The organism is Nocardioides sp. (assembly GCF_036493135.1).
Lineage (GTDB): Bacteria > Actinomycetota > Actinomycetes > Propionibacteriales > Nocardioidaceae > Nocardioides.
Genome location: NZ_DASXQG010000090.1, coordinates 1 through 113,702 on the forward strand (window position 1 = coordinate 1; position 113,702 = coordinate 113,702).

106 protein-coding genes, 1 tRNA gene and 1 pseudogene (1 of these 108 running past the window's edge) are annotated in these 113,702 nt (G+C 71.1%); 78 read left to right on the plus strand and 30 right to left on the minus strand.

The window, feature by feature from the left end:
- The first annotated feature begins 108 nt into the window (after positions 1-108).
- Entirely contained in the window at positions 109-1,104 is a 996-nt protein-coding gene (locus VGJ24_RS16705; RefSeq protein WP_331501769.1) for a GntG family PLP-dependent aldolase, read from the plus strand.
- Positions 1,105-1,107: 3 nt separating this feature from the next.
- Here VGJ24_RS16705 and VGJ24_RS16710 read toward each other — a convergent pair whose 3' ends face one another.
- The 3 genes from VGJ24_RS16710 to pknB are packed head-to-tail and all read right to left on the minus strand — an operon-like array spanning position 1,108 to position 5,107.
- Complete coding sequence (locus VGJ24_RS16710) at positions 1,108-2,091, minus strand: NADase-type glycan-binding domain-containing protein (RefSeq protein WP_331501770.1); 984 nt, start codon at positions 2,089-2,091, stop codon at positions 1,108-1,110.
- Positions 2,092-2,141: 50 nt separating this feature from the next.
- On the minus strand, positions 2,142-3,038 hold the full coding sequence (locus VGJ24_RS16715; protein WP_331501771.1) for a DMT family transporter: 897 nt from the start codon (positions 3,036-3,038) through the stop codon (positions 2,142-2,144).
- Positions 3,039-3,064: 26 nt separating this feature from the next.
- Positions 3,065-5,107 carry a Stk1 family PASTA domain-containing Ser/Thr kinase gene (gene pknB / locus VGJ24_RS16720; protein ID WP_331501772.1) on the minus strand — a complete coding sequence of 681 codons (2,043 nt, stop codon included), beginning with the start codon at positions 5,105-5,107 and terminating at the stop codon, positions 3,065-3,067.
- A 126-nt stretch (positions 5,108-5,233) separates the two neighbouring features.
- Here pknB and VGJ24_RS16725 point away from each other — a divergent pair, with 126 nt between their 5' ends.
- From VGJ24_RS16725 to VGJ24_RS16735, 3 genes are read left to right on the plus strand one after another with little or no spacing between them, the layout of a single operon-like run.
- Positions 5,234-5,599 (plus strand): Rv2175c family DNA-binding protein, encoded by a 366-nt coding sequence (locus VGJ24_RS16725; RefSeq protein ID WP_331501773.1) that lies wholly within the window; start codon positions 5,234-5,236, stop codon positions 5,597-5,599.
- Between the two features lie 4 nt (positions 5,600-5,603).
- A complete protein-coding gene (locus VGJ24_RS16730; RefSeq protein WP_331501774.1) occupies positions 5,604-6,005 on the plus strand; it encodes a ribonuclease domain-containing protein in 402 nt (133 codons plus the stop codon).
- Positions 6,002-6,436, plus strand: coding sequence for a barstar family protein (locus VGJ24_RS16735; protein ID WP_331501775.1), 435 nt, complete (start codon positions 6,002-6,004; stop codon positions 6,434-6,436). The genes VGJ24_RS16730 and VGJ24_RS16735 overlap by 4 nt, the downstream gene beginning before the upstream one ends.
- A 128-nt stretch (positions 6,437-6,564) precedes the next feature.
- Here the strand turns inward: VGJ24_RS16735 and VGJ24_RS16740 are convergent, their stop codons facing one another.
- Complete coding sequence (locus tag VGJ24_RS16740; protein ID WP_331501776.1) at positions 6,565-7,650, minus strand: polyprenyl synthetase family protein; 1,086 nt, start codon at positions 7,648-7,650, stop codon at positions 6,565-6,567.
- A 95-nt stretch (positions 7,651-7,745) separates the two neighbouring features.
- Here VGJ24_RS16740 and metF point away from each other — a divergent pair, with 95 nt between their 5' ends.
- Positions 7,746-8,630 (plus strand): methylenetetrahydrofolate reductase [NAD(P)H], encoded by an 885-nt coding sequence (gene metF, locus VGJ24_RS16745; protein ID WP_331501777.1) that lies wholly within the window; start codon positions 7,746-7,748, stop codon positions 8,628-8,630.
- Between the two features lie 34 nt (positions 8,631-8,664).
- Positions 8,665-9,264, plus strand: coding sequence for an SIMPL domain-containing protein (locus VGJ24_RS16750; protein WP_331501778.1), 600 nt, complete (start codon positions 8,665-8,667; stop codon positions 9,262-9,264).
- On the opposite strand, the gene VGJ24_RS16755 is transcribed toward VGJ24_RS16750, so the two are convergent.
- From VGJ24_RS16755 to VGJ24_RS16770, 4 genes are read right to left on the minus strand one after another with little or no spacing between them, the layout of a single operon-like run.
- Positions 9,261-10,553, minus strand: a complete 1,293-nt coding sequence (locus VGJ24_RS16755) for a phytoene desaturase family protein (RefSeq protein ID WP_331501779.1) — start codon at positions 10,551-10,553, stop codon at positions 9,261-9,263. The genes VGJ24_RS16750 and VGJ24_RS16755 overlap by 4 nt on opposite strands.
- Positions 10,554-10,577: 24 nt before the next feature.
- A complete protein-coding gene (locus VGJ24_RS16760; protein ID WP_331501780.1) occupies positions 10,578-11,168 on the minus strand; it encodes a DUF4126 domain-containing protein in 591 nt (196 codons plus the stop codon).
- Between the two features lie 6 nt (positions 11,169-11,174).
- Entirely contained in the window at positions 11,175-11,534 is a 360-nt protein-coding gene (locus VGJ24_RS16765) for an ArsC/Spx/MgsR family protein (protein WP_331501781.1), read from the minus strand.
- Between the two features lie 13 nt (positions 11,535-11,547).
- Positions 11,548-12,024, minus strand: coding sequence for a YbaK/EbsC family protein (locus tag VGJ24_RS16770; protein WP_331501782.1), 477 nt, complete (start codon positions 12,022-12,024; stop codon positions 11,548-11,550).
- A gap of 28 nt (positions 12,025-12,052) precedes the next feature.
- Between VGJ24_RS16770 and VGJ24_RS16775 the strand changes: the two genes are divergently transcribed.
- The 7 genes from VGJ24_RS16775 (at position 12,053) to VGJ24_RS16805 (ending at position 20,058) form a co-directional block, all read left to right on the plus strand.
- Positions 12,053-12,631: a hypothetical protein gene (locus VGJ24_RS16775; RefSeq protein ID WP_331501783.1), complete on the plus strand. Its 579-nt coding sequence runs from the start codon at positions 12,053-12,055 to the stop codon at positions 12,629-12,631.
- A 190-nt stretch (positions 12,632-12,821) separates the two neighbouring features.
- Positions 12,822-13,214, plus strand: coding sequence for a DUF6504 family protein (locus VGJ24_RS16780; protein WP_331501784.1), 393 nt, complete (start codon positions 12,822-12,824; stop codon positions 13,212-13,214).
- Between the two features lie 10 nt (positions 13,215-13,224).
- A complete protein-coding gene (locus VGJ24_RS16785; protein ID WP_331501785.1) occupies positions 13,225-13,695 on the plus strand; it encodes an SAV_6107 family HEPN domain-containing protein in 471 nt (156 codons plus the stop codon).
- A gap of 15 nt (positions 13,696-13,710) precedes the next feature.
- Positions 13,711-17,589 (plus strand): DNA polymerase III subunit alpha, encoded by a 3,879-nt coding sequence (locus VGJ24_RS16790; protein WP_331501786.1) that lies wholly within the window; start codon positions 13,711-13,713, stop codon positions 17,587-17,589.
- 19 nt (positions 17,590-17,608) lie between these two features.
- The gene (locus tag VGJ24_RS16795; RefSeq protein ID WP_331501787.1) at positions 17,609-18,340 is read left to right on the plus strand and encodes a methyltransferase domain-containing protein; all 732 of its coding nucleotides are present in this window, start codon (positions 17,609-17,611) and stop codon (positions 18,338-18,340) included.
- Between the two features lie 12 nt (positions 18,341-18,352).
- Positions 18,353-19,552 (plus strand): DNA polymerase IV, encoded by a 1,200-nt coding sequence (gene dinB, locus VGJ24_RS16800; protein ID WP_331501788.1) that lies wholly within the window; start codon positions 18,353-18,355, stop codon positions 19,550-19,552.
- A 137-nt stretch (positions 19,553-19,689) separates the two neighbouring features.
- Positions 19,690-20,058 carry a DUF3040 domain-containing protein gene (locus VGJ24_RS16805; RefSeq protein ID WP_331501789.1) on the plus strand — a complete coding sequence of 123 codons (369 nt, stop codon included), beginning with the start codon at positions 19,690-19,692 and terminating at the stop codon, positions 20,056-20,058.
- Between the two features lie 43 nt (positions 20,059-20,101).
- Here the strand turns inward: VGJ24_RS16805 and VGJ24_RS16810 are convergent, their stop codons facing one another.
- The 3 genes from VGJ24_RS16810 to VGJ24_RS16820 are packed head-to-tail and all read right to left on the minus strand — an operon-like array spanning position 20,102 to position 24,778.
- Positions 20,102-22,504: a DUF3488 and transglutaminase-like domain-containing protein gene (locus tag VGJ24_RS16810; protein WP_331501790.1), complete on the minus strand. Its 2,403-nt coding sequence runs from the start codon at positions 22,502-22,504 to the stop codon at positions 20,102-20,104.
- The gene (locus tag VGJ24_RS16815) at positions 22,501-23,808 is read right to left on the minus strand and encodes a DUF58 domain-containing protein (RefSeq protein ID WP_331501791.1); all 1,308 of its coding nucleotides are present in this window, start codon (positions 23,806-23,808) and stop codon (positions 22,501-22,503) included. The genes VGJ24_RS16810 and VGJ24_RS16815 overlap by 4 nt, the downstream gene beginning before the upstream one ends.
- Positions 23,801-24,778: an AAA family ATPase gene (locus VGJ24_RS16820; protein WP_414691105.1), complete on the minus strand. Its 978-nt coding sequence runs from the start codon at positions 24,776-24,778 to the stop codon at positions 23,801-23,803. Before VGJ24_RS16820 ends, VGJ24_RS16815 begins: the two co-directional genes overlap by 8 nt.
- Before the next feature lie 422 nt (positions 24,779-25,200).
- On the opposite strand from VGJ24_RS16820, the gene mraZ reads away from it, so the two are divergent.
- The 22 genes and pseudogenes from mraZ to VGJ24_RS16930 all read left to right on the plus strand — a co-directional run bounded on the left by mraZ (position 25,201) and on the right by VGJ24_RS16930 (position 47,130).
- Positions 25,201-25,626, plus strand: coding sequence for a division/cell wall cluster transcriptional repressor MraZ (mraZ, locus tag VGJ24_RS16825; RefSeq protein WP_331501793.1), 426 nt, complete (start codon positions 25,201-25,203; stop codon positions 25,624-25,626).
- A gap of 254 nt (positions 25,627-25,880) precedes the next feature.
- Positions 25,881-26,045, plus strand: coding sequence for a hypothetical protein (locus VGJ24_RS16830; RefSeq protein ID WP_331501794.1), 165 nt, complete (start codon positions 25,881-25,883; stop codon positions 26,043-26,045).
- Positions 26,046-26,053: 8 nt separating this feature from the next.
- Positions 26,054-27,040 (plus strand): 16S rRNA (cytosine(1402)-N(4))-methyltransferase RsmH, encoded by a 987-nt coding sequence (gene rsmH / locus VGJ24_RS16835; protein ID WP_331501795.1) that lies wholly within the window; start codon positions 26,054-26,056, stop codon positions 27,038-27,040.
- A 1-nt stretch (position 27,041) separates the two neighbouring features.
- The gene (locus VGJ24_RS16840) at positions 27,042-27,659 is read left to right on the plus strand and encodes a hypothetical protein (RefSeq protein ID WP_331501796.1); all 618 of its coding nucleotides are present in this window, start codon (positions 27,042-27,044) and stop codon (positions 27,657-27,659) included.
- A 21-nt stretch (positions 27,660-27,680) separates the two neighbouring features.
- Positions 27,681-29,510, plus strand: coding sequence for a penicillin-binding protein 2 (locus VGJ24_RS16845; protein ID WP_331501797.1), 1,830 nt, complete (start codon positions 27,681-27,683; stop codon positions 29,508-29,510).
- Positions 29,511-29,596: 86 nt separating this feature from the next.
- Positions 29,597-31,036 carry a UDP-N-acetylmuramoyl-L-alanyl-D-glutamate--2,6-diaminopimelate ligase gene (locus VGJ24_RS16850; RefSeq protein WP_414691110.1) on the plus strand — a complete coding sequence of 480 codons (1,440 nt, stop codon included), beginning with the start codon at positions 29,597-29,599 and terminating at the stop codon, positions 31,034-31,036.
- Between the two features lie 5 nt (positions 31,037-31,041).
- Positions 31,042-32,448, plus strand: coding sequence for a UDP-N-acetylmuramoyl-tripeptide--D-alanyl-D-alanine ligase (locus VGJ24_RS16855; protein WP_414691111.1), 1,407 nt, complete (start codon positions 31,042-31,044; stop codon positions 32,446-32,448).
- Positions 32,445-33,551, plus strand: coding sequence for a phospho-N-acetylmuramoyl-pentapeptide-transferase (gene mraY / locus VGJ24_RS16860; protein WP_331501800.1), 1,107 nt, complete (start codon positions 32,445-32,447; stop codon positions 33,549-33,551). Before VGJ24_RS16855 ends, mraY begins: the two co-directional genes overlap by 4 nt.
- Complete coding sequence (murD, locus tag VGJ24_RS16865; protein ID WP_331501801.1) at positions 33,548-35,017, plus strand: UDP-N-acetylmuramoyl-L-alanine--D-glutamate ligase; 1,470 nt, start codon at positions 33,548-33,550, stop codon at positions 35,015-35,017. The genes mraY and murD overlap by 4 nt, the downstream gene beginning before the upstream one ends.
- A gap of 91 nt (positions 35,018-35,108) precedes the next feature.
- Positions 35,109-36,380 (plus strand): putative lipid II flippase FtsW, encoded by a 1,272-nt coding sequence (gene ftsW / locus VGJ24_RS16870; protein WP_331501802.1) that lies wholly within the window; start codon positions 35,109-35,111, stop codon positions 36,378-36,380.
- 4 nt (positions 36,381-36,384) lie between these two features.
- Entirely contained in the window at positions 36,385-37,461 is a 1,077-nt protein-coding gene (locus tag VGJ24_RS16875; RefSeq protein ID WP_331501803.1) for a UDP-N-acetylglucosamine--N-acetylmuramyl-(pentapeptide) pyrophosphoryl-undecaprenol N-acetylglucosamine transferase, read from the plus strand.
- Positions 37,458-38,879: a UDP-N-acetylmuramate--L-alanine ligase gene (murC, locus tag VGJ24_RS16880; RefSeq protein WP_331501804.1), complete on the plus strand. Its 1,422-nt coding sequence runs from the start codon at positions 37,458-37,460 to the stop codon at positions 38,877-38,879. The genes VGJ24_RS16875 and murC overlap by 4 nt, the downstream gene beginning before the upstream one ends.
- 3 nt (positions 38,880-38,882) lie before the next feature.
- A complete protein-coding gene (locus tag VGJ24_RS16885) occupies positions 38,883-39,647 on the plus strand; it encodes a cell division protein FtsQ/DivIB (RefSeq protein WP_331501805.1) in 765 nt (254 codons plus the stop codon).
- A gap of 239 nt (positions 39,648-39,886) precedes the next feature.
- Positions 39,887-41,080 (plus strand): cell division protein FtsZ, encoded by a 1,194-nt coding sequence (gene ftsZ / locus VGJ24_RS16890; protein ID WP_331501908.1) that lies wholly within the window; start codon positions 39,887-39,889, stop codon positions 41,078-41,080.
- 35 nt (positions 41,081-41,115) lie between these two features.
- Positions 41,116-41,862, plus strand: coding sequence for a polyphenol oxidase family protein (locus VGJ24_RS16895; RefSeq protein ID WP_331501806.1), 747 nt, complete (start codon positions 41,116-41,118; stop codon positions 41,860-41,862).
- Positions 41,859-42,557, plus strand: a complete 699-nt coding sequence (locus VGJ24_RS16900; RefSeq protein WP_331501807.1) for a YggS family pyridoxal phosphate-dependent enzyme — start codon at positions 41,859-41,861, stop codon at positions 42,555-42,557. The genes VGJ24_RS16895 and VGJ24_RS16900 overlap by 4 nt, the downstream gene beginning before the upstream one ends.
- A 294-nt stretch (positions 42,558-42,851) precedes the next feature.
- Positions 42,852-43,124: pseudogene (locus tag VGJ24_RS19620) on the plus strand (cell division protein SepF); the annotation flags it as partial.
- Positions 43,125-43,268: 144 nt separating this feature from the next.
- On the plus strand, positions 43,269-44,051 hold the full coding sequence (locus tag VGJ24_RS16910; protein WP_331501809.1) for a DivIVA domain-containing protein: 783 nt from the start codon (positions 43,269-43,271) through the stop codon (positions 44,049-44,051).
- Between the two features lie 239 nt (positions 44,052-44,290).
- A complete protein-coding gene (locus VGJ24_RS16915; protein WP_331501810.1) occupies positions 44,291-45,175 on the plus strand; it encodes a TraR/DksA family transcriptional regulator in 885 nt (294 codons plus the stop codon).
- Positions 45,148-45,699 carry a signal peptidase II gene (gene lspA, locus VGJ24_RS16920; RefSeq protein WP_331501811.1) on the plus strand — a complete coding sequence of 184 codons (552 nt, stop codon included), beginning with the start codon at positions 45,148-45,150 and terminating at the stop codon, positions 45,697-45,699. The genes VGJ24_RS16915 and lspA overlap by 28 nt, the downstream gene beginning before the upstream one ends.
- Positions 45,696-46,640, plus strand: a complete 945-nt coding sequence (locus VGJ24_RS16925; RefSeq protein WP_414691106.1) for an RluA family pseudouridine synthase — start codon at positions 45,696-45,698, stop codon at positions 46,638-46,640. Before lspA ends, VGJ24_RS16925 begins: the two co-directional genes overlap by 4 nt.
- Positions 46,641-46,656: 16 nt before the next feature.
- On the plus strand, positions 46,657-47,130 hold the full coding sequence (locus tag VGJ24_RS16930; protein WP_331501812.1) for a GNAT family N-acetyltransferase: 474 nt from the start codon (positions 46,657-46,659) through the stop codon (positions 47,128-47,130).
- A gap of 132 nt (positions 47,131-47,262) precedes the next feature.
- On the opposite strand, the gene VGJ24_RS16935 is transcribed toward VGJ24_RS16930, so the two are convergent.
- Positions 47,263-47,565, minus strand: a complete 303-nt coding sequence (locus tag VGJ24_RS16935) for a hypothetical protein (RefSeq protein ID WP_331501813.1) — start codon at positions 47,563-47,565, stop codon at positions 47,263-47,265.
- Between the two features lie 74 nt (positions 47,566-47,639).
- Here VGJ24_RS16935 and VGJ24_RS16940 point away from each other — a divergent pair, with 74 nt between their 5' ends.
- Positions 47,640-48,479, plus strand: a complete 840-nt coding sequence (locus tag VGJ24_RS16940; protein ID WP_331501814.1) for a nuclear transport factor 2 family protein — start codon at positions 47,640-47,642, stop codon at positions 48,477-48,479.
- 139 nt (positions 48,480-48,618) lie between these two features.
- Here VGJ24_RS16940 and VGJ24_RS16945 read toward each other — a convergent pair whose 3' ends face one another.
- The 5 genes from VGJ24_RS16945 to VGJ24_RS16965 all read right to left on the minus strand — a co-directional run bounded on the left by VGJ24_RS16945 (position 48,619) and on the right by VGJ24_RS16965 (position 52,065).
- The gene (locus VGJ24_RS16945) at positions 48,619-49,359 is read right to left on the minus strand and encodes an SDR family oxidoreductase (protein WP_331501815.1); all 741 of its coding nucleotides are present in this window, start codon (positions 49,357-49,359) and stop codon (positions 48,619-48,621) included.
- Positions 49,356-50,690, minus strand: a complete 1,335-nt coding sequence (locus tag VGJ24_RS16950) for an NAD(P)/FAD-dependent oxidoreductase (protein WP_331501816.1) — start codon at positions 50,688-50,690, stop codon at positions 49,356-49,358. The genes VGJ24_RS16945 and VGJ24_RS16950 overlap by 4 nt, the downstream gene beginning before the upstream one ends.
- Complete coding sequence (locus tag VGJ24_RS16955; RefSeq protein WP_331501817.1) at positions 50,687-50,854, minus strand: hypothetical protein; 168 nt, start codon at positions 50,852-50,854, stop codon at positions 50,687-50,689. Before VGJ24_RS16955 ends, VGJ24_RS16950 begins: the two co-directional genes overlap by 4 nt.
- Positions 50,855-50,865: 11 nt before the next feature.
- Positions 50,866-51,366: a VOC family protein gene (locus VGJ24_RS16960; protein ID WP_331501818.1), complete on the minus strand. Its 501-nt coding sequence runs from the start codon at positions 51,364-51,366 to the stop codon at positions 50,866-50,868.
- Positions 51,367-51,606: 240 nt separating this feature from the next.
- Positions 51,607-52,065, minus strand: a complete 459-nt coding sequence (locus VGJ24_RS16965; RefSeq protein WP_331501819.1) for a DUF1801 domain-containing protein — start codon at positions 52,063-52,065, stop codon at positions 51,607-51,609.
- Between the two features lie 299 nt (positions 52,066-52,364).
- Here VGJ24_RS16965 and dnaE point away from each other — a divergent pair, with 299 nt between their 5' ends.
- The 3 genes from dnaE to VGJ24_RS16980 are packed head-to-tail and all read left to right on the plus strand — an operon-like array spanning position 52,365 to position 58,259.
- Complete coding sequence (gene dnaE / locus VGJ24_RS16970) at positions 52,365-55,931, plus strand: DNA polymerase III subunit alpha (protein ID WP_331501820.1); 3,567 nt, start codon at positions 52,365-52,367, stop codon at positions 55,929-55,931.
- A complete protein-coding gene (locus VGJ24_RS16975) occupies positions 55,928-56,521 on the plus strand; it encodes a hypothetical protein (RefSeq protein WP_331501821.1) in 594 nt (197 codons plus the stop codon). The genes dnaE and VGJ24_RS16975 overlap by 4 nt, the downstream gene beginning before the upstream one ends.
- Before the next feature lie 58 nt (positions 56,522-56,579).
- The gene (locus tag VGJ24_RS16980) at positions 56,580-58,259 is read left to right on the plus strand and encodes a DUF3352 domain-containing protein (RefSeq protein WP_331501822.1); all 1,680 of its coding nucleotides are present in this window, start codon (positions 56,580-56,582) and stop codon (positions 58,257-58,259) included.
- A gap of 18 nt (positions 58,260-58,277) precedes the next feature.
- Here the strand turns inward: VGJ24_RS16980 and VGJ24_RS16985 are convergent, their stop codons facing one another.
- Complete coding sequence (locus VGJ24_RS16985; RefSeq protein WP_331501823.1) at positions 58,278-58,943, minus strand: LON peptidase substrate-binding domain-containing protein; 666 nt, start codon at positions 58,941-58,943, stop codon at positions 58,278-58,280.
- A gap of 72 nt (positions 58,944-59,015) precedes the next feature.
- Between VGJ24_RS16985 and hisD the strand changes: the two genes are divergently transcribed.
- The 20 genes from hisD to pyk all read left to right on the plus strand — a co-directional run bounded on the left by hisD (position 59,016) and on the right by pyk (position 80,063).
- Positions 59,016-60,311, plus strand: coding sequence for a histidinol dehydrogenase (hisD, locus tag VGJ24_RS16990; protein WP_331501824.1), 1,296 nt, complete (start codon positions 59,016-59,018; stop codon positions 60,309-60,311).
- Entirely contained in the window at positions 60,308-61,408 is a 1,101-nt protein-coding gene (locus VGJ24_RS16995) for a histidinol-phosphate transaminase (protein ID WP_331501825.1), read from the plus strand. The genes hisD and VGJ24_RS16995 overlap by 4 nt, the downstream gene beginning before the upstream one ends.
- Positions 61,405-62,004 carry an imidazoleglycerol-phosphate dehydratase HisB gene (gene hisB, locus VGJ24_RS17000; RefSeq protein WP_331501826.1) on the plus strand — a complete coding sequence of 200 codons (600 nt, stop codon included), beginning with the start codon at positions 61,405-61,407 and terminating at the stop codon, positions 62,002-62,004. Before VGJ24_RS16995 ends, hisB begins: the two co-directional genes overlap by 4 nt.
- A gap of 8 nt (positions 62,005-62,012) precedes the next feature.
- Positions 62,013-62,633 carry an imidazole glycerol phosphate synthase subunit HisH gene (gene hisH, locus VGJ24_RS17005; RefSeq protein ID WP_414691107.1) on the plus strand — a complete coding sequence of 207 codons (621 nt, stop codon included), beginning with the start codon at positions 62,013-62,015 and terminating at the stop codon, positions 62,631-62,633.
- Positions 62,630-63,199: an AAA family ATPase gene (locus VGJ24_RS17010; protein WP_331501827.1), complete on the plus strand. Its 570-nt coding sequence runs from the start codon at positions 62,630-62,632 to the stop codon at positions 63,197-63,199. The genes hisH and VGJ24_RS17010 overlap by 4 nt, the downstream gene beginning before the upstream one ends.
- A 10-nt stretch (positions 63,200-63,209) precedes the next feature.
- A complete protein-coding gene (gene priA, locus VGJ24_RS17015) occupies positions 63,210-63,941 on the plus strand; it encodes a bifunctional 1-(5-phosphoribosyl)-5-((5-phosphoribosylamino)methylideneamino)imidazole-4-carboxamide isomerase/phosphoribosylanthranilate isomerase PriA (protein ID WP_331501828.1) in 732 nt (243 codons plus the stop codon).
- The gene (hisF, locus tag VGJ24_RS17020) at positions 63,938-64,711 is read left to right on the plus strand and encodes an imidazole glycerol phosphate synthase subunit HisF (protein WP_331501829.1); all 774 of its coding nucleotides are present in this window, start codon (positions 63,938-63,940) and stop codon (positions 64,709-64,711) included. Before priA ends, hisF begins: the two co-directional genes overlap by 4 nt.
- Positions 64,712-65,943: 1,232 nt before the next feature.
- Entirely contained in the window at positions 65,944-66,303 is a 360-nt protein-coding gene (hisI, locus tag VGJ24_RS17025; protein ID WP_414691108.1) for a phosphoribosyl-AMP cyclohydrolase, read from the plus strand.
- Complete coding sequence (locus tag VGJ24_RS17030) at positions 66,284-66,868, plus strand: Trp biosynthesis-associated membrane protein (protein WP_331501831.1); 585 nt, start codon at positions 66,284-66,286, stop codon at positions 66,866-66,868. The genes hisI and VGJ24_RS17030 overlap by 20 nt, the downstream gene beginning before the upstream one ends.
- Before the next feature lie 44 nt (positions 66,869-66,912).
- Entirely contained in the window at positions 66,913-67,113 is a 201-nt protein-coding gene (locus VGJ24_RS17035; protein WP_331501832.1) for an HGxxPAAW family protein, read from the plus strand.
- Complete coding sequence (locus tag VGJ24_RS17040; protein WP_331501833.1) at positions 67,113-67,544, plus strand: DUF2752 domain-containing protein; 432 nt, start codon at positions 67,113-67,115, stop codon at positions 67,542-67,544. Before VGJ24_RS17035 ends, VGJ24_RS17040 begins: the two co-directional genes overlap by 1 nt.
- Before the next feature lie 85 nt (positions 67,545-67,629).
- Complete coding sequence (trpC, locus tag VGJ24_RS17045; RefSeq protein WP_331501834.1) at positions 67,630-68,412, plus strand: indole-3-glycerol phosphate synthase TrpC; 783 nt, start codon at positions 67,630-67,632, stop codon at positions 68,410-68,412.
- On the plus strand, positions 68,409-69,617 hold the full coding sequence (gene trpB, locus VGJ24_RS17050; protein WP_331501835.1) for a tryptophan synthase subunit beta: 1,209 nt from the start codon (positions 68,409-68,411) through the stop codon (positions 69,615-69,617). The genes trpC and trpB overlap by 4 nt, the downstream gene beginning before the upstream one ends.
- Positions 69,614-70,408, plus strand: a complete 795-nt coding sequence (gene trpA / locus VGJ24_RS17055; RefSeq protein WP_331501836.1) for a tryptophan synthase subunit alpha — start codon at positions 69,614-69,616, stop codon at positions 70,406-70,408. Before trpB ends, trpA begins: the two co-directional genes overlap by 4 nt.
- Before the next feature lie 10 nt (positions 70,409-70,418).
- Complete coding sequence (locus tag VGJ24_RS17060; protein WP_331501837.1) at positions 70,419-71,054, plus strand: SCO family protein; 636 nt, start codon at positions 70,419-70,421, stop codon at positions 71,052-71,054.
- 16 nt (positions 71,055-71,070) lie between these two features.
- Positions 71,071-72,009: a prolipoprotein diacylglyceryl transferase gene (gene lgt, locus VGJ24_RS17065; protein ID WP_331501838.1), complete on the plus strand. Its 939-nt coding sequence runs from the start codon at positions 71,071-71,073 to the stop codon at positions 72,007-72,009.
- A gap of 111 nt (positions 72,010-72,120) precedes the next feature.
- Positions 72,121-72,357, plus strand: coding sequence for a hypothetical protein (locus VGJ24_RS17070; RefSeq protein WP_331501839.1), 237 nt, complete (start codon positions 72,121-72,123; stop codon positions 72,355-72,357).
- A gap of 195 nt (positions 72,358-72,552) precedes the next feature.
- Entirely contained in the window at positions 72,553-77,097 is a 4,545-nt protein-coding gene (gene gltB, locus VGJ24_RS17075) for a glutamate synthase large subunit (RefSeq protein WP_414691112.1), read from the plus strand.
- Positions 77,090-78,547, plus strand: coding sequence for a glutamate synthase subunit beta (locus VGJ24_RS17080; protein ID WP_331501841.1), 1,458 nt, complete (start codon positions 77,090-77,092; stop codon positions 78,545-78,547). Before gltB ends, VGJ24_RS17080 begins: the two co-directional genes overlap by 8 nt.
- Positions 78,548-78,617: 70 nt before the next feature.
- Positions 78,618-80,063 carry a pyruvate kinase gene (gene pyk, locus VGJ24_RS17085; protein WP_331501842.1) on the plus strand — a complete coding sequence of 482 codons (1,446 nt, stop codon included), beginning with the start codon at positions 78,618-78,620 and terminating at the stop codon, positions 80,061-80,063.
- A 220-nt stretch (positions 80,064-80,283) separates the two neighbouring features.
- Here pyk and VGJ24_RS17090 read toward each other — a convergent pair.
- A tRNA-Leu gene (locus VGJ24_RS17090) sits at positions 80,284-80,359 on the minus strand.
- A 61-nt stretch (positions 80,360-80,420) separates the two neighbouring features.
- Between VGJ24_RS17090 and VGJ24_RS17095 the strand changes: the two genes are divergently transcribed.
- From VGJ24_RS17095 to VGJ24_RS17120, 6 genes are all read left to right on the plus strand, one after another.
- Positions 80,421-81,029 (plus strand): ANTAR domain-containing response regulator, encoded by a 609-nt coding sequence (locus VGJ24_RS17095; protein ID WP_331501843.1) that lies wholly within the window; start codon positions 80,421-80,423, stop codon positions 81,027-81,029.
- 183 nt (positions 81,030-81,212) lie between these two features.
- Complete coding sequence (locus VGJ24_RS17100) at positions 81,213-82,355, plus strand: branched-chain amino acid ABC transporter substrate-binding protein (protein ID WP_331501844.1); 1,143 nt, start codon at positions 81,213-81,215, stop codon at positions 82,353-82,355.
- A gap of 95 nt (positions 82,356-82,450) precedes the next feature.
- Positions 82,451-83,452 carry a branched-chain amino acid ABC transporter permease gene (locus VGJ24_RS17105; RefSeq protein ID WP_331501845.1) on the plus strand — a complete coding sequence of 334 codons (1,002 nt, stop codon included), beginning with the start codon at positions 82,451-82,453 and terminating at the stop codon, positions 83,450-83,452.
- Positions 83,449-84,639 (plus strand): branched-chain amino acid ABC transporter permease, encoded by a 1,191-nt coding sequence (locus VGJ24_RS17110; protein ID WP_331501846.1) that lies wholly within the window; start codon positions 83,449-83,451, stop codon positions 84,637-84,639. The genes VGJ24_RS17105 and VGJ24_RS17110 overlap by 4 nt, the downstream gene beginning before the upstream one ends.
- Complete coding sequence (locus tag VGJ24_RS17115) at positions 84,632-85,426, plus strand: ABC transporter ATP-binding protein (RefSeq protein ID WP_331501847.1); 795 nt, start codon at positions 84,632-84,634, stop codon at positions 85,424-85,426. The genes VGJ24_RS17110 and VGJ24_RS17115 overlap by 8 nt, the downstream gene beginning before the upstream one ends.
- Entirely contained in the window at positions 85,416-86,135 is a 720-nt protein-coding gene (locus tag VGJ24_RS17120; RefSeq protein WP_331501848.1) for an ABC transporter ATP-binding protein, read from the plus strand. Before VGJ24_RS17115 ends, VGJ24_RS17120 begins: the two co-directional genes overlap by 11 nt.
- On the opposite strand, the gene VGJ24_RS17125 is transcribed toward VGJ24_RS17120, so the two are convergent.
- Positions 86,132-86,878, minus strand: coding sequence for a DUF554 domain-containing protein (locus VGJ24_RS17125; RefSeq protein WP_331501849.1), 747 nt, complete (start codon positions 86,876-86,878; stop codon positions 86,132-86,134). The genes VGJ24_RS17120 and VGJ24_RS17125 overlap by 4 nt on opposite strands.
- Before the next feature lie 165 nt (positions 86,879-87,043).
- Here VGJ24_RS17125 and VGJ24_RS17130 point away from each other — a divergent pair, with 165 nt between their 5' ends.
- On the plus strand, positions 87,044-87,601 hold the full coding sequence (locus tag VGJ24_RS17130; protein ID WP_331501850.1) for a GNAT family N-acetyltransferase: 558 nt from the start codon (positions 87,044-87,046) through the stop codon (positions 87,599-87,601).
- 65 nt (positions 87,602-87,666) lie between these two features.
- Here the strand turns inward: VGJ24_RS17130 and VGJ24_RS17135 are convergent, their stop codons facing one another.
- Positions 87,667-88,104, minus strand: a complete 438-nt coding sequence (locus VGJ24_RS17135) for a hotdog fold thioesterase (protein ID WP_331501851.1) — start codon at positions 88,102-88,104, stop codon at positions 87,667-87,669.
- Positions 88,105-88,164: 60 nt separating this feature from the next.
- On the opposite strand from VGJ24_RS17135, the gene polA reads away from it, so the two are divergent.
- Entirely contained in the window at positions 88,165-90,867 is a 2,703-nt protein-coding gene (gene polA, locus VGJ24_RS17140) for a DNA polymerase I (protein WP_331501852.1), read from the plus strand.
- A 16-nt stretch (positions 90,868-90,883) separates the two neighbouring features.
- Here the strand turns inward: polA and VGJ24_RS17145 are convergent, their stop codons facing one another.
- Positions 90,884-92,143: a polysaccharide biosynthesis protein gene (locus tag VGJ24_RS17145; RefSeq protein ID WP_331501853.1), complete on the minus strand. Its 1,260-nt coding sequence runs from the start codon at positions 92,141-92,143 to the stop codon at positions 90,884-90,886.
- A 251-nt stretch (positions 92,144-92,394) separates the two neighbouring features.
- Between VGJ24_RS17145 and VGJ24_RS17150 the strand changes: the two genes are divergently transcribed.
- Together VGJ24_RS17150 and VGJ24_RS17155 are read left to right on the plus strand one after the other, a co-directional pair.
- Entirely contained in the window at positions 92,395-93,003 is a 609-nt protein-coding gene (locus tag VGJ24_RS17150; RefSeq protein WP_331501854.1) for a hypothetical protein, read from the plus strand.
- Entirely contained in the window at positions 93,000-95,273 is a 2,274-nt protein-coding gene (locus VGJ24_RS17155) for a hypothetical protein (RefSeq protein WP_331501855.1), read from the plus strand. Before VGJ24_RS17150 ends, VGJ24_RS17155 begins: the two co-directional genes overlap by 4 nt.
- 10 nt (positions 95,274-95,283) lie before the next feature.
- Here VGJ24_RS17155 and VGJ24_RS17160 read toward each other — a convergent pair whose 3' ends face one another.
- Positions 95,284-96,102, minus strand: a complete 819-nt coding sequence (locus tag VGJ24_RS17160; protein ID WP_331501856.1) for a class I SAM-dependent methyltransferase — start codon at positions 96,100-96,102, stop codon at positions 95,284-95,286.
- 49 nt (positions 96,103-96,151) lie between these two features.
- Between VGJ24_RS17160 and VGJ24_RS17165 the strand changes: the two genes are divergently transcribed.
- The gene (locus tag VGJ24_RS17165; RefSeq protein ID WP_331501857.1) at positions 96,152-97,033 is read left to right on the plus strand and encodes a phosphotransferase family protein; all 882 of its coding nucleotides are present in this window, start codon (positions 96,152-96,154) and stop codon (positions 97,031-97,033) included.
- Between the two features lie 114 nt (positions 97,034-97,147).
- Here the strand turns inward: VGJ24_RS17165 and VGJ24_RS17170 are convergent, their stop codons facing one another.
- Together VGJ24_RS17170 and VGJ24_RS17175 are read right to left on the minus strand one after the other, a co-directional pair.
- A complete protein-coding gene (locus VGJ24_RS17170; protein WP_331501858.1) occupies positions 97,148-97,594 on the minus strand; it encodes a DUF6069 family protein in 447 nt (148 codons plus the stop codon).
- Positions 97,591-98,574: an RNA polymerase subunit sigma-70 gene (locus VGJ24_RS17175; protein ID WP_331501859.1), complete on the minus strand. Its 984-nt coding sequence runs from the start codon at positions 98,572-98,574 to the stop codon at positions 97,591-97,593. Before VGJ24_RS17175 ends, VGJ24_RS17170 begins: the two co-directional genes overlap by 4 nt.
- Before the next feature lie 328 nt (positions 98,575-98,902).
- On the opposite strand from VGJ24_RS17175, the gene rpsA reads away from it, so the two are divergent.
- Positions 98,903-100,384 (plus strand): 30S ribosomal protein S1, encoded by a 1,482-nt coding sequence (rpsA, locus tag VGJ24_RS17180; RefSeq protein WP_331501860.1) that lies wholly within the window; start codon positions 98,903-98,905, stop codon positions 100,382-100,384.
- A gap of 160 nt (positions 100,385-100,544) precedes the next feature.
- Here the strand turns inward: rpsA and VGJ24_RS17185 are convergent, their stop codons facing one another.
- A complete protein-coding gene (locus VGJ24_RS17185; protein ID WP_331501861.1) occupies positions 100,545-103,481 on the minus strand; it encodes a M36 family metallopeptidase in 2,937 nt (978 codons plus the stop codon).
- Between the two features lie 131 nt (positions 103,482-103,612).
- Here VGJ24_RS17185 and coaE point away from each other — a divergent pair, with 131 nt between their 5' ends.
- Positions 103,613-104,206 (plus strand): dephospho-CoA kinase, encoded by a 594-nt coding sequence (gene coaE / locus VGJ24_RS17190; RefSeq protein ID WP_331501862.1) that lies wholly within the window; start codon positions 103,613-103,615, stop codon positions 104,204-104,206.
- Positions 104,207-104,213: 7 nt separating this feature from the next.
- Here the strand turns inward: coaE and VGJ24_RS17195 are convergent, their stop codons facing one another.
- Both VGJ24_RS17195 and VGJ24_RS17200 read right to left on the minus strand, forming a co-directional pair.
- Entirely contained in the window at positions 104,214-105,167 is a 954-nt protein-coding gene (locus tag VGJ24_RS17195) for a sigma-70 family RNA polymerase sigma factor (protein WP_331501863.1), read from the minus strand.
- A gap of 288 nt (positions 105,168-105,455) precedes the next feature.
- Positions 105,456-107,633, minus strand: coding sequence for a S9 family peptidase (locus VGJ24_RS17200; RefSeq protein ID WP_331501864.1), 2,178 nt, complete (start codon positions 107,631-107,633; stop codon positions 105,456-105,458).
- Positions 107,634-107,697: 64 nt separating this feature from the next.
- Here VGJ24_RS17200 and VGJ24_RS17205 point away from each other — a divergent pair, with 64 nt between their 5' ends.
- The 6 genes from VGJ24_RS17205 to VGJ24_RS17230 all read left to right on the plus strand — a co-directional run bounded on the left by VGJ24_RS17205 (position 107,698) and on the right by VGJ24_RS17230 (position 112,380).
- Positions 107,698-108,597, plus strand: coding sequence for a GNAT family N-acetyltransferase (locus tag VGJ24_RS17205; protein WP_331501865.1), 900 nt, complete (start codon positions 107,698-107,700; stop codon positions 108,595-108,597).
- Positions 108,587-109,291, plus strand: coding sequence for a 5-oxoprolinase subunit PxpA (locus VGJ24_RS17210; RefSeq protein ID WP_331501866.1), 705 nt, complete (start codon positions 108,587-108,589; stop codon positions 109,289-109,291). The genes VGJ24_RS17205 and VGJ24_RS17210 overlap by 11 nt, the downstream gene beginning before the upstream one ends.
- Positions 109,292-109,682: 391 nt before the next feature.
- A complete protein-coding gene (locus VGJ24_RS17215; protein WP_331501867.1) occupies positions 109,683-110,171 on the plus strand; it encodes a DUF6174 domain-containing protein in 489 nt (162 codons plus the stop codon).
- 383 nt (positions 110,172-110,554) lie between these two features.
- Positions 110,555-110,923 carry a hypothetical protein gene (locus tag VGJ24_RS17220; RefSeq protein ID WP_331501868.1) on the plus strand — a complete coding sequence of 123 codons (369 nt, stop codon included), beginning with the start codon at positions 110,555-110,557 and terminating at the stop codon, positions 110,921-110,923.
- Positions 110,924-110,956: 33 nt separating this feature from the next.
- Entirely contained in the window at positions 110,957-111,538 is a 582-nt protein-coding gene (locus VGJ24_RS17225; RefSeq protein WP_331501869.1) for a 5-oxoprolinase subunit B family protein, read from the plus strand.
- Positions 111,535-112,380: a biotin-dependent carboxyltransferase family protein gene (locus VGJ24_RS17230; RefSeq protein ID WP_331501870.1), complete on the plus strand. Its 846-nt coding sequence runs from the start codon at positions 111,535-111,537 to the stop codon at positions 112,378-112,380. Before VGJ24_RS17225 ends, VGJ24_RS17230 begins: the two co-directional genes overlap by 4 nt.
- 6 nt (positions 112,381-112,386) lie before the next feature.
- On the opposite strand, the gene VGJ24_RS17235 is transcribed toward VGJ24_RS17230, so the two are convergent.
- Positions 112,387-113,364: an electron transfer flavoprotein subunit alpha/FixB family protein gene (locus VGJ24_RS17235; protein ID WP_331501871.1), complete on the minus strand. Its 978-nt coding sequence runs from the start codon at positions 113,362-113,364 to the stop codon at positions 112,387-112,389.
- A protein-coding gene (locus tag VGJ24_RS17240) for a hypothetical protein (protein ID WP_331501872.1) crosses the window boundary here: on the minus strand, positions 113,364-113,702 show its 3' portion. Its footprint extends 441 nt past the window's final position; 339 of the gene's 780 nt are visible here — the last part of the coding sequence; its start codon lies beyond the right edge, outside the window — the gene reads right to left on this strand; the stop codon is at positions 113,364-113,366. Before VGJ24_RS17240 ends, VGJ24_RS17235 begins: the two co-directional genes overlap by 1 nt.

Consider the following 113,702-nt stretch of genomic DNA (forward strand, 5'->3'; position numbering starts at 1 on the left):
GGGCGAGCCGGTCGCGGTCTGCACCGACCCCCGCCTCCCGTGGCCGACGCTGTGGGATCGGCTCCACCACCTCGACTGATCTGCACAGGCCGCCACTACCGTGGCGCCGTGACCATCGACCTCCGATCCGACACGATCACGCGCCCGACCGACGCCATGCGGAAGGTGATGGCCGAGGCCGAGGTCGGCGACGACGTATACGGCGAGGACCCCACCGTCCTCGAGCTCCAGCAGCGCGTGGCGGCGATGTTCGGCAAGGAGGACGCGCTGTTCACCCCGACCGGCTCGATGGCCAACGTGCTCGCGGTGGCGTCCCTCGTCCAGGCGGGGCAGGAGGTGCTCTGCGAGGCGTCCGCCCACATCGCCCGCGCCGAGCTCGGAGCCCACGGCGCCCTCACCGGTCTGACCATGCGCACCTGGCGCGACCCGCGCGGCCAGATCGACCAGGCCGCGATCGAGTCGATGTACGCCCCGGACATGGGCCCGTTCTTCGTCCGCACCGCAGCGGTCTCGATCGAGAACACCCACAACTTCGCGGGCGGCACGGTCCTCCCGCTCGAGGACCTCCAGGCGCTCCGCGCTTACGCGACCTCCGTGGGTATCGGGGTCCACCTCGACGGCGCCCGGCTGTGGAACGCACACGTGGCCACCGGCGCCCCGTTCGCGTCGTACGGCGCCTGCGCGGACGTGATCTCCGTATGCCTGTCGAAGGGGCTCGGCGCCCCGGTCGGCTCGCTGGTGGTCGGCACCGCCGATGCCATCGCCGAGGCGCGGGTACGTCGTAAGCGGATGGGCGGCGGGATGCGGCAGGTCGGCATCCTGGCCGCGGCCGGGCTGTACGCGCTCGACCACCACGTCGACCGGCTGGCCGACGACCATGCGAACGCCCGGCTGCTCGCCGACGCGTGCGGTCTCGACCCGGCGACCGTGGACACCAACATCGTCGTCGTCCCGCGAGACGACGCCGCGGCGTTCGTCGCCGGCGCGCGCGAGGAAGGCGTGCTGGTCTCTCCGGTCGGCCCGGCCGCGGTCCGGATCGTCACCCACCTCGACGTGAGCCGGCCGGACGCCGAGGCCGCGGCTGCGGTGCTGTCGAAGCTCTGAGGGTCAGCCGGTCCGGCCGAGCAGCAGCACCTCGCTGATCGCGGTGTCGTCACGAGCGGCGCGGCCCTTGCCGGGCGGCGAGACCGACGTGATCCGGACCCTGACCGTGCTCGTGGTCACCGGATGGATCGCGGTCTGCTGCATGCCGCGGTCGTCGCCGAACTGCTGGGTGACGCTGCTGCCGTCGTCGAAGATCCACTCGACGGACAGGACGCGGCGGTTGCCCTTGTACCAGTCATAGGAACGCCCGTTGGAGTACGCGATCTTGGCGTACCCGTTGACGAGCCCCAACCGGGTGAGCCGGGTCGGCTGGTCCAGCCGGAACGTCAGCTCCATGCCGGTCGCATCGCCCGTGGTGCGCCAGCACGTGTCGTTGCGACCGTCGACCATGTTGGCCGCGACGTAGGTGACCGGGCGACCGCCGAAGTCGACCCCGGCGGGCGCGTGGTCGGGAGCCGAGGCCTGGGCGAAACCGGCCACGTTCGTCGGCGGACCGGTCACCTGGACCGAGGGCGACGACGAGGGTGCGGTCGGCGAGGACTCCGAGCTCGTGGGCGAGCTGGGTGACGAATGGGTCTTCGGCACGATCGGGGGAGTCGCCGACGTGCTGGGACCACCGCCACCGCCGCGGCCGTGGAGGAGGAGGAAGCCGCCGAGCACCAGCACCACGACCATCGCGGCCGCGACGCCGACCCACAGGCCGGGACCGGGTCCGGCGCGACGAGGTCGGGGGCTCGGCGCGAGGTGCGTCGGGCCCGGAGGTGTGCTGGACCCGGGAGGTGGGGCGACCGGGCCTGGGGAAACGGCCGGAGCGGCGTACAACGGAGCCGGTACGTCGTACACCCGCTCGGCGGTGTCCGTGGCCGACGGGAAGATCCGCGGGTTGGTGGGCTCGGTGCCGAGCTCGGCGCCGCAGTTGATGCAGAAGCGGCCGCCGTCGGTGGACGGTGTACCGCAGTGGGCGCACCGCTCCGTCTGGCCGTCCATGAGGTTCAATCTAGGTGGAGTTCGGGCTCCGACCCCAGCCCGGTCCGCCTTCAGACGGTCAGGTGCGTGACCTCGGCCTCCACCTTGCGCCGGGGCGCGAGCTCGGCGATCAGCATCGCGGCGAGCACCAGCAGGCCGCCGAAGATCATCCGGACGCTGGCACTCTCACCGCCGAGGACCACCGCGAAGAGCGCCGCGAACACCGGCTCCATGGCCATGATGATCGCCGCCCGGGTCGGAGGGAGGTGGGCCTGGGCCCAGGTCTGGCCGATCATCGCGCCGGCACCGGCGAAGACCGCCATGTAGAGGATGCTGACCCAGTCGCTGGTGCGGTCCGGGAGCACGAGGCCGTTCGGCGCGGTGCAGACCAGACAGATCACGGTGATCACGATCAGCTGCACGGTCGCCATCCCCAGTGCCTGCCCGGGCTGCGACCAGGCGCCCAGACCGACGATGTGGAGCGCGTAGATCATCGCGGCGACGAAGATCAGCGCCTCGCCGTACCCGACGGAGAAGCCGCTGAGGGTGAGGACTCCGAGTCCGGCCATCGCCAGCGCGACCGCGACCCAGGTCATCATCCCGATCCGGGAGCGCAGGAGCAGCGCCGCGAAGACCGGCGTCGCCACGACGTACATGCCGGTGATGAACCCGGAGATGCTGGCCGGGGTCGTCGCGAGCCCGGCGGTCTGCAGGATCTGCGCGACGCCGTACAGGCAGCCGAGCACGACGGCCTGCCGCCGCGTGTCTCGGGTGAGCCGGCCGAGGGCCTTGGGCGCGAGGAGGACCAGGGTGACGCTGGCGATCGCGAACCGGATGGCCAGGAAGTCCAGGGTCGGCACCCGCTCGAGCAGGTCGTGGATCAGGAAGAACGTCGAGCCCCAGCACGCCGTCACCGCCAGCAGTGCCGCCGTCGCGAGCAGCGTCAGGCGACGGGACTCCGAGGGCACGCGCCCACGCTAGGGCACGTCGACGGTCAGACGACCTTCAGGACGACGGTGCTGCCCTTGCGTGCCATCGAGCCGGGGCTGGGGTCGGATCCGACGACGTAGCCGAGGCCGACATAGATGTCGGCGTGCTCGACCTCGACCTTGAAGCCGAGTCCCTTCAGCAGGTCGGTGGCGGCCTCCACACCCATGGCCCGCAGGTCGCCGGGGATCTGGACCAGCTCGGGCCCCCTCGAGACCGTCAGCGACACCGTGTCGCCGCGGTGTACGACGCGGCCCGCCAGCGGGGACTGCGAGATGACGTGTCCGTCGGGCACCGAGTCGGAGAACAGCTGGTTCCCGGTGTTGACCTGCAGGCCCTGCGCCCGCATCACGCGTACGGCGCGGTCGGCGCTCTTGCCGGTCCAGTCGCGGACGTGGATCGGGCGGGGTCCCTTGCTCACGATCAGGTCGACCTGGAACCCGGGCGTCTCGCGTTGGCCGGCCGCGGGGTTGCTGCCGAGGACCATGCCCTTGGGCGCCGAGTCGTCGTAGCGGAGGAACGACCGGCCATAGGTCAGGTGCCGCTTGAGCAGCGCGTCCTGGGCCTGGTCGACGGTCATCCGCGCGACCTTCGGGACGGCGTAGCGCTCCTTGCCGAGGGAGATGCTCAGGGTGACCGTCCCGTGGTCGAGCACGCGCGCCCCGGGTTTCGGGTCGGTGCTGACGACGCGGCCCTTGGCGACGTCCTCGGAGTACGACGGGTCGCCGATCTTCACGTCGAGTCCGGCGTGGTCGAGCTTGGTGGTGGCGGCCTGCTGGGTGAGTCCGATGACGCCGGGCGTCGCGGTGTAGCGGGCCCAGCCGAACCAGTAGGCGCCGAGTCCGGCGGCCACGGCGATGGCCAGCGCCACGGCGAGGAGCACCGGGCCGCGCCGCGAGCGGCGCGGTCCGTGGGGGTGCGTCACCACGCGCACCGGGGGCTCGCTCGGCGGTACGGCGAGAGGTTGCGGCTCGAAGGGCAGCGGCGTGGCGGGGGCGGCCGCCTCGAACGGCTCCGCGATCGGCAGGATCTCGAAGGCGTTGGTGTCCTCGGTGACCGGCTCGGACGGCCCGGAAGGCTCGTACGGCTCGGCCTTCGTGGGCGGAAGGGCGAGGTCGGAGGTGAGCTCCTCGTCGTCCCAGACCCCACCGGCCAGGGCCTGCGAGACCCGGTGGAGCTGGTGGAGCAGGACCCCGGCATCGGCCGGCCGATGCGCGCGATCGCGGGCGGTCGCGCGGGCGACGAACGCGTCGACGTACGGCGGCACGCCGGGCGCGAGACGCGACGGCGGCGGGACGTCCTCGTGGACGTGCTTGTAGGCGATCGCGATCGGGGACTCACCCGCATGCGGCTTCTCGCCGGTGAGCAGCTCGTACAGGACCACGCCCGCGGCGTACACGTCGGCGCGCGCGTCGCTGGTGCCGTCGACCACGAGCTCCGGCGCCAAGTAGGAGACCGTGCCGATGATGACGCCGCCGGTCGCGGTGTGCTGGGTGTCGGCGGTGACCGCCTTGGCCAGGCCGAAGTCGGCGACCTTGACCCGACCAGCCGACTGCTCGTTCGCGATCAGGACGTTCTCCGGCTTGATGTCGCGGTGGATGAGGCCGGACCGGTGAGCGGCGGCGAGTGCGGAGACGATCGGCTCCATGATCGACAGCGCTTTGGCCGGCGGCATCGGCGCCTCGTCGCGGATCACGTCGCGCAGGGTGTGGCCGGGGACCAGCTCCATGACCAGGTACAGCGTTCCGCCGTCGATCGCGGGGTCGTCGCCCTGGTCGAAGACGTTGACGACGTTCGGGTGGTTGAGGCGGGCGGCCGCCCGGGCCTCGCGCTTGAACCGGTCGGCGAACTCCGCGTCGTCACCGAGGCCGTGGTGCATGATCTTGACCGCGCAGGTGCGGTCGAGCCGGGTGTCGAGTGCCTCGTACACGCTGGCCATGCCGCCCCGGGCGATGCGCCGGCCGATCCGGTAGCGGCCGTCGAGGAGGTGCCCGGTCACGGGGTCGACAACGGTGGCGCTGCCCCCGTGGGCGCGCGTGTCTGCCTCCACGTCGACCCTCCATACACCCGGTCGGGGAAGTGACCAGGTCCGCCCATCCTACGGATCGGGCCGCCGGGACCCCATTCATCGCGCCCCGGCGCGCCGTACCCCCAGGTCAGGTGCCACAGTTGTGCCATGACGTCGCTGGCCGATGCAGATCTCTCACGCCTCGTCGACGAGTGGCTGGACTGGGACGAGGCCGCGCAGCTGCTCGGAGTGACCCCGGCGAAGGTGCGCACCATGATCAAGGTCCACGAGCTGGCCGCCGCCGTACCCACCGTCGGCGCCGGGCCACGCGTCCCCGCCGCGTTCCTCGACGACAGGCTCGTGGTCAAGGGGCTGCCGGGACTGCTGACGGTTCTGCACGACGGCGGGTACGACGACCGCGAGTGCATCGCTTGGCTGTTCACCGACGCCGACCTGCCCGGCCGCCCGATCGACGCGCTCCGTGAGAACCGCGGCTCAGAGGTGAAACGGCGTGCGCAGGCCATGGGCCTCTGAACCCATGCCCGCCCGCGGCCGGCTGTGGATCGGCCTGGTCGCGGTCCTGGCCCTGGCGATCCTCACCTGGGCGCTCAACCAGGGCGGCTTCTCCGGCGGCAGCCGCGACGGAAACGCCGACCCGACCGTCCTGCCGCGCGTCTCCCTCGCGCACCTTCCGACGGAAGCGGCCGTCACGGTTGCGCTGATCGAGGCGGGTGGGCCCTTCCCGTACGACCGCGACGGGATCGTCTTCGAGAACCGCGAGGGGTTGCTCCCCGCGGAGTCTTCCGGCTATTACCACGAGTACACCGTGCCCACCCCGGGTGCGAGTGACCGCGGCGCCCGGCGCATCATCGAGGGCTCCGGGGGAGAGCTGTACTGGACCGACGACCACTACCGAACGTTCGAGAGGATCTCTCCATGAGCGGACTGGCCGGACTCCTGGCGCACCACGTCGAGCCCGGGATCTACCGATGGCACGGGCACTTCCCGGTCGAGGACGTGCGCCACACCGTCGAGCACGCCGGCTGGCGGTTCGCCGAGGTCGACGGCTGGCAGCACACCACCAAGGCCGAGTTCCTCGAGGCCGTGGGGAAGTCGCTGCACTTCCCGGACTACTACGGCCAGAACTTCGATGCCCTGGCCGACTGCCTCGGCGACGTCACCGCCGGCGACAGCGAGGGATGGGTGCTGCTCTGGGACGGCTGGGGCCCGCTGGCCCGCGAGGATCACCGGGCCTTCTCGGTGGCGCTCTCGGTGCTCGGCGGACGCGTGAACGCCGACAAGGGCGGCCGCTTCGCCGTACTCCTCCGCGGTGACGGCCCCACGATCGACGGCGTCACCTCCCTCGACTGATGGCCGGGTGGGAGCCGGTCTGCGGATGCTCTAACCGCGCGATCGCGCCGTTGTGACAGCTGAAAGCCGCCATCGACTGTCATAACCGCGCGATCGCGCCGTTGTGACACCTGCCCGATGCAAAGGATTCAGACGACCCGGTCGGTAGCGGCGGTCGCCAGTTCGAGGAGTACGTCGCGGGCGTGCGCGTCGAGGTCCGCCCGGGCGAGCGTCCCGGTGGCCCTGCCGGCCAGCTCGGCGATCACCTGCTCGACCTGTCGATGGGCGCCGGAGTCGTCGATGATCCGGCGCAGCTCGGTCACCTCGTCCGCCGACAGCGCCCGGCCCAGCGCAGCGTCGAGCCGCGCGGCATCCTCGGCCGGGGCGCCGTCGAGTGCGAGGGCCACCAGGACCGTCCGCTTGCCCTCGACCAGGTCGCCACCGGCCGGTTTCCCGGTGGCGGACGGGTCGCCGTACACGCCGAGCAGGTCGTCCCGCAGCTGGAACGCCTCGCCCAGTGGCAGGCCGAACGCGCTGAGCTGCCGCAGTTGCTCGTCCGTGCCGCCGGCCAGGGTGGCGCCGATGTGCAGCGGCCGCTCGATGGAGTACTTCGCGGACTTGTAGCGCAGCACGGTCATCGCCGCGTCGACGTCGGCGACGCCTCGCGCCTGCACCGAGACGTCGAGGAACTGCCCGGCGATCACCTCCGACCGACACCGGTCGAAGACGTCGAGCGCCGCCACCACTCGATCCAGCGGCAACCCGCACCGGCGGAGCAGCTCGTCGGACCAGCTCAGCAGCAGGTCGCCGAGCAGGATCGCCGCGGACGCGCCGTACTGCTCGGGGTCACCTCGCCATCCGTCGGCACGGTGCTCGGCGGAGAACCCGCGGTGCGTCGCCGGCCGCCCGCGGCGGGTGTCGGAGGCGTCCATGTAGTCGTCGTGCACCAGCGCGCTGGCGTGGAGCAGCTCCAGCGACGCGCAGGCCCGCACCAGCGCGTCCTCGTCCGAGTCGTCGTACGACGTGCCGGCGACCGCGTGGAACCCCCAGTAGCAGAACGCCGCGCGGAACCGCTTCCCACCCGATACCGAAGCCCGGGCCTCGGCCAGCAGCCGGGAAGCGTCGTCGCCGAGCGGAGCGAGCCGCTCGGCCTGCTCGGCGAGGAACTCGTCGAGCGCCGCCTGCACCCGACCGCGGAACGCGGCCTGGTCCCACGCGGGTGCGGTGTCGGTCACGGGGCGAGCCTAGGAGGCGGTGCCGGGGCCGCCGCGTCCGGCCGTCGGGATCGCGGAAGCCCGGTCACACGACCCGACTCCCTACACTCGCACGCATGCCCGATCTCTCGGCCATCGGCCAGCTCCTACGCAGCGGCGGGCACTCGTTCTCGTTCGAGTTCTTCCCGCCCAAGGACGCCGACGGCGAGGAGGTGCTGTGGCGTTCGATCAGCGAGCTGGAGGACCTGCACCCCACCTTCGTCTCCGTGACGTACGGCGCGGGTGGCGGCACCCGCGAGCGCACCGTGGCGATCACCCGGCGGATCGCGCACGACACCTCGATGCTGCCGATGGCCCACCTCACCTGCGTGGGGCACACCACCGACGAGCTCTCCACGATCGTCGGCGAGCTGCGCCGTGCCGGTATCCGCAACGTCCTGGCCCTGCGTGGCGACCCACCGGGCGGACCGGGCACGCCGTGGGAGTCCACGCCCGGCGGCCTCGAGTACGCATCGGAGCTGGTCGCGTTCCTCCAGGCCCGCGGCGACCTCTCCGTCGGCGTCGCGGCGTTCCCCGAGGGCCACCGCGACGCCCCGGACCTCGAGCACGACGCGAGGGTGCTGAAGGCCAAGTACGACGCGGGCGCCGAGTTCGCGATCACCGAGATGGTGCTCCGCGCCTCCGACTACACCGGCCTGGTACGCCGTGCCGCCGAGGTCGGCGCGGACTTCCCGATCGTCCCGGGCATCATGCCGATCCTCAACCTGAGCTCGATGCGGACGATGGTGCGCTTGTCGGGGCGCGAGATGCCGGCCGAGACGCTGGCCCGGATCCTGCCTCTCGAGGACGACCCGGCCGCGTTGCGTGCCGAGGGGATCCGGATCGCCACCGAGCTCTGCGAGCAGCTGCTCGAGGCAGGTGCGCCGGGGCTGCACTTCTACACGCTCAACCGGTCCAAGGCCACGCGGGAGATCTTCGCCGCCCTGAAGATCCCGGTCTGACGCAGCGCATCGTCACTCGGGGCAGGATGGCCCCATGCGCACGGTCACGGTCACCGGACACGGCCAAGCCCGGGCCGTTCCCGACTCCGCCGTGGTCCGGGTCTCGGCGGTCCATCGCGCCGCCGGTGTCGCCGACGCGCTCGCGGGCGCAGACAGCGCCGCGCGACAGATCGTCGCGACCGGCCGCGACCACACCACGCCGGAGCGGGTCGGGTCGACGGCGGTGCAGATCTGGCCGAGCCACGACCAGCAGGGCAACCCGAACGGCTTCGAGGCACGCCACTCCCTGACGATCCGCTGCTCCGACATCGGCGCGGCCGGCGCGCTGCTCTCCGCCCTGGCCGAGTCGGTGGGCGATCGGCTGCAGATCGAGGGCGTCTCGCTGGAGGTGGTCGACCGCGCTGCGGCCGAGACCGCCGCCCGAGAAGCGGCGTACGCCGACGCCGTCGGGCGCGCGACCCATCTGGCGCTGCTGGCGGGTGCCGAGCTGGGCGAGCCCCAGGACGTCCTCGAGGGCGGAGTCCGGGTCGGGACCCGCCTCGCGAAGGGAATGGCGGCCCCGGTGTCGCTGGAGCTCGAACCCGGCGAGCAGGGGATCGATGCCGCCGTCACGGTCGTCTTCCAGCTCCGCTAACCCGCCGGTCCCACGACCTGGGCGACCAGCGCGGCGGACAGACCGACGTACGGCAGCCCCGACCCCGGCGTCGCATGCGCCCCAGCGGCGTACACCCCGGGCAGCGGCGTGCCCGGCCCGAGCCGCCGCCTGACCGTCCCACGCCCCTGCCAGGCGACACCGAGCGGCGTGCCGCCCCAACGCTCCACCAGCTCGCGCGCGGAGAGGTCGGTCCGGGTCACCACCTGCTCGCGGACGTCGAGCCCGTGCCGCGCCAGGGCGGCGATCGGGTCCTCGTCCCGGCTGCCACGGCGCTGGATCGTCCAGGCATGATGACTGGCGGGCGCCCGGCCGAGGGTGCGCACGACCAGCATCGGATCGCCGTGCACCACCACCTCGTGCGGGAGGTCGCCGACGTCACCCTCCAGCCCGACGTACGTCGTCGCCGCAGGGAGGGCCGGCATCGTGCGGCGCACGTATCCGGCCAGTGCGGGCAGCCGCCGCGGGTCGACGGCGCACACCACCACGTCCGCGTCCAGGTCGCCGACCGTCGTCGCGACGGCGGCGGCCCGGCCGTCGCGGACGACGACGTCCTCGGCCCGCGCGTCCACGACCGCGACCCCGCGCGTCTGTAGCCGGCGCACCAGCGCCCCGAGCATCGACGCCGTCCCGCCCTCGAAGGCCCAGGCGCCGAACCGCTGCTCGAGGTACGCCGTGAGTCCGGCCCACGCGGGGACGCCGCGGATGTCGTGACCGTCGACGGCGAACGGGTACGCCGCGACCAGCCGGAGGCGTTCGTCGCGAAGACGTACGCGCAACCGCTTGCGCAGGGTCTCGCGCGAGTCGAACCGGGAGGCCAGCTCGGGCGACAATCGGTCGGGATCCCAAGGCGACTCGGCGTACCCCCGCCTCACCACGGCCCAGTCGTCGGCGTACGACGCGACGTACTCGACCCACTGGGTGCCGAGACCCGCACCGAGCGCCTCGAACGCGTCGTACTGCGGGGTGCGACCGGCCGAGAGCACGAGCGAGGTGTCGTCCTCGAACCAGTGCTCGCGCAGGCAGTCGAGCGGAGCGAGCTCGAGCTCCTTCTCCAGCGGCCGGCCGGTCTTCCGGAACAGGTCGCGAATCACGGCGGGCAGGAGCGTGTGGGTTGCCGCCTCCCAGACGAAGCCGTCCCGCGTGAACGGCACCAGCGGGCCTCCGAGATCGCGCTCCTCGACCAGCGTCACGGTGTGGCCGAGCTTGGCCAGCCGCAGCGCGGAGGCGAGGCCGCCGAACCCGCCACCGATCACCACCACCCGGGCCATGGGCGCACCTTAGGGGCAGGGCCGCTAGGAGGCCGGTTGGGGGAGCTCGCGACCCTTCCACCGCCGCCAGCCGCGCCGGACCAGCCGGCCCAGGAGATAGAGCATCCCCAAGCCGGCGATCAGCAGCACCGCCGCGATCGCGGCGGCGGCCTCGGGGTGCTCGATGGCGAACCACACCACGCCGAGCACCGCGACGTCCTCGGTGAGGCTGGCACCGATGTTGGTGACCGGCTCGGGAGAGGAGTTGAGGGCGAGCCGGGAGCCGGCCTTCACGGCATGGGAGAGCAGGGCGGTGCCGCCGCCCACGACGGCGGCGACGGCACCGTTGAGGGAGTCGGCCTGGCCGGCGATCAGGACGCCGACGACGGCGCCCGCGGTCGGGCGGATCGCGGTCGACACGAGGTCCCAGGTGGAGTCGACGTAGGGGATCTTGTCGGCGACGAACTCCATCGCGTAGAAGAACGCCGCCACGCCGAGGACGTCCCAGCGCTGGAGGACGTTCGGCACCTGTTCGGTGTCGTGGACCCGGTCGGCGATCCCCAGGACGAGCACCACGAGATAGCAGTTGAGCCCGCTGCCCCAGCCGCTGGAGAAGACGAAGGCCAGGGTGGTCATCGGGTGCTACGCGCGTTCATGCGCGATGGCTCTCGCCACCGAGTCCGGGTCGCGGCCGACGACGGTGGTGCCGTCGGCCGCGGTGATGATCGGTCGCTGGATCGCCCGCGGATGGGCGGCCAGGCCGTCCAGCCAGTCGTCGCGGTGCTCGGCGTCGCGCGGGAACCTCAGCCCCTCCTCGGCCCCCTCCTTCTGCCGGGCGATGTCCCACGGCTCCAGGCCCAGCGCGGCGAGCACGCCCTCGAGCTCGGCGCGCGACGGCGGGTCGTCGAGGTAGCGGCGCACGGTGTAGTCGACACCGGCGGCATCGAGGTCGGCCAGCGCGGTCCGGCACTTGTTGCAGTCCGGGTTGATCCAGATCTCCACGGTCTCCCTCCGGTCAGTCGACCTCGACCTCGGTGGCGCCGGTCATCGCGAGCAGCTCGTCGTACGTCGTGGAGAAGACGGCCGCGGGGTGGCCCGCGGCGGCCCAGATCTCGTCGTACTGACGGAGCGCGACGTCCAGCCATGTCGACACCGGGGTGGGATGGCCGAGCGGCGAGACGCCGCCGATGACCTGGCCGGTGTGGGTGCGGACGAAGTCGGGGCTCGCCCGCTTCAAGGCCGGTGCGCCGATCCGCCCGGCGGTCACCGCCGTGTCGACGCGATGCGCACCGGAGGTGAGGATCAGCACCGGCGCCCCCTCGGCGTCGAACAGCAGGCTGTTGGCGATCGCTCCGACCTCGCAGCCGAGGGCCTCGGCGGCCAGGACCGCGGTGTGGACAGTGTCTGGCAGGATGACCACGCGGCCCCCGCCACCGACGGCGGAGTGGGCCTCCTTGAACCGGGTGACGGCGGCAGGCTCGGGGGCGTTCATGCGCCGACCCTAGCCGGAAGGGACGGACGTGGATCGGTCCCCCGAGCGCACCGAGACGGCGCTGCCCGTGCCGCGATCGGTGGACCTCGCGATCCGCGCCGCCTGGGGTCTGATCGGCGTGCTCGGCCTGACCGTCATGCTGATGGCGGTGTTCTACGACGACCTGGTCGGAGCCTGGGCCTCGCACCACGTGGGCGCCCGCGAGGCGTTCGACCAGGGCGGCCGCGCCGAGCTGGAGCGGGCCGGGTTCGCGCCGCCGTCGTTCCTGCCGGTGGGGGTGACCATGCTGGTGGTCGGCGCGATGATCGTGTGGGTGCTCGCGGTGTTCCTGCGCCTGGGGTACCGATGGGGTCAGCTGGGCCTGTGCGCGCTGGTGCTGGGGGGCGCTTACGCGAGCATCGCCCTGGGGTTCGTGCTCGCGCCACCACCGGTCTTCGTCGTCGCGGCCGTCCTCTCGCTGGTGGTCGCGGGCGTGGCCGTGCTGTGCCTGTGGCACCCGGACACCCGGGCCCACGTGCGCGGGCCCTGGGTCGGCGGTCCGGGCGCGGACGATGAGTCCGCCGTCGCCGGGAAGCCCACCGACGGTCCGGCGACCCACTCCGCCTGACCCGTTCTCCACCACCTCTCGCCTGCCCCTGGTGCGATGTCGGTGGGGCGGTGTACCGTTCTGGTGTTCGAACATCTGTTCGAACACCCCAGCCCGGGGTGGACGACCTCGACCCCCGTCCGCACCGGGCCGGGGATCCACCGGGGTCGACCGAGCGCACGAGGTGAGCGACGAGGTGAGGGGAGCGGGCATGAGGCGGTACGACGATCCGGTCGAGACCCGGATGGGTCTGGTGTCGGGGATGGAGGGTCCCGAGCAGTTCCTGTGGCGGGGCCGGCTGTGGAAGGTCCGGGCGGTGATCGCCCACTGGGTGGAGACCGGGCCGTGGTGGCAGTCCGGCGGAGCGCGGGCGGTGATCGGCTCCGACGACGAGCCGCCCACCGACCGTCGGTCGAGCTTGTCGAGACCACCGGGCGCCGATCTGCTCGCCGAGCGCGAGCTGTGGCGCGTCGAGGCCGGGCGGGGGCCCGGCCGACCCGTCGGTGCCGAGCTTGATGACCCTGCCGTCGACGGGGGCGGTGTCTTCGACCTTGCCTTCGACTGGAGCGACGGCCGCTGGGCGCTCGTCGGCTGCGCGGACTGAGGACGGTGCCATGAGTCCCTTCACCCGGCCGGTCTCCCTGCCGGCGACCACCCACTCCTACCTCGCCCGCGCCGCCGAGTCGCTGCGCGACGCGGTGGTCGCCCGCGACGTTCCCACCCGCTATGCCTGTGCCCACGTCGCCGCCCTGCGCGCCGCCGCGGCGCTGCTGGCCGCCCGGGCCCGCCCGGCCGGCTCTCCGGGGGCCCGCCGCCGCCCGCAGAAGAACGCCTGGGTGCTGCTCGCCGAGGTCGCGCCCGAGCTGGCCGAGTGGGCGACGTTCTTCGCCGCCGGTGCCGCCAAGCGTGCTGCCGCCGAGGCCGGCTCCACCCGGGCGGTGACCGAGCGCGAGGCCGACGACCTGGTCCGCGACGCCGACCGGTTCATGGCCGTGGTCGAGCAGGCGTTGGGCCTCGCGCCCCACGCCGTCTCGCCCCAGCTGTGCGTCCTGGTCGAGCCGGTCCGTCATACCCGCGCCGGCTGATCCGGCCGGCCCGCGATGGACCCCTTCGTCCACCTGCACGTGGCGTCGGGCTACTCCCGGCAGTACGGCGCCTCCCATCCGCACGTGCTCGTCGAGCGCGCCGCCGAGCACGAGATGGACACCCTCGCCCTCACCGACCGCGACGGCACCTACGGCGCGGTCAAGCATGCGTTGGCGTGCCGGGCCGCCGGGCTCCGGCCGGTGCTGGGCGTCGACCTCGCGGTTTCTCCGGTGGTCGAGGAGCCCGCGCAGCGGGCGTCTCGAAACCACCGACCGCGCACCCCGGTGCGCGGTGGCGCGTTCCGCGACGACCGCCGGGTGCCGCGGGTGACCTTCCTGGCCGACGCGAGCCACGCCGGCGGCCGGGCCGGGTGGGCAGCGGTGTGCCGGCTGGTCTCCGCGGTCCAGCTCGCCGGCGAGCGCGGTGCCCCGGTGGCCGACCTTGCGGTGCTCGCGCCCTGGCTCGAGAGCGGCGACGTCGTGGTGCTGCTCGGCCCGGCCTCCGAGCTCGGTGCGGCCGTGGCCCGTCGCCGCGACGACCTGGCCCGAGCTGCGCTGGCGCCGTGGCGCGAGGTGGTGCCCGCGGAGAACCTCCTCGTCGAGCTGGTCTCCCACCGGCTGCCCCAGGGGCACGGCGCCGCCTGGGGTCCGGGCACCACGCCCCATGCCGCGCGGATGGCGGGCCTCGCCCGTAGCGTCGGGCTGGGCACGGTGCTGACCAACGCCGTGCGCTACACCGACCGTCGCGACGCCCCGGTCGTCGACGTCCTCGACGCGTCCCGTCGTCTGGTCGCCCTCGACCGACGCCACGTAGACCGGGCCAACGCCGAGGGCTTCCTCAAGTCCGGCAAGCAGATGCTGGAGATGGCCGAGGAGATCGCGCGGCTGTCCGGGCTCGGTGACTCCGATCGTGGAGCGCAGCGGCTGCTGGCGCAGACCCGGCAGGTCGCCGACCGATGCGCGCTCGACCCGCGCGCCGACCTCGGGCTGGGCGAGGTGCACTTCCCGGAGTTCGAGGTCACGAGCACCGGATCGGCGCTCCTCCCGTCGTTCGTCAGCGGTTCACCCGCCGACGATCTGCTCCGTGCCCGCTGCGAGGGGGCGATCGGCCGTCGCTACGGCTCGGCCCCGCGCCAGCGCATCTGGAAGCGGCTCGACGACGAGCTGGAGATGATCCGCGGCCTGGGCTACGCGTCGTACTTCCTGACCGTCGGCGACGTCACCGACCTGATCCGCGACATGGGGGTGCGCTGCGCGGGGCGCGGTTCGGGTGCCGGCTCGCTGGTCAACTACCTGCTCGGCATCTCCGGGGTCGACCCGATCCGCCACGGCCTGCTGATGGAGCGGTTCCTCTCGCCGCTGCGCGCGTCGCTGCCCGACATCGACATCGACGTCGAGTCCGCCCGGCGCGAGGACATCTACCGCGCGATCCTCGACCGCTACGGCGGCGAGCGCTGCGTGTGCGTCTCGATGATGGACACCTACCGCGTCCGCCACGCCGTCCGCGACGTCGGCGCCGCGCTCGGGATGCCGCCCGGCGAGACCGACGCGATCGCCAAGGCCTTCCCCCACATCCGTGCCCGCGACGCCCGGATGGCGATGCGCGACCTGCCCGAGCTGCGTGCGGCCGGGCTCGACCACGAGCGGCTCGACCTGTTCTTCGACCTCGTCGAGCGGCTCGACGGGCTGCCGCGCCACATCGCCGTCCACCCGTGCGGGGTGCTGCTCTCCGACGCGACCCTGCTCGACCGCACCCCGGTCGAGGCCAGCTTCGTCGGGTTCCCGATGAGCCAGTTCGACAAGGACGACGTGGAGGACCTCGGGCTGCTCAAGCTCGACGTGCTCGGCATCCGGATGCAGTCCTCGATGGCCCACGCCGTCGACCTGGTCCGGCACACCGGCGGCGGCGAGATCGACCTCGACGACGAGGAGCAGGTGCCGTTCGACGACCCCGCGACGTTCCACATGATCAGCCAGGCCCGCACCCTCGGGGTGTTCCAGATCGAGTCGCCGGGTCAGCGCGAGCTGGTCGGCAGGTCCGGCATCGAGACCTTCGAGCAGATCATCACCGACATCTCGCTGTTCCGGCCGGGGCCGGTCAAGAGCGACATGATCACGCCCTACCTCGAGACCAAGCACGGCTGGTCGGAGGCGACGTACCTCCACGACGACCTGCGTCCGATCCTGCGCGAGACCAACGGCGTGGTGGTCTTCCACGAGCAGGTGATCGAGATGATCGCCCAGTTCGGCGGGCTCACCAACGCCGAGGCAGACGAGAAGCGCCGGGCGCTCGGTGACGTCGAGGGGATGGCCGAGACCAAGCTCTGGTTCTTTCCGGCCGCCCTCGGCCGCGGGTACTCCCTGCCCGTGGTCGAGGCGGTCTGGAAGGTGATCGAGGCGTTCGCGTCGTTCGGCTTCTGCAAGGCGCACGCCGCGGCGTTCGCGCTGCCGACCTACCAGTCGGCCTGGCTCAAGGCCCACTGGCCGGCCCACTTCCTGGCCGGCGTGCTCACCCACGACCCCGGCATGTATCCCAAGCGGCTGATCCTCGAGGACGCCCGCCAGTGCGGCATCGCGATCCTCGGCCTCGATGTGAACGCCAGCGAGAAGACGTACGTCGTGGAGCGGATGTCGTCGCTGGACGAGCCGCCGCCGATCGTGCTCGGGCAGACCTCTCGCCCCGACCCCTCCGAGCGCGGCTGGCCCGACGGCCGGGCCTGGGGCATCCGGCTGGCGCTGGCCGAGGTCAAGGGCATCAACGCCGGCGAGGTCGAGCGCATCGTCGCAGCGAGCCCCTACCACTCGCTGACCGATTTCTGGCACCGCGCGCAGGTCTCCCGCCCGATCGCCGAGCGACTGGTGCTGGCCGGGGCGTTCGACTCCGTCTACGGTCTCGGCTCCACCGTGGGGGCGACCGGAGGCGTGCGTCGGCGGACCAAGGTCACCCGTCGCGACCTGCTGCTCCAGGTCGCCGAGCTCGACCGACATGCGCGGGCGGTGCAACGCGCCGGCCGGGCCCGAGGGCTCGCCGCGGGCCGGCTGAGAGGAAGAGGTACGCCGGTGCCGCGGCCGTCCGACGTCCGGGTCGCCGACGCCGCCGCCCGCACCAGCACCGACCCGGGTGCCCGCGAGGGCTCGGTCCCGCTCGAGCGCCACCCGCTGGCCAGCCAGGGGGTGTGGGCCAAGGCGGCCGCCCAGTCCCGCGCGACCGCCGACCCGCGCCCGGTCACCTCGGTCCAGCTGACCCTCGACCTGGGTGACGAGCCGCAGGAGCACGTCAGCGGACTGCCCGAGATGAACGCCGAGGAGCGGATGCGCGCCGAGCTGGAGATCCTCGGCCTCGACGCCAGCCGTCACGTCGTCGACACCTACGCCGACTTCCTCGACGCCCTCGGCGCCGTCCGCAGCCAGGACCTCCTCCGCCAGCGCAGCAGGTCCGAGATCCTGGTCGCAGGGGTCAAGGTCGCCACCCAGACCCCGCCGGTCCGGTCCGGCCGACGAGTGGTGTTCCTGACCCTCGACGACGGCACCGGCCCGGTCGACGCGACGTTCTTCGAGGACGCCCAGGGCCCCTACGCCGCCACCGTGTTCGGCTCCTGGTTGCTCGTGGTCCGCGGGGAGGTACGCCGGACCGGCCACCGCGGCATCTCCCTGCGCGCCACCGGTGCCTGGCCGCTGACCGACCTCCACGCCCGCTGGCAGCAGGACGGCGTCGACGCGGTCCGCGCCCACCTCGCCGTCGTGCCGGCGTTCGAGGAGGTCACCCGGCACCGGGTGCTGACCCACTCCAGCGGCTTCCAGATGTCGCCGTACGCCGACGTGAAGCCGCCCGGCGAGGCGGTCAAGGACGTCGCCCGCAAGCTGTGGCACCGCAGCCCCGGGAGCCCGGGGTGAAAGCCCTAGGCTGGCGCGCATGTCCACCCCCGCGAACGAGCGCACCGGCCGGGGAAGCACCCGCACCGCCGTGGTGTGGTCCGGGCTCGAGCCTGTGCTCGTACGTGGGCCGCGCGACGTCCTCGACATCGGTGGCGGCACCGGCGGGCTCGCGGTCCGGGTCGGGGAGCTCGGCCACCGGGTCACCGTGGTCGACCCCAGCCCCGACGCCCTCGCGGCGCTCGACCGCCGGGCCCGTGAGCACGACGTCGCGGTCACCGGCCGACAGGGCGACCTGTCCAGCCTGCTCGACGTCGTCGGGCCCGACAGCGCCGACGTCGTCTTGTGCCATGGCGTCCTCGAGGTCGTCGACGACCCGGCCGCCGCGCTGGCGACCCTGGCTCGCGTGGTGCGGCCCGGGGGAGTGCTCAGCCTGCTGGTCGCCCAGCGTCACGCCGCCGTCATCGCCCGGGCCATGGCCGGCCACTTCCAGCAGGCGCTGGAGATGCTCGAGCCGGCCGACCCCGTGGCTCCGAGCGGGCGCATCGGTCGCCGCCACAGCTATGACGAGCTCACCGCGCTGGCGAGCGGTGCCGGGTTCGTCGTCGACACCGTGCACGCGGTCCGGGTGTTCACCGATCTCGTCCCGGGTTCGCTGCTCGACCTCGAGCCGGGCGCCACAGCCGCCCTGGTCGAGCTGGAGCAGGCCGTCGCCACCCGGCCGGAGTACCTCCCGCTGGCCACCCAGCTCCACCTGCTCGCGCATCGCTGACCACGAGGCGTCATGACCGAGGACATGACGCAGACGCCGATCCTGCACGTCGACATGGACGCCTTCTACGCCAGCGTCGTCGTCCGCGACCGTCCCGAGCTGCGTGACGTCCCGGTCATCGTCGGCGGAGGCTATCGCGGCGTCGTGCTGTCCGCCGACTATCTTGCCCGGAAGACCGGCGTCCGCTCCGGGATGCCGATGACCCGGGCCCGTCGGATGTGCCCCGACGCCGAGGTGGTCTCACCCGACTTCGACACCTTCACGACGGTCTCGGCATCGGTGATGGAGAACTTCCGTCGGATCACCCCGCTGGTCGAGGTGCTCTCGCTGGACGAGGCTTTCCTCGACGTCCGCGGCTCGACCCGGCGACTCGGCGCGCCGGTCGAGATCGCCGAGCATCTCCGCGCCACCATCCACGACGAGCAGGGCATCACCTGCTCGGTGGGCGTCGCGGGGTCGATGACACTGGCCAAGATGGCGAGTCGCTGGGCCAAGCCCGACGGCGTCTTCGTCTGCACCCCGTCCTCGGTGACCACACTGCTCCACCCGCTCGACGTCGGCGAGCTGTACGGCGTGGGGGAGAAGACCTCCGAGCTGCTCCACCGGTTCGGGCTGGCGACGGTCGGCGACATCGCCCACACCCCGGTGCGCACCCTCCGGCGCGCGGTCGGCGACCACCTCGGCCGTCACCTCCACGACCTCGCCTGGGGCATCGACGACCGGCAGGTCGTCGCCCGCAACGCCAGCTCGTTCTCGTTCCTGGGCGACCCCGACAAGTCCATGGGTGCCAGCGAGACCTTCGGCCACGACACCGACGACCGCGAGGTGATCGTCCGCGAGCTGCTCCGCCTGACCGACCGGGTGACGACCCGCATGCGTGTCGCCGGCGTGGCCGGCCGCACCGTCACCATCACCGTGCGGTTCGCCGACTTCACCACGATCACCCGCTCGCGCACCCTCGCCGAGGCCACCGACGTCACCCAGGAGGTCTTCCACGAGGCGGTCCGGTCGTACGACGCGCTGGGGCTGCAGCGCGCCCGCATCCGGCTGGTGGGAGTGCGGCTCGAAGGGCTCGTGCCGCGTGAGCGCGTCCATCGTCAGCTGCTCCTCGGCCAGCGTGACCACGGTTGGTCCGAAGCCGACCGAGCCGCCGACCGGATCGTCCGCAGGTTCGGGACCGGCACCGTCCGGCCGGCCAGCCTGCTCTCCTGACCCCGTCCGACTTTCATCCGAACCGGGGGAGGTGCGTTCGCCGAACCGATAGTCACAATTTCATCCGGCTGCCTACCGGATGCCCGAGTGGCTGCTTACACTGGCCATGAGGCTGTCACCTGTGAGGGGAGGTTCCCGTGCCGCTCTCCGAGGAAGAACTGCGAGCGCTCGAGCAGATGGAACGCGCCCTCGTCCAGGAGGACCCCAAGCTCGCCTCTACCCTTCGCGGCACCAACCTGCGCCGCGCCGCCCAGCGCCGCGCGATCCTGGCCGGCGTCTGCTTCGTGGCCGGCATCGGCGTGATGATGGCCGGCGCCATCGGTCGGATCACCCTGGTCGGCATCCTCGGCTTCGTGGTCATGCTCGCCTCGGCCACCGTCGGCCTCGCCGCGCTCCGCGGTACGTCGAGCGCCCACAAGCCCGCGGTCCGCGGCGGTCAGCAGGCCGGCTCGATGCTCGATCGGTTCGGCTCCCCATGGCGCCGCCGACACGACGACGAAGCCTGACCCACCGACGACACCCGAGCCCCAGGTCAGCCGGGCCCCAGGGTCAGCCGACGTGGTCGACCACGCCGCCGGCCGCTACGGCCTCCGGCTCCCGCTCGAGATCGGCCCGCGCTGCGGCCCGACGGCCACCGCCCCACAGCGAGCGCGGGAACCAGCGGGCCCGGCGCAGCGTGCTCCGCGGGCAGCCGTTCTCCAGCGACGCGATGCAGGTGTGCACGTCCTCGGCCAGGGCGCCGGGAACGTCATCGGCATACCGGGCGTACCGCACTCGCTCCAGGGTGAGCACGATCCGGTCGAGCGCGTCCTCGGCACCGGGCGCGAGACCGCGTCCGCGCGGCGGACGGACGAGCGGGGCGCCGTCCGGATCGGGTCCGAACCAGGCGGCGAGCAGGGAGCCCGTCTCGTGCGGGGACCGGCTGCCCGGCCAGGCGACACCGAGGTCAACGGCCGTGTCACGCAGCTCGAGCCACGCCTCCTCCACACCACCGTCGAGTCGCCGACTGCGACGGCGACGCCGCACCGCGCCCGGCACCAAGGCGATGGCGCCCAGCAAGCCGAGCACCAGGACGCCGATGAGGATACCGATCCACGGGATCGTCGGGCCCGAGCCCGAGGAGCCGGTGTTCGTCGTCGTGTCGTTGAGCCCCGATGTCGGCTTGCTGCTCGGGTCGGTGGGCACCCGACTCGGGTTCTTGGTGCCCTTCGGGTTGGACGGCTTCGTCACCTGACCGACCGTGTACTTCGGCACGGCTCCGGCACCGCCGGGCGCGCTGCTGGCGGGGGTGGGCTCGAAGGTCACCCAACCCGATCCGCGGAAGTACACCTCGGGCCAGGCGTGCATGTCGTAGGAGCTGTACTCGTACCGGTCGTTGCCGGTCTTCTTCGGCTCCAGGAAGCCGATCGCGACGCGGGCCGGGATGTCCAGCGTGCGCGCCATCACCGCGAAGGCCGCGGCGAACTGCTCGCAGTAGCCGACCCGTCCGCCCTTGCCCTTGACGAGGAACCGCAGCAACGCTTCGTTGCTGTCACCCCCCGCCCTCTTCAGGCTGTACCGGAAGCCACCGTTGGTGCGGAACCAGTCCTGCAGCATCACCGCGCGCTCGAAGCGGGAGGTGGCGCCCTTGGTCACCCTGTCCGCCAGATCGCTGACCAGGTTCGGCAGGGTGCTCGGCAGCGCGGTGTACGGCTCCTGGATCGACAGCGGCGCGGTCAGCGAGTTGGTCATCGAGTAGTTGGACAGCTGCGGCTTGAGCCCACTCATCGTCCAGGTCAGGCCGGCGGTGTTGGTCGAGTCGTTGCTGGCGATGAAGTCCATGGTGCCGGCGTCCCAGTGCCAGTCGCCCAGCGCGTTCACGCTCGACACCGGGAACATCGTCGGCAGCCAACGCGAGTCGAACTGGCTGGTCGCGGTGACGGTGTAGTTCTGCGGGTCGGTGATCACCGTGTCCGCCAGGCCCTGCTCGGGGAAGGGCAGCAGGCCGTTGGCGGTCTGGCCCTGGACGATCGAGCGGTTGCCGCTGGTCCATTCCACCCCGTTGAACTGGGTGAGCACCGCGATCCGCAGGTACGACGGGTTCGTGTCCAGGGTCTTCACCGTCAGCAGCGGGACGTCCGAGCCCCGGTGCAGATTGCGGTTCATGTCGGCGACCGGGTTGACGACCTTGACGCCGTCGCCGCTCCCGCCCGGCCCGAAAAGTCCGAGCCCGTCCAGATGAAGGGTCGGGATGAAGACCGGGAGGATCACCGCGAGCACGACCGCGACACTGCCGACCGTGGTGGCGCTGGTCTTGCTGGCGCCCGTGCGGACGCCGAAGCCGTTGGGATCCGCGGACGCTGCGGAACCGCCGAGCGGCCTTCCCCAGCGGGTGATGTGCGCCGACTCGTGCAGGAACATCATCAGCAGGAAGCCGGAGGCCGCGAGCAGGAAGACGAGCCAGGAGACGCCGTCGCCGATCACGCTGATCGGTACGCAGTAGACCGCGAGCAGCGGCAGACCTGCGAGCGGCACCCGCCGCATCCAGCAGGCGAGGACGTCCACCACGAAGAGGGCGAGCGCGCCGCACGGGATCAGCAGCGGCGCGATGCCGGGGACCGTGGTCGGGATGGGCGGCTGGTAGGTCTCGGCGCTGGTCCAGGCTTCGCCGATCCGGTCGGCGAGGTCATGGGTGCTCGAGACCGGGTGGATCGGTGAGCCCCCGAGCATCAGCCAGACCAGCGCAGCGATCACCAGCACGTGCAGAAGGACACCCACCCGTCGCGGGATCGGGGCGGCGCGGAGAACGGTGCCGGCGACCGGCACCACGGTGGCCACGAGGATCAGCGGGCCGAGGAACGCACCCCACTCGTCGCTGAACCCCTTCCACGACAACATCGTGAGCCACGTCGTCGCGGCGGCGACGGCCGCCAGCGGCAGATCGCGGCGGGCGTCGGCAGACATCGCTTTCATCTGCCCCCCTGGGTGATGGGTCGGATCTCGTCCGCGGCAGCACCCGACCGAGCCGCGTGGGCGCTGGTGCGGCCGAGGTCCTGCCAGACCAGGTCGAGCCGGTCGCGCGGTCGCAGGGTGACGGCGCGCCAGCCCTGTCGAACCAGCAGCGGCCGCGCCGAGTTGGGCACCACGCCCAGTCCGGCACCGCTGCTCGGCGCCCAGGCCGAGACGTCCAGGGCGAGCGCGAGAGCCGTGCCGGCGTGGTGGTGCATCCGCCGCAGCCTCGGTCCGTCGGCCTCGGTGATCGCACCGATCACCGCGAGCAGCAGACCGCCGTGCGTGGACTCTGCGAGCCATCCGGTGTCGATGCGGGTGTTGGTCACGGGCTGGACGACGGCGAGCGCCTCGAGCATGGCCCGCGTGTTGAGCTCCGGGTCGCGCGTGTGCCAGGTCGTGCTCAGGTCGTCACCGGACGAGGTGACCAGCCGGACGGTGAAGCCGCGCTGTCCCAGGTGGACCGCGATCGAGGCGGCGGCCGACACCGCGGCCTCGAGCGAGGAGGCGATGCCCTGTCCCTGGTGGGCCGACAGGCGGTTGTCGACGAACAGCGTGGCGCGTGACTGCCACGGCTGCTCCTCGCGGCGGACCATCAGCTCGCCGAAACGCGCCGAGCTCCGCCAGTGGACCCGGCGGAGGTCGTCGCCCCGTCGGTACTCACGCACGGTGACGTCCTCGGCACTGCCGATCGCGAACGCGCGCGGGCGGTTGTCGCCTGAGCCGGTCCAGGCGCCTCCGAGCGGGATCGGCGGCAGCGGCACGGTGCGCGGCGTCACCGTCAGCGTCGCCGTGCTGCGGAACGAGCGACCGAGCTCGACCAGGCCGAACGGGTCGCTCACCCGCACGCTCATCGGGCCGATCTCGTAGCGCCCGCGTACGTCGGACCTCACCTGGTACGTCGCATGGCGCCGCCAGCCATGGCCGATGCCGTCGAGGACGAACCGCGGCCGCGTGCCGAGGACGTAGGGGACGTGGTCCTCGAGCATCAGCACGCCGGACGGTGTGCGTCCCTCGTTGGTCATGGTCAGCTGGACGGTCGCCGGCTGCCCGGCGGTCACGGTCTGCGGCCCCACACTGCGCACCAGGGCCAGCCGGTAGCGACTGCGACCCAGGGTCATCGCGGTGAGCAGGGGGAGCGCGGCGATCAGGACACCGACCCGGGTCAGGGTCGGCTGCCCGAGCAGGATCGCGCAGACGACGGCGGTGATCCCCGCAGCGAGGAACGCCCGTCCGCGGACGGTCAGACCGGAGAGGGCCTCACGCACGGGTCCCCTCGGGGACGGGTACCGAGCTCATGAGGCTTTCCAAGATGCTGGCCGTGGTGCGGCCTCCCATGGCCGCCTCGACGCTGGGGATCAGCCGGTGCGTGAGCACGCCCGGCGCCAGTCCCAGCACGTCATCGGGCAACACGTAGTCGCGACCCTGGATCGCGGCCGAGGCCTTGGCCGCCCGCACCAGGTGGAGCGAGGCTCGCGGCGAGGCGCCGAGCGCGAGCTCCGACGTACGGCGCGTGGCCGCGGCCAGGGCCACGGTGTAGCGCTGCACGGCCTGCGAGACGTGGACCTGGGTGACGATCTCGATCAGCTTGCGGATCTCGACCGCGTCGGTGACCGGCTCGAGGTCGTCCAGCGGGCTGGACATGGTGTGGGAGTCGAGCATCGCGATCTCGGCGGCCTCGACCGGGTAACCGACGGACAGTCGCACCATGAAACGGTCGCGCTGTGCCTCGGGAAGGGCGTAGGTGCCCTCCATCTCGATCGGGTTCTGGGTCGCGATGACCATGAACGGCGGCTCGAGGGTGTACGTCGTGTTGTCGACGGTGACCTGCCGCTCCTCCATGCACTCCAGCAGCGCCGACTGGGTCTTCGGCGACGCACGGTTGATCTCGTCGCCCACCACGATGTTGGCGAACACACCGCCCGGCCGGAATTCGAACTCGCGACTCTCCTGGTTGTAGACCGAGACGCCGGTGACGTCCGACGGCAGCAGGTCGGGGGTGAACTGGATGCGCCGTACCGAGCTGTCGATGCTCCGCGCCAGGGACTTGGCCAGCATCGTCTTGCCGACACCCGGCACGTCCTCGATCAGGAGATGACCCTCGGCCAGGAGCACCGTGATCGCCGCAGAGATGACGTCGGGCTTGCCCTCGATGACGCGCGTGATGTTGCCGCGGACCCTCTCGACCACCCTGCTGAGGGTGTCGAGATCTGCCCCCTGAGATACCGGACCAGGCACGAGCCGTCCCTTCCTTCTCAACGTCGCGCACGTGGCGCCCACCCGTGCGACCCGCCTCTCGGGCGCACTCCGTCAGCCGGCCGCGACAGGTCGTGCAGGACAACCTACGTGGCGGGCGCCACGTTGGTTCTGACTCCCGGGATAACGGTTCGGTTGCGGATTGCCCCGGAAGCCGTCGGTCCGCGCCCGGCCCGTCGCCCGGCCCGACTCCAGCCTCCTCCTCCACTCCACTCCCCGCCAGCGTTCCCGATGCCCCACTTCGCTCCACCTCTCCCGTGGTGCCGCCTGAATCGTCCGCCCCGAGGACCCCGCCGACGCGCGGAACGACCGCTGCGACTTGGGTGAATGTGGTTGACGGTGGAGCAAAGTGGAGTATGGTGGCGGAAAGTGGAGGATGGGTCGAGCCAGGTGGAGGTGCCCGGATGTTCGTGGGCTCCTACACCCCCAAGCTGGATGAGAAGAACCGGCTCTTCCTGCCCGCCAAGTTCAGGGAGCAGCTCGCGGAGGGACTCGTGGTGACGAAGGGTCAGGACTTCTGCCTCAACGTCTTCCCGCTCGCCGACTTCGCGGCCATGACCAACCGCATCCAGGAGGCACCGCTCACCGTCCGCCAGGCACGTGAGTACGGGCGGTTCCTGGCGATGCGGGCCACCGAGGACAGGCCCGACAAGCAGGGGCGGATCACGATCCCGCCGGTGCTGAAGGAGTACGCCGGACTCGACCGCGAGGTGGTCGTGATCGGCGCACTGAACCGGGTGGAGATCTGGGACCCGGACCGGATCGCCGCCTGGGAGGACGAGCACAGCCAGACGTTCGCCGACATGAGCGAGGACGTCTTCCCGGCCTAGCCCCGAGGCGCCTCCACCGACCACCCACCGACCACACACAAGAGAAAACAGGATTCGCACAGCGAGGTCTCGCGCCCGCTCCCGTCATCTGGGGCACCTTCCCCGGTTCCAGACGACCTTCCCCACGTCGTACCCGACGCCGACCTGATGGCCCGGGCTCGAGGGAGCGGGCAGGGACCTGACTGGGCGAATCCTGTTTCACCAGCACCACAGCAACCACCAGTCCGTCAGTGCCATCGAGCGGGGTCGAACCGATGAGTCTCACATCCACTGCAGCGCCGGTCGCGGCGAACGGCGTGCGCCGCGTCCGCCACCAGGCGCGCGACGTGATCGTGATGATGGCGTTCTCCGCGACCACGTCGATGGCCGTCGCCGCGGGATTCCTCCTGCTGGCCCACGTCTCCAGCGCAGGGCGCTAGGTCGAGCGATGACCACCCCTTCCCACGTCCCGGTGCTCCTCGACCGGGTCGTTGCCCTGCTGCAGCCTGCGCTCGGCCACGAGGGTGCTGTGCTCGTGGACGCGACACTCGGGCTGGGCGGCCACAGCGAGGCCGTGCTCGCCCGGTGCGAACTCGCCCGGGTCGTCGGCATCGACCGCGACCCGGAGGCGTTGCGGCTGGCCGGCGAGCGGCTGGCGTCGTTCGGCGACCGCTTCGTCGGCGTCCACGCGACGTACGACGAGATCCCGGACGTGCTCACCGGCCTCGGCCTCGACCATGCGGACGGAGTCCTGTTCGACCTCGGCGTCTCCTCGATGCAGCTCGACGTCGCCGACCGCGGTTTCGCCTACCGCGAGGACGCGCCCCTCGACATGCGGATGGACCCGACCATCGGCCCGACCGCGGCCGACGTGCTCAACACCTACCCGCGAGACGAGCTGACCCGGGTGCTCCGGGAGTACGGCGAGGAGCGGTTCGCCCCGCGGATCGCCGCCGCCGTCGTCCGTGAGCGCGACCTCGAGCCGTTCTCGACGTCCGCGCGGCTCGTCGAGCTCCTCTATGAGCAGATCCCCGCCCCCGCACGGCGTACCGGAGGACATCCGGCCAAACGCACCTTCCAGGCACTGCGGATGGAGGTCAACGACGAGCTCGGTGTGCTCGGTCGCGCGATCCCGGCTGCGATCGACGTCGTCACGGTCGGCGGGCGCGTGGTCGTCGAGTCCTACCACTCGCTCGAGGACCGCCTCGTCAAGCGGGCGTTCGCCGCCGTCACGCAGGTCGACGTCCCGCCGGACCTCCCGTTCGTCCCGGAGGACCGCCAGCCGGCGCTCCGCCTGGTCACCCGCGGCGCGGAACGAGCCGACGACACAGAGATCGCCGACAACCCGCGTGCCGCGTCGGTCCGGCTGCGAGCCGTGGAACGAGTCCGCCCCCGCACCACCACCCACGATCGCCGAGGCAAGGGAGCCGCCTGACATGAGCAGCACCGCACCAGCCCTCCGCGCCCGTGTCCCACGACTTGCGGGCGCCGCCCTCGAGCGCGCGCGGCTGACCGTCGTCCCCAAGCGCACGCGACGCCGTACCAGCCCGGTGCCGTTCCTGCTGGTGATCTCGATGCTCGCGGTCGGCGGGATCGTCGGCCTGCTCCTCTTCAACACCTCGATGCAGCAGGCGTCGTTCGCGGTGACCGACCTCCAGCGCCAGTCCGACGCGTTGCAGGCCCAGCGGCAGTCGCTGCAGATGGATCTCGACAAGCTCCGTGACCCGCAGAGCATCGCCCTCAAGGCCCAGCGGATGGGGATGGTGCTGCCGGACAGCCCGGCCGTCCTCGACCTGCGCACAGGCAAGGTGCTGGGTCACCCCGTCCCGGCCACGCGGCTCGACCCGCTCCGGCTGCTGGCGCCGCCGCCGATGAAGCCCGCCGAGCTCGACCCGCCGGCGCACGTGACCGTCGTGCACGAGCCGGCGACCCACCACGACGGCGGGAACTCGACAGGCAACACGGCGCGCGGGTCACACGACAACGGCCATCGCACGGGTAGAAATGACCACACCAGCCACACAAGCAACACCGGACACACCCGTAACCACTGAGACGGATCAGGAACCCCTACGGTGCCCACCTCCAGCCCGCGCGGCCGCTCCGGTCGTACGCCGGCCGCGCGCAACCGCCGCCCGGGTGCGGCGGCGCGGGCCCGGGTACGTCGTTCGCTGCGCGGCTCGGCGCCGCTGCGGCTACGGACCGGCTTCGTGTTCATCGCCCTGGTGATGTCGTTCTTCGGGGCCCGACTCGTGCAGCTCCAGGGCATCGAGCCGGAGAAGTACGCGACCCTGGCGGCCTCGACCGGCGGCACCGTCACCGTCGAGCTCCCCGCCACGCGCGGCAAGATCCTCGACCGCAACGGCCGGGCCCTGGCCGACTCCGTCGCCGCCCGGATGGTCGTCGCCGACCCGGTGCAGACGACGAAGACGGCGCCCGACCTGGCCCGCTTCCTGGCCCGGCGGTTGCACGTCGACTACTTCACGACGCTGCGCGCGCTGACCCAGAAGGGCTCCCGCTTCGCCTACATCGCCCGTCGCGTGCCGGCCTCGCTGGCGGTCCGCGTCGTCAACGCGGCCACCGACGCCGGCTACAAGGGACTGGCCACGCGCAACGACCCGCTGCGGATCTACCCCGACCACGACGTCGCCGCCAACCTGGTCGGCTTCATGGGCACCGACGGACCGCTGGCGGGTCTCGAGCTGACCTTCGACAAGGAGCTGGCGGGCTCGGACGGCTCGGAGACCTACGAGGTCGGTGCCGGCAACCGCATCCCGCTGGGCCACAGCACGGTGACGCCGGGAGTCAACGGCACCGACCTGCACACCACCATCGACGAGGACCTGCAGTGGTACACCCAACGGGTCCTGCGGCAGACGGTGCTGGGGGCGCGAGGTGACTCCGGCTTCGCGGTGGTGATGGATCGTCGTACCGGCGAGATCCTCTCGCTCGCCGACTACCCGACGTACGACGCGAGCAACCCGCAGGCCTCGCCGCCGAAGGACCGCAACTCGCTGGCGATGACCAGCCCGTACGAGCCGGGATCGGTAGAGAAGGTGCTCACCCTCAGCGGCCTGATCGATGCCGGCAAGGTCACCGACCGCACCCGGCTGCTGGTGCCGGGCCAGCTCAAGAGCGGCGACCGGATCATCCACGACTGGTTCGCCCACGGGAACCTCAAGCTGACGCTCGCCGGAGTGATCGCCCAGTCGTCGAACATCGGTACGGCGAAGTCGTCCCGGCTCTACCAGCACGGCCAGCTGCGGAGGTACCTCACCAGGTTCGGCCTCGGGCAGCGCACCGACATCGGCGTCAACGGTGAGACGCCCGGCCTGCTGCCGAGCACCGCCCAGTGGAACGGGATGCTCCAGGACCGCATCGCCTTCGGCCAGAGCGTCTCGGTCAACGGCGTGCAGATGGCGGCGGCGGTCAACACCATCGCCAACGGCGGCGTCCACATCGACCCGAGCCTGATCGAGGGCAGGGCCACCACCAACCTCGGTCAGGTCGTCGGCACCGACGAGGCGACCAGCCACCGAGTCGTCAGCCAGAACGCCGCCCACCAGATGACGCAGATGATGGAGCGCGTCGTCGACCCCGCCGTCGGGGTCGCTCCGAGCGCGCAGGTGCCGGGTTACGTCGTGGCCGGCAAGACCGGTACGGCGCAGCGCGTCGGTCCGACGTGTGGCTGCTACAACGGCCAGTTCACCGTCTCGTTCGCGGGGTTCGCGCCGGCGGACAACCCGCGGTTCACGGTGTACGTCGTCGTGCAGAACCCCAAGAACGGCGGCGGTGGCGGAACCATCGCCGGGCCGGCGTTCAGCAAGATCATGTCGTTCGCGCTGCGCCGGTACGGCGTACCCCCGACCGGAGCGCAGCCCTCGCACATCCCCACGACATGGTGACTCTGCCCGCGATCGCAGCCCGATAGCCTCTGCCCGTGGCGAGCGACACCGACGCACTGGCCCTCGCCGAGCTCCTCGACCGGCTGATGGCCGAGGGCCTGACCGTGCTGGGGACCGGCGACCTCACGACCTCGGTCACCGGCGCCACCCTCGACTCCCGCCGGGTCTCGCGGGGCGACCTCTACGCCGCGCTGCCGGGCGCGCACGGCCACGGCGCGACGTACTGGCAGCAGGCCCACGACGCCGGAGCGGCCGCGGTGCTGACGGACGCAGAAGGCGCCGGCCTGGTCGGTGACGGTGTCCCGGCGCTCGTCGTCCCGGAGGTGCGGCCGGTGCTCGGCCGCGTCGCCGCCCTGGTATACGGCGAGCCCGCCGCCCGGCTACGGATGATCGGCGTCACCGGCACCCAGGGGAAGACCACCACGACACGCCTGCTCGAGAGCGGCCTCACCGGCGCCGGTGTCCCGGCGGCGGTGATCGGCACGGTGGGCACGCGGATCCTGGGGGAGGACGTCACCAGCATCCTGACCACGCCCGAGGCGCCGGACCTGCAGCGCCTGTTCCGGCGGATGGTGGATGCCGGCGCCGAGGCGTGCGCGATGGAGGTCTCCAGCCATGCGCTGGTGATGGGCCGGGTCGGCGGCATCGTCTTCGACGTCGGTGTCTTCTTGAACCTCGGGCGCGACCACCTCGACTTCCACCGCGACATGGACGACTACTTCGCGGCCAAGGCGAGGCTGCTCGACCCGGACCACTCCGTGCGCGGGTTGGTCTTCGTCGACGACGCCTGGGGCGAGCGGATGGCCGGCCGGGCGAAGGTGCCCGTGCAGACGCTCTCGGCGACCGGCCGCGACGCGGACTGGGGGATCGCCGGCCTCGTGCTGTCGCCGACCGGCGCGACGTTCCGGGTGCTCGGGCCGGACGTGGACGTCGCCGCCGGCTGCCCGATTCCCGGGTTCTTCAACGTGGCCAACACGCTCGCGGCGATCGCCGCCGCGGCGACCGCCGGTTACGACGCCACAGCGGTGGCGCGCGCGATCGCGGACGGCCCGGGGGTGCCGGGGCGCCTGGAGCGCATCGACGAGGGCCAGGACTTCGCGGTCGTCGTCGACTACGCCCACAAGCCCGACGCCGTCGCTGCCGCGCTCGCCACCCTCCGGCCGCTCACCCGCGGTCGCCTGATCGTCGTGCTCGGCGCCGGGGGAGATCGCGATCCCGGCAAGCGGCCGTTCATGGGTGAGATCGCCGCGCGCGACGCGGACCTGCTCGTGGTCACCGACGACAACCCGCGCACCGAGGACCCTGCCGCGATCCGCCGCTCGATCCTGGACGGGACCAGCGGCGGGACCGCCGAGGTGCTCGAGATCGGTGACCGTCGTGCCGCCATCGCCGAGGCCCTACGACGTGCGCGGGCCGGGGACGTCGTCCTGGTCGCCGGCAAGGGGCACGAGAGCGGCCAAGAGATCGCCGGCGTGCTGCACCCGTTCGACGACCGCGTCGTCGTCCGCGAGGAGCTGCGCCGGTGATCGCTCTGAGCCTGGCCGAGCTCGCCACGGTCGTCGGCGGCCGCCTCGCGGACGCGGGCGACGGCTCCGCGACCGTGACGGCCCCGGCGTTCGTCGACACCCGTGCCCCCGAGGCGGGCGGCGGGTTGTTCGTCGCGATCGCCGGGGAACATGTCGACGGTCACGACTTCGCCCGGGCGGCGGTGGAAGCCGGGGCAACCGGTGTCCTCGGCTCGCGGTCCACCGGCGTCCCGACCGTCGTGGTCGCCGACCCGGTGGCGTCCCTCGGCCGCCTCGGCCGGCACGTCGTCGACGCACTCGATGCCACCGTGCTCGCGCTCACCGGCTCGCAGGGCAAGACGGGCACCAAGGACTACCTCGCGCAGCTCCTGGCTCCGGGTGGACCGACGATCGCGACGCTGGGCAACCGCAACAACGAGATCGGCGTCCCACTGACCGTGCTCCGCGCCACCCCCGAGACCCGCTTCCTCGCCGTCGAGATGGGCGCGCGCGGCGTCGGCCACATCGCCGAGCTGTGCTCGGTCGCCCCCCCGCACGTCGCCGCCGTGCTCAACGTCGGCACCGCCCACATCGGCGAGTTCGGCTCGCGAGCGGCCATCGCCCGTGCCAAGGGAGAGATCGTCGAGGCGCTGCCCACCGACGGCACCGCGGTGCTGAACGCCGACGACGAACTGGTCGCCGCGATGGCGGCCCTGACGTCCGCGTCGGTGGTCACCTTCGGTCGCGACGGAGACGTCCGCTGGCGCGGCATGGAGCTCGACGATCTCGGCCGGCCCGCGTTCGAGCTCGGGTACGACGGCACGTGGACGCCGGTTCGCCTGCTCGAGGCCGGCGCGCACCAGGTGCCGAACGCCGCGGCGGCCGCCGCGATGGCGGTCTCCGCCGGGATCGGTTGGGACGCGATCGTCGACACCCTCGCGCGCGCTCGCTCGCTGTCGTCGTGGCGGATGGCCCTGCACGAACGCGGCGACGGGCTCGTGGTCGTCAACGACGCCTACAACGCGAACCCGGCCTCGATGGCGGCTGCCCTGGACGCGCTGGCCGCGATCGGCGCGCGCGGCGGTCGGCGCACGATCGCGGTCCTCGGCGAGATGCTCGAGCTCGGCGCCTCGTCTGCCACGGACCACACCGAGGTGGGGGAGTACGTCGCCCGCCTCGGGATCGACGTCGTGGTAACGGTCGGCGAGGCGGCCGAGGCCATCGCCGTCGGCGCTCGTCGTACGCCGGGCTGGTCGGGGGAGGCCGTGCCGACGGCGGGCCGTGACCAGGCGACCGAGTGGCTGCGACACAATGTCGTCGCCCGGGACGTGGTCCTGGTCAAGGCGTCACGCGGCGCTGCCCTCGAACACGTGGCCGACGAGCTGATCGGCGAGCCGGCCCAGGATCAGGAAGGCGGGAGCCCGAGTCGATGAAGGCGATTCTTCTGGGCGGAGGACTCGCCCTGTTGTTCTCGCTGCTCGGGACCCGCGCGGCCATTCCGCTGTTCACCCAGCTCGGCTACGGCCAGGAGATCCGCGACGACGGCCCGACCAGCCACCACACGAAGCGCGGCACACCCACGATGGGCGGCGTCGTCATCATCGCGTCGACCGTGCTGGCCTACTTCCTGGCCGAGCTGATCACGCAGAACGAACCGTCGGCGTCCGCACTCCTGCTGATCTTCCTGTTCGTCGGGATGGGCGTGGTCGGCTTCCTCGACGACTACATCAAGGTCTCCAAGCAGCGCTCCCTGGGGCTGCGCAGCAAGGCCAAGATGGTCGGGCAGACCGTGATCGCACTGGTCTTCGGCTGGCTGGCCATCACCGGGGTCTTCGAGGACGGCGACGGCATCGCCCCGGCGTCCCGCAACCTGTCCTTCATCCGCGACACGAAGTTCGTGCTGCCCACGATCGTGGCGATCCTGCTCGTCTGGGTGATGATCACCGGCACCAGCAACGCGGTGAACCTCACCGACGGGCTCGACGGGCTGGCCACCGGGGCCTGCGTGATGGTGTTCGGCGCCTTCATGTTCGTCAACATCTGGCAGAACAACCAGAACTGCGCGATCCACAACGTGCCCGCCTGCTACGAGGTGCGCGACCCGCTCGACCTCGCCCTGGTCGCGGCCGCGATCACCGGAGCCTGCTTCGGGTTCCTGTGGTGGAACGCACCGCCCGCCCAGATCTTCATGGGTGACACGGGATCCCTCTCGCTCGGCGGCGCGATGGCGGGGCTGGCCATCCTGACCCGCACCGAGCTGCTCCTGCTGGTCATCGGCGGTCTGTTCGTCGTGATCACGCTGTCGGTGATGCTGCAGGTCGGGTTCTTCAAGGCGTCGCGGCGGTTCGGGATCGTCCGGACCGTGTTCCGGGTCGAACGCGGGCACCGGGTCTTCCGGATGGCGCCCCTCCAGCACCACTTCGAGCTGCTCGGCTGGGAGCAGGTCACGGTGGTGATCCGGTTCTGGATCATCACCGGACTGTGCGTCGCCGGTGGACTCGGCGTCTTCTACGCCGCCTGGGTCGCGCGAGCGTGAGCGCAGACGTCAGGTCGCTCGGGCGTCACGACGACTGGTCCGGCGTCCGGGCAGCAGTCGCCGGCTTCGGCGTCAGCGGCTTCGCGGCTGCCGACAACCTCCTCCACCTCGGGGCGTCGGTGGTCGCGCTCGACGAGAAGGCCGACGGCAACGAGGAGAAGGCCGAGCTGCTCGGCGTCCTCGGCGCCGACATCCGGCTCGGCGCCGGGACGACGGAGACCCTGCCCGGTGACACGGACGTGCTCGTCGTGTCGCCCGGTTGGAAGCCGTCCGCACCGCTGATCGCCCAGGCCCACGAGCGTCGGGTCCCGGTGTGGGGCGAGGTCGAGCTGGCCTGGCGGCTGCGCGACGACGGCCCCGGCAGGCGGCCCACGCCCTGGCTCGCGGTCACCGGCACCAACGGCAAGACCACGACCGTGCAGATGCTCGACTCGATCCTGCGGGCCGCCGGTCTGCGCAGCGTGGCTGTCGGGAACGTCGGGCTGCCGCTGGTCGAGGCGGTGATGGACCCGACGCCGTACGACGTGTTCGCGGTGGAGCTGTCCAGCTTCCAGCTGCACTACACCGAGTCGATGAGCGCCGAGTCCGCAGTGGTGCTCAACCTCGCCGAAGACCACCTCGACTGGTACGACGGACCGCACGGCCTGGCCGACTACGCCACCGACAAGGGCCGGATCTACCGGCACGCGCAGCGAGCGTGCGTCTACAACGTGGCCGACCCCGAGACCGAGCGGCTGGTCCGCGACGCCGACGTCGAGGAGGGTGCGCGCGCGATCGGCTTCACGCTCGGCATGCCGGGGGTCGGGATGGTCGGCGTCGTCGACCAGATCCTGGTCGACCGGGCGTTCATCGCCGAGCGGCAGTCCAGCGCGGCCGAGCTCTGCACGATCGACGACCTGCCGAGCCCCGCGCCGCACGTCGTCGCCAATGCACTGGCCGCCGCGGCCCTGGCGCGGGCGCACGGCGTACCCCAGGCCGCGGTGCGCGACGGCCTGCGCGGCTTCCGGTTCGACGGCCACCGGATCGCCACAGTCCGCACCGTCGCGGGCGTCACGTACGTCGACGACTCGAAGGCCACCAACCCGCACGCCGCTCGGTCTTCCCTACTGGGCTACGACCACGTCGTGTGGGTCGCCGGGGGTCTGGCCAAGGGCGCCCACTTCGACGAGCTGGTCGAGGCCACCCGCGACCGGCTCCGCGCCGCCGTCCTGATCGGCCGTGACCGCGACGTGATCGCGGGGGCCCTCGCGCGACACGCGCCGGATGTGCCGGTCATCGCCGTCGACGCCGACGAGACTGGCACCGGACATGCCGCCATGGAACGCGCGGTCGTGGCCGCGCGGGACCTCGCTCAGCCGGGCGACACCGTCCTGCTGGCCCCCGGCTGCGCCTCGATGGACATGTTCGCGAACTACGCCGACCGGGGCGATGCCTTCGCCGCGGCGGTGCGAGGACTGACCGCCTAGCCGACCGCGGACGCAGCGCCGATCAAGCGCCGACCAAGCGCCGACCAAGCGCTGACCAAGCGCTGACCAAGAAGGGGATCGTCGAGGACCCATGGCCATCGTGAGCCCGCTGCGCCGTACCTCGCGGCGTACCCAGGCCCCGCCCGGCCGCACGGGTGTCTCCTCGTGGTTCGCCGCGTTGCACGACGCGCTCGCGCGGCCCCTCACGTCGTACTACCTGCTGCTCGGCGCCTCGGCCCTGCTGCTGACCATCGGCTTGATCATGGTGTTCAGCGCGTCCAGCGTGTACGCGTTCCAGAACTACGACCAGAACTCCTACGCCGTCGTCGTCAAGCAGCTGACCTGGGTGGCGATCGGCCTGCCGTGCGCCTGGGTCGCCGGCCACCTCCCGCAGCGCTGGGTACGCCGTCTGGCCTGGCCCGGCTACTTCGTCTCGCTCGGACTGCTGCTGCTCACCTCGTTGTTCGGCGTGACCCGCAACGGCAACACGAACTGGCTGGCGCTCGGCCCGATCCAGATCCAGCCCTCGGAGATCGCCAAGCTCGCGCTGGTGCTCTGGGCGGCGCACGTCTACGCGAACAAGGACCGCCGGCTCGGCAACCTGCACGAGGTGATGATGCCGGTGCTGCCCGGCATGCTCGTGGCCACCGGGCTCGTGATCTTCGGCCACGACCTCGGCACGGCTCTGGTGCTGTTCGCGATCCTGCTCGGGATGCTCTGGGTGGTCGGGGCGCCGGCCCGCATGTTCGCCCTGTCGTTCCTGGTGATCTCGGTGTTCGCCGGGGCGCTGGCCGCGACCGACCCCGAGCGGCTGACGCGCATCACGACGTTCACCGACCCGATGCGCGACTACAACAGCGCCGGCTGGCAGCCGGCCCATGGTCTCTTCGCGCTCTCGTCCGGTGGCCTGTTCGGACAGGGCATCGGCGCCAGCCAGCAGAAGTGGGGCAACCTGCCCGAGGCCCACACCGACTTCATCTTCGCGGTGCTCGGCGAGGAGCTCGGTCTGGTGGGGACGCTGCTGGTGATCGGCCTGTTCATGACCATCGCGTACGCCGCGATCCGCGTCGCGCGTCGTACCAAGGACCCGTTCGTCCGCTACATGACCTTCGGCATCGTGGTGTGGATCATCGGGCAGATGATGATCAACGTGGGCATGGTCCTCGCACTCCTCCCGGTCATCGGCATCCCGCTGCCGTTGGTCTCCTACGGCGGCTCGGCACTGGTGCCGTCATTGGTGGCACTCGGCATGCTGGTCGGTTTCGCGCGCCGTGAGCCGGAGGCGGCCCGCGCCCTCGCCCAGCGGAAGAAGGGCCGCAACAGCGGCGTGACGGCCGGCCGCGTCGACGGTCCGGGGCTGTAGGTCGGTGAGGATCCTGCTCGCGGGAGGGGGCTCGGCCGGCCACACCTCCCCGCTGCTCGCGACGGCCGACGCACTGCAGCGACTTTCGCCTGGCGTCGAGATCACCTGTCTGGGCACGCGCGAGCGGATCGAGGCCCAGCTCATCCCCGCCGCCGGCTACCCGCTGGAGTTCGTGCCCAGCGTGCCGCTGCCGCGCCGCCCCAACGCCGACCTGGCCCGGCTGCCCGGTCGCCTCCGCGCCGCGCGACGCGCGGCGCTCGACGTGATCGACCGGATCCGGCCCGACGTCGTCTGCGGCTTCGGCGGGTTCGTCTCGGTGCCCGCGTACCTCGCCGCCCGGAAGCGGCACGTCCCATTGGTCGTGCACGAGGGCAACACGCTGCCCGGCGTCGCCAACAAGCTGGGCGCCCGGTTCACCGAGCACGTCGCCACCTCCTTCCCGGACACCCCGCTCCGGCACGCGACGTACGTCGGGCTGCCGATCCGGCGGATGATCTCGACCCTCGACCGGGCAGCTCTGCGCGACGAGGCGCTGGCGACGTTCGGGCTGCGCACGGACCTGCCCGTGCTACTGGTCACGGGCGGCTCGCAGGGCGCCGCGTCCATCAACCGGGCCGTGCTCGGCGCGGCCTCGGCGTTCGCCGAGGCGGGAGTGCAGGTACTGCACGTCACCGGGCCCTCCCACGAGACCGAGGCGCCGGAGGCGGGCGTGCCGTACGTCGTGCTCGGCTACGTCGACCGGATGGACCTCGCCTACTCGGCGGCCGACGCGGTGCTCTGCAGGTCCGGCTCCAACACGGTCACCGAGGTGTCGGGCGTCGGGCTGCCCGCGGTCTTCGTGCCCCTGCCGATCGGGAACGGTGAGCAGGCGCTCAACGCGAAGGCGGTGATCGAGGCCGGGGGAGGGCTGCTGGTCGACGACGCCGATCTCACGTCCGCGTGGGTCGCCGCGCACGTCGTACCACTCCTGCGGGACGGCGAGCGCCTGGCGGCCATGGGCGCCGCGGCGGCGCACCTGATCCCGCTGGACGCGGACCAGAAGCTGGCGACGATGATCCTCGCGGCGGGCGACGCGGGATGAGGATCCCCGTCCCCGGCGTCATCCCGCCGGAGTCGGAGCTGGGCCGGGTGCACTTCGTGGGCATCGGCGGTGCGGGGCTGTCGGCGATCGCGCGGATCATGGCGAGGCAGGGCGTCCCGGTCACCGGCAGCGACGACCAGGACACGCCGTTCCTGCCCCCCTTGCGCGAGCTCGGCGTCCCGGTCCACCTCGGGTACGACGCGGTGCACGTCGGCGACGCCGACACGCTCGTGGTCACCACCGCCGCCCATGACGACAACCCGGAGGTGCTCGAGGGACGGGCGCGCGGCCTGCGGATCCTGCCCCGCTCCGCCGGTCTGAAGTCGACGATGGCCGGCAAGGAGGTGGTCGCCGTGGCGGGCACGCACGGCAAGACCACGACCACCTCGATGCTGACCATGGCGCTGCTGGCCGCCGGTGCGGACCCGACGTACGCGATCGGCGGGGTGCTGGCCGCGACGGGCCTCAACGCCGACGCCGGCAGCGGCGACCTGTTCGTGGCGGAGGCGGACGAGAGCGACGGCGCGTTCCTCGTCTATCGACCTCGCGCGGCCGTCGTGACCAACGTCGACGCCGATCACCTCGACGTCTGGGGGAGCGAGGAGGCCTACCACGCGGCCTTCGCGGACTTCGTCCGCACGATGGAGCCGCACGGCACGCTCGTCGTGTGCGGCGACGATCCCGGTGCCCGCGCGCTCCTGGAGCCCGCGCGGGAGCACGACCTGATCGCCCTCTCCGTCGGGGAGGGACCCGACCACGACTGGCGGGTGGCCGACGTCGACCTGGCCGGCTCGACGCCGTCGTTCGCGCTCTCGCAGGGCGAGCGCACGGGGGCACGGGTCACCCTGCAGGTGCCCGGGCGGCACTACGTGCTCGACGCCGCCGCAGCCCTGGTGATGGGCCTGAGCCTCGGTCATCGATACGCCGACCTCGCGCGGGGGCTCGGGGAGTTCACCGGCACCGGGCGCCGGATGGAGGCCAAGGGTGAGGCCGGGGGAGTGCGGGTGTACGACTCCTACGCCCACCATCCGGCCGAGATCGCCGGCGACCTCGAGGCCGCGCGTGCCCTGGCCGGCGACGGCCGCGTGGTCGTGGCCTTCCAGCCGCATCTCGTCTCGCGCACCCGGATCTTCGGCGAGGCGATGGGCCGGGCCCTGGGCGCGGCCGACGAGGTCGTCGTCCTCGACGTGTACGTCGCGCGCGAAGACCCCGACCCGGCCGTGACCGGCCGCCTGGTGGCAGACGCCGTACCGCTGCCGTCGGACCGGGTGCACTTCGTGCCCGACCTGGCCGAGGTCGCGGCAGAACTCGCGCGGCACGCCCGGCCTGGTGACCTGGTTCTGACCCTCGGCGCCGGTAGCGTCACGAGCGTCGGGCCGCAGGTGCTGGCCCTGCTCGACGACCGGCGGGAGGACTAGGCCTTGATCACCCTGCCGCGCAACCCGTTGAAGGGAAGCGAACGCCGCGACCCGGCCGACCGGTCTCGCCGGCGGTTCGCCCGGCGACAGTGGCTGCGCCGCTGGCTGGTCTGGCGCTACGTGATCGGCTCGGTGCTCCTGGTCGTGCTGTCGGTGGTCGGGGTCTGGCTGGTGTTCATCAGCTCCACGCTGACCGTGAAGCACGTCGACGTCCAGGGCTCGTCACTGCTCAGCCAGCAGCAGGTCCTCGCCGCCGCGGGGGTGCCCGACGGCGCCCACCTTGTCGAGCTCGACCTCGGCGCCATCCGCGCGCGGGTCGCCGGTCTGGCGCCCGTCAAGCACGTCGACGTCTCGCGCGACTGGCCCGACGGCGTCCTGATCCGGATCACGGAGCGCCACCCGGTCGCGGTCGTCGAGATCGCCGGTCGCTTCCAGGCGATGGACTCCGACGGGGTCCTGTTCCGTACCTATGCCCGACCACCGGCAGGCATGCCCCGCGTGCTGTCGACCGCCACGGTCAGCAGTGACGCCCTGGCCGAGGCCGCCCGGGTGATCGGGTCCCTGCCCTCCGGCCTCGCCGCGCGCGTGGACCACGTGGGCGTCCGCGGGATCGACCAGGTGACGCTGACGATGCGCAGCGGCGCCACGGTGCTCTGGGGGAGCGACGCCCAGTCGGTGCTCAAGGCCGAGGTCCTGGTGAAGCTGCTAGGCCATCCGGCCCGTACCTACGACGTCAGCGTCCCCGGGCAACCGGTCACCAGCGGCTGACGAGCGCGCACTTCCAGCCGTACGTCGTTGCGACCCCGGCGTGTCTGCGGGGATCACACCCGACGAGTCCCTAACGTCGTCGGCAACACGAGGTTGACATAACTATAACCCTCCAGTTGAGGGTGACGGTTGAGGAACACCGCGTGTCTTCCCCAGACATTGTCTGTCGTCCGGCGTACCGCCGGACGTCGACCAAACAGTCGTCCGGCCGCCGGCCGGGCCGATCACCGGAGGCTTGAATCGTGGCAGCAGCGCAGAACTATCTGGCCATCATCAAGGTGGTCGGCATCGGCGGTGGCGGCGTCAACGCCGTGAACCGGATGATCGACGTGGGTCTCAAGGGCGTCGAGTTCATCGCGATCAACACCGACGCCCAGGCACTCCTGATGAGCGACGCGGACGTCAAGCTCGACATCGGGCGCGAGCTCACCCGCGGCCTGGGTGCGGGCGCCAACCCCGAGGTCGGCGAGAGGGCCGCCGAGGATCACGCGGACGAGATCGAGGAGGTGCTCAAGGGCGCCGACATGGTCTTCGTGACCGCGGGCGAGGGCGGCGGCACCGGCACCGGTGGTGCGCCGGTGGTGGCCCGGATCGCCCGTAGCCTGGGCGCGCTGACGATCGGCGTGGTGACACGTCCGTTCGCGTTCGAGGGGCGTCGCCGTGCCGGTGCCGCCGAGGAGGGGATCGCCAAGCTCCGCGAGGAGGTCGACACCCTCATCGTGATTCCGAACGACCGGCTGCTCTCGATCAGCGACCGCAGCGTCAGCGTCCTCGACGCCTTCAAGCAGGCCGACCAGGTGTTGCTCCAGGGCGTCAGCGGGATCACCGACCTGATCACCACACCCGGGCTGATCAACCTCGACTTCGCCGACGTGAAGTCCGTCATGGCCAACGCCGGCTCGGCCCTGATGGGCATTGGCTCGGCCCGCGGCGACGACCGGTCCGTGAGCGCCGCCGAGATGGCGGTCTCGAGCCCGCTGCTCGAGGCCAGCATCGACGGGGCCCACGGCGTCCTGCTCTCGATCGCCGGCGGCTCGGACCTCGGGCTGTTCGAGATCAACGAGGCCGCCGCGCTGGTGTCGCAGGCCGCACACCCCGAGGCCAACATCATCTTCGGCGCGACCATCGACGACGCCCTCGGCGACGAGGTCCGGGTCACGGTGATCGCGGCCGGCTTCGACGGAGGCATGCCGAAGCGGCGCGAGCACGACGGCGGGCTGCGTCGTAACCAGCCGCAGCAGACCCAGGAGCAGGTTCGCCTCGCGGCGCAGGCCCTCGCGGCGAGCAAGGCGCAGGAGTCCGGGCAGGAGTCGTCACCCGAGACCGAGCGCGAGCCCGTCGGTGCCGGTGCCCGCCAGCAGCCGCAGCAGCCCCCGCGGCCACAGCTGGAGTTCGACGACGACGACCTCGACATCCCGGACTTCCTGAAGTAACCGGCCGGCTGTCGAGCCTGCCTACGATCAAGGAGTTGTACGCCTCACGTCTGACCCACGGCCCCGTCGAGCTGGCCTTCACCGACCGGCACGGCGGGGTCAGCGGCGCGCCCTTCGACTCGCTCAACCTGGGCTGGTCTGGGGGTGACGACCCGCAGGCGATGGCGGAGAACCACCGCCTGCTGATGGACGACTTCGCCCCCGGCGAGGGGATCGAGCGTCTCGCCGAGCTCGGCCAGGTGCACGGCAGTGAGGTCGTGGCGGTCGGTCCGGACGGCCCGCGCCACGACGTCCACGGGCACCTCCACGGCATCGGCGACGCACTCGTCACGACGGAGCGCGGCGTCACCCTGAGCGTCCGGGCCGCCGACTGCGTGCCGGTGCTGTTCGCGGACGTCGACGCCGGCGTGATCGGCGCCTGCCACTGCGGCCGCCCGGGCGTGGTCGCGGGGATCGTCCCGGCCACCCTGGCGGCGATGCGCGACCTCGGTGCCACGACGATCACCGCCTGGGTCGGCCCGCACGTCTGCGGCCGCTGCTACGAGGTGCCGCAGCAGCTGCAGGACGACGTCGCGGCCGTCGAGCCGGCCACGCGAGCCACGACCTCGTGGGGGACGCCGTCGCTCGACGTCGGTGCCGGCGTCCGCACCCAGCTCGAGCGCGACGGTGTCACGGTCGTCGATCTGTCGGCCTGCACCCGGGAGTCGTCCGAGCTGTTCTCCTACCGCCGCGAGGGCAAGCGGTCCGGTCGCCAGGCCGGCGTGATCCGGAGACGCGAATGACGCGCCGGGACGAGATCGCGGCCGGGCTCGACGACGTACGCCGGCGCATCGCCGACGCCGCGACAGTCTCGGGACGCGACCCCGACGACGTGACACTGGTCGTCGTCACCAAGTTCTTCCCGGCCTCCGACGTCCGGCTGCTGGCGGAGCTCGGCGTCACCGACGTCGGCGAGAACCGCCACCCCGAGGCGGGTGACAAGGTCGCCGAGTGCGGCGACCTCGGGCTGCGTTGGCACTTCATCGGTGGACTGCAGAGCAACAAGGCCGCGGCCGTCGGGTCGTACGCCGACGTCGTCGAGTCCGTCGACCGGGTGAAGCTGGTGAACGCGCTGAACCGCGGAGCCCACGAGCGATCGCGCGAGGTCGACGTCCTGCTCCAGGTCAGCCTGGACCCGCCGGATCGGGAGGGGCGCTCGGGAGCGGACGCCGCAGACCTGGCGTCGCTCGCCGCTGCCGTCGACGAGTCCGGGATGCTCCGGCTGCGCGGACTGATGGCGGTGGCGCCGCTCGAGGAGGACCCGCACGACGCGTTCGGACGCCTCGCCGAGGTGGGCGCGTCGTTCGTCCACGAGCATCCGGATGCCGGCTGGCTCTCGGCGGGCATGAGCAGCGACTTCGAGGCCGCGATCGCGGCCGGGGCGACACATGTGCGTGTCGGGTCCGCAATCCTCGGTGCGCGTCCCGAGATCAAGTAGCGTCACAACCACGACAGGGGCTGCGCCGTCGACACACACGGCAGCGGGGTCACCGGGAACCTGGAGGATGGATCCATGAGCGGCGCGATGCGCAAGATCGGCGAGTACCTCGGCCTGCTCGAGGACACCGGCGTCTACGACGACGAGTACGACGAGCAGGGCTACGCCGACGGCGAGCCCCAGCAGTCGCGTCGTACGTCAGTGCCCGCGAAGGCCCAGCCCGCACCCGTCGCCGACATCTCGCAGCGCCGTCGCGCCCACGCCCCGGCACCCGCCGTCGTCTCCGAGCTGTCCCGCATCACGACCCTCCACCCGCGCACGTACAACGAGGCGCGCACCGTCGGTGAGAACTTCCGCGACGGCGTTCCGGTGATCATGAACCTCTCGGAGATGGACGATGCGGACGCCAAACGCCTCGTCGACTTCGCCGCCGGACTGGTCTTCGCCACCCGCGGCACCATCGAGCGGGTGACCGCCAAGGTGTTCCTGCTCTCTCCGCCGAACGTCTCGGTGGCGGCGGAGGAGAAGGAACGCCTGATCGAGGGCGGCTTCTTCAACCAGAGCTGATCTCACACCCCTTGCGACCTGCGGTGACATCGTCGTCCGTCCCGTCGACCCGGCGGCGCCGCGGAGTCACCGACCCGGCAGGCGAGGGGCTATTGTTCGACCGAGAGACTTGTCAGACCGCGAAACTAGGAATTGGGTGAGGTCATGCCGCTGACGCCTGAGGACGTGAGCAACAAGCGCTTTACTCCTGTCCGGCTCCGCGAGGGCTACGACATGGGCGAGGTAGACCAGTTCCTCGACGAGGTGGAGGCCGAGCTCGCTCGGCTCACTCGCGAGAACGACGACCTCCGCACGAAGCTCTCCGCGGCACAGAGCGGTGCCGTCGAAGCGGCGCCGGCTCCGACGCCGGAACCGCCCGCCCCGGAACCCATGGCGGCGACGCCCGAGCCGGAGCCCGAGCGGGAGCCCGAGCCCGTCCCGACCCAGCAGACGCCGGCCGTCGGCGCGGTCGCCGCGGGTGTCGAGACGATCCGGGTCGAGACCGTGGGCGATGCCTCGAACGCCGCGGCGCGTCTGCTCGAGCTGGCCAGCCGCAACGCCGACCAGCTCGTCGAGGACGCCAAGAGCGAGGCCGACAAGATCATCGGCGAGGCCCGGACCAAGGCCGAGCGTCTCGAGGGCGAGTCGAAGTCGAACGCCGACAAGCTCGAGGCCGACGCGCGGGGCCGCGCCCAGTCCCTGGACGCCGAGACCGCCGAGCGCCGTACCCAGCTCTTCGGTGACCTCGAGCGCGAGCGCGACACCTTGTCCCACGAGGTCGACAACCTGCGGGCCTTCGAGCGCGAGTACCGCTCGCGCCTCAAGACCTACTTCAGCCAGCAGCTCGAGGCCCTCGAGACCTCCGGCTCGGCCGACCCGACGACGCACGAGGCCGGGCTCTCCCAGCCGAAGCGGCTCCGCTCGGTCCTCGGCGACGACGAGGGCTGAACCTGCGTCACCACCTCTCGGACGGCCGGCACCTGTGGGTGTCGGCCGTTTGTGGTGTGACCCCGGGAAAGGTGGGCGCGACCGGTACGCCGTACGCCCGGGGGTGTCCGACAGGCGTGGCTGCTTTGAGTGAACGGTCCGGGGGCTATACCCTCCCGACGCACGGTGCGACCCATTGACGCCGTGCAGCCCGCTCCAGCTGCTCCCGCTCACGCGCTCCACGGCCCCGGAAGGTTCCCATGGCACGCAGCACGACCCGGTCGCTCGCCGGCAAGGCCGCCTCTGCCGCGCGCAAGGCGGTTTCGCGGCGGCCTGCGGGCGCCGGCGCGGCCCGGGCCACCAAGAACGCGGCTGCCGCGCCGGCCAAGAAGGCGGCGGTGAAGAAGGCCGCGCCGGCGAAGAAGGTTCCCGCAAAGAAGGCGGCGGTGAAGAAGGCGGCGGTGAAGAAGGCTGCCCCGGCCAAGAAGGCACCCGCGAAGAAGGCCGCTCCCGCGAAGAAGGCGGCGGTGAAGGAGGCAGCCCCGGCCAAGAAGGCGACGGTGAAGAAGGCTGCCCCGGCCAAGAAGGCACCCGCGAAGAAGGCGGCACCGGCCAAGAAGGCCGTGACGAAGAAGGCAGCGCCGGCCAAGAAGGCCGTCGTCAAGAAGGCCGCACCGGCCACCAAGGCTCCCGCGACGAAGGCACCGCCCCCGAAGGCTCGCGCCAGGGCGCGCAAGGGTGCGGTCAATCCGGCCAACCTGCCGGTCCTGCCGGGTGAGAAGCCGTGGACGAAGGCCGAGATCGACGAGGTCATCTCCGACCTCAACGACGACCGGGCGCGCGTCATCCGCACGCTCGCGGCCCAGGAGGAAGACCTCGCCGGCCTGATGCGTGATGCCGGCGACGGCGCGGGGCACGACCAGGCCGACATGGGGGCGACCAGCTTCGAGCGCGACCAGGAGCTGACGCTGCTCAACAACGAGCGGGAGAAGCTCGCCCAGATCGACCGGGCCCTGGCCCGGATCGCCGACGGCACCTACGGCATCTGTGAGTCCTGCGGCAACCCCATCGGCAAGGGGCGGTCCATGGCATTCCCGCGTGCCACACTGTGCCTGACATGCAAGCAACGCGAGGAACGTCGCTGAGTTCCACCGATCCCGCCGCGCACCCCTCCACCTCCACGAACAGGCATCGACTGCTGTTCGCGGTCGTCGCCGTCGGGGCGTACGCCGTCGACCTCGTCACCAAGGTGCTCGCCGTCGCCCACCTGACGCCCGACGACCCGGTCGACGTCGTGGACGGACTTCTGCGTCTCGACCTCGTTCGCAACCCGGGCGCCGCGTTCAGCACGGGCACGTCGTACACGCTGATCCTGTCCGTGATCGCAGTGATCGCCGCGGGTGTGGTGATCCGGTTCGGACGTCGACTCGGTGACCGCACCTGGGCGGTCGCGCTCGGACTGCTCCTCGCCGGCGTGTGCGGCAACCTCACCGACCGGGTGTTCCGCGCGCCGGGTTTCCTGCGCGGGCACGTCGTCGACTTCCTCGAGTTCCCGCACTGGCCGGTGTTCAACGTGGCGGACATGCTCATCGACGCTGCCGTCGTCCTGATCATCCTGCAGACCTGGCGGGGCATCGGCATCACCGGCGCCCGCCACGCGCGATCGTGAGCCAGCCCATCGGCGCGGAGCAGCGAGTGGTCTCCGTCCCCGAGGGTCTGGCCGGGGAGCGTGTCGACGCGGCGATGGCCCGGATGTTCGGGGTCTCCCGGACCCGCGCCGCAGCTCTGATCGCCGACGGACACGTGCACGTCGACGGCGAGGTGGCCGGCAAGAGCGACCGCGTGCACGCCGGGTCGATGCTCGAGGCCACGCTCCCAGCCGTCGCGGATCCACTTGAGGTCAAGCCGGAGCTGGTCGAGGGGATCCGGATCATCCACGACGACGAGTCCATCGTGGTGCTCGACAAGCCGGTCGGGATCGCCGTACACCCGTCGCCCGGGTGGTCCGGTCCCACGGTCGTCGGTCATCTCGCGGCGGCGGGCTTCCGGATCGCGACCGGCGGTGCTTCCGAGCGCCAGGGCATCGTGCAGCGGCTCGACGTCGGCACCTCGGGCGTGATGGTGATCTGCAAGAGCGAGCACGCCTACTCCGTGCTGAAGAACGCCTTCCGTCAGCGCACGGTCGACAAGGTCTACCACACGCTCGTGCAGGGTCACCCCGACCCGCTCAGCGGGACCATCGACGCGCCGATCGGCCGGCACCCGAAGGCGGACTACAAGTTCGCGGTGATGGCCGACGGCCGGCACAGCGTGACCCACTACGAGACGCTCGAGGCGCACCGGTTCGCCTCGCTGCTCGAGGTGCACCTCGAGACCGGGCGTACCCACCAGATCCGGGTACACATGGCCGCCCTCAAGCACCCGTGCCTGGGGGATCTGACGTACGGCGCCGATCCGACTCTCGCGCAGCGGGTCGGCCTGCAGCGGCAGTGGCTGCACGCCGTACGTCTCGGCTTCGAGCACCCCGACTCCGGCGAGTACGTCGAGTACGAGTCGCCGTACCCCGACGACCTGGCCCATGCCCTGGAGGTCATCCGTGACTCCCATTGACGCGGACCCTCCCGAGGTGTCGGTACGCCACGGTGGCACGGACGACGCCGAGGTCCTCGCGGACCTGTACTCCGAGGCCCGCCGGGCCGCGATCCCGCAGATGCCGCCGGCGGTCCACACCGACGAGGAGCACCGGGACTACTACCGCCGGCACCTGACCGCCGAGCCGGACCACACCGTCTGGGTCGCCGAGGCCGACGGCGAGGTCCTCGGCTTCGCGCTCTGCACGCCGACCTTCCTCGACGGGATCTACGTCCGCCCCGACCTCAAGGGACGGGGCCTCGGCTCCTTGCTGCTCGACGTGGTCGAGGCCACCCACCCCGACGGCTACGAGCTGTGGGTCTTCGAGAGCAACGTCGGCGCCCGGCGCCTGTACGAGCGGCGCGGCCTGGTCGAGGTCGAGCGCACCGACGGGTCCGGCAACGAGGAGAAGGCACCGGACGTCAGGATGGCGTGGCGGCCCCAGGGGTCGAGCCGGCGCTCGAGCTGAGCTGGGCCTGCCGGCAGGTGTCCGACGTCGACGAGGTCGTCGCGATGGACCTCGAGGCCCGGGTCGGCGGCGGCGTGCTTGTCGCAGATCAAGCACTCAGGGAGCAGAGAGCACCGGTGTGGTCGGCTTCTCTCAGCGTCGCTGCATCTCCCACGCCAGGTCGATGGCCGTGAACAGCGCGCGAGGCTGCGCCCGGTCGAGGTAGGCCTCGACCTTGTGGTGCGCCTCCATCCGAGGCGGTACGCCGAAGCAGTCCGGGTAGGTCTCCAGCAGCGACTCTCGCCTGCTCAGAGGCACCCGGATCACCACCGTGTTCGGGTCCTGCATGCGCACGACCAGGCGGTTGTCGACGTACCACGCCGGACGCGACTCGGTGCCCTTGCGTTTGACCTGCGGCAGGGACTCCGCATACCGAGCGACCTCATCGAGGGTCATCCGCGAAGCGTAGACCGCCGTAGCCAGGTGTCCGTCCAGCCGCCGCGCCCGGCGGTTGTGGGACGCTTGCGCCCATGCCTTGGGCCCCCGAGCTGTTCACGGCGCCGGCGCTGCAGGAGATCCTGGACAAGCGTCGGCGGGACGCGCTCGTCGCGGTGCCCTACTTCGACGGCTTGCTGGCCGGGGATCCCGACCCGTTGGTCGAGTCGTTCAGCGTGCAACCCGAGGTGCACGATCCCGTCCGCGGGCGGGTCAAGGGCGAGGCCGCATTCCGGGCGTTCGTCATCGAGACCAGCGCCTGGCTCCGGCAGCACCGCGCCTCGGTCGAGGACGTCGAGCACGCCGTTCTCGAGCGCCGGGGCTTCGAGGAGGTGGTCGTCCACCTCGAGATGGACGACGGCCCGGTGAGCCTGCCCGTCGCCATCGTCGCCGACCGGACGGTCGACGGGCGGATCGACGAGGTGCGGGTCTACTTCACCAGTCAGCCGCTCACGGGTCGGCATGCGAACCGTCCGCCCCTCCTCCAGCCAGACCCAGGGCTGGTCGTGCCGGACGCCGTGGCGGCGTACCTACGTGCTCACGCGACCGGCGACGTCGACGCCGTCGTCTGGGCCTTCGAGCCGGACGGGTATCTCCGCGAGCCGGCGGGCGGCAGTGGCGTCCACACCGGTCCGGACGGTCTGCGCGTCTACTACGAACGAGAGCTCTCCCACGGTGTCGGCATCCCGCTGGAGACCTGCGCTCTGGTCGAAGACGGCCCGGTGAGTGCCCTGGAGTACAACCTCCTGCGGGAGGGTACGACGCCGCTGCCGCAGGCCGGGGTCGCCGTGTTCGCCCGTGGCCCGAGCGGCAGGCTCGCTGCGGTCCGGGTGTACGACGACACCGATCCGGCACTGCATCCCCAGAACCAGTAGCCGTTGTCGACGCTGTGGACCACCAGCCCGGGCTTCAGGACGAGCGGGTGCGGAATCATCGGGTCGTGCTCGGGGTCGGCGTACTCCTGGCTGTCCAGGTCGTGCTGGACGATCCGGTCGGGTCTGAGGTGGGTTCTGGTCACCGGAAGACGAACTGCTGGCCGCCGTCGATATCGTACGTCGCGCCGGTGAGCGCCGTGTTGATCATGAGGTGGACCGCCAGGCTCGCCACGTCGTCGGACCGGACGACGCGTCCGATCGGCAGCGTCGTACGCAGCTCGCGGCGGCGGGCCTCGAGCTGGTCGCCGAGCAACGACGCCGACAGGGGTGTGTCGACGAAGCCGGCGGCGATCAGGTTGACCCGGATCGGCGCGATCTCGATCGCCAGGTTGGCGGTCAGGGCGGGGAGCGCCGCCGTCATCGCGGAGATGATCCCCAGACCCGGGCCCGTCCGACGGCCGCCGGTGCCGCTCATGAACAGCAGCGACCCACCCGGCCGGACCAGGCCCTGTGCGCGGCGCGCGACGCCGAGCATCAGCAGCGGATGCTCCTGGAGCGCGGTGCGCACGTCGTCGAAGTCCATGTCGGCCAGGGTCGAGTAGTACGGGCGCCCCGCCGTGGCCAGCACGTGGTCGATCGGCCCGTCCAGTTCACCGAAGAACCGTTCGAGCGCAGCGGAGTCGTGGGCGTCGAAGGCGGCCGTGCTCCGCGCACCGACCTCGGTGGCGGCGCTTTCGAGCCGCTCCGGGGTGCGGCCGGTCAGGACGACGTCGGCGCCCTCGGCCCGGGCCAGCCTCGCCGTCTCCAGGCCGATGCCGGCGCTGCCGCCGATCACGACCACGGTCTGCCCCGCCAGGCCCGTCGTGCCGCCTGCGGTCACGACGGGGCCGCGATCTCGGCACCGAGCGCCTTCAGCGCGGCGACGTAGATCTCCGAGAACGTCGGGAAGGGCTGGATGGTGTCGATGAGGACGTCGAGCGGGACGTGCGCGCGAATGGCCAGGGTGGCCTGCTGCATCCACTCGCCCGCCTCGGGGCCGAGGGCGTGAGCTCCGGTCAGGCGTTGACCGTCGCTGACCAGCGTCAGGTAGCCGTTGCTCTCGGCGTACGCGTGGGTGTACGTCGCGGTCTTCGCCACGTCCGCCAACCGGGCCGAGGCGCTGAAACGGTCGTCGGCAGCTCCGACCGCGGCGGCCTGCGGGTCGGTGTAGGTCACCCGTGGGACTGCCTCGTAGTTGGCCTCTCGCGATCCGCCGAGGATGTTCGTGGCGACGACCTCGCCCTGGTACTTGCCGACGTGGGTCAGCGGCCAGAGGCCGGTGACGTCGCCGATCGCCCAGAGCTTCTCCGCCACGCGCAGGTACGCATCGACCGGAACACCGTGCGCGCCGGGCTCGACACCGACGGTGTCGAGGCCGATGCCGTCCACCCGCGGACGCCGGCCGGTGGCGACCAGGAGCCGGTCACCGCGCAGCTCTCGGCCGTCGTCGAGCTCCACGACGTAGTCCTCGCCATCGCGCCGTGCGGTGGTCACGCCGACGGACAACGCGAGCTCGATGCCGTCACGGCGGAGGACCTCGCCCAGCGCCTCACCGAGCGCCGCGGGCTCCCGGGCGAGCACGTGCTCGGACCGGTCGATCACGACGACCTCGCCCCCGAGCCGGCGCACCGCCTGCGCCATCTCGACACCGACCGGCCCGCCACCCATGATCAGCAGCCGGCGCGGAACGGCCTTCATCGAGGTCGCCTCGCGGCTGGTCCAGACGCCCGCGAGGTCACGCAGCCCGGGCACCGGCGGCACGAACGCCTCGGCGCCGTTCGCGAGCACGACGTGGTCGGCGGTATGGCGTGCGCCGTCGACCTCGACGACGCCCGGGCCGGCGAGCCGGCCTGTGCCGCGCAGCAGGGCGATGCCCTCGCCCGCCAGCCAGCGCTCCTGCCCGGCGTCGGAGTGGTCCGAGACCATGAAGTCACGCCAGGCGAGGGCCGCCGCGATGTCGACCTCGGCGGTCGCGGCCGCCTCGCGCGCTCCCTGGACCGCCTCGCCCGGACGCAGCAGCGACTTCGACGGGATGCAGGCCCAGTACGAGCACTCGCCGCCCACGAGCTCGCGCTCCACCACGGCCACCCGCAGACCGCCCTCGGCCAGGGCGCCGGCACAGTGCTCGCCCGGCGACCCGCCGCCGAGCACGATCACGTCGTACTCGCTCATGTCGGCAGCTCCTCGCCGGCGCCCTCACGAACCATGTACAGCGCGTACCAGTCCGGCCAGTCCGGATCGGCCTCGCCCGTCCGCTCCTCATGCCGACCGTGCGCCTCGGCGGCCCGCCTCAGGGCCTGCGCGAGGTCGCTCACGGATTCGTACGTCGTGGCCATGTCGACTCCTCTCAGCGACCCGGCAGCCGGGTCTTGATCTCCTGGAGCAGCCAGCCGTTGCCGTCCGGGTCGGAGAAGGACATGAACGAGCCGTAGTCCGCTCGTCCGGGGGCGGTGCCGGTCTCGCGACCGTCGGTCCCGGCGTGATGGAAGATGCCCGTCACGTCGTGGAACGGCTCGCTGACCTCGACGCCGCGCGCGACGAGGTCGGCCCGGGCCTCCTCGATGTCGTACACCGAGAGCTGAAGCCCCTCGGCCGAGCCGGGTCGGGCCGACGTGACCCCGGTGCCGAAGATGATCGAGCAGGCGGAGCCCGGAGGCGTCAGCTGGACCACCCGATAGCCGTCGTCCACCGGTAGGTCGGCATCGAGCCGCCAGCCCAGCGATTCATAGAAAGTCTTCGCCCGGTCGACGTCCGAGACCGCCAGGACCACGACCTCGAGCCTCATCTCCCCGGGCTCCACCGGTGGACTGCCGGCCGCGGTCTCGGGGTTGGTGTCGGCGCTGCTCATGTGTGCCTCCCTCGGTCGACGGCGCCGGCACACTGCTGCACATCCACGAGACCCTCAGACGTGGTGCCGAGTGCACCGCTGGCCATCCGGGGGAGACGACTCGGCCGGGCGCGCAGCCGAGGCCCTGCTGCAGCGAGCTCTCGCCATTGCGTCCTGACGCCGTTGCTGACGCTCCCCGCCACCGTGCCCCGCGAAGCGTGGCAGCGTCAAGCAGCGCCCCGTGGCGGCGCACCTAGCTGGTCAGCCCACGGCCTTCTTCACCAGCGCCGCGATCCTCTTCTCATCGGCGGTGGTGAGCTCGGTGAGGGCGAAGGACGTGGGCCACATGCTGCCGTCGTCCAGGGCGGCGACGTCCTGGAACCCGAGCGTGCAGTAGCGCGCCTTGAACTTGTCCGCAGGCTGGAAGAAGCACAGCACCTTGCCGTCCTGGGCGTACGCCGGCATCCCGTACCACGTCTTCACCGCGAGCTCCGGCGCCGTCTCGGTCACGATGGCATGGATTCGCTCGGCGATGACCCGATCCGACGCCGGCATCTCCGCGATCTTGTCCAGGCACGCCTGGGCCTCCTCGGCCGCCTTCGCCGCTCCCTTGCCGCCGGCCCGTTTCAGCTCGTCGGCGTGCTCCTTCATCGCGGCCCGCTCCTCGGCGGTCCAGCCGCCCGCGTCCCCGCCCTGACCCCTGGTCGCGCTCTTCGCCATGATTCCTTCCTCTCGCCTCGTCGTCGTGAACGACACGAGCCTAGGTAACCCCGCGAGCGCGGGCTTCTCGATTCCCGACCGGATGTGAGCCCTTCCGGGGCCTTCCGAAGGACCGCCAGGTGGTCAGGTCGGACGGGCCCGCCGGGGCGTGCGAGGACTGTCGGTGCGCCCTGCCAGGATCGCAGACGTGGTCGCGTAGGCTGACGTCCTTCCCCCAGCCGGTTCGTCCAGGCCGCGCGTCCGCCTGCCCGACCTCTGAATCCCGACCGCTCGTGCCGCTGAGGAGGACCTCCCCGTCCATGTCGTCCGACTCTGCCAGTGCTGCTCAGGGTGGTGGGGACTTCGTCCACCTCCACGTCCACACCGAGTACTCCATGCTCGACGGGGCGGCTCGACTGGATGACCTGTTCCGGCGTACGTCGGAGCTCGGTATGAGCAGCATCGCGATGACCGACCACGGCAACGTGTTCGGGGCCTACGACTTCTACAGCAAGGCCACCGCGGCGGGGATCAAGCCGATCATCGGCATGGAGGCCTACCTCACGCCCAACACCAGCCGCTACGAGAAGAAGCGCGTCCGTTGGAACGACGGCGGCGAGGACGACGTCAGCGGCTCGGGTGCCTACACCCACATGACCCTGCTCGCGGAGAGCACCGCCGGCATGCACAACCTGTTCCGGCTCTCCAGCCGGGCCAGCATGGAGGGCTACTACTACCAGCCGCGCGCCGACCGCGAGCTGCTCAGCGAGTACGCCGCCGGGCTGATCGGGACGACCGGGTGTCCGGGCGGTGAGGTGCAGACCTGGCTGCGCATCGGCGACTACGCCAAGGCCCGCGCGAGCGCCGCCGAGTTCCAGGACATCCTCGGCAAGGACAACTACTTCATCGAGCTGATGGACCACGACCTGGCCGTCGAGAAGCGCGTCCGTGACGGTCTGCTCCAGCTCAGCCGCGAGCTGTCCATCCCGGTGATCGCCACCAACGACTCGCACTACGTCTACCGAGAGGACGCACCCGCTCACGAGCACCTGCTGTGCGTCTCGTCGGGCTCGGTGATGAGCGACCCCAAGCGGTTCAAGCTCGACGGCGACGGCTACTACATCAAGTCCGCCGCCGAGATGCGCGAGCTGTGGGAGGGCAAGCACGGCATGAAGGAGGCGTGCGACAACACCCTCCTGATCGCCGAGCGCTGCGAGGTGAGCTTCACCGAGGGCAACGGCACCTACATGCCGCGGTTCCCGGTGCCCGAGAGCCACACCGAGGAGTCGTGGTTCCGGCAGGAGGTCGAGGCCGGTCTCCAGCGCCGCTACCCGGGCGGCATCTCCACGGCCGTGCGCGAGCGCGCCGACTTCGAGATGAACGTCATCCTCCAGATGGGCTTCCCCGGCTACTTCCTGGTCGTCGCCGACTTCATCAACTGGGCCAAGGACAACGGCATCCGCGTCGGCCCCGGCCGAGGCTCCGGCGCGGGCTCGATGTGCGCCTACGCGATGCGCATCACCGACCTCGATCCGATCGAGCACGGCCTGCTGTTCGAGCGCTTCTTGAACCCCGAGCGCGTCTCGATGCCCGACTTCGACATCGACTTCGACGAGCGCCGGCGGGGAGAGGTGATCCGCTACGTCACCGAGAAGTACGGCGAGGATCGCGTCTCGATGATCGTCACCTACGGGACGATCAAGGCCAAGCAGGCGATCAAGGACTCCAGCCGCATCCTCGGCTACCCGTTCGCCATGGGCGACCGCATCACCAAGGCGATGCCGGCCGCGGTCATGGGCAAGGACATCCCGCTCAACGACATCTTCGACGCCGAGCACCGTCGGTACGGCGAGGGCGGCGAGTTCCGCGCGCTCTACGAGTCCGACCAGGACGTGAAGACCGTGGTCGACACCGCGAGGGGTCTGGAGGGCCTCAAGCGGCAGTGGGGCGTCCACGCCGCGGGCGTGATCATGTCGAGCGAGCCGCTGCTCGACATCATCCCGCTGATCCGGCGGCCGCAGGACGGCGCGATCATCACCCAGTTCGATTACCCGATGTGCGAGCACCTCGGGCTGATCAAGATGGACTTCCTGGGCCTGCGCAACCTCACCGTCCTCGACGACACGGTGAAGAACATCGAGCGCAACCGTGGCGAGACCGTCGTCGTGGAGGATCTCGCCCTCGACGACCCCGCGACGTACGCCCTCCTCCAGCGGGGCGACACTCTCGGCGTCTTCCAGCTTGACGGCGGGCCGATGCGGGCGCTGCTTCGCAGCATGCGGCCCGACCGGTTCGCCGACATCTGCGCGGTGGGCGCGCTGTACCGACCCGGCCCGATGGGGATGGACTCCCACAACAAGTACGCCCGCCGCAAGACCGGTCGCGAGCCGCTCGACCCGATCCACCCCGAGCTCGCCGAGCCGCTCGCCGAGATCCTCGACGAGACGTACGGCCTGACCGTCTACCAGGAGCACGTGCTCGCCATCGTCCGCAAGGTCGCGGGCTACTCCCTCGGGGCCGCCGACCTGCTCCGCAAGGCGATGGGCAAGAAGAAGCGCGAGATCATCGATGCCGAGAAGGTCCCGTTCGCGGCCGGCATGGCGAAGAACGGCTACTCCCAGGGCGCCATCGACGCCTTGTGGGGTGTCCTGGTCCCCTTCAGCGACTACGCGTTCAACAAGGCGCACGCCGCGGCGTACGGGCTGGTGTCCTACTGGACGGCGTACCTCAAGGCGAACTACCCGGCCGAGTACATGGCCGCGCTCCTGACGTCGGTGAAGGACGACAAGGACAAGATGGCGATCTACCTCAACGAGTGCCGTCGGATGAAGATCCAGGTGCTCCCGCCCGACGTCAACGAGTCCGACGCGACGTTCACGCCGGTCGGCGGTGACATCCGCTTCGGCCTGACCGCCATCCGGAACGTCGGCGCGAACGTCGTCGACAAGGTCGTCGAGGCGCGCGTCGCGAAGGGCCGCTACGAGCACTTCAACGACTTCCTCGACAAGGTCGACCCGCTGGCGTGCAACAAGCGGGTGATCGACTCCCTGATCAAGGCCGGCGCGTTCGACGACTTGAAGCACAAGCGCCGCGCGTTGGTCGCGATCCACGAGCAGGCCGTCGACCGCTACTCCTCGATCAAGAAGGACTCCGGCGGCGGCCAGGACTCTCTCTTCGACGACCTCATGGGCGGTGGCGACGCGGCTCCGATCTTCGACCTCACCGTCGCCGTCCCCGACATCGACGAGTGGGACAAGATGACGCTGCTCGGCCACGAGCGGGAGATGCTCGGCCTCTACGTCTCCGACCACCCGCTGATGGGGCTCGAGCACGTCCTGGCCGGAGCGTCCGACTGCAGCATCGGCCAGCTCATGCTCGACGAGGAGCGGCCCGACAACAGCCCGATCCAGGTGACCGGGCTGATCACGTCCGTCCAGCGCAAGATCACCCGCAAGGGCGACACCTGGGCGGTGGTCACGATCGAGGACCTCGACGGCGCGATCGACGTACTGCTCTTCCCGGGCACCTACCTGCTCGCCGGCAGTCTGCTCGCCGAGGACGCGATCGTCACCGTCCGCGGCAAGCTCTCCCGCAGCAAGGACCAGCCGGAGATCCGCGGTGAGGAGCTCACCGTCCCCGACCTGAACGACGGGCCCAGCGGTCCGGTCGTGGTGAGCCTGCCGATCACCCGCTGCACGCCGCCGGTGGTCGACCAGCTCAAGGAGGTCCTGCGCACCCACCCGGGCGTGACGGAGGTGCACCTGCGTCTGCTCGGTCGTCAGCAGACCACGGTCATGCGGGTCGACGACAACCTCCGGGTGGCCGCCGGTGCGCCGCTGTTCGCCGACCTCAAGCAGCTTCTCGGTCCCGGGTGCCTGAGCGGATGAGCGAGCACGACCAGCCGGCGAGAGCCGGGCTCCTGGCCTCGGGCAGCGTGCTGCGGACCGCCCTGTTGGTGCTCCTGGCGTACGCCGTGGTCGGCGCGGTCGCGGGGGTGGTCTGGGAGTGGATCTGGAACCCGCCCGGCCAGATCATCGACCGTCACCAGGTGCTCTTCGACAGCTACGCGTCGCTGCGGCGTGTGTTCACCGGCACCGGCCTCTACGCGCTGGTGGGCGGGCTCGCCAGTGCCTTGCTCGCCTTGGCGGTGACGACACTGACGCGCGGCCGCGAGCTGTGGGTCCTGCTCTTCGTCATCGTCGGGTCGGCGATCGGTGCCGCGCTGATGTGGCGTGTCGGCACTCAGCTCGGCCCGGCAGACCCGGCGTCGATCGCGGCGCACACGAGCGGACACACCACGGTTCCCGGCAATCTCAGCGTCACCGGTAAGACCCCCTTCCTCATCTGGCCGATGACCTCGCTGTTCGTGCTGGCGCTGATCTACTTCGCCTGGCCCGGCGCGTCCGGTGGCCACGACCCGGAAACGCGGTCGACGGATCGTCGCGAAGCCGACACCTCGCAGTCCCGGCGCGGGTAGGCTTCCCGCTCGCCTACGTCGCACACCCGCGCGCGCTTCTCACGGGGGAGATCACGCCATGTCCGAGCAACACCCGCCTGCCGGCACGCCCGAGTACCTCGAGTACGGCGGCGGGGCTCCGCTCCCCCCCGGGCAGACTCCGCCGACCGAAGCGGGTTCCGGTGGCGGACGCGGTCGCCGCCGCGCCTGGTGGATCGGTGGCGGTGTCGTCCTGCTCGCCGGGCTCGGCGCCGGCGCCTGGGCCGCACTCAACTTCTTCCAGCAGGGCGCTCAGCCCGCGGAGGCGCTGCCGTCGTCGACGGTCGGGTACCTCAGCATCGACCTCGACCCGGCGGGCGGCCAGAAGATCGACGCGTTCCGGACACTCAACAAGTTCCCGGCCTTCAAGGACGAGGTCGGCGTGAACAGCGTCGACGACATCCGGCGGAAGGTCGGAGACTCGATCCTCGAGGGCACCCACTGCACCAACCTCACCTACGACCACGACATCGACCCCTGGCTCGGCGAGCGCGCGGCCGCGGCCGTCGTCGACGTCGGTGCCGACAAGCCCGACTTCGTGATCGTGGTCCAGGTGAAGGACGAGGGCAAGGCCCGCGACGCCTTCACCGCGCTCAACAGCTGCGACACCGAGGAGCCGGCGGCCGGCTTCGTCGTCCACGACGGCTGGGCGGTGCTGGCGCAGTCGCAGCAGGTCGCCGACGAGGTGTCGCAGGCGACCGACCAGGGCACGCTGGCCGACGACGCGACGTACCAGAAGTGGACCAAGGCCGTCGGCGACGCCGGTGTGGTCAACGCCTACGCCTCACCCGCGGCCGGTCGGGTGCTGGCCCAACAGCTGAGCGGCCTGTTCGAAGGGACGTTGATCGGTGCGGGCGAGTCCTTCACGACGTCGAGCACGACGACGATGACCGCGACCGGATCCGGCTCCGCCGCTACCGGGGACGACCCGTTCACCAAGGCCCTGTCGAGCTTCAAGGGTGGTGCCGCCACGCTTCGCTTCACCGGTGACGGCCTGGAGTTCGCTTTGGCCGCCGACGGCAGCGCGGGGCAGCTGTCGGAGGTCACCGGGAACGACGGCGGCGCTCTCGTGCAGCGGCTTCCCGACGACACCGCCGCCGCAGCCGGCCTGACCTTCCCGAAGGGCTGGATGGACCGCCAGCTCGGCCAGATGTCCAGCCTCTTCGGTCATGGCATGTCCCAGGACGACGCCACGCGCGAGCTCTCCCGCGAGACCGGTTTCGACGTTCCGGCGGACATCGAGACGCTCCTCGGCTCGGGTGTCTCGATCTCGGTCGGCAAGGACATCGACCTCGAGGCCGCAGAGAACGGCGACAGCCTGTCGGGGCTCCCGATCGGGGTCACGGTCAAGGGCGACCCCGCAGCGATCGAGCGCGTGCTCGACAAGATCCGGGCGAAGGCCGGCAACGACCTCGGGTTCCTGGGCTCGGACTCGTCCGGAGACCTCGTGGCGATCGGCCCGACTGCCGCCTACCGCCAGCACCTGCTGGACGGCGGGAACCTCGGCGACGACGACACCTTCCGCGGCGTCGTTCCCGACGCCGGGGATGGGAGCTCGGTGTTCTACGTGAACCTGGACTCCCTGGAGCCCGCGATCACCAAGGCGGCGGCCGGCGACCGGCAGACCCTGGACAACATCACCCCACTGCGTGCGATGGGGATGTCGACCCGGAACGACGGCGGCACGATCAAGTTCTCGTTCAAGGTCACCACGAACTGATCCGCGCCGGCGGCCGGATCAGTTGGGTGACCACCGGGTGCGGGCGATCTCGGTGGCCGGCAGTGACGGGAACACGTGCATGGTGCGGACCTCTGCGCGCAGCACGTCGGTGACCATCCGCAGCCGGTCGGCGGCGTCCTCGGCCTCGAGCAGCGCCTGGCGCTCCGCGAGGCTCAGCGGGGTGAGGGCGGCCAGCGCCCAGGAGAGGTGCGTCGGGTCGCGTGGAAGGTCGCCGGCCGGCGGCTCACGGTCGATCTCGAGCAGCGCCTCGCAGTAGGCCTCGAACGTCGTCCGCGCCCCCTCCGCCACCGCGTCCGGGACCGCCACCGCGTGCTCGGCCAGGGGCGTGACCCGACCGACCGGGTAGGCGCCGGTGGTGTCGAGGTGCTCCAGCTCGATCCGGTCGAGCCCGACCGCGACCAGCTCGAACGTGCCGTCGTCGTGCGCCTCGACCTCGGTCATCTTCACCCGGCACCCGACCCGGAACAGCCACTGCGCGCCGTGCTCCCCGACCTCGTAGCCCTCGCGGATGCCGACCGACCCGAAGACGCGCTCCGTCGGGTCCTCCACGCGGAGCAGATGGTGGACCAACGCGCGGTAGCGGTCCTCGAAGACCTGCAGCGGCACGCTCATGCCGGGGAACAGGACCGTGTTCAGCGGGAACATCGGGAGCGTGTCGCTCATGCGCTCACGGTAGTCGTCCATGCCCGGAGGCCGTGGCGAGGACACCTGCGCGCCCCACCTAGAATTCTCCACATGATCCGGCGCATAGACCTGCGCGGCCGTACGCCCGATGACTACCGAGAGGTGGTGCCGAGGGCGGACGTGGACGTCGACGCTGCCCTCGAGACGGTGCGCCCGATCTGCGAGGCCGTCCGGATGCGCGGGGTCGAGGCGATCCGGGAGTTCTCCGAGCGGTTCGACGGGGTCGCCCCCGAGCAGCTGCGCGTCCCGCAGGACGCTCTCGACCGAGCCCTGGCCGAGCTCGACCCGGCGGTCCGGGCCGGGCTCCAGGAGTCGATCGCGCGGCTGCGACGTACCTGTGAGGCCGAGCTCGAGCACGACGTCACCACCTCCCTCGGCGCGGGCGCGACCGTCACCCAGCGGATGGTCCCGGTCCGCCGCGTGGGGCTCTACGCGCCCGGTGGCCTGGCGCCCCTGGTCTCGAGCGTGGTGATGAACGTCGTCCCGGCCCAGGTCGCGGGCGTCTCGTCGATAGCGCTCGCGAGCTCGCCGCGCCGGGCCCACGGCGGCCTCCCCGAGCCGACGATCCTGGCGGCCTGCGCGCTGCTGGGCGTCGACGAGGTGTATGCCGTCGGCGGTGCGCAGGCGATCGCGATGTTCGCCTACGGCGCGGGGGAGTGCGAGCGGGTCGACCTGGTCACCGGCCCCGGCAACATCTACACCGTCGCGGCGAAGCGTCTGCTGAAGGGACGTGTCGGCATCGACGCGGAGGCCGGTCCGACCGAGATCGCGATCCTCGCCGACGACACCGCGGACGCGGCGTACGTCGCGGCCGACCTGGTCAGCCAGGCCGAGCACGACCCGCAGGCCGCGAGCGTGCTCGTCACCGACTCGCTCCGGCTGGCCGACGATGTCCAGGCCGAGCTGGAGAAGCAGGTGCACGCCACCCGGCACACCGAGCGGATCGAGGCGGCGCTCGGGGGCCGGCAGTCGGGGATCGTCCTGGTCGACGACCTCGACCAGGGGCTCGACGTCGTGAACGCCTATGCCGCCGAGCACCTCGAGATCCAGACCGCCGATGCCGCGTCGCTGGTCGCCCGCGTGCACAACGCCGGGGCGATCTTCGTCGGACCGCATGCCCCGGTGTCGCTCGGCGACTACTGCGCCGGCTCCAACCACGTGCTGCCGACCGCCGGCTGCGCGCGCCACTCGTCCGGGCTGTCGGTGCGGGCGTTCCGCAAGGCCGTGCACGTCGTCGACTACTCGCGCGACGCGCTCGCCGAGGTCGCCGACCACGTCGTCACGCTCGCCGAGGCGGAGGACCTGCCCGGACACGGTGAGGCCGTCCGGGTCCGGTTCCGTCGATGAGCCCGCTGCCGCCCGGGTTGCTGCGGGAGGAGCTGCGCGGCATCGAGCCCTACGGCGCTCCGCAGCTCGACGTCCCGGTCCTCCTCAACGTCAACGAGAACCCCTACCCACCGTCGACGGCCGTCCTCGCGGACATCGAGCGCGCCGTTGCCGAGGCCGCCCGCGACCTCAACCGCTACCCGGACCGCGAGTTCGTCGCCCTGCGTGAGGCGCTCGCGGCGTACCTCGGGCACGGCGTCACGCCGGCCCAGGTCTGGGCCGCGAACGGCTCGAACGAGGTGATGCTCCACCTGCTCCAGGCCTTCGGCGGCCCCAGCCGGCTCGCGTTGAGCTTCGCGCCGACGTACTCGATGTATCCGGAGTACGCCCGTGACACCCACACCGGCTGGGAGGTCGGCCACCGGGACCAGGACTTCACGCTCGACCCGGACCACGCCGTCGCCCTGGTACGCGAGCGTCGACCGCACGTCGTCCTCCTTCCGTCGCCGAACAACCCGACGGGCACCGCTCTCCCACCAGACATGATCGGGGCGCTCTGCGAGGCCCTCGACGGCGGTGTGCTCGTCGTCGACGAGGCGTACGCCGAGTTCCGCCGGGCCGGTACGCCGAGCGCGCTGGAGCTGCTGCCGACGTACCCGAACCTGGTGGTGACCCGGACCATGAGCAAGGCCTTCGCCCTGGCGGGTGCGCGGGTCGGGTACCTCGCCGCGTCGGCAGAGGTCTGCGACGCGCTCCGCGTCGTCCGGCTGCCCTACCACCTGTCCTCGGTGACCCAGGCCGTCGCGCGGGCGGCGCTCCGGCACGCCGACGAGCTGCTGGGCGCGGTCGACCGGCTCCGTGCCGAGCGCGACGGGACCGTGGAGTGGCTGCGCGCCCATGGGTTCAGCGTCGCCGACAGCGACGCCAACTTCGTGCTCTTCGGGAAATTCCCGGACCGGCACGATGTTTGGCAGGGACTGCTCGACCGCGGAGTCCTGATCCGCGAAACCGGTCCCGACGGGTGGCTGCGGGTCTCGATCGGGACCGCGGCCGAGATGGCAGCATTCCGTCAGGCGCTCACCTCCGTGACCGCCGACCCGAGAGAGGCACGACCATGAGCCGCACCGCATCACTGGACCGGCAGACCAAGGAGTCCAAGGTCCACGTCGAGGTCGACCTCGACGGCTCGGGCCGCGCCGACGTGTCGACCGGCGTCGGGTTCTACGACCACATGTTGGCGTCGTTCGCGCGCCACGCCCTCGTCGACCTCACCGTCACCACCGACGGCGACACACACATCGACGCCCACCACTCGGTCGAGGACACTGCGATCGTGCTGGGCCAGGCGCTCCGCGAGGCACTCGGCGACAAGCAGGGCATCCGCCGGTTCGGTGACGCGATGGTGCCGCTGGACGAGGCGCTCGTGCAGTGTGCCGTCGACGTCTCCGGCCGGCCCTACTGCGTGCAGATCGGCGAGCCCGACGGCCAGGCGTACGTCGTGATCGGCGGCGACTACGCAGGTTCCTTGACCCGTCACGTGTTCGAGACCCTCGCGTTCCACGCGCAGATCGCCGTGCACGTGCGGGTGCTGTCCGGCCGGGACCCGCACCACGTGGTCGAGGCCCAGTTCAAGGCCTTCGCCCGTGCCTTCCGCGATGCCGTCGCGATCGACCCACGCGAGAGCGGCGTGCCCTCCACCAAGGGGTCCCTCTGACCAAGAACGTGGTCGTCCTCGACTACGGCTCCGGGAACCTCCGCTCTGCCGTCCGCGCCCTCGAGCGAGCCGGTGCCGCGGTGGAGCTCACCTCCGACCGGGTGACGGCGGAGGAGGCCGACGGGCTCGTCGTACCCGGGGTGGGCGCGTTCGCGGCGTGCATGACCGGGCTTCGGGCCGTCGACGGTCCGCGGGCGATTGGGCGTCGGCTCGCCGGGGGCAGGGCGGTGCTCGGCATCTGCGTGGGCATGCAGGTGCTCTTCGAGCGCGGGGTCGAGCACGGTGTGGAGACCGAGGGCTGCGACGAGTGGCCGGGTGCGATCGAGCGGCTCCAGGCTCCGGTGGTGCCGCACATGGGCTGGAACACCGTCGACGTGCCCGACGGCTCCGTGCTCTTCGCCGGCGTCGAGGGGGAGCGGTTCTACTTCGTCCACTCGTACGCCGCGCGCACCTGGCGCCTGCGCACCGACGGCCGGACCCGCGCCCCGCTCGTCACGTGGTCGGAGCATCGCGGCGACCGCTTCGTGGCCGCGGTCGAGAACGGCCCCCTCTGCGCCACCCAGTTCCATCCGGAGAAGTCCGGTGACGCCGGCGCCGTCCTGCTGCGGAACTGGGTGGCGTCCCTGTGAGGCGTCCTGAGCCAGGGGCCGGGACGCCGAGCCCGCTGATCGTGGTGACCGGCGTCCCGGCCTCGGGCAAGACCGGCCTGGCGACCGCGCTCGCGGAGCGGCTCGGGTGTGCGCTGGTCTCCCTCGACGAGATCAAGGAGGAGCTGGCCGTCGAGGCCGAGGACACGCCGCGCGACTGGCTCCGGTACGACGCCGAGGCCGAGCTGCTGCGGCGGGTGGAGGCGTTCGGAGGCGAGGCGGTGGTCGACATCTGGATCGCGCCGCGCCGCGACACGGAGCGGATCGTCGACCTGCTCGAGCCGTGGTGGGATCGTCTCGTCGAGGTGCGCTGCCAGGTGCCGGCCGTCGTCGCGATCGAGCGGTACGTCGCGCGCGAGCGGCCGTGGCCGCACCTGCCGCCCGATGAGGACACGCTGGCGCGGATCCGGGACGCGGCCGAGCGGCCCGAGGCACTCGGAGCGCCGCGGACGGTCGTGGTCGACACGACCCGGCCGGTGGAGATCGGCGACGTGGTGACCGCCGTCCGCCGCGAGACGGGCGCTCGGCACCGAGTGCGACGCGGTTAGGTTCCTCGCCATGGGTTCCCTGGAGCTGCTGCCCGCGGTCGACGTCGCGGGTGGCCGGGCCGTGCAGCTGGTCCAGGGCGTGGCCGGTTCGGAGAAGACGTTCGGCGACCCGGTCGAGGCGGCCCTGCGCTGGCAGGCCGCCGGGGCCGGGTGGATCCACCTCGTCGACCTCGACGCCGCGTTCGGCCGCGGCCACAACCGCGAGCTGCTGGCCTCGATCGTCGCCCGGGTCGACGTCCAGGTGGAGCTGAGCGGTGGCATTCGCGACGACGAGTCGCTCGCCGCGGCGATGGCGACCGGCTGCCGCCGGGTGAACATCGGGACGGCGGCCCTCGAGCAGCCGGAATGGTGTGCCGGGGCGATCGCGCAGTGGGGCGACCGGGTGGCCGTGGGGCTCGACGTACGCGGCCGGACCCTCGCGGCGCGCGGCTGGACCCGCGAGGGCGGTGACCTGTACGACGTCCTCGCCCGGTTGGACGCCGAAGGCTGCGCTCGCTACGTCGTCACGGACGTCAACAAGGACGGCATGCTGCAAGGGCCCAACCTTCAGCTCCTGCGCGACGTGTGCGACGTGACCGACCGTCCGGTCGTCGCCAGCGGGGGGATCACCGAGCTTGCGGACCTCGAGGCGCTCGCCGGGCTGGTGTCGGAGGGCGTCGAGGGCGCGATCATCGGGACGGCCCTCTACGAGGGGCGGTTCACGCTCGAGGATGCGCTGGCGCTGACACGGGGGGCCTCGTGAGTCTCGCCGTCCGGGTGATCCCGTGCCTCGACGTCGACGCCGGGCGCGTGGTGAAGGGCGTGAACTTCGAGAACCTCCGCGACGCCGGCGATCCGGTCGACCTCGCGCGGCGGTACGACGCGGCGGGCGCCGACGAGCTGACCTTCCTCGACATCTCGGCGTCCCACGAGGGGCGGTCGACGACCATGGAGATCGTCTCCCGCACGGCCGAGGAGGTGTTCATCCCGCTGACGGTCGGCGGGGGAGTCGCCTCGGTCGACGACGTCGATCGGCTCCTGCGGGCCGGCGCGGACAAGGTCGCGGTCAACACCGCCGCGATCCGGCGACCCGAGCTGGTGGCCGAGATCGCCGACCGGTTCGGTTCGCAGGTGCTGGTTCTGTCGGTGGACGCTCGCCGTACGGCCGGGAGCGACTCGGGCTTCGAGGTGACCACGCACGGCGGCCGGCAGTCGGCCGGGCTGGACGCGATCGTCTGGGCGACCCGCGGGGCCGAGCTCGGCGCCGGCGAGATCCTGCTCAACGCCATGGATGCCGACGGCACCGGGTCCGGCTTCGACCTCGGCCTGATCCGTCTGGTCCGGGCGGCGGTCGCGGTGCCGGTGATCGCGTCGGGCGGCGCCGGTGCGGCCGCGGACTTCCCGCCGGCCGTCGACGCCGGCGCGGACGCCGTCCTGGCCGCCACGGTCTTCCACTTCGGCACGGTCTCGATCAGCGAGGTGAAGGATGTCCTGGCCGGCGCCGGTCACCCCGTGCGTCGGGCCGGGCGCTGACGGTCGTTCGGGCGCACGCTGTGCCCCCAACCACGGGCCGGACCAGACCATTGTGGAACACCCTGTGCCACCAACGGGAGCACGTGACCGTCCGTTGTGGAACACCCTGTGCCCACAACGGGAGCCCGTGACCGTCCGTTGTGGAACACCCCGTTCCACAACGGCGCATCTGCACCCTCCGTTGGTGGCACACCGCGTTCAACAACGACCCCGAGCACCGACCCGTGGGGGCACACCCCGATCCGGACCGGGTGTGACGGCCCGGACCGGGCGCCACTGCGCCGACGCTCTCGAGCGCGGTCCGGGTCCGGTGACCGAGGGGGTCGCCGAGAAGCGGGATGCCGGTGGCGACCTGGAACGGCACCGGCAAGTGGCTGGTGCGGGAGCTCGAGTCCCTCGACGAACGCCAGGGCACGCGGTCGCAGCCGACCTCGATCAGGCGCTCCGGCGTGCCCTCTTCGGCGACCCCCACGACCTGGCCTCGGTGGCCGATGCGGTGCTCGAAGGCGGCGGTGGTCGCTTCCGCTCAGGACTCCACCTGGCGGCGGACCTGCCGGACACCTGAAATCCAGAACGGCGCTCGCATGGAGAGCGCGAGCGCCGTTCGTAGCAAGTGGCCATGGGCTTGGGGGGTGTGGCCACCTTGACGAGAAGGTAGCGAACCACGACCCGGCTCGGGGGTGGGTTTGCAGAAACTTGACTCAGGAGCCGCGGCGGCTGCCGCGCGGTCAAGCGACCACTCCGGCGGGTCTGTCCGCCCCGGCACCGGGTGACGAGGATGACCAGTGAGAGCCCGCCGGGAGTCGTGACACCTCCACGAGAGCCGTCTCCACCGTGCCGTGTGGCTGCGTGACCGCCCTGCTCGATCCGCACCGGAACCCCTGCAGGACCAGCCATTACGACGCCTGGCGAGGTTCGGCGCCATCAGATCGTGCGCTCCTACGCCCCCATCCATCCGGCCGTGGTTCTCAGCCCGGTTGCGCCCGCCGGACGTCCGCGCCGTGAACCCCGAGCCCCGGGTGTCGGCCACGCCCTCGGTCCCGGCGAGGGCGAACCAGCGGCGCCACGGCCGTCCGCGAAGTTTTTACCTTCCGTCCCGAACGTCACGCGGTCGAGGACGGCCGAGGACGGCCGAAGACGGCCGCTGACGGCCGCTGACGGCCGCTGACGGCCGAGGACGGCCGATGACGGCCGGCGCGGCGCGTGGCCACCCCGATGGGACAATGACCGACATGGACCTCGACGCCGCCGTCGCGGCGCGCCTGAAGCGCAACGAGGCCGGCCTGGTCCCGGCGATCGCCCAGCAGCACGACACCGGCGAGGTGCTGATGCTCGGCTGGATGGACGACGAGGCGCTGGCCCGCACGCTGGCCACGGGACGCGCGACGTACTGGAGCCGCAGCCGCGCGGAGTACTGGACCAAGGGCGACACCTCGGGCCACCGGCAGTGGGTCCGCCGGGTCAGCCTGGACTGCGACGGCGACACGGTCCTGCTCCAGGTCGACCAGGAGGGCCCGGCCTGCCACACCGGTACCCGCACCTGCTTCGATGACGGCCGGGTCTGGGAGAGCGATGACACAGCCGGCCGCTGACCGCCGCCGCTGGTTCGTCCCGTCGGTGGTCCTCGGTGTCGTGGGCACCGGCCTCGGCGCGTTCGCAGGAGGCAAACCCTGGGCTGCGCCGGACGGTGGCGCCGGCTCGCCGCTGGTCGACAAGTCAGGCGGCCACGTGCCCCTCGCGGCCGCGCTGGGCCTGGTCGGGCTCGCCTGCTGGGGCGTCCTCCTAGTCACCCGGGGACGCCTCCGCCGTGCGGTTGCCGTGCTGGGAGCACTGGTGGCCGTCGGCCTGGTCGCCACCGCGGTCGTCGGCCGCGGGTCCGCACTGGACTCGGCCCGCCACGCGACCGTCGACCTCGGTCGCGTCCCGACCGGGGCGCACACGACCGCCTGGTGGTACGTCGCTCTCGTCGCGGCCGTGCTCGCGCTCCTCGCGGCGGTCGTCGCGGTGCGGTACGTCGCCGCGTGGCCCGAGATGGGAAGCCGGTACGACGCGCCCACCGGCCCTCCGGAGCCGCAGGACCCGGCCGACATGGAGGACGTCGACCTGTGGCGCGCCATCGACCAGGGGCGCGATCCGACGGACCCCACCGACTACTAGGATGCCGTCACCGAACCCGCTGAGGAGCCCGTTGAGGAGCCTGCATGTCTGACAACCACGGCAACACCCCGGCCGCGTGGGCCGCGGTGGCGGTCGCGATGCTCGGCTTCGTGGTGGGCGGGATCGGCTTGATGTTCAACCCCGTGAGCATGCCGATCTTCTGGGTCGGCGTCGCCCTCGGCGTCACGTCCCTGGTCGTCTTCGTGGTGATGGCCCGGATGGGGCTCAACGGCCCCGGCCACTGATGACCGTCACGGCGACGCCCACGACCCTCCGACCGCGCTCGGAGCGGATCCGGGGGCCGATCGTCTGCGCCGCGACGGTGGCCGCCGCGACGTTCGCCCTGCACGTCCGCGACCCCCACGTCACCCATTCCTGGGGCGTCTGCCCGCTCTACGCCGTGACCGGCCTGTACTGCCCCGCCTGCGGGGGCCTCCGCGGCGTCAACGATCTCGGCAACGGACACCTCGGCCAGGCGGCCTCGAGCAACCTCCTCCTCGTGCTCGCGATCCCGTTCGCCCTGGTGTTCTTCGCGCGCTGGAGCTACGGCGCATGGACCGGCCGAGAGATGCGCGTCGTCCCCGCCCTGCCGAGGGCCGTCGAGGTCGGGCTCGTGGTACTCGTGGTCGCGTTCACGATCGCCCGGAACCTCCCCGGAAGCTGGCTGGCGCCCTGACCGGAGGCGGCGGACACCCTGCCGGCCGCCCAGGGGTCGCGTGAGAGGCTTGTCGGCGTTTCCGCGCATCCCCGGAGGTCCCCTCATGTCCGTGCTCGACGACATCGTCGCGGGCGTGCGCGAGGACCTCGCTCGACGGCGGAGTGAGACGTCCGAGGCCGACCTCCGCGCGCGGCTGCTCGACGTACCGCCGCCGCGTGATGCGATGCCGCACTTCCGGGCCGCCGGCTCCTCGGTGATCGCCGAGATCAAGCGCCGGAGTCCGAGCAAGGGCGACCTGGCCGACATCCCCGACCCCGCGATGCTGGCCGCGGCGTACGAACGCGGGGGAGCCGCAGCCGTCAGCGTGCTCACCGAGGAACGCCGGTTCGGCGGCAGCCTCGCGGATCTCGACGCCGTGCGGGCCGCGGTCGGCGTTCCGGTGCTGCGCAAGGACTTCGTCGTCGACGGCTACCAGCTCCTCGAGGCGCGCGCCCACGGCGCCGACCTCGCCCTACTGATCGTCGCCGCGCTGCCGGGCGACCTGCTCGACCGGCTGTACGACGCGGCCCGCGAGCTGGGGCTGACGCCCCTGGTCGAGGTGCACGACGAGCCGGAGGCCGAGCGAGCCGTCGCGCTGGGTGCCGGCCTGGTCGGGGTGAACGCGCGGAACCTGAAGACGCTCGACGTCGACTCCGCGACGTTCGGCAAGCTCGCGCCGCTGCTCCCCGACGACGTGGTCACCGTCGCCGAGAGCGGCGTCGGCTCCGCCGACGACGTACGCCGCTACGTCGGCGAGGGGGCCGACGTGGTCCTGGTCGGCGAGGCGCTGGTCAAGGACGGCGACCCCGAGGGCGCGGTCCGGGCGATGACCGGAGTTGTCCGGTGACTCGCTGGGACGCCGACGAGCGCGGCTGGTTCGGTGGCGAGGCCGACGGCTGGGGCGGGCGCTACATGCCCGAGGCCCTGGTCACGGCGCTCGACGAGCTGACCGTCGCCTGGCACGCGGCGATGGCCGACCCGACGTTCACCGACGAGCTCGCGACCATCGGCCGCGAGTACGCCGGGCTGCCGAGCCCGCTCTACGAGGCGACCCGGCTGTCGGAGCTGGCGGGCTGCCGGATCCTGCTCAAGCGCGAGGACCTCAACCACACCGGTGCGCACAAGATCCGCAACGTGCTCGGCCAGGCGCTGCTCACCCGCCGGATGGGCAAGACCCGGGTGATCGCCGAGACCGGCGCGGGGCAGCACGGGGTCGCCAGCGCCACCGCCGCGGCGTACTTCGGTCTCGATTGCACCGTCTACATGGGCTCCGTCGACGTGAAGCGGCAGGCGCTCAACGTCGCCCGCATGCGGCTGCTCGGCACCACGGTGGTCCCGGTCGACTCCGGCAGTGCGACGCTCAAGGACGCGATCAACGAGGCGCTGCGCGACTGGGTCGCGTCGGTCGACCACACGGCCTACCTGTTCGGTACGGCGGCCGGGCCGCACCCGTTCCCGAGCATGGTCCGCGACTTCACACGCAGCATCGGCGACGAGGCGCGGGCGCAGTGCCTCGAGCAGTACGGCGTGCTGCCGCGCGGCGTCGTGGCCTGCGTCGGCGGCGGGTCGAACGCGATCGGGCTGTTCACCGCGTTCCTCGACGACGACGTCGAGATCCACGGCTTCGAGGCCGGGGGAGACGGGTTCGAGACGGGTCGTCACGCCGCGACCATCCAGGCGGGCGATCCAGGGGTGCTGCACGGCGCCCGCACCTACGTCCTCCAGGACGAGGACGGCCAGACCATCGAGTCGCACTCGATCTCCGCGGGGCTGGACTACCCCGGTGTCGGCCCTCAGCACGCCCACCTGGCCGCGTCCGGGCGCGCCGCGTACACGTCGGTGACGGATGCCGAGGCCATGGACGCGTTCGCCCTGCTGAGCCGGACGGAGGGGATCATCCCGGCCATCGAGTCGGCGCACGCGGTGGCCGGCGCGCTGCAGGTGGCCAAGGACTACGGCCCCGACGACATCCTGCTGATCAACCTCTCCGGGCGCGGCGACAAGGACATGGGCACCGCGGTCGAGTGGTTCCACCTGGGGGAGGCCCGGTGAGCGTCTCGATCGCCTTCGAGAAGGCCCGCGCCGACGACCGGGCTGCGCTCGTCGGCTACCTCCCGGCCGGCTTCCCGAGCGTCGACGGCGCGATCGACGCCCTCAGGGCGATGGTCGAGGCCGGGTGCGACGTGATCGAGGTGGGGCTGCCCTACAGCGACCCGGTGATGGACGGGCCGACCGTCCAGGCCGCGGCCCAGCGCGCCCTGGACGCCGGGGTGGGCACGCGCGACGTGCTGCGCACCGTCGAGGCCGTCGCCGCGACCGGGACGCCCACGCTCGTGATGACGTACTGGAACCCCGTGCAGCGGTACGGGATCGAGCGATTCGCAGCCGATCTGACGAACGCCGGTGGGGCCGGCCTGATCACGCCCGACCTCACCCCCGACAGCGGCGGTGCGTGGATCGCCGCGGCCGACGCGCACGACCTCGACAAGATCTTCCTGGTGGCACCCTCGTCGACCGACGAGCGGATCACGATGACGACCGCGGCCTGCCGCGGCTTCGTCTACGCGGCCGCGGTGATGGGCGTGACCGGTGCCCGTGCGACGACCAGCGACCTGGCCGGGCCGCTGGTCGCTCGCGCGAAGGCGGTCACGGACACGCCGGTGGCGGTCGGGCTCGGCGTGAGCAACGGCGACCAGGCGGCCGAGATCGCGTCGTACGCCGACGGGGTGATCGTGGGCTCGGCGTTCGTCCGGTGCCTGCTCGACCACGACGACACCTCGCAGGCACTCGGCGCCTTGACCGCGCTCACCGACGACCTCGCCCGGGGAGTACGCCGTGCCTGAGCCTGGATCCGTGGAAGGCCGCCTGCTGCGCGACGCCGCCCGTCCACAGGTCCGGGCTAAGGCCGCGCTGCTCGTGCTCGTGCTCGTCCTGGGCACCGCTCTGAGCGCCTGCTCGAAGAGCTCCGCCGACACGTTCTCCGGAGCCGTACTCCACCAGCCCTACCACGTGCCGGCGACCGAGCTCACCGACACCGACGGCTCGCCGTACTCATTGGCGAACAGCACCGACAAGCGGCTCACGCTGGTGTTCTTCGGCTACACCCACTGCCCCGACGAGTGCCCGACGACGATGGCCACGCTGGCCTCGGCCATGCTCCAGCTCGACGACGCCGACCGGAGCAACGTCCAGGTTGTCTTCGTCACCACCGACCCGGCGCGCGACACCGGCCCGGTGATCCGGCACTGGCTCGACCACTTCTCGTCGTCGTTCGTCGGGGTCACCGGGTCACTCGACACGATCAAGAAGGTCGCCACCGACGTGGGCGTCCCGATCGCGAAGGGACGCCGGCTGCCCTCCGGCGGGTACGACGTCTCGCACGGCACGCAGGTCCTCGGCGTCGACGGCAAGGACACCGTGCCGGTCGTCTGGACGCTCGGGACCACCGCGCCAGAGTTCGCCCACGACATCCACCAGCTGCTCAACTAGGACCCGAGGCCTCCCTGTGACCCCGCTGTTCATCCCGAGTCCCTCCGAGGGTGTCTGGTACCTCGGCCCGCTCCCGCTGCGGGGCTATGCCCTGTGCATCATCGCCGGCATCATCGCCGCGATCTGGATCGGCGAGCGCCGCTGGGTCAACCGCGGTGGTCTCAAGGGCGAGGTCACCGACCTGGCCCTGTGGGCCGTGCCGTTCGGCGTCATCGGGGGCCGGCTGTACCACGTGATCACCGACCACGACCTCTACTTCGGTGCGGGGAAGACGCCGATCGACGCTCTGTACGTCTGGCGCGGCGGTCTCGGCATCTGGGGCGCCATCGCGCTCGGGGCCGTCGGCGTCTGGATCGGCGCGAAGAGCAAGGGCATCCGGGTGCCTCCGGTCCTCGACGCGATGGCACCCGGTGTCCTGATCGCGCAGGCCCTCGGCCGCTGGGGCAACTGGTTCAACCAGGAGCTGTTCGGCAGGCCGTCGACCCAGCCGTGGGCGCTGAAGATCGACGTCGGGAACCGACCACCCGGCTACGAGCAGTACGCCACCTTCCAGCCGACGTTCCTCTACGAGTGCATCTGGGACCTCGGCGCCTTCGGGTTCGTGCTCTGGGCCGACCGGAGATGGAAGCTCGGCCACGGCCGGGTCATGGCGCTCTACGTGATGGCCTACACGGCCGGCCGCGGCTGGATCGAGATGCTTCGCATCGACGATGTCGAGTACCAGCACGTCCTCGGGCTGCGGCTCAACGTCTGGACCTCGATCGTGCTCTTCGTCCTGGCCGCGACGTACTTCTTCGTGGTCGGTCGGACGCATCCCGGCCGCGACGCGGAGATCTACACCGAGAAGCGCCTCGCCGCCGACCGCGCCCTCGGTGCCGGGGAGGAGCCGTCCATCACGGACGTGGGGTCCCAACCCGGAGCCGAGCGAGAACCCGAACCCGAACCCCGCGACTGAGGCCGAGCCCGAACCCGTGGCCGAGCCGCGACCTCGCCGGCCGACGCCACTCGGCCGCCGACTGTGGGTGGACGCTTCAAAGATGCGGCTGCGCGTGCGACTGTGAGCGGTATGACCGACCCGGAACCCCAGACCCACTCGTTGTATCGCCTGCTCGACCAGAACCACGAGCCGTTGGACCAGGCCGAGTGGCCCAACGACGGTGAGGCGGTCGTCTGGGCCGAGCGGCACCGACGCGCCACCGGGGGCCCGTCGTTCCGGCGGATCGAGCGACGGGACGGCGACACCTGGACCTACGTGTCCGAGGCCGGGGCCTCAGCCCAGGACCGGGGCCCCGACGACGCCTGACCCGATCGCGCGCTTCGGCCCCGTCCAGGATGCCGGTGCCGCGACACGGGGTGTCCGTCCCTCAAGCAGCCTCCCGGCAGACGTCGTACCCCTTGCTAGCCTGACCGCGCTTGGGCCAACGCCGTCCCCTGCACGCCTCGCCCGATCGCCCGTACGTCGCAGACGCGGGCGCCGACGACGGGAGCAGAGATGCGGATGCTGCACTCGGGCCCACCCGCTCAGGGCCTGTACGACCCACGCTTCGAGCACGACGCCTGTGGGGTGGCCTTCGTCGCCACGCTCACCGGCGAGGCCAGCCACGACATCCTCCAGCAGGCGCTCACCGCCCTCCGCAACCTCGACCACCGCGGCGCAGCCGGCGCGGAGGCCAACTCCGGCGACGGTGCGGGCATCCTGCTGCAGATCCCCGACGCGTACCTGCGAGACGTGGTCGACTTCGAGCTCCCGCCGCTCGGCACGTACGCCGTGGGCACGGCGTTCCTGGACGGCGACGCCGACACCGTCGCCAAGACCCGTCAGCGGATCGAGGAGCTGGCCGACGAGGAGGGACTGACCGTTCTCGGGTGGCGCGACGTACCGGTCGACCCGAGCAGCCTCGGTGCGACCGCGGCCGGCGTGATGCCGCTGTTCAGCCAGCTGTTCCTCGAGGCCACCGGTCTCCGGATCACGGGGATGGCCCTGGAGCGGATGGCGTTCTGCCTGCGCAAGCGCGCCGAGCACGAGACCGACGTCTACTTCGGCTCGCTCAGCGGCCGGACGCTGCTCTACAAGGGCATGCTCACCACCGCTCAGCTCGACGCGTTCTACCCCGACCTCGCCGACGAGCGGGTCACGACCGCGCTCGCCGTCGTCCACTCGCGCTTCTCGACCAACACGTTCCCGAGCTGGCCGCTGGCCCACCCGTTCCGATACATCGCGCACAACGGCGAGATCAACACCGTGATGGGCAACCGCAACTGGATGCGGGCCCGCGAGGCGCTGCTGACCAGCGACCTGATCCCGGGCGACCTCGAGCGGCTCTTCCCGATCTGTACGCCGGGGGCCTCCGACTCGGCCAGCTTCGACGAGGTCCTCGAGCTCCTCCACATGGGCGGTCGCAGCCTGCCCCACTCGGTGCTGATGATGATCCCGGAGGCCTGGGAGAACCACCAGGAGATGGACCCGAAGCGCCGGTCCTTCTACGAGTTCCATGCCTCCCTGATGGAGCCCTGGGACGGCCCCGCCTGCGTCGTCTTCACCGACGGCTCCCAGATCGGCGCCGTTCTCGACCGCAACGGCCTGCGCCCCAGCCGCTACTGGGTCACCGACGACGGACTGGTCGTGCTCGCCTCCGAGGTCGGCGTGCTCGACCTCGACCCGGCGACGATCGTCCGCAAGGGCAGGCTCCAGCCGGGCCGGATGTTCCTGGTCGACATCGAGGAGCACCGGATCATCGAGGACGACGAGATCAAGGGCGAACTCGCCGCCGAGCACCCGTATGACGAGTGGCTCCACGCCGGCCTGATGCGTCTCGACGACATCCCCGAGCGCGAGCACGTGATCCACACCCATGCGTCGGTGACGCGTCGCCAGCAGGTCTTCGGCTACACCCAGGAGGAGCTGCGGGTCCTGCTCACCCCGATGGCCAACAGTGGTGCCGAGCCGATCGGCTCGATGGGCACCGACACCCCGATCGCGGTGCTCAGCGTCCGGCCGCGGCTGTTGTTCGACTACTTCGCGCAGATGTTCGCGCAGGTCACCAACCCACCGCTCGACGCGATCCGCGAGGAGCTGGTGACCTCGCTGGCCGGGACGATCGGCCCGGAGGCCAACCTGCTCGAGCCGACGCCGGCCACGTGCCGCCAGATCGTGCTGCCGTTTCCGGTGTTCGACAACGACGACCTCGCCAAGATCCGGCACATCAACCGCGACGGCGACATGCCCGGGTTCATCACGCACGTCAGCCGCGGTCTCTACGAGGTCGACGGCGGCGGCGAGGCGATGGCGCGGCGCATCGACGAGGTCTGCGCCGAGGTCTCCGCCGCCATCGCCGACGGCGCGCGGGTGATCGTGCTGTCCGACCGGCACTGCACCGCCGAGCTCGCTCCGATCCCGTCACTGTTGCTCACCGGGGCGGTCCACCACCACCTCGTCCGCGAGAAGACCCGCACCCAGGTCGGCCTGCTCGTCGAGGCCGGCGACGTGCGCGAGGTCCACCACGTCGCCCTCCTGATCGGGTACGGCGCGGCCGCGGTCAACCCCTACCTCGCCATGGAGTCCGTCGAGGACCTCGCCCGTGACGGCTACTACGTCACCGTCCAGCCCGAGGCCGCGGTCACGAATCTGATCAAGGGTCTCGGCAAGGGCGTGCTGAAGGTGATGTCCAAGATGGGCGTCTCCACCGTCGCGTCCTACACCGGTGCGCAGATCTTCGAGGCGGTCGGGCTCTCCCAGACCCTGGTCGACCGGTACTTCACCGGCACCGCCTCCAGGCTCGGTGGGGTGGGTCTGGACGTGATCGCCGAGGAGGTCGCCCGCCGGCACCGTACGGCGTACCCGCGCGGCGGGATCAGCCCGGCGCATCGCGAGATCGCGGTGGGCGGCGAGTACCAGTGGCGCCGGGACGGCGAGCCCCACCTGTTCGACCCCGAGACCGTGTTCCGGCTCCAGCACTCCACGCGCTCGCAGCGCTACGACGTCTTCAAGCAGTACACCGGCCGCGTCGACCAGCAGTCCGAGCGGCTGATGACGCTCCGCGGGCTGTTCCGGTTCAAGGACGCCGTCACCACCGGCCGGCGGCCCATCCCGATCGACGAGGTGGAGCCCGTCAGCGAGATCGTGAGGCGCTTCTCCACCGGCGCGATGTCCTACGGCTCGATCAGCGGCGAGGCCCACGAGACCCTGGCGATCGCGATGAACCGGATCGGCGGGAAGTCCAACACCGGCGAGGGCGGCGAGGACACCGACCGGCTCCACGACGCGGAGCGCCGGAGTGCCGTCAAGCAGGTCGCGTCCGGGCGGTTCGGTGTCACCAGCGACTACCTGACCAACGCCGACGACCTCCAGATCAAGATGGCCCAGGGCGCCAAGCCCGGCGAGGGCGGCCAGCTACCCGGCCACAAGGTGTACCCATGGATCGCCAAGACCCGGCACTCGACGCCGGGCGTGGGTCTGATCAGCCCGCCGCCGCACCACGACATCTACTCGATCGAGGACCTCGCGCAGCTGGTCCACGACCTCAAGAACGCCAACCCCTCGGCTCGCGTCCACGTGAAGTTGGTCGCCGAGGTCGGGGTGGGCACGGTCGCGGCGGGTGTCTCCAAGGCGCACGCCGACGTCGTCCTGATCTCCGGGCACGACGGCGGCACGGGCGCGTCGCCACTGACCTCGCTCAAGCACGCCGGTGGCCCGTGGGAGCTCGGCCTGGCCGAGACCCAGCAGACCCTGTTGATCAACGGGCTGCGCGACCGGATCGTCGTCCAGGCCGACGGCCAGCTGAAGACCGGGCGGGACGTCGTGATCGCGGCATTGCTCGGGGCCGAGGAGTTCGGGTTCGCCACCGCGCCGCTGGTCGTGAGCGGGTGCATCATGATGCGGGTCTGCCACCTGGACACCTGCCCGGTGGGCGTCGCGACGCAGAACCCGGTCCTCCGCGAGCGGTTCTCGGGCAAGCCGGAGTTCGTGGTCACGTTCTTCGAGTACATCGCGGAGGAGGTCCGCGAGCTCCTCGCCGAGCTCGGCTTCCGCACCCTCGACGAGGCGATCGGTCAGGTGCACGCGCTCGACATCACCCGTGCCCTCGACCACTGGAAGGCGGCCGGGCTCGACCTCTCGCCGATCCTGCACGTGGCCGAGGTGGGGGAGCAGTTCGCCGGCCAGGACCTCCGCCGTACCAAGGCCCAGGACCACGGGCTCGACCGGGCGCTCGACATCGAGCTCATCCGGATCGCCCGGCCGGCCCTCGAGGACGCCGAACCGGTCCGCGCCCAGCTCCCGGTCCGCAACGTGAACCGGACCGTCGGCACGATGCTCGGCCACGAGGTGACCCGGCGGTACGGCGCGGAGGGGCTGCCCGCGGACACCATCGACCTGACCCTGGTCGGGTCGGCCGGACAGTCGTTCGGGGCCTTCCTGCCCCGCGGCATCACGCTCCGGCTCGAGGGCGACGCCAACGACTACGTCGGCAAGGGCCTGTCCGGCGGCCGCCTGGTGATCCGGCCCGACCGGGCGGCCACGTTCGCCGCGCACGAGCAGATCATCGCCGGCAACGTCATCGGCTACGGCGCGACGTCCGGTGAGATCTTCGTCCGCGGGGGCGTGGGTGAGCGGTTCTGCGTCCGCAACTCCGGCGTCACCGCTGTCGTCGAGGGTGTGGGTGACCACGCCTGCGAGTACATGACCGGCGGCCGCGTGCTGGTGCTCGGCCCGACCGGGCGCAACGTCGCGGCCGGCATGAGCGGTGGCACGGCGTACGTCCTGGACCTCGACGAGGAACGGGTCAACCCGGAGCTCGTGGACCTCGGCCCGGTGCCCGACGACGTCGCCGAGGAGCTCCGGGCGCTCGTCGTACGCCACCAGGAGGAGACCGGGTCGGAGGTCGCGGCCGGGCTGCTCGCCGACTGGTCCGGAACAGTCGCCCGTTTCACCGAGGTGATGCCGCGCGACTACCGGCGGGTGCTGGAGGCTCGTGCCGAGGCGGAGCGCGACGGGCTCGACGGCGATGCGGTCGACAAGCGGATCATGGAGGTGCTCCATGGCTGACCCTCGAGGGTTCCTGCGGTACGACCGCGAGGTCGCCGAACGACGTCCCGTCGAGGAGCGCGTCCACGACTGGCGGGAGGTCTACCCCGGCGGACCCGGACGTGCCCTGCTGCCGATCATCTCGACGCAGGCGTCGCGGTGCATGGACTGCGGCATCCCCTTCTGCCACCAGGGCTGCCCCCTCGGCAACCTGATCCCGGAGTGGAACGACCTGGTCCACCGCGACGACTGGGACGGCGCGATGGGCCGGCTCCACGCGACCAACAACTTCCCGGAGTTCACCGGCCGGCTCTGCCCGGCGCCGTGCGAGACGGCGTGCGTGCTCGGGATCAACCAGGACCCGGTCACGATCAAGAACGTCGAGGTGGCGATCATCGACCGGGCCTGGGACTCCGGCTACGTCCGGCCGCGTCCGCCGGAGTGGCTCTCGGGCCGGACGGTCGCGGTGGTCGGATCCGGCCCGTCCGGGCTCGCCGCTGCCCAGCAGCTGACCCGGGCCGGGCACACCGTCGCGGTGTACGAGCGCGCCGAGAAGATCGGCGGCCTGCTCCGCTACGGCATCCCCGAGTTCAAGATGGAGAAGGCGGTGCTCGACCGCCGGCTCGACCAGATGCGACGGGAAGGCACGATCTTCCGGGCGGGGGTCGAGGTGGGCGCCGAGCTGACCGGCGACCGGCTCCGCGAGCGGTACGACGCGGTCGTGCTCGCCATCGGCTCGACGATCCCGCGCGAGCTGCCCGTGCCCGGGCGTGAGCTCGGCGGGATCCACCAGGCGATGGACTACCTCCCGCAGTCCAACCGCGCCTCGCTCGGCGAGGAGGTGGCCGACCAGGTCACCGCGGACGGCAAGGACGTCGTCATCATCGGCGGCGGTGACACCGGCGCCGACTGTCTCGGCACCGCGATCCGCCAGCGGGCGGCGACGATCACGCAGCTGGAGATTCTTGCGCACCCACCCATGTCGCGCCCCGGCCACCAACCCTGGCCCTCGTATCCCATGATCTTCCGCGTCTCCTCGGCCCACGAGGAGGCCGGCGACCGGGTGTACGCCGTGTCGACCCAGGAGTTCCTCGGGGACCAGGACGGCCGGGTCCGGGCGCTCCGGCTGGTCGAGGTCGACGCGTCGTTCCAGCCGGTGGACGGCACGGAGCGCGAGATCCCGGCCCAGCTGGTGCTGCTGGCGATGGGGTTCACCGGCCCGCAGCGCGCGGGCCTGGTCGAGCAGCTCGGCGTCGATCTCGACGAGCGGGGCAACGTCGCCCGCGACGCGTCGTACGCCGCGAGTGTGGACGGCGTCTTCGTCGCCGGCGACGCCGGGCGCGGCCAGTCGCTGATCGTCTGGGCGATCGCCGAGGGGCGGGCCGCGGCGGCCGCGGTCGACCGGTACCTGACGGGGGAGACCTCCTTGCCCAGTCCGATCCCGCCGACCGAGCGGCCTCTGGTCGTGTGACGGAGTCCTGACATTCTCCCTCCGCACGTCGGCACGTTTGAACGATCCAAGCCGCGCTAGGTTGAGTGCCGTGCGTAGAGCCAAGATCGTGTGCACGCTCGGCCCCGCCGTCGACTCCCCGGAGATGATCCTCCGACTGGTCGAGGCCGGCATGGACGTCGCCCGGCTGAACATGAGTCATGGCAACCACGACGACCACCGGCACCGGTACGAGCTCGTGCGACAGGCGTCGGACGCGACCGGCCACGGTGTCGGGATCGTGGCCGACCTGCAGGGTCCGAAGATCCGGCTGGAGACGTTCGCGGCGGGGAAGGTCAAGCTGGTCACGGGCGACGAGTTCGTGATCACGACCCGCGACGTCGAGGGGGACGCCTCCATCAGCGGTACGACCTACAAGGGCCTGCCGGGGGACGTCGCCGAGGGCGACCCGATCCTGATCGACGACGGCAAGCTCCGGCTTCGCGTGGTGAAGGTCGAGGACGACGCCGTGACCACACGGGTCGAGGTCGGCGGCAAGGTCAGTGACCACAAGGGCCTCAACCTGCCGGGTGTCGCGGTCAGCGTGCCGGCGATGTCGGCGAAGGACGTCGAGGACCTGCGTTGGGCTCTCCGGATGTCGGTCGACTTCATCGCCCTGTCGTTCGTGCGGTCTGCCGCCGACGTCGAGGACGTCCGCCGGATCATGCGCGAGGAGGGGGTCATGCTCCCGGTGATCGCGAAGATCGAGAAGCCGCAGGCGATCGACAACCTCGACGAGGTCATCGACGCCTTCGACGCCTTCATGGTGGCCCGCGGAGACCTCGGCGTGGAGTGTCCCCTGGAGGACGTGCCGTTCCTTCAGAAGCGGGTGATCGACAAGGCGCGGCGCAACGCCAAACCGGTGATCGTGGCCACGCAGATGCTGGAGTCGATGGTCAGCAACCCCGCGCCGACCCGGGCCGAGGCCTCCGACGTCGCGAACGCCGTCCTCGACGGCACCGACGCGGTGATGCTGTCCGGCGAGACCAGCGTGGGGGAGTACCCGATCGAGACCGTCGAGACGATGGCCCGCATCATCTCCTCGACCGAGGATCACGAGCTGGCCAAGATGGCCGCGATCGACTGGCAGCCACTCACCCGTGGTGGCGTGATCGCCAAGGCCGCCGCCGAGGTCGCGGACCGCGTGGATGCGAAGTACCTCGTCGCCTTCACCCAGTCCGGCGACTCCGCGCGCCGGATGTCCCGCTACCGCGGCCGGGTCCCGCTCCTGGCCTTCACCCCGGTGGCCAAGGTGCGCTCACAGCTGTCGCTGACCTGGGGCGTCGAGACGTTCCTGACCCAGGACGTCGAGCACACCGACGAGATGGTCCGCCAGGTCGACGAGGCGTTGCTCGAGATCGGCCGGGTGGACCAGGGCGACCTGGTCGTGATCATCGCCGGCTCACCTCCGGGGATCCCCGGCTCCACCAACGCCCTGCGCATCCACCGGATGGGCGACGCGATCAACGAGGTTGCGCCGGCCTATCGGCGGACGTGAGGCCTCCGGACGTCAGCCGATCCAGGGTTGGGTCGTCGTCCTCCCGGTGGCGCTATGGTTCAGCCTCCGTCGCCGGCCTTCGGAGAGGTGCATCGATTGGTCACAAACCGCAGAGAATCAGCTGTCTGGCGTGCGATTTGTGACCAATCGATCGATCCAAGAACGCGCCCGGTCGAAACGGACAATCAAGCGCCGGGAGGCCGCCGTGACCGTCATGGGTTGGTGCCCCGGGTGAGATTCGAACTCACACTGAATGGTGTTTGAGACCATCGCCTCTGCCGTTGGGCTACCGGGGCCGATCGGCCGCCCAACCTACCGGACCACCGGCCCCGCAGACCGCCCGGATAGCCTGACCCCGTGACCAGCACGGAGCCGCGTCGCGTCGTCATCGCCGAGGACGAGGCGCTGATCCGGATGGACCTCGCGGAGATGCTCGTCGAGGAGGGGTACGTCGTCGTGGGACAAGCCGCGGACGGTGCCGCCGCGGTCGACATGGCCGAGCAGGAGCGCCCCGACCTGGTGATCCTGGACGTGAAGATGCCCGTGCTCGACGGCATCGCCGCGGCCGAGCGGATCGCCCAAGCCAGGATCGCCCCGGTGGTGATCCTGACCGCGTTCTCCCAGCGCGAGCTGGTCGATCGGGCCCGCGACGCCGGCGCGATGGCCTACCTTGTCAAGCCGTTCACCCGCAGCGACCTGGTGCCGGCGATCGAGATCGCCGTGAGCCGGTTCACCGAGCTCGGTGAGCTCGAGCGCGAAATCGTCGACCTCGGCGAGCAGCTGGCGGCCCGCAAGTCGGTCGAGCGGGCGAAGGGCGTCCTGCAGAAGGAGCTCGGGCTCTCCGAGCCGGAGGCGTTCCGCTGGATCCAGAAGACCGCGATGGACCTCCGCCGCTCCATGCGCGAGGTCGCCGACGGGGTCGTCGAGCACGGGGTCGGCCAGGACAAGGGTCGGGGCGGGGGCTAGGGCCGGAGGGCCCCTCCGACGGGACGGTGGACCCTCGTGGGCGGTCCGCTCGCGCCCGAGAACGTTGCAAACATGCAAATTAGCCATGTCGAGGGACGAGACGGACCCCCGAAGGTGCTAGGTTTCCCCGGCATCTCGACAACGCCGCACGACGTGGTGCGGCCGTGCCCTGACGGAGGAAAAGTGGGGATCAAGCCCAATCTTCGAGCCTTCGCCGCCATCGCGGCGGCAGGTCTCGCGCTCACAGCATGTGGCAGCAGCAACAGCAGCAACACCGCCGGTGGCGGAAGCAGCTGCGGCCACTACAACCTGGCCTTCCTGGGAGCCACGACGGGTGATGCCGGCGCGCTGGGTCAGAACATGGTCGGAGGCATCAAGCTCGCCCTCGACGAGTACAACAAGGCCCACACCGACTGCACGGTCGGCCTCAAGGTGTCCGACTCGCAGGGCGACCCCGTGAAGGCCACCCCGCTGGCGACCAAGATCGTCCAGGACACCTCGATCGTCGGATTGATCGGTCCCGGCTTCTCCGGTGAGTCGCTGGCGACCGGCAAGACCTTCTACGCAGCGGGGCTGCCGTCCATCTCGCCGTCGGCCACCAACGCGACCATCACCCAGTCGGGCTGGACCACGTGGCACCGCGTGATCGGCAACGACAGCATCCAGGGTGCGGCCGACGTGAAGTACATGGAGGACACCGCCGGCGCCAAGAAGATCTACCTCGTCCACGACGACCAGGACTACAGCGTGGGTCTGGCCGGGTTCGTCAAGACTGCGCTCGGCTCGTCCATGTCCGGCGAGGACGCGGTGCAGCAGAAGCAGACGGACTTCGGGCCGACGGTCACCAAGGTGACGTCTGCGTCACCCGACGCGGTGTTCTACGCGGGGTACTACCCGGAGGGCGGGCTGCTCTGCAAGCAGCTGCGTCAGGCCGGCTACAAGGGGCTGTTCATGTCCGGTGACGGCTCTGAGGACCCGGCATTCGTCTCTACGGCGGGCGCACAGGCCGCTGAGGGCGCCGTCCTGTCTGCTCCGGCGGCTCCTGCTCCGGCCGACTTCAACGCGAAGTACAAGGCCCTCAACGGCAAGGACTCGGGTCTGTACTCGACCCAGTCCTACGACGCCGCGAACATCTTCCTGGCCGGCATCGAGGCAGGCAAGACGAGTCACGCCGACATGAACACGTTCATCGGCGGCTACGACAAGACCGGCGTCAGCGGTCCCATCAAGTTCGACAGCAAGGGCGACATCTCTGCGCAGACGATCTACGTGTACAAGGTCACGGGCGGGAAGCTCGACACGGCCAACCCGACGCTGATCAAGTAGCCCGTCTCCACGGAGGAATCAACCACCAAGGTTGTGGCCGGGAGTCATGACTCCCGGCCACAACCGCTGGCTTCCACCCGACCGGAGGGACAACGGTGGACTTCGGATTCCTGTTCAGCCACTTCGCCGAGCTGACCATCACCGGCCTTGCGCTCGGTGCGATCTACGCCCTGGTCGCCCTGGGTTACACGATGGTGTACGGCGTCCTCCAGCTCATCAACTTCGCCCACTCCGAAGTCTTCATGTACGGGACCTTTGCCACGGCCTGGGTCGCGGTGTTCGTCCACGGGACGACGTCGGTCTCCCAGGGTCTGGGTGGCACCCTCGGCCTGCTGGGGCTGTGCGCGATCGTGGCGATGGTGACCTCCGCGGCCGTCGCACTCCTGGTCGAACGTCTCGCCTACCGACCGCTGATCAGGCGTGGGTCGCCCAAGCTGGTCATCCTGATCTCCTCCATCGGCGCGTCGTTCTCGCTGGCCGAGATCATGGGGCTCCGGGACAAGTTCGCGGGCTGGTTCGGGCTCCAGGACAATCTCGAGAGCTACGTCGCCCAGGCGCGCAACGTCTACTCCTCGCCGGTCACGGTCGACCCCCACAAGGTCTTCGAGTTCGCCGGGTACGGCGTCACCGACATCGACCTCCTGGTGATCGGTGCCGCCCTGGGGATGATGTTCGCCCTCGACGTCATCGTGCGCCGCACCCGGCTGGGACGCGGCATCCGATCGGTGGCCCAGGACCCCGAAGCAGCCGCCCTGATGGGTGTGAACTCGACCAGCGTCATCCGCACGACGTTCCTGATCGGTGGCCTGATGGCAGGGGCCGCCGCGACGCTCTACATGTTGCGGATCGGCACCACTCGCCAGGACGCCGGCTTCCTGATCGGTGTCAAGGCGTTCACCGCGGCCGTCATGGGAGGCATCGGTAACCTCCGCGGAGCGCTGATCGGCGGGCTGTTGCTCGGCGTGATGGAGAACTGGGGCTCGGCGGTGTTCGGTACGCAGTGGAAGGACGTCGTCACGTTCGTGCTGCTGGTGCTGATCCTGCTGGTCCGGCCGACCGGCATCCTCGGCGAGTCCCTCGGGAAGGCACGCGCATGAGCACCACCGCGCCGGGGTCGACCCGCTCGTCGCGCCGGTCAGGACGTCCGCTCCAGATCCAGCTGCCGTCCTTCCTGCGATCCCGTCTGAGCCGCGTCGTCATGATCGCCCTTGGCGTGCTGCTGGCCTACGCCCTGCCGTTGATCCAGCCTCCGTTCATCACGACGCCCGCCTCCGACTTCGGCGGAGTGATGGCGAGCGCCGCGTCCTTCGCACTGGTGGCCCTCGGCCTCAACATCGTGATCGGCTACGCCGGCCTGCTCGACCTCGGGTACGTCGGGTTCTACGCCGTGGGCGCCTACACGACGGGCGTCTTGACCTCCCAGCACGGGCACTGGCCCTTCTTCCTGGTGCTGCCGTGCGCGATGATCGTCACCACGGTGAGCGGTCTGATGTTGGGGGCTCCAGCCATCCGGGTGCGCGGCGACTACCTCGCCATCGTGACTCTCGGCTTCGGCGAGATCATCAGCCTGGTCGCCAAGAACACCCCCTGGCTGGGCAGTGCGGCAGGCATCAAGAACATCCCGCCGCCACCCAGCATCGGACCCGACCCGATCGGGACCGACCAGGACGGGCTGTTCCAGATCCCCCACCTCGCCTGGAACGGTCTGGTGCCGTCGGTCGACAACCTGCACAAGACGCCGTTCCTCACGTTCGGTGTGCTCGACGCGATCCCCTACTACTGGCTGATCCTCACGTTCATCCTGGTCGTGCTCGTGGCCGACATGATGGTGAACAACAGCCGGGTCGGCCGGGCGTGGGAGGCGACGCGCGAGGACGAGGACGCCGCAGAGCTGATGGGGGTGCCGACCTTCCGCTACAAGCTCCTCGCCTTCATGCTCGGGGCAGCCATCGGCGGACTGGCCGGCTCGTTGCTCGCGGCCGGGCAGGGCGGGTTCATCAGCCCGGACGCCTTCCCCCTGCTCCTGTCGATGCTGTTCGTGGCCGCCGTGATCATCGGTGGCGCCGGCAACCGGTGGGGGGCGATCCTGGGCGGTGTCCTGGTCGCCTACCTGCCGGAGAGATTCAGGACTCTGAGCGACTACCGGTTGCTCATCTTCGGTCTGAGCCTGATGGTGATCGTCACGTTCCGGCCCCAAGGCATCCTGCCTCCTCGGCGGACCCGGCGCGCTCTGCGCGCCCAGGCGGAGGTCGAGGAGCTCGAAGGGGAGGTCATCGATGCCTGACACCGACACCCGCAAGGCACTGCTCGAGGTCGACGACGTCACGATCAGGTTCGGAGGTGTGTCGGCACTCGAATCGGTCTCCTTCGACATCAAGGAGGGCGAGATCCTGGGCCTGATCGGGCCCAACGGCGCGGGCAAGACGACGTGCTTCAACGTGATGACGGGCGTCTACCAGGCGACCAGCGGCCAGATCCGTTTCGACGGCAGGCCGCTGGCGAAGATGAAGCGCTTCCAGATCACCAAGCTCGGGATCGCGCGGACATTCCAGAACATCCGGCTCTTCAAGTCCATGACCGCCCTCGAGAACGTCCTGGTCGGTGTCGACGCCAACAGCAAGGTCGGGCTGTTCAACGCGCTCCTCCGCACCCCGCTCCACCGCCGGACCGAGGCCGAGTCGATCGAGGCGGCCTACGCGCTCCTCGACTTCGTCGGTGTCGGCGGTCGCGCGAACGAGCTGGCCGAGAATCTCTCGTACGGCGACCAGCGTCGCCTCGAGATCGCCCGGGCGATGGGGACCAGGCCGAAGCTGCTCTGTCTCGACGAGCCGGCAGCAGGCTTCAACCCAGCCGAGAAGCAGCGGCTGATGGACCTGATCCGGAAGGTCCGCGACGACGGCTACACCGTGCTGCTGATCGAGCACGACATGCGCCTGGTCATGGGAGTCACCGACCGCGTCGTGGTGCTGGAGTTCGGCCGCAAGATCGCCGAGGGCCCACCGGCCGAGATCCGCGACGACCCGGCCGTGATCGCGGCCTACCTGGGAGTGGACGACGAAGATGCTTCTTGAGGTCGAGGGCCTGTGCGTCAACTATGGCCACATCGAGGCGATCCGTGACATCTCCTTCAGCTGCACCGAGGGCGAGGTGACCACGCTGATCGGTGCCAACGGCGCCGGCAAGACGACCACGTTGAAGACGATCTCGGGGCTGCGGAAGGTCCGCGACGGAAAGATCGTCTTCGACGGCAAGGACATCACCCGACTGCCGCCGTACGAGAGGGTCAAGCTGGGAATCAGCCAGTCACCCGAGGGGCGGGGATGCTTTCCCGGCATGACGGTGCGCGAGAACCTCGACATGGGCGCCTACGTACGCACGGACCGCCGGACCGCGGCCTACCGCGAAGACCTCGAGCGGGTCTTCCAACTGTTCCCGCGGCTCGAGGAGCGCGTCAGCCAGTCGGCGGGCACGATGTCCGGCGGCGAGCAGCAGATGCTGGCCATCGGCCGGGCGCTGATGGCCAGCCCGCGGCTGGTGCTCCTCGACGAGCCGTCGATGGGGCTCGCGCCGCGCCTGATCCAGCAGATCTTCTCGATCATCACCGAGATCAACGAGCAGGGCACCACGGTGCTGCTGGTCGAGCAGAACGCCGCTCAGGCGCTACGTCGCGCGCACCAGGCGCACGTGCTCGAGACCGGCGAGATCGTCCGCTCGGGCACCGGCGCGGAGCTCTCCGGCGACGAGTCGGTGAAGGCGGCGTACCTCGGTGGAGACCTCTAGCGGAACGCAGCCACCAGCTCCACGAGGAGCGGAGCAACCACGAGGCCCGGGAGCAGGTCGGCGACCGCGATCTCGCGGATCCGGAGCAACCGCAGGGCCACGCCCACGAGCATCAGCCCGCCGGCGGCGGTGATCGCGGCCAGCTCCGCGTCCGGGAGTACGTCGCCCAGCAGGGCGCCGAACGCCGTGATCCCGCCCTGCACCACCAGCACGGTCAGGGCGCTCGCCGCCACCCCCCAGCCGAACGACGCGGCGAAGGCGATCGCCGCGAACCCGTCGAGCGTGGCCTTCAGGTAGAGCTGGTCCGCCCCGTGGCCGAGCCCGTCGGACAGCGAGCCGAGGATCGTCAGCGGGCCGGTGCAGAACACCAGCGACGCGGTCACGAACCCCTCGATGAACCGCGCCCGCTCTGCCGAGTCCGTCTCACCCGACAGCCGTCGCTGCAGCTGCCCGCCGAGGCTCTCGACGCGCTGCTCCAGGCGCAGCAGCGAGCCGACGATGCCGCCGACCACCAGGGACCCGAGGACGATCAGCAACGGAGCGTGCGGCCCCACCTTCGCGGCCAACGCCGGGTCGTTCACCGCGACCGCCGAGAGCCCCGCGATCAGCAGGGTCACCAGGCCCAGGGCGTCGGTCACCAGGTCGCGCGTGCGGTCCGGCAGACGGTTGCCCGCGAGCACGCCGATCGAGGACCCGACCAGCACCGTCACGACGTTGACGGCGGTGCCGGAACCGGCGATCACATGACTCCTCGAGAGGCGGGGACAAACGGGGCTGACTGAGCGTAGTCTGCCGGTGCGGCATCGACGGGGGGACCGGATGGTGCCGTTCCTTCGTCGGCCCGGAGGTCAACGGATGAAAACGCCTCGCCCCCTCGTCAACCACCCCGGAATTCGTAGGAGGACCGCATGAGTCGGTCCTTGCTCAGCCTGCGGGACGCGACCCTGGCCGACGTCGAACTGTTGGCCGAGCTCTGGGCCCCGTTCCTTCGTCGCGGCGCGGACGAGCAGCTGCACGACCTCGCGACCGCCATCGAGCAGCTCGTCGACCGTCCCGGAGAACGGCTGGTCGTCGCCGAGTTCGACGGTGAGTTCGCCGGCGCGGCCTTCCTCAAGGCCGGCACCTACTCACCGGTGAACCCCGAGCCGGTCCTCCAGGTGCACAACGCCGCCGTCGTGCCCGCCTTCCGCCGCCGAGGCATCGGGAAGGCGCTGGTCGAGGCGGCGGTGACCTGGGCCGAGGAGTTCGGCATCGGGCACGTGGGCACCGCGACCGCGTCCGGCTCACGCGAGGCGAACCGATTCATGGCGCGCCTCGCGCTCGGTCCTCAGGCTGTGCTCCGGATGGCGCCGACCCCGGCCGTCCGCTCGAAGCTGGTGGCCCGCTACCCCGTCGCGAAGCAGGTCACGCAGGTGCTCGCCGTACGCCGCAGCCTGCGGCACGCGCGGTCCGGTGCCGGGAGCTAGCGCAGGTCTTCCTGTCCCGCCTGTCCCGTGGCCTGCTGCGACGGCCGAGGACGGAGAGGAACGCCCTAGTCTCGCGCCTTGGGCAGCAGGGCGCAGGTGATCCGGCAGGTGCACACGCGCCGGTCCTGCTCGTCGGTGATCACGACCTCGTAGGAGGTCATGCTCCGTCCCAGGTGCAGGGGGGTCGCGACTCCGGTCACCAGCCCGCCGGTCGCGGCGCGATGGTGGGTGGCGTTGATGTCGACGCCCACCGAGATCCGGTCGGGGTGGGCGTGGATCGCGGACCCGAGCGAGCCGAGGCTCTCGGCCAGGACCACCGACGCTCCGCCGTGGAGCAGCCCGTAGGGCTGGGTGTTGCCCTCGACGGGCATGGTCGCGACGACTCGCTCGGCCGACGCCTCGACGATCTTCACGCCCATCTTCTGGTTGAGGGCGCCCATGCCCTCGTCGTCGCCGGCGATGAACGCCGCGAGCAGCCGGTCGTCGTCCCTGGCGTCGTGCATGCCGTCATCCTGCCGGATGGGCCGCACCCGGCTGTCGGAGGCTCTGGATAGAGTCGGCAGGTGCCCGATGCAGAGACCACGTCCCGGCCTCGACTGCTGCTCCTCGACGGCCACTCGCTGGCCTACCGCGCCTTCTTCGCGTTGCCGGTGGAGAACTTCTCGACCACCACCGGCCAGCACACCAACGCCGTCTTCGGGTTCACCTCGATGCTGATCAACGTGCTGCGCGACGAGCAGCCCACCCACATCGCGGTCGCCTTCGACAAGTCCCGCCAGACCTTCCGTCTCCAGGAGTACGCCGAGTACAAGGCCAAGCGGAACAAGACGCCCGAGGAGTTCTCCAGCCAGCTGCCGCTGATCAACGAGGTGCTCGACGCGCTCCGCATCATCCACCTCGCGAAGGACGGCTACGAGGCCGACGACATCATCGCCACGCTGGTCACCGAGGCCCTTGCCGAGGGCTACGAGGTGCTGATCCTGACCGGCGACCGCGATGCCTTCCAGCTGGTCACCGAGAGCTCCACCGTGCTGTACCCCATGCGGGGGGTCTCGGAGCTGGCGCGCATGACACCCGAGGCCGTCGAGGAGCGGTACGGCGTGCGTCCCGAGCGCTACCCCGAGCTCGCCGCGATCGTCGGCGAGACCTCCGACAACCTGCCCGGCGTCCCCGGAGTGGGTCCCGGCTTCGCGGCCCGCTGGCTGAAGGAGTACGACGGGCTCGAGGGCGTGATCACCCACGCCGACAAGATCTCCGGCAAGAAGGGCGAGGCGCTCCGCGAGCACCTCTCCGACGTCATCCGCAACCGGCGACTCAACGCGCTGGTCCGCGACCTCGACCTCGAGGTGGCGCCGGCCGACCTCGAGGCCCAGTCCTGGGACCGGCAGCTCGTGCACACGCTCTTCGACTCGCTGGAGTTCCGGGTCCTGCGCGAGCGCCTCCTGGAGTCGTGGGACGTGCAGCACGACGACATCGACGACTCGGGCTTCGAGCTCTCCGGCGCGACGCTGGCGGGCGGCCAGGCCGCCGACTGGCTGGCCGAGCACGCGGGCGCGCAGACGCGCACCGGGCTGACCGTGCACGGTGGCTGGGGCGCCGGCACCGGTGAGGTGCGCGGGCTGGCGCTGGCCGCGGCCGACGGGCAGGCGGCGTGGATCGACGCCGCCGAGGTCACGCCCGAGGACGACGCCGCCGTGATGACGTGGCTCGGCGACCCCAGCCGGGCCAAGGTGCTCCACGACGCCAAGGGTCCGATCCTGGCTCTGGCCGCGCGCGGCTGGCCGCTCAAGGGGCTGGTCAGCGACACCGCCCTCGCGGCCTACCTCGTGCGCCCGGACCAGCGCTCCTACGACCTGGCCGACCTGACCCTGCGCTACCTCAAGCGCGAGCTCAAGCAGGGGTCGGCCGACGAAGGTCAGGAGGAGCTGCTGTTCGACGACGACGCGAGCGGGGGAGGCGTTGCGGAGACGGCGATGCTGCACGCGCGCGCCGTACTCGACCTCGCCGACACCCTCGACGGTGAGATCGAGCAGACCGGTGGCGCGCGGCTGCTGGCCGACGTCGAGCTGCCGCTGGTCGACCTGCTGGCATCGATGGAGCAGACCGGCATCGCCGTCGACCTCGACCACCTCGAGTCGCTGGAGAGCCACTTCGCCACCGAGGTCCGCGACGCGGCGGCCGAGGCCTTCCGGGTGATCGGCAAGGAGATCAACCTCGGCTCGCCCAAGCAGCTGCAGGTCGTGCTGTTCGAGGAGCTCGGCATGCCGAAGACCAAGCGCACCAAGACCGGTTACACGACGGACGCCGATGCGCTGCAGGGCCTGTACGAGAAGACCGAGCACCCGTTCCTGATGGCGTTGCTGCGCCACCGCGACGTCAGCCGGCTCCGGCAGACGATCGAGGGCCTGCTGAAGACCGTCCAGTCCGACGGCCGGATCCACACGACGTTCAACCAGACGATCGCGGCCACCGGGCGGCTGTCGTCCACCGAGCCCAACCTGCAGAACATCCCGATCCGCACCGAAGAGGGGCGACGCATCCGCGAGGGGTTCGTCGTCGGCAAGGGCTACGACTGCCTGATGACCGCCGACTACAGCCAGATCGAGATGCGGATCATGGCCCACCTGTCGGAGGACGCCGGGCTGATCGAGGCGTTCAAGTCCGGGTACGACTTCCACTCCATCACCGCGTCACGGGTGTTCGGTGTCCCCGCCGAGGAGGTCACGCCGGGACAGCGGGCGAAGATCAAGGCGATGAACTACGGCCTCGCCTACGGCCTCTCGGCCTTCGGGCTCGGCCAGCAGCTGCGGATCGACCCGAGCGAGGCCCGCGGGCTGATGGACGAGTACTTCCAGACCTTCGGCGGCGTTCGCGACTACCTCGCCGGCGTGGTCGACGAGGCACGCCGTACCGGCTTCACCGAGACCCTCCTCGGTCGACGGCGCTACCTGCCCGACCTCAGCAGCGACATCCGCCAGCGGCGTGAGATGGCCGAGCGGATGGCGCTCAACGCCCCGATCCAGGGCTCCGCGGCCGACTTGATCAAGGTCGCGATGCTCCACGTGGACGGCGCGATCCGCGAGGCCGGCCTGGGATCCCGGATGCTGCTCCAGGTGCACGACGAGCTGGTGTTCGAGGTGGCGGAGGGTGAGCGCTCGAAGCTGGAGGAGATAGTCCGCCGTGAGATGGGCGGCGCGGCGGACCTGGCCGTGCCGCTCGACGTCTCGGTCGGCACCGGCCGATCCTGGCACGACGCGGCGCACTGAGCGCGCCACCTCGACGTCAGCCGGCGGGGTACGGCTCGGTCACGGCCCCGGCGCGGATCGGCTTTCCGGCGCTGCGCTGGTGGGCCACCAGGAGCACCAGGACCAGGACCGTGTCCACGGCGATCACGACGGTGAGCAGGTCGCCGATGGTGTGGACCTTCAGTCCGAACCCGATGATCGCGGCGAGCGCGACCCAGGTGAGGTAGACGCTGCGCTGGCGGCCCCGCGCGAGCAGGGCGTAGACGACCATCATCAAGACGGCCAGCACGGTGCCGAGCACCGCGAAGATCCACAACCGCGACTGGACCCCCTCGTACTCCGAGCCTCCCACGAAGATCAGCGCGAGCCCGGGTAGCAGGGCCGTGCCCAGTGTGGCGACGGCCCCCAGGGCGATGACGGCACCCACCGCCATCACGAACGTCCGTGGACTGTCGCCGGAGGCCATCGAGGGGAACGCGACGATCGAGACGAACTGCGGTAGGAAGAGCACGGCCTTGGCCATGATCAGCCCGGCGGCGTAGAGCCCCGCGTCGTGGGAGTCCAGGGTGTGCCGAGCCACGATCAGGTCGACGTTGCTGACGGCGAAGAACGCGAGGAGGGCCTGCGAGTTGTGGACCATCTCCATGACCAGGGAGCGGAGACCCTCGCGTTCCACCCCGGGGCGGAGGTGCCGGTGCCGGAGCGCGTGCAGGCCGACGACGACCGGCACGATCATCGTCACCGCCACGGCGATCGCGCCCCAGCGGGGCTCGGGCCGCCACGCCATCAGCGCGACGCCGACGACCAGGCGCGGGGCGCCGATGCAGATCTGGACCGCCGACAGGGCGCCCCAGCGCCGCTCACCCTGGAGGATGCCGGTCAGGCCTCCGACCAGGGTCAGCGGCACGGCGGTGACGCCGAGGAGTGCGGCCATCAGCAGGTCGTCGAGCTGCAGCGTGACGTTGATGACCGGAGTCAGCGCCAGCAGGACGACGCCGAGCGCGATCGAGCTGACCAGGGTCAGCCGGACCAGGTGCGGCTCCACGTCGTCCAGGTCGTGCTCGCCCGAGGAGAGGCGGCGGGCCGCGGTCGCCTGGAGGCCGAGCGCACCGACGTTGACGACCAGCAGCAGGTTCATCCAGGCCGCGAGGGCGCCGTAGTCCGTCGGCCCGAGGATGTGGGCCGAGGCGATCGTGAAGCCGTACGTCGTGACGTTGAGGACCAGCATCGCGAGGGCCACCCCGCCGCTGCCGCGGAGCTTCGCGGCAGCGTTCGACGACCCCGCTGCCGATGCCATGGGCGGCAGCCTAGATGACTGAATGACTGCTCACGCACGCAGCGGCGCACGCGTGCACGAATCCCTCGGGTTTCAGTCATCGAGCCCTGGGCGCTTCCGGCAGACCCGCCGAGACGGACCGCGGCACCCGAGGTTACTCGTCGGTTCGTCAGACCTCCTGGCTCGGTATATTCTCCGCCCATCCGCGCCGCGGGATGCGCCGTGGAAGAGTCGCGCGGCGTGCTGATGCGTGTCGCTCGGGAGGGAGAACCGTGCGCACAACCCTGCTCACGGGCGGCGTGCTCGTCGTCGCTGCCGTCGTCCTCGTCTTGCTGAGCTCGAGCCTCGGCCTCGACGTTGAGTCCGTCGCCCTGATGGGTGCCTCGAGCGGCGCAGTGATCGCCCTCGTCCCGCATCGCTCGCCGCAGTGGCGACTGATCGGGTTTCTCGTGGGCTTTTCCGCCTCGTGGTTGGCTTACCTCCTGCGCGCCGGGTTCCTTCCCGACACGGCGGCTGGCCACGCGATCGCGGTCGGTCTGGTGGTGGCGATCTGCAGCTTGGCCGCTGCGCTGAGTCGTGACCGGATCCCCCTGTGGAGCACCCTCCTCGGTGCCGCTGTCCTGACGGGGAGCTACGAGACGACCTACATCGAAGCTCCTAGCCAGGTGTTGAGCACATCGCTGTCGACGTCGACGAGCGTCCTGCTGGCGGTCGCGTTCGGCTTCTTCGCGGCCGCTCTCGTCGCACCGCAGAACACCGAGTCCGATGAGCGAGTGGACGGCAACCCCACACCGCCCCCGCCCCCACCTTCGACGACCTCCGAGGGGCAGCCCGCGGAAGAGACCCGGCTCGGCGAGATGATGCGGGGAGACGCTCGATGAAGGCCCCACTCACCGGGCGCGCCACGCGGCTCACCGCCGTGCTCGCGGTCACGGCCGTCGCGGGGCTCGGCCCCGGCTCGGCCTTCGCCACCGACACTGGCACGAGCGACGTATCCACCGTCAACACCGAGACCGTGCAGACCTACCTGAACGCCGACGGAGGAATCGATAGCTCGCGCATCTACGAGCAGCTGACCTTGACCGGCGACGGATCGGTCACGGTCAAGAACCCCGTCGACACCAACGGCCTGCGCAACCTCAACGGCTTCGGCAGCCCGGATGCGAAGGACGGCGCGATCGAGAAGCACTACGACGTGAACGGCGTCGCGCAGGACCGCAGCGTGAGCACGTTCGACTCGTCGAAGCTCCCGCTGTCGGTCGATGTCGAGTACGTGCTCGACGGCCACAAGGTCTCTGCCGGCGATCTCGTCGGCGCCACCGGTGACGTCGAGGTCACCTACACGGTCATGAACCTCACCACCAAGCAGGTGCCGCTCACCTTCACCGATGGCGCAGGTGGCACCAAGACCGAGACCGGGTACGTTCCCATTCCGATCGTGGGGACGGTGGTCTTCGACCTGCCGAAGAACTTCTCCAACGTGCAGTCCGTGGCGGCGAGCATGGGTGGTGATGGTCACGGCGGAACGCAGATGGAGTACCTCCTGACGCTGTTCCCGCCGATCGGCGCCGACAAGGTGTCCTTCGGCTACACCGCGCACCTGACCGATGGCCTGGTTCCGCCGGTCTCGTTCACGGCGGTACCGGTGGACCCCCTGACCAACCCGACCTTTGCGACGGCGGCCGACAGCTATCAGACGGGGGCGGACACCGGGGACAAGCTGGCCGAGGGCGCCACGACGATCAACGACAACCTCCTGCGGCTTCGTGACGGTGCCGGGCGGCTGCTCGACGGGCTGATCAAGCTCAACGACGGCGCCCACCAGCTGAACGACGGGCTCTCCGGCCAGGCCGCGCCCGGGGCCGCGCAACTGGCCGACGGCGCCAGTCAGGCCGACCTCGGGGGTCAGAAGCTCACCGCCGGCCTGACCAAGCTGCACACCGCCTTGTCGGTCCTGCCGAACACCCTGGCGCACAACGAGAAGTACCAGCTGCTGCTGGGCGCCCTCACCCAGATCGCGCAGGGAGTCGGGACCGTCAACGACCCCCCGACCAAGAAGACCGTGCTCGGCGGGCTGAACGCCATCCAGCAGGGACTCGAGGTAGGCCCGGGGAACGACTGTCTCGCGGCCACCGTCGCCGGCAAGGAGCCCAAGAACTGCGGGGCGATCGACGCGGTGAGGGCGCTCGCGCAGTCGGTCGGGCAGAGCCAGTCCCAGATACGGACGGACAACCCGATCGTGCTCGGTCACGTGACGGTCGTCACGGAGGGCCTCATCCTCAAGAAGCTGGAGACGATCAAGGCCACCATCGGGTGCCAGAACGACGCCACCTGCCAGCAGGACGTCGACGCTCTGGCCAGGCTGTTCGACAGCACCCGATCAGGCGACCTGTTCGACCAGCAGCTGTCTCTGCTCCGGACCAGCCTGACCACGATCGGCGACAAGGCCGATACGCAGCTGCTGAACAAGGGGGCGGGGCTCGACCAGCTGCGTGCTGGGCTGTCCAACCCCCACGCTCTGAAGGACTGCGCCGCCGCGCAGCGGACCAAGACCACAGCCGACGACTGCGGCATCCGCGAGGCCGCGCTGGCGATCCGGGGCGGCATCCCGCTGCTGGTCGACACGCTGCGCCAACAGATCCTGGCCGGGCTCGGATCGCCGACCCCGGGCTGTGATCCCACCAAGACCCTGAGGTGCGGTGCTACGGCGCTGTCGAACGGCCTCGGCCAGCTAGACGATGGGGCACACCAGCTCTCGGACGGTCTGAACACTGCCGCCGACGGCAGCGGTCAGCTCGCGGACGGCATGCAGCAGGCGCGGGTCGGCGCTCCGAAGCTGAAGAACGGTGCCAACGAGCTGTCGGAGCGAGGCGTGGTCAAGATCGTCCAGGCCGGGCAGGACACCGCCCAGCAGTACGGAAAGCTCTACGCGACCCTGGCCGAGGGCGCGAAGCGCGCTCACACCGACGGGATGATCTACGGCGCGCCGGCGGGCTCCATGGGGCTGATGGCCTACGACTTCGAGATCAACGGCAGCAACGGTCAGGGCTCCCAGAACGTCGCGCGGGCGTTGCTCGCGATCGTGCTCGGCGGGCTGGGTCTCGGTGCGTTCGCCCTTCGTCGACGCTCGGTGAAGTTCCTGCCCAGCTGACGCCGGTGGGTCACCGGTCCAGGTCGGCGGCGAACAGCGCCGTCCCCGGAGTGAGCCGGCCGCGCTCCCGCGACCACCCGCCCCAGACACGGTCGTGATCCTCGGGCCACTCCGGCTCGAGCAGCGCCACGATCCGGAACCCCGCCCCGACCAGCACGGCCACCCAGTCGCCGAGCGTTCGGTGGTGCTCGACATAGGCCACGCCCCCGCTCTCGTCGTCCACCTCGACGTACGGCGTGCGGTCCCAGTACGACGACGTCGCGGTCAGCCCGGCCTCCGAGGGGTCGTCGGGGAAGCTCCAGCGGGTGGGGTGGGTGATCGAGAACGCGAAGCGGCCGCCCGGCCGCAGCACCCGGGCCACCTCGGCGACCGCGATGTCGAGGTCCGCGATGAACTGCATCGCGCCGAACGAGCAGAACACGACGTCGAACGCGGCGTCCGCGAAGGGCAGCGCGGTGGCGGTCGCCCGCACCGACGGCACCGCGATGCCGCTCTCCTCGTCGATGCGCCGCGAGTGCTGGAGCTGGCGCGCCGACAGGTCGAGGCCGTACGACGTACCGCCGTGCACGCGCACCCAGCGGGAGCACTGCCCGGCCCCCGAGCCGACCTCCAGCACGTCACGCCCGGCCAGATCACCGAGCACCCCGGCCTCTTCCTCCGTCAGTCCCTCGGGACCCCAGACGAACCCGGTGTTGCCGAGGAACCCGCCATGGGTCGCCTGGTACTCGTCGGCGTACCGGTCCCAGTCCGGCCCGTTGGCCAGCCGCGACTCCTCCTCGCTGACCGCACGGCGCTCGACGCGCACACGCTGCGGCAGGTGGTCCTCCACGCTCGCGACCCTACTGGCGCCTTCCTGACCGTGTGGGAGTGTGAGGAGCGTGGACTTCTCGGACCTGACCCCGCTCGCCGGCGGCTGGTCGGGTCAGACCTTCGTCGCCGACGCGGCGGGCGAGCGTTCGGTGGTGCGGATCTATCCGCCCGGGCGGCGCGACGACGCGGCCCCGGAGATCGACGCGGCGGTGCTCCGGCTGGTGCGCGGGCTGGCGCCGGTGCCCGACGTCCTGGAGGTACGTCGTGCCGTCACCGCCGCGGCCCGACCCGGCCTCCTGGTCACGTCGTTCCTCCCCGGGGAGCGCGGCGACCTCCTGCTGCCGACCCTCGACGACTCAGCCACGGCCGGTCTCGGCTGCCACTTCGGCGAGCTCCTCGCCGACCTCGCGGGGATGCCGACCCTGAAGGCCGGGCCGTTCGTCGACGCCGACCTGACCATCGGCGACTTCGGCGTGACCGACGGCCTGCCCGGGTTCGTCGACGTGCACGCCGGCAGCCTGGGGTGGGACCCGGACCTGCTCGCCGGGCTCGAGAGTGTGGCCGCCGAGGCTCAGTCGCGCCTCGACACCGTGGGACGCACCTGCCTGGTCCACTCCGATGCCAACCCGAAGAACATGCTGGTCGACCCGGAGACCCTGACCGTGACCGGGCTGCTGGACTGGGAGTTCGCCCACTCCGGCCATCCGTTCACCGATCTCGGCAACCTGCTCCGCTTCGACCGCCGGCCGCCCTACGCCGAGGCCGTGCTGGCGGCCTGGTGCGACCGTCGCGGCGGGACGGCGGCGGAGGCGCAGAGCCTGGCCCGCGCCGCCGATCTCTGGGCCCTGGTCGACCTCGCGGTCAGGCGTGGCGAGAACCCCGTGGCGGATCAGGCCCACGAGCACTTGCTGGCCATCGCTCGGACACGGGATCTCCACGGGCTGCCGTAGGGCGCGCAAGAGACACCCACCCGCCGACGTGAGGGCGCTACCCCTGCTGGAGGCGCGTGACGTGGACATGACGCCAACCGATGCGGTCGGCCGGCGCGAGGTGACGACGAGCATTCACGTGCTCAGGCTCCGCGCCAGGGTGGGGATCATCACCGCCGCGGCGACGAGGTGGAGCCCGAGGAGGGCGGCGGTGGTGGTGGCGCTCGCACCGACGAGGAACGGCGGGACCAACGAGATCACGGTCAGCGACACCGCCGTCCACACGAAACGTTCGGCGGGGCGAGCGCTCCAACGAACAAGAGCAACGGCAAGGACGACGCCCACCAGCGAGAAGAAGCCCGTCACCACGGCGAATCCGGGTACGGGGATCGTTTCGCCACCCTCGGGGACCTCGAAGTCGACGCCGACGGCCCGACCGAGCGCAGCGGCGAAGGTGGTGGCCACCATCGCCGCGAGCGTGGCGATCGAGCCGGTGACGGCGAGCCTGCGGAGTCGGTGGGTGTCGCTGGTCGGCCCGGACGCGCGGTCGGCGGCGACCTCGATGTCATGCGTGCGGTTCATGTCAGGCGCTCCGGCAGCCCGAACCGCGGGAACTGGTCGTCGTGGAACGTGATGATCTCGGTGATCGCGCCGCCGGTGACGCGCAGGACGTCGAGCGTCAGTGGCAGGTACGCGCCCTCCGACTCCCGCCAGAGGTAGAAGGCGACGGCGGGCTGCCGGTTCGCGGAGGTCGGCACGCCGCGCAGACCCTTCATGCCCACGAACCCGTCCTCGACCCAGTCGTTCACCACCGCGTCGCGGCCGACGTACAGACCCGGTGTGGGCGGCATCGAGCAGCGCACGTCGTCGCGCAGCATCGTGGCAAGCGCGTCGATGTCCGTGGCCACGCTCGCGTCCGTGAAGCGTCGTACCAGCTCGCGCGTCTCCGTGTCCTCCCCGCCACCGGTCCAGTCCTGCCGCTCGGCGGGCAGGTGTTCCCGCATGCCGGCGCGGGCCCGCTGCAGCGCGCTGTTCACGGAGTTGACGGAGTCCCCGAGCAGCTCCGCGACGTCCTTCGCCGGCCAGCCGAGCACGTCGCGCAGGATCAGCACGGCCCGCGGACGCGGCGCAAGGTGCTGGACCGCCACCACGTACGCCAGCTCGATCGTCTCCCGCGCGACGGCGACGATCTCCGGCTCGTCCGCGTCGCCCGAGGGCAGCTCGTCGAGCAGACCGTCCGGGTAGGGCTGCAGCCAGAGCACCTCGCCGCCGGTCGCGGGCTCGGGCCGGCGCTTGGCGAGCAGGTCCAGGCAGGCGTTGGTGGCGATCCGGTACAGCCAGGCCCGGAACGTCGACCGTCCTTCGAAGGTCTCCCGCCGCCGCCACGCACGGAGGAACGTCTCCTGCACGGTGTCCTCGGCGTCCTCGAACGACCCGAGCATCCGGTAGCAGTGCACGTGCAGCTCCCGCCGGTGTCGCTCCGCCAGCTCCGAGAACGCCGCCTCGTCGACCTCGGTCAGACCACTCATGCCGAGCTCCTTCAGCAGCGTGTCAGCACTCATCAGTCATCCTTCCGCCTCGTCGTGTCCCGTTGTCGTGTCCGCACCAGGTATGACGGGTTCGGGCGCGACAACTCATCACGACAGCGGCGGAGGCGCTCGACCTCCCGAGCAGTCCGCGTGAGTTGGACGGGTCACACGCGCTCCGCGTAGACTCGCAAGGCGCTTGGAGTCTGCCGACGTCCCGAACGGAGCGGACACCGGCTCGCTATCTCAACACTGTGGTCGGCAGTTCAAACACCGTGGTCGACCGCGGAGACCCCGATGGTAGTGGCCAGGACCTCACGCGTGCCCGCCCACAACTCCACCCATCCAAGGAAATACCTCCCATATGACGAGCAGCACCTTCGCTTACGCGGAAATCGACGCGCCCCAGGTGGCGGTCAACGACATCGGGTCCCAAGAGGACGTCCTCGCCGCGATCGACGGCACCATCAAGTACTTCAACGACGGTGACATCGTGGATGGCACCATCGTCAAGGTCGATCGAGACGAGGTCCTGCTCGACATCGGCTACAAGACCGAGGGCGTCATCCCCTCGCGTGAGCTGTCGATCAAGCACGACGTCGACCCCAACGACGTCGTCAGCGTCGGTGACAAGGTCGAGGCCCTGGTGCTCCAGAAGGAGGACAAGGAGGGTCGGCTGATCCTGTCCAAGAAGCGCGCCCAGTACGAGCGCGCCTGGGGCACGATCGAGCAGGTCAAGGAGGAGGACGGCGTCGTCGAGGGCACCGTCATCGAGGTCGTCAAGGGCGGCCTGATCCTCGACATCGGACTCCGCGGCTTCCTGCCGGCGTCGCTGGTCGAGATGCGCCGCGTGCGCGACCTGCAGCCGTACGTCGGCCAGACGCTCGAGGCGAAGATCATCGAGCTCGACAAGAACCGCAACAACGTCGTGCTATCGCGTCGCGCCTGGCTGGAGCAGACCCAGTCCGAGGTGCGCCACGGCTTCCTGACCCAGCTCCAGAAGGGCCAGATCCGCAAGGGTGTCGTGTCCTCCATCGTGAACTTCGGCGCGTTCGTCGACCTCGGTGGTGTGGACGGGCTCGTGCACGTCTCGGAGCTGTCGTGGAAGCACATCGACCACCCGAGCGAGGTCGTGGCCGTCGGTGACGAGGTCACCGTCGAGGTGCTCGACGTCGACATGGACCGCGAGCGCGTCTCGCTGTCGCTGAAGGCGACGCAGGAGGATCCCTGGCAGCACTTCGCCCGCACCCACCAGATCGGCCAGATCGTGCCCGGCAAGGTCACCAAGCTGGTGCCCTTCGGCTCGTTCGTCCGCGTCGAGGAGGGCATCGAGGGCCTGGTCCACATCTCCGAGCTGGCCGAGCGCCACGTGGAGATCCCGGAGCAGGTCGTCCAGGTCAACGACGACGTCATGGTCAAGATCATCGACATCGACCTCGAGCGTCGCCGGATCTCGCTGTCGCTGAAGCAGGCCAACGAGACCGCCACCGCCGCGGACGCCGAGGAGTTCGACCCGACGCTCTACGGCATGGCCGCGACGTACGACGAGCAGGGCAACTACATCTACCCCGAGGGCTTCGACCCGGAGACGGGCGAGTGGCTCGACGGCTACGACGAGCAGCGCAAGGTCTGGGAGGACCAGTACGCCCAGGCACACGCCCGCTGGGAGGCCCACATCAAGCAGCAGGAGGAGGCCAAGCAGGCCGAGGTCGAGGCCGGCGAGGCCACGACGTACTCCTCCGGCTCGACCGAAGAGGTGGAGACCGGCGAGGAGTCCGGCGGCTCGCTCGCCTCGGACGAGGCGCTGCAGGCGCTCCGCGAGAAGCTCACCGGCGGCGGAGCCTGACCGTCCCCACGAGCATGTGCGGGTTCCGCTGCGATCAGGGGGTACGCCACGGCCGCTTCGTCGCGGCTTCGCCGGCCTCTGGATGATCCTCCCGGGTTGACCCGTGACGCACGAGGGCCCGGACCGAACGGTCCGGGCCCTCGTGGTCAGCGGATGACGATCAGGCGCTGGGCGATCCGAGGATCGCGAGCTCCGTCAGGTCGGTGAACGCGCAACCGGAGAACGCGCCGTTCGGACAGCTGGTGCTGAACGACGGCGTCTGGTTGCTGTGGATGGTGAGCTTGACGAACCGGACGCCGTCCGCCGGGCCGGTCGGGGTCACCGAGTTGAGGCGACCGTCGTCGGCGTGGGTGAACCCGTTCCCGGTGTTGTCGAACACGTCGGTATAGGTGCTCCCGTCCGGTGACACGGCGATCGTCACCTCGCTCGTCGAGGCGCTCAGCCCGTCCCCGCAGGTGGCGGACGGGTCGATCTCGAACGCGGTGATGTCCACCGGTTGCGGCAGCTTCACGACCACGAACTTGTCGATGAACTGGTTCGTCGGGGTGCCGGCATCGTCACCGGTCGTGCTACCCCATCCGGACGTCAGGCTGGTGTCGAAGGCACCATTCGGACCGCAGCCGAACGCGGAGAAGTCCGGACCGTTGAAGTCGGCCACCGCCGCGCCGCCGGAGGTGGCGGCCCAGTCGTGCACGATGCTGAAGCTCGTCCCGAACGTGGGCGGGCCGGAGGCGGCCTGGCCGGGTTGAGCGGCCCCGAAGTAGCCGGGAGCACTCGCCGCGACCTTGGCGTACGTCCCGACCACGAGGCCGCCGATCGCGTACCGACCCTGGGCGTTCGTGGTGGTCGAGTACTGGTCACCTTGTCCGGTCACCTGGACCACGGCGCCGGCGATCGGGTCGCCGGTGACCGTGTCGGTCACGATGCCGGACACGACCCCGTTGTGCGGCGTACCCGGGGGAGGCGGCACGTGGAAGTCGCTCGCCGGGCCGGCGTCCGCCGAGTCGACCGATCCGGCGAAGAAGCCCATGCCGCGGTGGGCGAAGACCTGCCAGATGGTGTCGGCGAACGTGCCTCCGTAGGCGACCAGGTCGGCACGCAGGATGGCGTTGCGCATGTCGAGGAAGTCGGGATCCTCGGCCGAGAGCGTCATCCCACGCGTGATCAGGTTGTCCGCCACGTCGTGGCCCAGCGCGGTGCGCAGGTCCCACAGCGTCTGGCCCCAGATCTCACCGCTGCCGTGCACCTCGGGACCGCCCGCGACGTTCGGGAAGTCGCCGTACACGTAGCCGCCGCTGACGGTCGGGTCGAAGCCCGACACGCAGCCCGGAGTCGAGGCTCCGACCGCGCAGTCGATGGCCATGGTCCGGATCAGGTGCTGGTCGGCCGCGACGTACTTGCCGACGAGCAGGTCACCCGACTTCTTGGTGTCCTTGAAGAAGCCGTTCGTGACGAGGTAGTCCATCGCGTAGTAGTCGCTCCACGCCTCGCCCATGGAACCCGCCTGGATGTCGTTCAGCGTGGAGTTTCCTTGGGCGTCGATCACCAGGCGGTTCGACAGGCCGTGCGTGTACTCGTGGTACTCGACGTCGGCCTCCAGCGAACCGGTCGATGGCACGAAGCCGTCCTGCGCGTCCGTGGCGAACGGGACGTGGAACAGGTACATCTGCATGGTCGGCGAGAAGCCGTCCGGCGGCGTGCTCATGTTGGCGTTGTTGATGTGCCCGCCGTCGGGCATGCCGTTGTTGGTGTCCGCACCGTCCAGCGTGTTGAGCATCACCGGGTCACCGCCCTGGGCGGTGAAGTTACCGGCCGCGGGGGTGAAGCTGATCGGCGGCTTCTGCAGGTAGTCGTGGAAGTTGCTCGCGAGATAGAAGCCGTTGGTGGTGGCCTCCTCGCGGTTGTCCCGCCAGGAGCCGACGACGTTCGGGTTCCAGGTGCACACCCAGTCCTGGCAGAAGCTCGACGCCTCGGTGCCGAACGTCTTCAGGTCGAACTGGGCGCCGCCCTTGGTGCCCGGGACCGGCGTCGTCTCGCCGGGGTTGATCGCGTTGTCGTCGTTGACGTCCGAGAACGCCGTGACGGAGTTCCCTTGGAGGAACGTCGCGGTCTTCGGTAGCCAGCCCTTCTTGAAGAAGTTGACGACCTTTCGCTTGCCTCCCTGGGCGGCGCCCGGGTAATTGTCGTACACGAACGCGTCGCCGTTGGCGTCATCGGTGGTGGACCGACGGAACAGGACGCGACCGTCGGCCGCGTCGATCACGTGCTGGTAACCACCGGTCGATGTCTGGACGTACGTCGACCAGCCGGGCCGCAGGCCGGTGCGCGTGAGGAACCAGACGCGCTTGGCGAAGTCGTTGTTGCTCCAGACCGTCGTCGGCGAGGAGCCGCCGCGGTTCGCCTCGACCGAGGCGCGCGCCGGGCTGGTGCCGACGTTGCGGGCCGAGTCGGAACGGGCCTGGCTGGCCGTCACTCGAGTGGTGGTGGGAGCGGCCGCGGCCAGTCGGGCGAGCCCTGACACGGGGCTGCCCTGCACCTCGACGACGCGACCGTCGCGGGTGACCCGGACGATCAAGCCGTTGCCGAAGACCGTCGCGCCGCGGACGGCCTGGGTCCAGGACAGGCTGTGGACGCCCGAGGGGTCGACGTAGTCCTGCCGGAACCGCAGGGTCTTCAGGTCGCCCTGGTGCAGTCCGAGCGCGGAGAGGTGGCTCCGGACGTAGCGCAGGGCGATGGTCCGGGCCGGGGCCGAGGAGCGCCCGGTGAGGTACCCGTCGAGCCGGCCGAGGTCGCGGACCGTGTGAGTGAGCGAGTCCATGTCGACGACGGCCTGGCTGCCCAGACTGCGGTAGTAGACCTGGTCGGCCTTGGTGCGGTCGTTGACCTGCCGGCGGTCGGACCTCACCAGCGGCGTGCCGCTCAGCCGGCGGGCGTCGTGGTTGACAGGTGTGCGGGCGGTGGCCTCACCTCCACGCACGGCGGCCGGGCGAGCTCCACCGCCGGTGGCGGCCTGGCTCGGCAGCCCGAGCATGCTGACCGCGAGAACGGTGCTGACGAGGGCAGCAGCCGTCAGCGACTTTCTTCTGATCCGAGACACAGCGCAATCCCTTTCAGTGGTACGCCGGAGAAATGAGGGAGGCTGACACCTAAGCACCTGGGCGGCACCGTGGCCAGGGGCTCGCGCGTTCCCGGCGTCAACCGGCACGTCGGTGATGGGAGCATGACGCCATGCGTGTCGGACTGACCGGCGGGGTCGCGTCGGGCAAGAGCACGGTCTCGGCGATGCTGCGCGACCTGGGTGCCGTGGTAGTGGATGCGGACTCCCTCGCGCGTGAGGTCGTCGAGCCCGGCACGTCGGGTCTGGACGCGGTGGTGGCGGAGTTCGGGGCCGAGGTGCTGACCGAGGACGGACGGCTCGACCGGGCGAAGTTGGGGGCACTGGTGTTCGCCGACCCGACCCGACGGGCCGCGCTCGAGGCGATCGTGCATCCACTGGTTCGGGCCAGGGCCGCCGAGATCGAGCAGGCCGCGCCGGCCGGCGTCCTTGTCGTCCACGACATCCCGCTGCTCGTCGAGACCGGGCTGGCCGCGAGCTTCGACGCGGTCGTGGTGATCGACGTACCGGAAGAGGTCCAGGTCGAGCGCGCGTTGCGCGAACGCGGCTGGACCGAGCCCGAGGCCCGGGCCCGGGTCCAGGCCCAGGCTTCGCGGTCCGAACGGCTGGCGGCGGCCACCTACGTCGTCGAGAACTCCGGGACGACCGAAGACCTCCGCCAGCGTGTGGCGGAGGTCTTCGAGGAACTGACCGGTTCAGTCAGCTAGACCGGCTTCAAGCGGCCAGGTCGGGATCGCCGAGGCGACGGAGCTTCTGCAGCGCCTCGCGCTCGAGCTGGCGGACCCGCTCGGCGGAGATGCCGTGACGGGCGCCGATGTCGGCCAGCTTGTGCTGACGTCCGTCGAGCAGCCCGTAGCGGGCGCGGATGATGTCGGCGGCCCGGTCGTCGAGCTTGCCGACGAGGGCCTCGAGCCGCTCGCGCGCCTCCACGTCGAGAACCGTGTCGTCCGGACCCGGCGACGTCTCCTGGGCCATCAGGTCACCCAGCGATGTGTCTCCGTCCTCGTCGACCGGAGTGTCCAGGCTGACGTGGTCGCGGCCCCACGCCATCAGGTCGAGGACCCGGTCGATGTCCATGCCGAGCTCGGTGGCGATCTCCTGCGGCTCAGGGTCGCGGCCCAGCTGGCGCTCGAGCGTACGACGGGCCCCGCCGACCTGGTTGAGCTCCTCGACGACGTGCACGGGCAGGCGTACGACGCGCGCCTGCTGCGCGATGCCGCGGGTGATGGCCTGACGCACCCACCACGTGGCGTACGTCGAGAACTTGTAGCCCTTGGCGTAGTCGAACTTCTCGACGGCGCGGATCAGGCCGGTGTTGCCCTCCTGGATCAGGTCGAGCATGGGCATCTGCGCCCGGCCGTACTTGCGGGCGATGGACACCACGAGCCGCAGGTTCGCGTTGATGAACTGGGTGACGGCCTTCCGGCCCTCCTCGGCGAGCCACTCGAGCTCGGCCTCGGTCGCGGTCATCGGGGCCCCGCCCTTCTTGCGACCCACGCGGCCCTCGGCAAGCAGGTGCTCGGCGTACAGGCCGGCCTCGATCGTCTTGGACAGCTCGACCTCGGCGGCAGCGTCCAGCAGCGGCGTGCGAGCGATCTCGTCGAGGTACAGCCCAACGCTGTCGCGCCCCTCGATCTCGCGGGTCGCGCTGATGGTTCGTGCTGCCATGACGCCCTCCTGTGTGTGGTCCTACTCGCGGGTAGTACCCACATCGACTCCAACGCTCCAGGTGGCGGGGGGATTCCCGGTCGGGCCGTTGGGATCCTTCACCCGTCCAGACGAGTGGGAGGTTCTCGGAGTTGCGTCGCCGCGGAACTCTCAGAAAGTTCTCAGGGGTGAGCGAGGACGGGTTGCTCGGACGAAGTCCGGGCAGCTCACCGCAGCGAACGCCGCGGCGAGCTTGCTCGCTAGGTGAGCGAGGACGGGCCGCAGCGAAGGCCGCGGCGAGCTTGCCCGCTAGGCGAGCGGCACGACGTCGGCCAGGCCCATCCGGTCGAGCATCCAGGCCTGGATGAACGCCCGGTCGTGCCAGGAGCGGTAGCGGCCGGACACGCCTCCGTGGCCGGCCGACATCTCGGTCTTCAGCAACACGTCGGGCCGACGCTGCTCATCGGGCGCCGTCGCCCGCAGCCGGGCGACCCACTTGGCGGGCTCGACGTACAGAACTCGGGTGTCGTTGACCGACGTCGTGGCCAGGATCGGTGGGTAGTCCTGCGGCCCGACGTTCTCGTACGGCGCATAGCCGGCGAGGTAGTCGTAGGTCTCCGGGTCGGCCTCGGGGTTGCCCCACTCGTCGTACTCGGTGACGGTGAGCGGGAGGCTCGCGTCGAGCATCGAGGTGAGGGCGTCGACGAAGGGGACCTCGGCCACGAGCCCGCCGAACAGGGCGGGATGCTCGTTGGCCACCACGCCGATCAGCAGCCCGCCGGCCGAGCCGCCCTCGGCGACCACCGTGTCCGGGGTGGTCCATCCGGTGTCGACGAGGTGCTGCGCGCAGGCGGCGAAGTCGGAGAACGTGTGGCGCTTGTGCAGCAGCTTGCCGTCGTCGTACCACCGGCGGCCCATCTCGCCGCCGCCGCGGACATGGGCAATCGCCACCCCGGCGCCGCGGTCGAGCAGCGACATCCAGGGGACCGAGAATCCCGGGTCGATCGAGATCTCGTAGGCGCCGTACCCGTACAGCAGCAACGGGATCGGGCGCTCCTTGCCCTCGTCTCCACGCACCCCTCTGCGGCAGACCAGCGAGATCGGCACGCGCTCCCCGTCGTCGGCGGTCGCCCACAGCCGGTGCTCCTCGTACGCCGCGGGGTCGTGGCCGCGGACCGGCTGCTGCTTGAGGAGCGTCAGCTCGCGGCGACGTACGTCGTAGTCGTACACGGAGGCCGGCACCGACAAGGAGGTGTAGTGCACACGGACGGTCGGCTGGTGGAACTGCGCGCCACCCCCGCCGCCCACCGTGTAGACCTCCTGAGGGAACTCCATCAGGTAGTCGTCGCCGGGGCCCTCGTCACCGAGCTCGATGATCCGGAGCTGGGTGAGCCCGCCGCTTCGCTGGTGGACGACCAGGTGGCCGGCGAAGGCCGCGACGTCGTCGAGCCGCACGTGCTCGTCGTACGGGATGAGCGGCGTCCAGCCGGACGGAGGCGTGGCCGCGATCGGACAGCTCCCGATCTCGAAGTCGGCGCCCGTGTGGTTGTGCTGCACGAGGAAGAGGTCCTCACCGGCGATCACGGCGTGCTCGAGGCCGTACTGCAGGCCCTCCTCGCGCGGATGGAACACGACCCACTCCGCGTCCGGGTCCGTGCAGTCGAGATAGATGTTCTCGGTGGTGTTCTTGGACGCCGTGGCGATCACCAGGAACCGCTGGGTGCGGCTCCGGCCGATGCCGACCCAGAACCGCTCGTCGGTCTCGTGGAACACCAGCTCGTCGTCGTCCGTCGAGCCGACCCGGTGCCGCCACACCTTGTCCCGGCGCCAGGCCTCGTCGACCGTGCAGTAGTAGAGATCGCGTCCGTCGGGGCTCCAGACGCCGCCACCCAGGACGTCCTCGATCCGGTCCGGGAGCAGCTCACCGGTGGTCAGGTCCTTGACCTCGAGCACGAAGCGCTCGTTGCCCACGGTGTCGGTCGAGTAGGCGAGCCGGGTGCCGTCGGGGCTGACGGTCACGCCGCCCACGCTGTAGAAGTCGTGGCCCTCCGCCAGGGCGTCGTGGTCCAGCAGCAGCTCCTCGCCGGCCACGGCGGGCTGGTCCGGGCCGGCGTCCTCGTCCGGAGACGGCGGCGTCCAGTCGTCCTCGTCGCGCACCCTCACCCGGCAGGAGGCGCCGTACTCGCGACCCTCGAAGGACCGGCTGTAGTACCACCAGCCGCGGTTGCGGGAGGGCACCGACAGGTCGGTCTCCTTGGTGCGCGCCTTGATCTCGCCGTAGATCGCCTCGCGCAGGCCGGCCAGGTGGTCGGTGCTCGCAGCGGTCCACGCGTTCTCGGCCTCGAGGTACGCCGTGACCTCCGGAGACCCTTTGGCCCGCAGCCAGTCGTACTCATCGGTGCGGGTGCGTCCGTGGTGCTCGGTCGTGACCGGCTGCCGGTCGGCGACCGGTGGCGCCTGGGGCGCGTCCGCGGCGGAGCTCGTCATGATGCGGACCCTAACGGCTGGTCCCGCACGCGCCGTGGCGAACCAGCAGCACTAGCATCGCGACGTGCTCCAGCTCCGCGATGTTCGCGCCGACCCCGACCGAACGACTGCGGCCGTGTCGCGGATGGCCGCGCGACGCGTCGCCACCCGTTTCGTCGATCCGAACGATGCGCGCACCCAGGCCGAAGAGGTCGTCGAGCGGAAGGCGGACATCTCCTCGTGGGTCGATGTCGTCGACGGTGACGACGTCGTCGGTGGGCTGTGGCTGGGGTCCGAGGCCGAGGAGCTCGTGGTGTACGACGTGACGCTCGAACGCACGACGGATGCTCCGGAGCTCCTGTCGGCGCTGATCGAGCGGGCACGCGGCCAAGGTGCCCGGATGGTCGGCATCGGCGTCGCCCCGGACGACTCCGTGCAGCAGACGATCGGCTCCCTGCCCGGGCTCCGAGTCCGGGCCACGAACATGGTGCTGCCGCTCGACCGCCCGATCGCCGACCCGTCGCCGTTGGTGCTGCATCCGATGACCGCCGAGGAGTTCGACGTCTGGTCGGACGGAGAAGTGGAGGGCTACGCCCAGGAGCTCGCGTCCACGGGCCTCTCTCCCGAGCAGGCGCTCGAGCGCAGCCGTACCCAGATGGGCGAGCTGATCCCGGCCGGTCTGGAGTCGCCCGGCATGGAGTTCCTCGTGGCGCGCGTGGGCAACCAGGTCGTCGGCGACCTGTGGCTCAGCACCGACGAGGCGATGGCGTTCGTCTACAACATCGAGGTGCGGTCCGACCAGCGCCGGCGCGGTTACGGGGCCGCGATCATGAACGCCGCGGCCGTGCACTGCCGGGACGCCGGCCACCCCTACCTCGGTCTCAACGTGTTCGCCCACAACCCGAACGCCCGGGCGCTCTACGACAAGCTGGGCTATCGGGTGACCCTCGACTACCGGGCCCTCGACATCCCCGATGCCGACTGAGCCGTCGCCCCACGTCGATCTCAACGCCGACCTGGGCGAGGAGGTCACCGACGACGCCGGACTGCTCGCCGTGATCACGTCGGCGAACGTGGCGTGCGGCTTCCACGCGGGCACGCCTGCGATCATGCGCACCGTCTGCGCCGAGGCGGCCCGGCTGGGCGTGACGGTCGGGGCGCAGGTGTCGTACCGGGACCGCGAGAAATTCGGACGGGTGGCGCTCGACGTGCCGCACGACCTGCTCCGGGACCAGGTCGCCGAGCAGGTCGCCCTGCTGTCGGACCTCGCCGCGGGGGAGGGGACGCGGGTGTCCTACGTGAAGCCGCATGGCGCGCTCTACCACCGGGTCACCGACGACGCGGAGCAGGCGGACGCGGTGCTGGCCGGGTCGGGGGAGCTGGCCGTGCTGGGGTTCCCCGGATCACGGCTGCTCGCCCTCGCCGCGGCGGCCGGGCGCGCGACGTACGAGGAGGGGTTCCCGGACCGCGGCTACGCCCAGGGTCGGCTGATCGACCGGAGCCTCCCGGGGGCTCTCCTCGACAGTGAGGAGGAGGTCGCGGCCCAGGCCGTGCGGTTGGCGCCGGGGGTCGCGTCGCTGTGCGTGCACGGTGACTCGCCCGGTGCGGTCGCCCACGCGCACGCCGTACGACGGGCCCTCGAGGCTGCGTCGTACACCGTCGCGGCATTCGTCGACTGACCGGACTTCTCCACAGACCGAGGGGTCGTTCTGTGGAGGATGGGCCCGCTTCTGTGGAGGAGCAAGGGCGGTCTGTGGAGGACACGCCGAGCGCCGAGATTTGTCCCGAAATCTCCTCGCGAACCCCTTGCGCGCGGGGTGTCGCGGGGCATAGAACTCTCACTACCAACCCGCCGCTTGCGGTGGGAAGGAGCGGAGAAGAAGGAAGATCCAGATCGCGAGCTTGCTCGCGGCGCCGGCCGGTGGCGGCAGGCGGGGTCGGAGTGCTTGTCCGGGATCGGGCGCCACCGCGCGATCATCGAGGGGCTCTTGGTGCTCATACCATCGAGAGCCCCTCACCTATTTCTGACCAGTGCCGGAACCCCACCGGCCGATCGGCCGTCAGACCGCCATGAAGAGGCACCTGGTTCCGCTTCTGGCCGGCGCGGCTGTGCTCCTCGCCGGCTGCGGTTCGGTCGGCAACCTTGGCGCGGACGGCACCGACGGCTCGCCCGAGCCGGCACCCAGCGCTCCGGATCCGCACCCGATCGATGGCCCGTGGCCGGCGTACGACGTCGCGGACTACACCTACACCCTGCGGGTGGACTGCTTCTGCGCCGACGGCGGTGTTCCGGTCGTGGTCACCGTCCGGGTCGGGAAGGCGATCGACGCCGTGTACGCCCACACGGGAAGAGGCCACGCAGCCGGCGACTCTGCCGGTGACTGGATGCGGGTGAGCATCAACGACGTCATCGACGCCGCCAACACCGAGAACGCCTACCAGGTGCGGGTGAGGTGGCCGGAGGGCCAGGACTATCCCGCATCCGTGTGGGTCGACCGGGACGCGAACGCCGCCGACGAGGAGATCGGTTACTCGATCCGAAACGTCAGTCCCGCCTGATCTTCCGCAGCACGTTGTCGAGCGCCTTTCCCTTCGCGAGCTCTCGGCGAGCTTGTCGAGGTAGCGGATCCTCTGCGCGAGGGGATCGTAGGCAGCGCTCGGCGCTCATGAGGGAAGTGCCGCCAGGTGCCCTCGGAGATCACATCGACGGTGCCGTCTGTCACCTTGATGGCGGTGTCGTCGTCGATCGCGTACGCCGGACCGGGAAGGCCGGCCGCCCACACCTCGGCGTCGGCCATCAGGTTCTCGGGCGGCATGCCCAGGTGCGGGAAGATCGAGAAGTCGACGACCCCCAGCGCGCTGTCATCCCCGCCGGTGGGCGGCTTCCACCGCTCGTCGAGACCGCCTCTGAACAGCGACTGGCGCAGCTCAAGCGACTGTACGTGAGGCCCGAGACCGGGACGCTGGTCGCAGCCGACGCACGGTCCCGCTGCTTCCCCGACGGACTCGGCTCCCTGATCCGATTGCGCGACCAGTTCTGCCGCACCCCCTGGTGCGACGCCCCGATCCGACACCACGACCACGCCGAACGCGCGGCCCAAGACGGTGAAACCAGCCAGGAGAACGGCCAGGGGCTCTGCGAGGCCCGCAACCACGCCACAGAGACCTGCGGTTGGCGGGTTCGGCCCTCACCCGGCGACCGTCACACGCTGGAGATCACCACGCCGAGCGGACGGGTCTACGACTCGACCGCACCACCTTCAGCACGCTGGCGGCCCGACATCTCCTACCCGCGCGTGCTCGTCGCCTGAGCACGTCGCGGCTGGGCGAGGAAGATATCAACCATGCAGGTCCTTTCCGTCGGCCGGAACGCCGTCCTGGTCGAGGTCGACTCGACGGAGCACGCGGTTTCGCTCGCGACCTGGGCACGTGGGCACGGGCTGGCGCGTGAGGTGGTCCCCGGAGCGTGCTCCGTCCTCCTCGACGGACTCGGAGACCGGGACGGCCTGGCCGGCGCTCTGTCGGACTGGAGTCCGGGCGCAACGGGAGTCGGACCAGAGGTCGAGCTGGCGGTGACCTACGACGGACCCGACCTCGAGGCCGTCGCCGAGGCGTGGGGATGCCCGGTTGAGGAGGTGCCCGCCCAGCACCGGGCCGCGGCGTTCGTCTCGGCGTTCTGCGGCTTCGCGCCGGGGTTCGCCTATTTGTCCGGTCTCGAGGCGGAGGTCCCGCGGCTCGCGACGCCCCGCACCCGGGTGCCCGCGGGCTCGGTCGCGGTGGCGGGGACCTGGTGCGGGGTCTATCCGACCGACTCACCGGGAGGCTGGCAGATCATCGGTCACACCGACGCCGACCTCTGGGACACCGATCGCGCGCACCCGGCCCTGCTGGCACCGGGCACCCGGGTGCGGTTCGTCACGACATGACGCTCAACGTCCGGGCAGTCGGTCCCTCGGTCCTCGTGCAGGACCTGGGCCGTCCGGGCTGGGCGCACCTCGGTGTCCCGAGGTCTGGTGCCCTCGACCCGCCGGCCGCATCGCTCGCGAACCGGCTTGTCGGCAACGAGCCGGAGGCCGCGTGCCTGGAGGTGCTGCTCGGCGGACTGGCCCTCACCACCGACGAGGCGTGCTGGGCCGCGGTCACCGGCGCGCCCTGCGACGTCACCGTCGACGGCCGGTCGCGCGAGTTCGCTGCGCCGGTGCGACTGACGGCCGGGAGCGAGCTCCGGCTGGGAACGCCGTCCAGCAGCCTGCGGTCCTACGTCGCGGTCGCCGGCGGGATCGAGGTCGAACACGTGCTGGGCTCGCGATCAAGCGACACCCTGGGCCATCTCGGGCCGCCGCCGGTGACGGCAGGGGACAGGCTCGACGTCGGATCACCGACCGGCTCGCCGGCGGCGGCCGACACGCCGCGTCCGCTGGTCGCCGGCCCGCTCCGCATCAGTCCGGGACCGCGTGCCGACCGCGTCGAGGGGGACGCGATCGACCTGCTCTGCCAGACGTCGTACGTCGTCTCCACAAGCGCCGACCGGATCGGCATGCGACTCCGAGGCGAGCCGCTGCCGCTCCTGACGGCGGCTGAGCTGCCCAGCGAGGGGATGGTGCTCGGGGCGGTGCAGGTGCCACCCGACGGGCGGCCGGTGGTGTTCCTCGCGGACCACCCGACCACGGGCGGCTACCCGGTCGTGGCCGTCGTCGACGAGCGCGACCTGTGGCAGTGCGCGCAGCTGCGACCGGGCGAGCCGGTCAGGTTCACCCGGGGTCGTTGAGCCGGCTCACCCGCGCCGGCGCTTCAGCTCGTCGACCACGGCCGGCACGACCTCGTGCATGTCGCCGATGACCGCGTAGTGCGCCTTGGTGACCATCGGTGCCTCGGCGTCGGTGTTGATCGCGAGGATCGTCTTGGAGCTGGAGCAGCCGGCCCAGTGCTGGATGGCACCGCTGATGCCGCACGGGACGTACAGCTCCGGCGAGATCCGGCTGCCGGTCTGGCCGACCTGCTCGTGGTGGGGGCGCCAGCCGAGGCTGGTGACCACCCGGGAGACGCCGAGCGCTCCGTCGAGGAGGTCGGCGAGCTCGATGACGTGGTCGAAGCCGCCGGGACCGCCCGCGCCGCGACCGGCGCCGACCACGACCCGGGCCGTGGTCAGGGCCCCGGGACCTTCCTCCTTGGTCTCGCCACGAGCGGTCACCCGGGCGACCAGATCGGCCTCGGCGACCGGCGGGCTCTCCTCGTGCCAGGTCGGAGACGTCGGGGTGTCGGCCGGTGTAGCGACCCACGAGTGGCCGGCCACGGTGAACACGGCGGGACGCCGGGCGAGTCGCATCTCCTCCAGCGCGGCACCGCCGGCCACCTGTCGGGTCACCGCGAACGGCGAGAGCCCCGAGAAGGACAGGACGTTGGCGGCCATCGGGACGTCGAGGCGAGCCGCGAGGTGGGCGATCACCTCGTTGCCCCGGGGACTCCCGGCCGCGGCCACGACGACGCAACCGGTGCGTTCGCGGATGTCCTGGAGGGCCGAGGCCCAGGCGGCGCCCGAGTACGCGTCGTACGACGAGCCGCTGACGTGGTGCACGTCGTTCACGCCGTGGGCCGCCAGCTGGTCCCTGACCGCATCGGGCACGTCGCCGATCAGCGCCGCCCGGATGGCGATGCCGCCTCCGGCGGCGGACAGGGAGCGGGCGAACGCGACGGTCTCGAGGGAGATGTCGGTGACGCCCGCTGCGTCACACTCCAGCCAGACCAGGATCATCAGCGGACCCCCAGCTTCTCGAAGAGGTCGACCACTGCCGCCGCGGCCTCCGGGCCTTCCCCGAGGATCTCGACGCTGCTGGGGGAGGGCGGCGGGAGCGTGAGCTGAACCCGCTCGGACCCGACCGGGTCGGCGGACGGCGAGCGCTCCTCGATCTCGACCTTCTTGGCCGCCATCCGTCCCTTCAGGCTCGGGTACCGCGGCTCGACGCCGCCCTCGAGGATCGTGGCCACCATCGGGGTCGGCACCGAGTAGGTCTCGGCTCCGTCCGGGCCGTCCACGTGAGCGGACACCATGCCGTCGACGACCTCGAGGGTCGAGACCCCGTTCACCACGGG

Excerpts from the sequence above, each read along its gene's own strand:
- VGJ24_RS17145 (WP_331501853.1), bottom strand. The coding sequence starts at position 92,143 with ATGGCATCGGCAGCGGGGTCGTCGAACGCTGCCGCGAAGCTCCGCGGC.
- VGJ24_RS16915 (WP_331501810.1), top strand. The coding sequence starts at position 44,291 with ATGGCACGCAGCACGACCCGGTCGCTCGCCGGCAAGGCCGCCTCTGCC.
- VGJ24_RS16830 (WP_331501794.1), top strand. The coding sequence starts at position 25,881 with ATGAGTCTCACATCCACTGCAGCGCCGGTCGCGGCGAACGGCGTGCGC.
- metF (WP_331501777.1), top strand. The coding sequence starts at position 7,746 with ATGCCCGATCTCTCGGCCATCGGCCAGCTCCTACGCAGCGGCGGGCAC.
- VGJ24_RS16975 (WP_331501821.1), top strand. The coding sequence starts at position 55,928 with ATGAGCGAGCACGACCAGCCGGCGAGAGCCGGGCTCCTGGCCTCGGGC.
- VGJ24_RS16795 (WP_331501787.1), top strand. The coding sequence starts at position 17,609 with ATGTCCACCCCCGCGAACGAGCGCACCGGCCGGGGAAGCACCCGCACC.
- dinB (WP_331501788.1), top strand. The coding sequence starts at position 18,353 with ATGACCGAGGACATGACGCAGACGCCGATCCTGCACGTCGACATGGAC.
- VGJ24_RS16810 (WP_331501790.1), bottom strand. The coding sequence starts at position 22,504 with ATGAAAGCGATGTCTGCCGACGCCCGCCGCGATCTGCCGCTGGCGGCC.
- VGJ24_RS17235 (WP_331501871.1), bottom strand. The coding sequence starts at position 113,364 with ATGATCCTGGTCTGGCTGGAGTGTGACGCAGCGGGCGTCACCGACATC.
- VGJ24_RS16770 (WP_331501782.1), bottom strand. The coding sequence starts at position 12,024 with ATGAACGCCCCCGAGCCTGCCGCCGTCACCCGGTTCAAGGAGGCCCAC.
- VGJ24_RS16730 (WP_331501774.1), top strand. The coding sequence starts at position 5,604 with ATGCCCGCCCGCGGCCGGCTGTGGATCGGCCTGGTCGCGGTCCTGGCC.
- VGJ24_RS17110 (WP_331501846.1), top strand. The coding sequence starts at position 83,449 with ATGAGCACCACCGCGCCGGGGTCGACCCGCTCGTCGCGCCGGTCAGGA.
- VGJ24_RS17155 (WP_331501855.1), top strand. The coding sequence starts at position 93,000 with ATGAAGGCCCCACTCACCGGGCGCGCCACGCGGCTCACCGCCGTGCTC.
- VGJ24_RS17170 (WP_331501858.1), bottom strand. The coding sequence starts at position 97,594 with ATGAACCGCACGCATGACATCGAGGTCGCCGCCGACCGCGCGTCCGGG.
- VGJ24_RS16850 (WP_414691110.1), top strand. The coding sequence starts at position 29,597 with ATGGCCGAGGGCCTGACCGTGCTGGGGACCGGCGACCTCACGACCTCG.
- VGJ24_RS16995 (WP_331501825.1), top strand. The coding sequence starts at position 60,308 with ATGAGCCCGCTGCCGCCCGGGTTGCTGCGGGAGGAGCTGCGCGGCATC.
- VGJ24_RS16965 (WP_331501819.1), bottom strand. The coding sequence starts at position 52,065 with ATGGCGAAGAGCGCGACCAGGGGTCAGGGCGGGGACGCGGGCGGCTGG.
- VGJ24_RS17120 (WP_331501848.1), top strand. The coding sequence starts at position 85,416 with ATGCTTCTTGAGGTCGAGGGCCTGTGCGTCAACTATGGCCACATCGAG.
- VGJ24_RS16980 (WP_331501822.1), top strand. The coding sequence starts at position 56,580 with ATGTCCGAGCAACACCCGCCTGCCGGCACGCCCGAGTACCTCGAGTAC.
- dnaE (WP_331501820.1), top strand. The coding sequence starts at position 52,365 with ATGTCGTCCGACTCTGCCAGTGCTGCTCAGGGTGGTGGGGACTTCGTC.
- gltB (WP_414691112.1), top strand. The coding sequence starts at position 72,553 with ATGCTGCACTCGGGCCCACCCGCTCAGGGCCTGTACGACCCACGCTTC.
- VGJ24_RS16790 (WP_331501786.1), top strand. The coding sequence starts at position 13,711 with ATGGACCCCTTCGTCCACCTGCACGTGGCGTCGGGCTACTCCCGGCAG.
- VGJ24_RS17225 (WP_331501869.1), top strand. The coding sequence starts at position 110,957 with ATGCAGGTCCTTTCCGTCGGCCGGAACGCCGTCCTGGTCGAGGTCGAC.
- trpC (WP_331501834.1), top strand. The coding sequence starts at position 67,630 with ATGTCCGTGCTCGACGACATCGTCGCGGGCGTGCGCGAGGACCTCGCT.
- mraZ (WP_331501793.1), top strand. The coding sequence starts at position 25,201 with ATGTTCGTGGGCTCCTACACCCCCAAGCTGGATGAGAAGAACCGGCTC.
- VGJ24_RS16755 (WP_331501779.1), bottom strand. The coding sequence starts at position 10,553 with ATGGCCCGGGTGGTGGTGATCGGTGGCGGGTTCGGCGGCCTCGCCTCC.
- VGJ24_RS17115 (WP_331501847.1), top strand. The coding sequence starts at position 84,632 with ATGCCTGACACCGACACCCGCAAGGCACTGCTCGAGGTCGACGACGTC.
- VGJ24_RS16725 (WP_331501773.1), top strand. The coding sequence starts at position 5,234 with ATGACGTCGCTGGCCGATGCAGATCTCTCACGCCTCGTCGACGAGTGG.
- VGJ24_RS17080 (WP_331501841.1), top strand. The coding sequence starts at position 77,090 with ATGGCTGACCCTCGAGGGTTCCTGCGGTACGACCGCGAGGTCGCCGAA.
- mraY (WP_331501800.1), top strand. The coding sequence starts at position 32,445 with ATGAAGGCGATTCTTCTGGGCGGAGGACTCGCCCTGTTGTTCTCGCTG.
- VGJ24_RS16900 (WP_331501807.1), top strand. The coding sequence starts at position 41,859 with ATGACGCGCCGGGACGAGATCGCGGCCGGGCTCGACGACGTACGCCGG.
- VGJ24_RS17195 (WP_331501863.1), bottom strand. The coding sequence starts at position 105,167 with ATGGCAGCACGAACCATCAGCGCGACCCGCGAGATCGAGGGGCGCGAC.
- VGJ24_RS17030 (WP_331501831.1), top strand. The coding sequence starts at position 66,284 with ATGACACAGCCGGCCGCTGACCGCCGCCGCTGGTTCGTCCCGTCGGTG.
- VGJ24_RS16985 (WP_331501823.1), bottom strand. The coding sequence starts at position 58,943 with ATGAGCGACACGCTCCCGATGTTCCCGCTGAACACGGTCCTGTTCCCC.
- VGJ24_RS16785 (WP_331501785.1), top strand. The coding sequence starts at position 13,225 with ATGAGTCCCTTCACCCGGCCGGTCTCCCTGCCGGCGACCACCCACTCC.
- VGJ24_RS16780 (WP_331501784.1), top strand. The coding sequence starts at position 12,822 with ATGAGGCGGTACGACGATCCGGTCGAGACCCGGATGGGTCTGGTGTCG.
- VGJ24_RS16950 (WP_331501816.1), bottom strand. The coding sequence starts at position 50,690 with ATGAGCGAGTACGACGTGATCGTGCTCGGCGGCGGGTCGCCGGGCGAG.
- VGJ24_RS16960 (WP_331501818.1), bottom strand. The coding sequence starts at position 51,366 with ATGAGCAGCGCCGACACCAACCCCGAGACCGCGGCCGGCAGTCCACCG.
- VGJ24_RS17135 (WP_331501851.1), bottom strand. The coding sequence starts at position 88,104 with ATGCACGACGCCAGGGACGACGACCGGCTGCTCGCGGCGTTCATCGCC.
- hisB (WP_331501826.1), top strand. The coding sequence starts at position 61,405 with ATGAGCCGCACCGCATCACTGGACCGGCAGACCAAGGAGTCCAAGGTC.
- VGJ24_RS16710 (WP_331501770.1), bottom strand. The coding sequence starts at position 2,091 with ATGGACGGCCAGACGGAGCGGTGCGCCCACTGCGGTACACCGTCCACC.
- ftsW (WP_331501802.1), top strand. The coding sequence starts at position 35,109 with ATGGCCATCGTGAGCCCGCTGCGCCGTACCTCGCGGCGTACCCAGGCC.
- hisI (WP_414691108.1), top strand. The coding sequence starts at position 65,944 with ATGGACCTCGACGCCGCCGTCGCGGCGCGCCTGAAGCGCAACGAGGCC.
- VGJ24_RS16760 (WP_331501780.1), bottom strand. The coding sequence starts at position 11,168 with ATGACCACCCTGGCCTTCGTCTTCTCCAGCGGCTGGGGCAGCGGGCTC.
- rpsA (WP_331501860.1), top strand. The coding sequence starts at position 98,903 with ATGACGAGCAGCACCTTCGCTTACGCGGAAATCGACGCGCCCCAGGTG.
- VGJ24_RS17230 (WP_331501870.1), top strand. The coding sequence starts at position 111,535 with ATGACGCTCAACGTCCGGGCAGTCGGTCCCTCGGTCCTCGTGCAGGAC.
- lspA (WP_331501811.1), top strand. The coding sequence starts at position 45,148 with ATGCAAGCAACGCGAGGAACGTCGCTGAGTTCCACCGATCCCGCCGCG.
- coaE (WP_331501862.1), top strand. The coding sequence starts at position 103,613 with ATGCGTGTCGGACTGACCGGCGGGGTCGCGTCGGGCAAGAGCACGGTC.
- VGJ24_RS16735 (WP_331501775.1), top strand. The coding sequence starts at position 6,002 with ATGAGCGGACTGGCCGGACTCCTGGCGCACCACGTCGAGCCCGGGATC.
- hisD (WP_331501824.1), top strand. The coding sequence starts at position 59,016 with ATGATCCGGCGCATAGACCTGCGCGGCCGTACGCCCGATGACTACCGA.
- VGJ24_RS17210 (WP_331501866.1), top strand. The coding sequence starts at position 108,587 with ATGCCGACTGAGCCGTCGCCCCACGTCGATCTCAACGCCGACCTGGGC.
- VGJ24_RS16750 (WP_331501778.1), top strand. The coding sequence starts at position 8,665 with ATGCGCACGGTCACGGTCACCGGACACGGCCAAGCCCGGGCCGTTCCC.
- VGJ24_RS17130 (WP_331501850.1), top strand. The coding sequence starts at position 87,044 with ATGAGTCGGTCCTTGCTCAGCCTGCGGGACGCGACCCTGGCCGACGTC.
- priA (WP_331501828.1), top strand. The coding sequence starts at position 63,210 with ATGGGTTCCCTGGAGCTGCTGCCCGCGGTCGACGTCGCGGGTGGCCGG.
- murC (WP_331501804.1), top strand. The coding sequence starts at position 37,458 with ATGAGGATCCCCGTCCCCGGCGTCATCCCGCCGGAGTCGGAGCTGGGC.
- VGJ24_RS17215 (WP_331501867.1), top strand. The coding sequence starts at position 109,683 with ATGAAGAGGCACCTGGTTCCGCTTCTGGCCGGCGCGGCTGTGCTCCTC.
- VGJ24_RS17070 (WP_331501839.1), top strand. The coding sequence starts at position 72,121 with ATGACCGACCCGGAACCCCAGACCCACTCGTTGTATCGCCTGCTCGAC.
- VGJ24_RS16840 (WP_331501796.1), top strand. The coding sequence starts at position 27,042 with ATGAGCAGCACCGCACCAGCCCTCCGCGCCCGTGTCCCACGACTTGCG.
- VGJ24_RS16940 (WP_331501814.1), top strand. The coding sequence starts at position 47,640 with ATGCCTTGGGCCCCCGAGCTGTTCACGGCGCCGGCGCTGCAGGAGATC.
- VGJ24_RS17175 (WP_331501859.1), bottom strand. The coding sequence starts at position 98,574 with ATGAGTGCTGACACGCTGCTGAAGGAGCTCGGCATGAGTGGTCTGACC.
- VGJ24_RS16955 (WP_331501817.1), bottom strand. The coding sequence starts at position 50,854 with ATGGCCACGACGTACGAATCCGTGAGCGACCTCGCGCAGGCCCTGAGG.
- VGJ24_RS16910 (WP_331501809.1), top strand. The coding sequence starts at position 43,269 with ATGCCGCTGACGCCTGAGGACGTGAGCAACAAGCGCTTTACTCCTGTC.
- VGJ24_RS17200 (WP_331501864.1), bottom strand. The coding sequence starts at position 107,633 with ATGACGAGCTCCGCCGCGGACGCGCCCCAGGCGCCACCGGTCGCCGAC.
- VGJ24_RS17035 (WP_331501832.1), top strand. The coding sequence starts at position 66,913 with ATGTCTGACAACCACGGCAACACCCCGGCCGCGTGGGCCGCGGTGGCG.
- VGJ24_RS16935 (WP_331501813.1), bottom strand. The coding sequence starts at position 47,565 with ATGACCCTCGATGAGGTCGCTCGGTATGCGGAGTCCCTGCCGCAGGTC.
- rsmH (WP_331501795.1), top strand. The coding sequence starts at position 26,054 with ATGACCACCCCTTCCCACGTCCCGGTGCTCCTCGACCGGGTCGTTGCC.
- VGJ24_RS17040 (WP_331501833.1), top strand. The coding sequence starts at position 67,113 with ATGACCGTCACGGCGACGCCCACGACCCTCCGACCGCGCTCGGAGCGG.